Here is a 110,768-nt window from a genome sequence, read left to right on the forward strand (position 1 = left end):
GCAGCAGAACTTCGAGGTCAGCGGCCTCAAGGGCCTGTTCAGCAAGCAGTGGGACAAGCTGAAGCTCACCTACGGCGTGGACCTGGACCACGAGCGCTTCAACGCCGAGCAGAAGACCTTCGACCAGCTGATCTCCTCGGAAAGCGGCGGCCTCGACCTGAGCACCGCCAGCAGCGCGCCGCGCTACCCCAGCTACGTGGTCGACGGCCTGTCGTTCTACGGCCAGCTGGACTACAAGCTGACCGACGCCCTGACCCTCTCCGGCGGCGCGCGGCACCAGAAGATGGACGTCGAGGTCGACGACTTCAAGGGCGTGCCCGGCGGCAACAACGACTACCAGGTCAACCTGTTCAACCTCGGCGCCATCTACGACTTCCACAACGGCCACCAGCTGTGGGGCAACTACAGCGAGGGCTTCGACCTGCCCGACCCGGCCAAGTACTACGGCAAGCCCGGCCTCTCGGTGGACGACAACCCGCTGGCCGGCATCAAGAGCCGCCAGGTCGAGCTGGGCTGGCGCTATGCGGACATGGACTGGCAGGCGCAGACGGCGGTGTACTACATCTGGTCGGACAAGGTGATCACCACCGACCAGGCCACCCTGACCATCGACGTGGTCGACCAGAAGAGCCGCGACTTCGGCTTCGAGGGCGCGCTGACGCGCTACTTCCAGAACGGCTGGCAGGGCGGCACCACCCTGCACCTGGTGCGTTCCGAGGAAGAGGACGCCGACGGCGACTGGATCAAGCGCGACGCGCGCTACGCCTCGCTGTCCAAGGCCACCGCCTTCGTCGGCTGGAACGATGAGCTGAACAGCGCGCGCCTGCAGGCCAACCACGCCATGAGCCTGAAGGACGATGCCGACCACGAGATCGACGGCTACACCACCTTTGACCTGATGGGGGAACGCAAGACGGGCTTCGGCACCTTCAGCGCGGGCATCCAGAACCTGCTGGACCGCGAGTACAGCACCGTGTGGGGGCAGCGGGCGACGCTGTTCTACTCGCCGACCTACGGGCCGGCCTACCTGTACGACTACCAGGGCCGCGGGCGCACCTTCACCCTGGGCTGGCGCATGGAGTACTGAGGGGGCTCACGCCGCGCGGGATTCCTCGCGCGGCGCGTCCAGGTGGGTGTGCAGGCTGAGGGCGTGGTGCTGGAGGATTTCCCCCAGCAGTTGTTGCAGCGGCAGTTCCAGGTAGGCCTGCAGGCTTTGCGCATCGGCCCAGCGGCCGCGCAGGCGCCAGAAGTCGCTGCTGGTGGCCGGCAGCAGCACCTCGTAGGACTGGCAGCCGGGCAACTGGTGCGCGGCGCTGATCAGGCGGTCGAGCAGCTGCGCCAGCTCGGCCTCGTGGCCGGGGCGTGAGCGGATCAGCAGGTGGTGTTCGAATGGTTGTCGAATGGCCATGAGCGATTTCCTCCTGTCCCGGGCGCTGGAATGGGGGCTCGGCCCGGTTGTGCCAGAGTAGGAGACGGGCGTCTGCGGGCGGTAGACGGATGCTGTCGGCTTCTTGCCTGATCCTGCGTCATCCGCGCCACCTTGCCCGAAGCGGCGGATTCCCTGGCCTGGCTGGCATGATGGGGGCTTCCCACGGCGGTTGGCTTGTACGATCCTGCCGATTGCTTGCCCGATCCTCCAGCGTCCGTCGTCCTGTCACACTTCCCGCGTGTGCCCGGGCGTAAGCTGGACGCCGCCACTCTCGGAGGCCCCCGTATGTCGCAGCCCCACGACCCCGTCGCCGCCAGCCGCCAGGAACTGGCCGACATCATCGAGCGCCACTGCAATGGCGTCTCCGGCGTCCACGACACCGCCGTCGAATCGCTGTCGCTGGCGCGCCTGGAGCAGCCCAGCGAAGGCCGCATGCCCACCCTGTACCGCCCGGCGCTGTGCGTCATCGCCCAGGGCAGCAAGGAAATCCGCGTCGGCCCGGAAATCTACCGCTACGACGAGCTCAACCTGCTGGTGGTCTCGGTGACCCTGCCGGTGTGCGGCCAGGTGGTCGACGCCTCGCCGGACAAACCCTACCTGTCGCTGCGCCTGGACATCGACCCGGGCGAACTGACGCGGCTGATCGCCGACGCCGGCCTGGCCGGCAGCACCCCGCGCCCGGCCAGCCGCGGCATCTACCTGCAGCGCCTGGACACCTCGGTGCTCGACGCCCTGCTACGGCTGATGCGCCTGCTCGACAGCCCGCGCGACATCCCCATGCTGGCGCCGCTGTACATCCGCGAGATTCTCTACCGCCTGCTGCGCGGGCCCCAGGGCCACCTGCTGCACGACCTGGCGATGACCGACAGCCAGACGCACCGGGTGACCCGCGCCATCGAATGGCTCAACCGCAACTTCGACAAGGCCCTGCGCATCGACGACCTGGCCCGCGAGGTCAACCTCAGCGCCTCGACGCTGCACCACCGCTTCAAGGAAGTCACCGCGCTCAGCCCGCTGCAGTACCAGAAGCAGCTGCGCCTGCAGGAGGCGCGCCGGCTGATGCTCTCCGAGGGCCTGGAAGTGGCGGTGGCCGGCCACCGCGTGGGCTACGAGAGCCCCTCGCAGTTCAGCCGCGAATACAGCCGCCTGTTCGGCGCCCCGCCGCTGCGCGACCTGGCCAGCCTGCGCAACGCCCTGGGCGATGCGGCGATGCCGGCTTGAATTGTCATTGGATTCCCGCGAACGCGGGGAACCCGGAGACGTAGGGCGTATAACCGTTCGCGGTTATACGCCGCCTGACCTTGACCCCCCCTCGCGCCATGGCGACCCGTCCGCGGTTTTCTGCCATGGCGATGGGTATCGCTTCGCTCAACGCCATCCTACGAGAAGCCGGCCTGCCCGTACGGTAGGAGCGGATTCATCCGCGATTCCGCCCGACAGGCCGGCGGGCATCCATCAACGCTCATACAGCTCCAACGGCAACCCATCCGGATCGGCAAAGAACGTAAAGCGCTTGCCGGTCAACCCATCGCAACGAATAGCCTCGCAGCGCACCCCCTGCCCCTCCAGCTCGGCCACCGCCGCTTCCAGGTCATCCACGGCGAAGGCCAGGTGGCGCAGCCCCAGAGCCTCGGGATAGGACGGCCGTGGCGGCGCGCCGGGGAAGGAGAACAGCTCCAGCTGCGCCTCGCCCAGGGCCAGGTCGAGCTTCCAGGAGTCGCGTTCGGCGCGGTAGGTCTCGGCGATCACCCGCAGCCCCAACACCTCGGTGTAGAAGCGTTTCGAGCGCGGGTAATCGGAGCAGATCAGGGCAACGTGATGGAGGCTGTGCAGGTTCATGGACTGGGGCCGCTGCGGAAAAACACCCGACCCATTATGCAGCCTGCCCACCGCCCCCCGTAGGATGGCGTTGAGCGAAGCGATACCCATCGCTGGATATCGCCCCGCTCATGCTGCCGGGCCCTCAGCGCGCCTTGCGCACGCCCTCGGCCAGTTCGCGGCACAGGCCCAGCACGCCCTGCACGGCGTCGGCGGAGCTTTCCGCGTTGGCGATCTTGTCCACCAGCGCCGAGCCCACCACCACGCCGTCGGCCAGGCGGGCGACGCTGGCGGCATGTTCCGGAGTGCGGATGCCGAAGCCGATGGCCACCGGCAGGTCGGTGTGGCGGCGCAGGCGCGCCACGGCCTGTTCGACGTGCTCCAGGGTCGCAGCTCCTGCGCCGGTCACGCCGGCCACCGAGACGTAGTAGACGAAGCCCGAGCTGCCCGCGAGCACCGTGGGCAGGCGCTTGTCGTCGGTGGTCGGGGTGGTCAGGCGGATGAAGTCCAGCCCCGCGGCCTGGGCCGGCTGGCACAGGTCCTCGTTATGCTCCGGCGGCAGGTCGACGATGATCAGGCCGTCGACGCCGGCTTCCTTGGCATCGGCGATGAAGCGCTCGACGCCGTAGTAGTGGATGGGGTTGAAGTAGCCCATCAGCACCAACGGGGTGCTGTCGTTGCCGGCGCGGAATTCGCGGACCATCTTCAGCGTCTTGGCCAGGTTCTGGCCGTTGCCCAGGGCGCGGATGTTGGCCAGCTGGATCGCCGGGCCGTCGGCCATCGGGTCGGTGAACGGCATGCCCAGCTCGATCACGTCGGCGCCGGCCTCGGGCAGGCCCTTGAGGATGTCCAGCGAGGTGGAGTAGCCCGGGTCGCCGGCGGTGATGAAGGTCACCAGGGCGGCGCGGTTCTGCTGTTTCAGTTCGGCGAAGCGGGTCTGCAGGCGGCTCATGCTTGCTGCTCCTGTTGCATGTGGTGCATGACGGTCTGCATGTCCTTGTCGCCACGACCGGACAGGTTCACCACCATGATGTGGTCCTTGGGCAGGTTCGGCGCGCGCTTGAACACTTCGGCCAGGGCGTGGGAGGACTCCAGCGCCGGGATGATGCCTTCCAGGCGGCAGCAGGTGTGGAAGGCCTGCAGCGCCTCGTGGTCGGTGATCGAGGTGTACTCGACGCGGCCGATGTCGTGCAGCCACGCGTGTTCCGGGCCGATGCCGGGGTAGTCCAGGCCGGCGGAAATGGAGTGGGCGTCGATGATCTGGCCGTCCTCGTCCTGCAGCAGGAAGGTGCGGTTGCCGTGCAGCACGCCGGGCACGCCGCCGTTCAGGCTGGCCGCGTGCTTGCCGGTCTCGATGCCGTGGCCGGCGGCTTCCACGCCGATGATCTTCACACCGGCGTCATCCAGGAACGGGTGGAACAGGCCCATGGCGTTGGAGCCGCCGCCGATGCAGGCGACCAGGGAATCGGGCAGGCGGCCTTCCTTCTCGGCCAGCTGCTCGCGGGTTTCCTTGCCGATCACCGCCTGGAAGTCGCGGACCATCGCCGGGTAGGGGTGCGGGCCGGCCACGGTGCCGATCAGGTAGAAGGTGTCGTGGACGTTGGTCACCCAGTCGCGCAGGGCTTCGTTCATGGCGTCCTTGAGGGTGCCGGTGCCGGCGGTGACCGGGATCACCTCGGCGCCCAGCAGGCGCATGCGGAAGACGTTGGCCTGCTGGCGGTCGATGTCGGTGGTGCCCATGTAGACCACGCACTTCATGCCGAAGCGCGCCGCCACGGTGGCGGTGGCCACGCCGTGCATGCCGGCGCCGGTCTCGGCGATGATGCGCTGCTTGCCCATGCGCCTGGCCAGGAGGATCTGGCCGATGCAGTTGTTGATCTTGTGCGCGCCGGTGTGGTTCAGCTCTTCGCGCTTGAGGTAGATCTTCGCCCCGCCGCAGTGCTCGGTCAGGCGCTCGGCGAAGTACAGCGGGCTCGGGCGACCGACGTAGTCGCGCTGGAAGTAGGCCAGTTCCTTGTGGAACTCCGGATCCTCCTTGGCCTTGTCGTACTCGCGGGCCAGGTCGTGGATCAGCGGCATCAGCGTCTCGGCGACGTACTGGCCGCCGAAGCTGCCGAACAGGCCCTTGGCGTCGGGACCGGTGCGCAATGTGGACATGGGAAGGCTCCTCTGGTGTCGGTAGGCAGGAGCGCCCCTGGGTGCGAAACACCTCCAGGGAAGCACGGCTTTTCGTAGGATGGCGTTGAGCGAAGCGATACCCATCAGCGCAACCGCATGGGTTTCGCAAGCTCAACCCATCCTACGAAGAGCACCTCGGCGCAAGGCCGTTGCTCCTACGGAATGTGCCGAGGATACGACTGCCGGGCGGGCGGGAAAAGCGATAAGATCGCCCGGACATGTCAGGAAAACTCACAGGTTGAACGCCATGAGCCGCGACCTTCCCCCGCTCAACGCCCTGCGCGCCTTCGATGCCGTCGCCCGTCTCGGCGGCGTAAGCCAGGCGGCAGCCGAGCTGCACGTCACCCACGGTGCGGTGAGCCGGCAGCTGCGGCAACTGGAGGAAGACCTCGGCGTGGCCTTGCTGGCCAAGGACGGGCGCGGCGTAAAACTCACCGATGCCGGGCGCCGCCTGGGCGAGGCCAGCGGCGACGCCTTCGAGCGCCTGCGCCGTGTCTGCGCCGAGCTGCGCCAGGCTGGCGGCGAGGCGCCCTTCGTGCTCGGTTGCCCGGGCAGCCTATTGGCCCGCTGGTTCATCCCGCGCCTGGACCGCCTCAACCGCGAGCTGCCGGAACTGCGCCTGCAACTCTCGGCCAGCGAGGGCGAGCTGGACCCGCGCCGCGGCGGCGTCGACGCCACCCTGCTGTTCGCCGAGCCGCCGTGGCCGGCCGACATGCAGGTGTTCGAACTGGCCGCCGAGCGCATCGGCCCGGTGCTCAGCCCGCGCCACCCGCGCTTCGCCGAACTGCAGCGGGCCGAACCCCGGGCGCTGCTGGGCGAGGCGCTGCTGCACACCACCTCGCGGCCCCAGGCCTGGCCGCAATGGGCGCTCGCCCAGGGCCTGGACGCCGGCGCGCTGCACCTGGGCCAGGGCTTCGAGCACCTGTACTACCTGCTGGAAGCGGCGGTGGCCGGCCTGGGCGTGGCCATCGCCCCCCAGGCGCTGGTGGCCGACGACCTCGCCGCCGGCCGCCTGGCCGCGCCCTGGGGCTTCGCCGAAACCGCCGCGCGCCTGGCGCTGTGGGTGCCGGCGCGGCGCGGCGACGCCCGCGCCGAACGCCTGGCCCGCTGGTTGCGGGGCGAGTTGGCCGGCGCGGCGCGCTGAGGGCTCAGAAGTCGTACTTGGCGGTGAGCATGTAGCTGCGCGGAGTGCCGTAGGTGTCGGTGGAGCCCCAGTAGATGTCGTAGCCGATGGCCGAGTAGTAGGTGCGGTCGAACAGGTTGTCGACGTTCAACTGCAGGTCCAGGTGCTCGTTGGCACGGTAGCCGGCCACCAGGCCCGCGATGGCATAGCTGCCCTGCTCCACCCGGTAGCGGCTGCCGTCGGCGAGGTCCACGTCGTTGTAGATGCGGCTCTGCCAGTAGAGGCTGCCGCCGACGCGCCATTTCTCCAGCGGGCCCTGCAGGTGATAGAGGCTGGTGAGCTTGAACAGCCGCTCGGGGGTATCGGTGCTGAAGCGCTGGCCTTCGTTGGCCGGGTCGGCGTCGTGCTTGTAGCGCGCACGGGTGTAGGTGAAGCCGGCGCCCACCTGCCAGTACTCGCTCAGCGCGCCCTGCAGTTCCAGGTCCAGGCCCTGGCTGCGCACCAGCCCGGCCGCCTCGTAGCAGGACTCGGACGGGAAGGTCGGGCAGGCGCTCTGGTCGTCCAGCAGGCTGGCGCGGTTCTTCTGGTCGATCTGGAAGACCGCGGCGCTGGCGTTGAGTGCGCCGTCGAAGTACTCGCCTTTCACGCCGATCTCGTAGTTCTTGCCCTCGATGGGCGCGAGCAGCGCGCCGCCGGTGTCCTTCTGCGTCTGCGGCTGGAAGATGTCGGTGTAGCTGGCGTAGAGCGAATGGTGTTCGTCCAGGTCGTAGACCAGGCCGGCGTAGCGGGTGACGTTGCGCACCACCTTGTAGTCGGCGTCGCTCTTGCGGTCGTCGTACTCGTACCAGTCCAGGCGGCCGCCGAGGATCAGCTTGAGCGGGTCGGCCAGGCTGAAGCGGCCGGTGAGGTAGCTGCCTTCCTGGGTGGTGACGTCATGCGCCTTGTAGGAACGGATGAAGTCGGGTTTCGCCGCGCCGATGGGGATTATGCCGCCGCCGCTGTAGTTCTGCGTGGTGCGGTCGGTTTCGCGGCGGCTGACGCCGGCGACGATCTCGTGCTCGCGGTCGAACAGCCGCACCGGCCCGCTGGCGTACAGGTCGAAGGCGTTCTGGTCTTCGTCGTAGCGGCCCTGGTAGGCCTGGTGGTAGAGGTCCAGGGCCGTGTCGCGGCGCAGGTAGGTGCCGGAGAACAGCCCGTCCTGCGACGCCGCCATGGCGGCCAGGCGCAGCGTCCAGCCATGGTCCAGGCGGTGCTCGAGGTTGCCGAACAGGGTGTTGGTCTTCTGCTCCTTGTTCTCCCAGTCGCTGCCCGGATAGGTGGAACGCGGCAGGTCCAGGTGATGGCCGTCGACGCCCAGCGGCAGGCCGCCCCAGAACAGGTTGGTCTTGTCCTCCTGGCGCGAGAAGCCCAGGGTCAGGGTGGTGTCCTCGCCCAGGTCCGCCTCGCCGACCGTGTAGAACAGCCCGTGGTCCTGTTCTTCCTCGTCGCGGAAGCTGTCGGCGTCGCGGTAGGAGCCGACCACGCGGCCGCGCAGGGTGCCGCTGTCATTGAGCGGCCCGGAGGCGTCGAGTTCGCCGCGGTAGTCGTCCCAACGGCCGGCGGCGCCGGTCAGGCTGACCTGCGGGGCGCTGGTGGGCCGCTTGCGCACCATGTTGATCGCCGCCGAGGGGTTGCCGCTGCCGGTGACCAGGCCGGTCGCGCCACGGATCACCTCGACGCGGTCGAACATCGCCAGGTTCGGTTGCACCCCGATGGTCCAGCCCTGGTAGGCGCTGGGCAGGCCGTCGTACATCACGTTGTCGATGTCGAAGCCGCGTGCGCTGAACGAAGGGCGGCCGGGGCCGTCGGCATGGCTGAGGAACAGGCCGGGGGTGTACTGCACCACGTCGGTGATGCTGGTCATCGCCTGGTCGTCCATGCGCTGGCGCGTCATCACGGTGACGGCCTGGGGCGTCTCGCGTATCGACAGCGGCAGGCGGGTGGCGGTCTGCATGTCGCCGGTGGTGTAGGAGCCGCTGTGCTCGGTGGTGGCGCCCAGGCCCTGGCCGGTCACGGTGGTGCTGCCCATTTCCAGCGCGCTGTCGGTGGGCGCGGGTTCCACGCTGTAGGCGCCGCTGGCGGTGACCTTCAATTGCAGGCCGCTGCCGCGCAGGGCACGCTCCAGCGCCTGCTCGGCGCTCAGCTCGCCGTGGATGGCCGGAGCGCGCTTGTCGCGGACCAGGGCCGGGTCCAGGGAAATCACCTGGCCGCTCTGCCGGGCGATGGCGTTGAGCGTCTCGGCCAGGCTGGCGGCGGGCAGTTCGAAGTGCAGGCGCTGGCCGTTGGCGGCGAACGACTGCGCACTGGCGACGGCCAGGACGAGGGTGGTGGCGAAGGCGCGGGGCCAGGGTGTGGGCACGGGATTCTCCTGAGAATGTGTCTTGTTTCAGGAGTTAGGTGCGATGGCGCGAAAAAACCGGACAACCCTGCGGCAAATTTTTTCGTCCTTCACTCGCGAAGGCCGACCAGGGTCAGCCAGGGGCCATAGCGCTCGATGCGCAGCGGCAGGGTCTCGCCCAGCGCGGCGAGGGCGCGGGCCGGCTGGTCCAGCGGGAACACGCCCTGCACCCGCAGCTGCCGGGCGCGCGGCTCGACGCGGATGTAGCCGCGCAGGTACGGACGCAGTGCGTCGATCACCGCCTCCAGCGGTTCGTCGGCGACGCTCAACTGGCCGTTGAGCCAGTCGGCGCGGCGTGCCTGGCCGCGCAGCGGCTGGATGCCATCCGCCTGCAGCAAGGCGCCCTCGCCTTCGCGCAGGTCGCGCCAGTCCTGCCTGCCCGGCAGGCTGACGCGCACCGAATGCTCCAGCACCACCACGCGGGTGTCGGCGGCTTCCTGGCGCACCAGGAAGCGCGTGCCCAGCGCCCGCGCCTCGCCCTGGGCGGTGCGGACCACGAAGGGCCGCGCGGCGTCCGCGGCGACCTGCACGACCAGTTCGCCACGGCGCAGCAGGATCAGCCGCTGGCTGGCGTCGAAGGCGATGTCCACGGCGCTCTCGGCGTTGAGGTAGAGGTGGCTGCCGTCGGCCAGGACGAAGTCGCGGCGCTCGCCGGTGCCGGTGCGCAGGTCGGCCAGCAGGGCGCGCCCGGGCGTGCTGCGTGCGCCCAGCCAGAGGCCCGCGCCGAGCAGGCCGAGGCCGGCCAGGCCGCGCAGCAGGTCGCGGCGGCCGCCGTGCTGGCGCAGCAGCAGCTCGCTGGCGCCGGGCAGCCGGCGCAGTCTGTCGTAGGGGCTGCCAAGGCCGCGTTGCAGGCGCGCCCAGGCCTCGGCGTGGGCCGGGTCGCTGGCCAGCCAGGCGTCCAGCTGGCGTTGCAGTTCGGCGTCGGCGTGGCCGGCGCGCAGCCGCACCATCCAGTCGATGGCCTGCTCGCCGGCCGCATCCAGGCGCATGCCGCTCATGGCACCAGCTCATTGAGGTAGATCTGCCGCAGGGCCTGCTTCATGTAGCGGCCCACGGTGCGTTCCGACACCCCCAGGCGGTGGCCGATCTCGGCGTAGCCCAAGCCGTCGAGCTGGCTGTAGAGGAAGGCCTGCTTGACCTCCTGGGGCAGCCCGCTGAGGCTGCGGTCGACCAGGCTCAGCGCCTCCAGCAGCAGGGCGCGTTCTTCCGGCGATGGCTCCAGGGCCTCGGGCTGGCCGGCCAGGTAGTCGAGGTAGGCCTGCTCCAGGCGCCGGCGGCGGTGGCGGTCGTAGACCAGGCGGCGGGCGATGGTCGACAGGTAGGCGCGCGGTTGCTGGATGCCCTGCGGGTCGACGCGGGCGGCGAGCAGCTGGCAGAAGGTCTCGGCCGCGGTGTCCTCGCTGTCGGCGCGGTTGCCCAGGTAGCGCTGCACGTGCAGCAGCAGCCAGCGGTGGTGATCGCTGAAGAAACATTCCAGCTTGCTGGAGTAGGTGCCGGACACGGGCGTCATCCCAGGCATGCGCAAATAAGAATGCTTCGCATTCTATAGATCCCGGGCCCCGGCCGGCAATTGGCCCCTGGCGGCAATTTGCTGCACTTCCAGGGCTCGGCTAGTGTCCTACGAGGACATTCAGCACTGTGCGCCGCCGGGCGCGCTCAAGGAGAAGCCGATGTCGAACCATCACACCTACAAGAAGATCGAGCTGGTCGGGTCTTCGCGCACCAGCATCGAGGACGCCATCAACAACGCCCTGGCCGAGGCCTCGAAGTCGTTGAAGAACCTGGAATGGTTCGAGGTGGTGGACACCCGCGGGCATATCGAGAACGGTGCGGTGGGGCATTACCAGGTGACGCTGAAGGTCGGCTTCAAGATCGCCGACAGCTGACCGGCATTCGCCGCCGCGCGCCCGCGGGCCGGGGCGCCGGGGGCTTTCGGGGGCCGCCGTGGGGCGGCCGTTTCACGGGCCCAGCGGGGCCCTTCGTCCATTCGTTCAACGGAGAGCATCAGCCATGAAGAACCTGTTGTTGGCCGCCGGCCTGCTGGCCATGGCGGGCAGCGTCCTGGCCGCCGGCAAGCCGTGCGAGGAGCTCAAGGCCGAGATCGACGCGAAACTCCAGGCCAAGGGCGTCTCGGGCTACACCCTGGAGGTCGTCGACAAGGGCGCGGGTGGCGAGCGCAAGGTGGTCGGCACCTGCGAGGGCGGCAGCAAGGAGATCGTCTATTCGCGGCACTGAAGCCGCCGCGGGACCGCGAAGGGGCGCCATTGGCGCCCCTTCGTCGTTGGGCACTCTGTCGCCGCCGCGCTGTCTCTCGTTAGGATAGGGCGCCCCGTGGTGGGGCTGACGAGGGAATGCCATGACCGTGAGCAAGTTCGCCGTGCTGATGCTGGCCCTGGCCTGCGCGGGCGCCGCCCAGGCGAAGACCAAGCCGTGCGAGGAACTCAAGGCGGAGATCGAGACCAAGATCCAGTCCGCCGGGGTGACCGCCTACACCCTGGAGATAGTCACCAACGCAGAGGTGAAGGACCCGAGCATGGTGGTCGGCAGCTGCGAAGGCGGCACGCGCAAGATCATCTACCAGAAGAACGACGACTGAGCGGCGCGGCTCAGAACAGCCCGCAGTCCATCCGCCCCTGGAAATCGGTCTTGGCCACCAGCTGGCCGTTGGCGTCGGTGAGCAGCGCCAGGGCCCTGCGCAGCTGCGGGCGCACTTCCAGGCGGTAGCGCTGGCCGGGGGTGAAGTTGTCGTAGGTCAGCCACACGCGGCAGGTGATCTGCGTGGTGTTGTCGCTCATCGCCAGGCCGCCGCCGCCACCCCCGGGAATCTCGTACTGGTAGCGCACTTCCAGCTCGTGCTTGCCCGGCGGCACCTGGAAGAAGCGGCCGTCGCGCAGCACCTGCTTGTCCAGGCGCTCGGCGAGCAGGGTGTTGGCCGGCTGGGTGTAGAGGTCGACCCAGGCCAGCTGCGGGTCGTGGGCCGGCAGCGGGCCGGCGCAGGCGCTCAGCAGGGCCGGCAGGAACAGCAGCGGAAGTTTGCCCATGGCGGTGTCGCTCGAAGCGGGGAATCCGCCCAGCATACGCCCTGGGCGGCGCCGCGGCGCGTTCGCTCAGACCTTCTCGCAGCGCCCGGTGCGGCCGCGGGCGATTTCGTTGGCCTGCTGGTCGTACAGCCGCGCCCAGGGGTAGAAGCCGATGCTGCCGGTCTCCAGGCGGTAGCGCTGGCCGGCGCCGAAGTCCTTGTACTTGAGGGTCAGCTGGCAGTCGCGCCACATCGCCTCGGAAACCGCGGCCTCGGAGCCGATGTTCTGCGGCTCGACCTGGAACTGGTAGCGCACGCGCAGCTCGTGCTGGCCGGGGTCGACTTCGAAGTAGCGGGTGCTGTGCCAGGGCTGGTCGTCCACCTGCAGGGCCGAGAGGTCGCTCTGGCCGTTGGTGTCGAGGTCGATCCAGGCACGGTTGGGGTCGGGTTGCGGCAGAATCAGCGAGCAACCGCTCAGGACGAGCAGGCCGGTGGCGAGCAGCAGCGGGCGCATGGGTACACTCCAGGGTGGTCTTGTTGTGTCGGCAGCGGCGGTTAGGGGCCTGTGCTAATGTGCCGCGCATGCCCGCCCGCCTGTGTATTGCGTTTCTCGACCGCCGATTGCCCCGCTGGGTTCCCTGCCTGGCGTTCTTCCTGCTGGGCGGTTGTTCCACCGCCGGCTATTACAGCCAGTTGGGCAACGGCCAGTTGCAGTTGCTGGCGGCCCGCGAGCCGGTGGCCGAGGTGGTCGCCGACCCCGCCCGCGACGCCAGGCTGCGCCAGCGCCTGGCGCTGTCCCAGGAGGCCCGCGCCTTCGCCAGCGCCGAGCTGGCCCTGCCGGACAACCGCAGCTACCGGCTGTACAGCGATATCCACCGGCCCTACGTGGTGTGGAACGTGTTCGCCACGCCGGAGCTGTCGCTGCAGCCGCTCACCCACTGCTTCCCCATCGCCGGCTGCGTGGCCTACCGCGGCTACTACGCCGAGGCCGGCGCCAAGGCCGAGGCGCAGCGCCTGAAGGCGCAGGGCTGGGACGTCTACGTCGGCGGCGTGGAGGCCTACTCCACCCTCGGCTGGTTCGACGACCCGATCATCAGCAGCATGCTGCGCTGGGACGACCAGCGCCTGGCCGAGACGCTGTTCCACGAGCTGGCCCACCAGCGCTTCTACCTGCCCGGTGACACCGCCTTCAACGAGTCCTACGCCAGCTTCGTCGAGCAGGAGGGCGGCCGCCGCTGGCGCGCCTTCCGCGGCCTGCCGCCGGAGCAGGCCAGCCGCGTGCGCCAGCGCGAAGGCTTCACCCGCCTGGTGCTGGACACCCGCGAGCGCCTGAAGGAACTCTACGCCCGCGACCTGCCCGAAGCCGACAAGCGCGCCGCCAAGGCCGCCGAGTTCGAGCGCCTGCGCCGCGACTATCGCGCGCTGTGCCAGCGCGAATGGGCCGGCAAGTGCCCCTACGACGCCTGGGTGAACGGCCCGCTGAACAACGCCAAGCTGCTGCCATTCGGCCTCTACGACCAGTGGGTGCCGGCCTTCGCCACCCTGCTGCGCCAGGTCGGCGGCAACTGGCCGGCGTTCTATGCGCGGGTCGAGAAGCTCGGCGCGCTGCCCGCGGAAGAGCGCCAGGCGGCGCTGGAGCGACTGAAAACCGGCGAATTCGTCAGCCTGCGCTAGGCTCACCCGTAAAGAGTCGATTTTTTGACTTCGCGCGGGCCGCCATGGCCCCCCTGCCCCGGGTCAACGGGCATGGAGGTGCGCCATGGGCTTCGTCCATCGCGCCTTGGCCTGCCTGGGCCTGCCGTTGCTGGTGGCCTGCGCCGCCGGGAGCTACCAGGAGCAGTTGCACGAGGGCCAGCGGGAAGTGCTGGCCAACGCCCTGCCGGTGGCCGAGGTGCTGGCCGACCCCGGCACCGACGCGCGCACCCGGCGCCTGCTCGCCGCCGCCGTGGCCGCCCGCGACTTCGCCAGCCGCCACCTGGACCTGCCGGACAACGCCAGCTACCGCCGTTACGCCGACCTGGGCCGGGACTACGCGGTGTGGAACCTGTTCGCCACCGACGAATTCTCCCTGCGGCCGCGCGACCGCTGCTTTCCCCGCGCCGGCTGCGTCAGCTACCTCGGCTTCTACGATCCGCATGCCGCCCGGCGCGCGGCGGCCGAGCTGCAGCGCCAGGGCCTGGACACCTGCATAGGCGCGGCCGCGGCCTTCACCATTCCCGGGCGCGAGGATGCGCCCATCCTCAGCACCATGCTCGGCGACGAGGCGCACCAGGCCGAGCTGATCTTCCACGAGCTGGCCCACCAGCGCCTGTACCTGCCCGGCGACAGCGCCTTCAACGAATCCCTGGCGGTCTTCGTGCAGCGGGAGGGGCTGCGCCAGTGGCTGGCCTCGCGCGGGCAGCCGCTGCCGACGGAGACGGGGCCACGGCAGCGCGAGGAGCTGGCGGCCCTGGTGCTGGCGACGCGGGCGCGGTTGCAGGCGCTCTACGCCAGCGGCCTGCCGCCGGAGGCCATGCGGGCGCGCAAGGCCGCCGAGTTCCAGCGCCTGCGCGAGGACTACCGGCAACTGGTGGCGCGGCGCTGGGGCGGCAAGGGTTTGTTCGACGGCTGGATCGACGGGCCGCTGAACAACGCCACGCTGCTGCCCTTCGCGCTCTACGACCAGTGGGTGCCGGCCTTCGCCGCGCTGTACCGCCAGGTCGACGGCGACTGGCCGGCGTTCTATGCCCAGGCCGCAAGGCTCGGCGCGCTGCCCGCGGCGCAGCGGCAGGCGGCGTTGGAGCAGCTTGCGGATGGGCGGTTTCGGTGGTTGTGAGGCATGCCTGCGCCTAGGCGATCTTCGTAGGATGGGTTGAGCTTGCGAAACCCATCGGGCCGGGGTGATGGGTATCGCAAGCTCAACCCATCCTACGATGGTGTTTCTCCTGTACCTGTAGGAGCGCGCCCTGCGCGCGAAATCGCGGGCAGGGCCCGCTCCTACCCTGCGGACGGGCACGGCTTCTCGTAGGAGCGAGGGGGACGCCTAGTTCTTGCTCGCGAACAAATGTGGTGCCATGCGGTTCGCGAGCGAGCTCGCTCCTACGAAGAGCGGTTCGGTGCGGCCTGTAGGACAGTTGTTCTCAGTCCGCCGCATCCGGGGCGTGCAGCGGCAGGTCCAGTTGCACGCGGCGGCGCAGCCAGGGGCTGGGGCGGTAGCGCGGTTCGCCGTAGCAGGCCTGCAGGCCCTGGAGGATGGTGAGGATGCGCGCCGCGCCGTAGTGCTCGCCGAAGGCCAGCGGGCCGAAGGGGTAGCCCAGGGCCAGTTGCACCGCGCGGTCGAGGGTCACCGGGGTGGCGATGCCGCGCTGGGCGATCTCGCAGCCCAGGTTGACGATGCTGGCGATCACCCGCTGGGTGACGAAGCCGGCGGAGTCGTTGATCACTTCCACCGGCACGCCGTCGGCGCCCAGGGCCTGGCGCGCCTGGGCCTCCAGCTGCGGGTCGAGGGCCGGCTGGCGCATCAGCACGCGGCGCTTGTCGAGGTCGCCGAAGCTTTCCAGGGCCAGGCTGCGCTCCGCCGGCAGGCCGAGGGCGTCGATGCGGGTGCTGGCGTCTTCCCCCAGCGGGGTGACCAGGCAGATGGCTCGGGCCGAAGGCGCCTCGGCGCTCTCCAGCACCAGCCCGGCCTGGATCAGCAACTGGCCAACGTGGTGGCGCAGCTCCGGGTCCTGGCTGTCCAGCCAGAAGGGCCGGTCGAGCAGCACCGGCTCGGGCTGCGGCTCCGGCTCGCGCAGCGGCTGGCCGTCGCGGTAGCGGTAGAAGCCCTCGCCGCTCTTGCGCCCGAGCAGGCCGGCGGCCACCCGCTGCGCCGCCAGCGGTGAGGGCAGGTAGCGCGGGTCTTGGTAGAACTGCTGGTACAGCGATTCCATCACCGCGTGGGAGACGTCCAGCCCGGTCAGGTCGAACAGTTCGAAGGGCCCCATGCGGAAGCCGGCGCCGTCGCGCAGGATGCGGTCGATCTGCGCGGCGCTGGCGATGCCCTCGCCGAGGATGCGCAGGGCCTCGGTGCTGTAGGCGCGGCCGGCGTGGTTGACGATGAAGCCGGGGCTGTCCGGGCTCACCGCCGGGAAATGCCCGGCCTGCTCGGCCAGGCGCGAAAGGCGCGTTATCACTGCCTCGTCGGTGCGCTGGCCGCGCACCACCTCGACGATGCGCATCAGGGGCGCCGGGTTGAAGAAGTGGAAGCCGGCCACCCGCTCGGGGCGGCGGCAGCGCGCGGCGATGCGGGTGACCGACAGCGACGAGGTGTTGCTGGCCAGCACCGCGTCGTCCGCCACCCGCGCCTCCAGCTCGGCGAACAGCGCCTGCTTGGCGCCGAGGTCTTCGACGATGGCCTCGACCAGCAGGTCGCAGCCGGCCAGCTCGTCGAGGCTGTGCGCCGCTTGCAGGCGCTGCAGGGTGGCGGCCAGGGCGTCGGCGCCGAGCTTGCCCTTGGCGGCGGCGCGCTCGAGCAGCTCGCGGTTGAAGTCCAGGGCCTGCTGGATGCTCTCGGCGCGGCTGTCGTAGAGCTGCACCGGCACCCCGGCGCTGGCGAACAGCTGGGCGATGCCGCGGCCCATGGCGCCGGCGCCGATCACGCCGATGCGGCGGAACGCGGGAAGGTTGCTGGCTGGCATGGACGTGGCGTCCCCGTCTGGCTGGCTTGTCTTCACCTTAGTCGCTGGGGTCACGGCGTGGGGTTCCGTCGTGCCTCCAGGTCGCGCAACTGGCGGCGGAGCATCTTGCCCACCGAGGTCTTGGGCAACTCGTCGAGAATCTCGACGAAGCTCGGCACCTTGTAGCCGGTGAGGTGCTCGCGGCAGTGGGCGATGATCGCGGCGGCGTCCAGGGCCGGGTCGCGCAGGCTGACGAACAGCTTCACCGACTCGCCCTTGCGCGCGTCCGGCACGCCGATGGCGATGCACTCGCGGATGCCCGGGTGGCGCATCACCGCGTCCTCCACCTCGTTGGGGAAGACGTTGAAGCCCGACACCAGAATCATGTCCTTCTTGCGGTCGACGATCTTCAGCAGGCCGTTGGCGTCCTGCAGGGCGATGTCGCCGGTGCGCAGCCAGCCGTCGGCGTCCAGCACCTGGGCGGTTTCCTCCGGGCGGCCCCAGTAGCCACGCATCACCTGCGGGCCGCGCAGGCACAGCTCGCCGGGGACTTCCAGCGGGCACTGGTTGCCCTTCTCGTCGACGATGCGCACTTCGGTGTCGATCAGCGGCTGGCCGACGAAGCCCTCGCGGTAGGGCGTCAGCCGGGTGTTGGTGCACACCACCGGCGACGCCTCGGTGAGGCCGAAGCCCTCCAGCACCGGGGCGCCGGTGAGCGCCTGCCAGCGCCGGCCGACTTCCAGGTTCAGCGGCGCGCCGCCGCTGGTCACCCATTTCAGGTGGCTGAAGTCCAGGCTGGCGAAGGCCGGGTGGTTCATCAGCCCGACGAACAGGCTGTTCAGCCCGCTGAGCAGGGTGAAGGGGTAGCGGCGCATGGCCTCGATGATCTCATTGAGGTTGCGCCCGTCGCGGATCACCACGGTGTGCAGCCCCATGGCCACGGAGCTGAGGCAATTCGTGGAGAAGGCCATGATGTGGTACAGCGGCAGCGGGGCGATGCGCACGTCGCTGGCCGGGTCGAGCAGGCCCGGGCGCATGAACAGCTCCAGGGTCTGGATGACGTTGGCCAGCAGGTTGTAGTGGCTGAGCATGGCGCCCTTGGAAACCCCGGTGGTGCCGCCGGTGTACTGCAGCAGCGCCAGGCGCTCCAGGCCCGGCTCGGCGTCCAGCGGCGAGGCCCCGGCGCCCAGGCGCAGGGCCTGCATGAAGCGCGTGGCGTCGGGCTCGTCGCAGGCGTACTGCGGCGCTTGCATGTCTTCCACCGAGGTCAGCAGCACCTGGCGCACCGCGCTGTCGCCCTGGACCTTGCGCAGCAGCGGCAGCAGGCGGTCGAGCAGCAGGATGGCCACGGCGCCGGAGTCGCGCAGCTGGTGGCTCAGCTCGCCGGCGGTGTACTGCGGGTTGGTGTTGACCAGCACCAGCCCGGCCTTGAGCGCGCCGAAGGCGGCGATGGGGTACTGCAGGGAGTTGGGCAGCATCAGCGCCAGGCGCTCGCCGGGTTGCAGGCCGGCGCAGTGGCGCAGGTAGCGGGCGAAGGCGTCGGCCTGGCGCTCCAGCTCGGCGAAGCTCAGGCAACTGCCGGCGCAGGAGAAGGCCGGGCGCTCGGGGTGTTCGCGGCTGGCGTCGCGCAGCAGGTCGTGGACGTTGCGGTAACCGCGCGCGGCGAATTGCGCGGCGACATGGCTTTCGGCAGTGACGGGCATTGTCACCCTCCATCAGTGAATTGTTATTCTGCTCTGCGAAACATGATGTCGAAATCGATGGTATGCGATAGCCTTTGCCTGTGCAACGGCCCGTCGCCCTGCTGTCCGCGGCATGCCGATCTGCTATCGTTCGCCCGCGCCGGACGCCGCTCCGGCCCTTATTTCCCCCATAGCCGAGGCAGCATGAGCGACGATTTCGAAGACTCCAGCGCACCCAAGGACCGCAAGTTCGTCGAGGCCCTGGCCCGCGGCCTGGACGTGCTGCGCGCCTTCACCCACGGCTCGGTGGTGCTGGGCAACCAGGAGATCGCGCGGATCACCGGCCTGCCCAAGCCGACCGTGTCGCGCATGACGTACACGCTGACCAAGCTCGGCTACCTCAGCTATTCGCAGCAGCACGAGAAGTACCAGCTGGATTCCGGCGTGCTCGCCCTGGGCTACGCCTACGTGTCGAACCTGCGCGTGCGCCAGTTGGCCAAGCCCTACATGGACGCCTTCGCCCGCCGCACCAACACCACCGTGGGCCTGACCTGCCGCGACTGGCTGTCGATGATCTACGTGGAGAACTGCCGGCCGCCGGAGGCTACCTCGCTGCGTATGGACGCTGGTGTGCGCTTGCCGTTGGCTACCACTGCAGCGGGTCGTGCCTACCTGGCGGCGACTCCGGAGCAGGAGCGGGAGCATTTGCTGCAGGCCCTCGAAGCTCGCCATGAAGGCGATTGGGCGGCCATGCGTGCGTCGCTGGAGCGTTCCTTCGAGGAATATCGCGAGCATGGTTTCTGCCTGTCCCTCGGTGATTGGGACCGTAACGTGCGTGCGGCTGGTGTGCCGTTGCGGCTGGCCGATGGGGGGCTGATGGCGCTGACTTGTGGTGCGCCGTCGTTTCAGTTGAGTGAGGAAACGCTCAAGGGGTCGTTGGCCCATGAGTTGGAGATGCTGGCGCGGGATATCGAGAGCCTGGGGGCCTGAGGCGGGTTCGCGAGCAAGCTCGCTCCTACAAGGGGTGGGTCTGGTGGTGTTGGTGCTCGGGCTTTTCCCTCACCCCAGCCCTCTCCCAGAGGGAGAGGGGGCCGTCTGTGCCGGCTGGGAGTGGGGTTTCAGCCGGAAATGCTAGGGTTCTCGGCTGACTCCAATCTTCCCGCACACACCAAACGGTCCCCTCTCCCTCCGGGAGAGGGTTAGGGTGAGGGGGCCGCAGGCCTGCTCTGCGCCACCTCCATCAATTCCGCATGGGCCTTCGAGTCACGGGCTTCCCTCACCCCAGCCCTCTCCCAGAGGGAGAGGGAGCTGTCCGTGCCGGCTGGGAGTAGGGTTTCAGCCGGAAACGCCTGGGTTTCCGACTGACTCCAACCTCCCCCCACACGCCAAACGGTCCCCTCTCCCTCCGGGAGAGGGTTAGGGTGAGGGGGCCGCAGGCCTGCCCTACGCCACCTCCATCAACCCCGCATAAGCCTTCAGGTGATGGTCGTCATCGCCCAACTGGTGACCCAGCATCACCAGCCGCTTGGCATGGTGTGCCAGCACGTATTCCCAGGTCATGCCGATGCCGCCGTGCAGCTGGATCGCCTGCTCGGCGATGTAGCGCCCGGCGCGGGTGACGATGAACTTGGCCGCCGCCAGGGTGCGGCTGCGCTCGGCGCTGTCCGGCTGGTCCGCCACGCAGGCGGCGAGGATGGCCATGGACGTGGCCTGCTCCAGCTCGCTGCGCATGTCCACCATGCGGTGCTGCAGCACCTGGAACTTGCCGATGGGCACGCCGAACTGCTTGCGCGTCTTCAGGTAGTCGAGGGTCAGGGCGCAGGCTTCCTGCATGCTCCCCAGGGCTTCGGCGCACTGCGCGGCGATGGCGCGGCCCTGCTGGTAGCGTAGCGCCGCCAGGGTTTCGCCCGGAACGCCGACGGACTCGGCCACCGCGCCGTCGAGGAACAGCTCGCAAGCCTTCTGCCCGTCGATGGTCGGATAGGCACGGCGCTGCACACCGGGTTGTTGCGGATCGACCAGGAACAGGCCGATGCCCGCCTCGTCCCGCGCGTTGCCCGCTACCCGCGCCGAAACCAGGATCGCCGTGGCGCTCTGCCCGCCGATCACCACCGCCTTGCGGCCGCTGAGCTTCCAGCCGTCGCCTGCCTTCTCCGCGCGGGTCTGCACGTCGTGCAGCTGGTAATGGCTCTGCGGCTCTTCCAGGGCCACCGCCAACTGCGCCTCGGCGCTGGCGATGCGCGGCAGCCAGCTTTCCTTCTGCGCTTCGCTGCCCAGTTGGGCGAGCAGCCCGCCGGCGTGCACCACCGATTGCAGGTAGGGCTCCAGGCACAGGCCGCGGCCCAGTTCGGTGAGCACCAGCAGGCTGTCCACGCCGCCACCGAAGCCGCCGTAGGCTTCCGGTAGCGACACCGAGGTCAGGCCCAGCTCGCCCAGCTGGCGCCAGAAGCCGGCGCTGTAGCCCAGCTCGCTGTTGCCGAAGCCCTCGCGCCTGTCGAAGGCGTATTCGTCGCGCACCAGGCGCGCCGCGGTGTCCTGCAGCATCTGCTGCTCTTCGCTGAGTTTGAAGTCCATGCTCACGCCCTCACAGCTCGAGAATCATCTTCGAGACGATGTTCTTCTGGATTTCGTTGGAGCCGCCGAAGATCGACAGCTTGCGCAGGTTGAAGTACTGGCTGGCCGGCGCGCTGGCGTAGTCGGCGTGCAGCGGCTCGGCGCCCAGCTCGAATTCTTCTTCGAGGAAGGGCAGCGCGTAGGGGCCGATGACCTTGCGCAGCAGGTGGCTGATGGCCTGGCGGATCTCGGTGCCCTTGACCTTGAGGATCGAGCTTTCCGCCCCCGGCACGCCGCCTTCGCGGGCGGCGGCGAGGATGCGCAGGGTGCTCATCTCGATGGCCATCAGCTGCATCTCCACCTCGGCCACCTGGGCGCGGAACAGCGGGTCTTCCAGCATCGGCCTGCCGTCGCACAGCTCGCGGCTGGCCACGCGTTTCAGGTGCGCCAGCACTGCCTTGGACGCGCCTATGCCGGCCAGGCCGGTGCGCTCGTAGGTGAGCAGGTACTTGGCGCAGGTCCAGCCTTCGTTCTCGCGGCCGACCAGGTTCTGCACCGGCACCTTCACGTTGTCGAAGAAGACTTCGTTGACCTCGTGCTCGCCGTCCAGGGTGATGATCGGCCGCACGGTGATGCCGGGGCTCTGCATGTCGATCAGCAGGAAGCTGATGCCGCGCTGCTGCTGGGCCTCCGGGTCGGTGCGCACCAGGCAGAAGATCCAGTCGGCGTGCTGGCCGAGGGTCGTCCAGGTCTTCTGGCCGTTGACGATGTAGTGGTCGCCGTCGCGCACCGCGCGGGTCTTCAGCGACGCCAGGTCGGAGCCGGCGCCCGGCTCGGAGTAGCCCTGGCACCACCAGTCGGTGCCGTCGAGGATGCGCGGCAGGTAGTGGGCCTGCTGCTCGGGCGTGCCGAACTTGATGATCACCGGGGCGACCATGTTCACGCCGAAGGGGATGGTGCGCGGCGCGCCGAAGGCTGCGCATTCCTCCTCGAAGATGTGCTTCTGCACGGCGTTCCAGCCGGTGCCGCCGAATTCCACCGGCCAGTGGCTGGCGTACCAGCCCTGCTCGCTGAGGGCGCGTTGCCAGCGCTGGTGGTCCTGTTTGTTCAGGTGCTTGCCCAGGCGCACCTTGCTGGCGATGTCGGCCGGCAGACTGGCCTGGAGGAAGGCGCGGACTTCGTCGCGGAAGGCCAGTTCGTCGGGGGTGAAGTGGATGTCCATGGCGGTTCCTTAGAGGTCGGCGAAACGGCGGCCTTCGGCCACCAGGCGTTCGAGCAGCGGCGCCGGTTCCCACCAGGCGCCGAAGCGCTGATGGAATTCGCGGATGCGTTGCAGTACGTGGTCCAGGCCCAGGCGGTCGGCGTGGAACAGTGGGCCGCCGCGCCAAGCGGGGAAGCCGTAGCCGTTGAGGAAGATCAGGTCGACGTCGCTGGCGCGCTGGGCGATGCCCTCGTCGAGGATGCGCGCGGCCTCGTTGACCAGGGCGAAGAGGCAGCGCTCGACGATGTGCTCGGCGCTCACCGGCTGGCGAGTGATGCCGCGGGCAGCAGCGGCTTGCTCCAGCATGGCCGGCAGCGCCGGGTTATCCTGCGGGGTGCGCGAGCCTTGCGGGTAGAGGTAGAAGCCGGCGCCGGTCTTCTGCCCGAGCATGCCGGCGGCGAACAGGTGGTCGAGCACCGTGGGCAGCGTCTGCCCGGGCTCGAGGCCGGGGCGCTGGCGCTCGCGGATGGCGTGGCTGATGTCCAGCCCGGAGAGGTCGCGCACCGCCAGCGGGCCCATGGCCATGCCGAAGTCGCGCAGGGCGGCGTCCACCTGGGCCGGGCTTGCGCCCTCCTCCAGGAGGAACTCGGCCTGGCGGCCGTACTGGAAGATCATGCGGTTGCCGACGAAGCCGTCGCACACGCCCACCGCCACCGCGACCTTCTTCAGGCGCTTGCCCAGCTGCATGGCGCTGGCCAGCACTTCGGCGGAAGTCTCGCGGCCGCGCACCACTTCCAGCAGGCGCATGACGTTGGCCGGGCTGAAGAAGTGCAGGCCGACCACGTCCTGCGGGCGCCGGGTGAAGGCGGCGATGGCGTCGAGGTCCAGCGACGAGGTGTTGCTGGCGAGGATGGCGCCGGGCTTGCACACCGCGTCCAGGCGCTCGAAGACCTGGCGCTTGACCTCCAGGCTCTCGAACACGGCTTCGATCGCCAGGTCCACGTCGGCCAGCGCGGCGTAGTCGAGCACGCCCTGGATCAGGCCCAGGCGTTTTTCCATCGCGTCGCTGGAAAGGCTGCCGCGCTCGACGCTGGCCTGGTAGGTGGCGCGGGCGCGTTGCAGGGCGCGGTCGAGGGCGGCGCCGTCGACTTCCAGCAGCTTCACCGGGATGCCGACGTTGGCGAAGCACAGGGCGATGCCCACGCCCATGGTGCCGCCGCCGATCACCGCGGCCGTGCGCACTTCGCGCACCGGGGTGTCGGCGGGCAGGCCGGCGATCTTCGCCGCTTCGCGCTCGGCGAAGAAGGCGTGGATGAGGGCGGCGCGCTGCGGCGACTCCAGGCATTCCTGGAACAGTTCGCGCTCGCGCTTCAGGCCCTCGGCCAGGGGCAGGCGGCTGGCGGCTTCCACCGCCGCCACGCAGCGCAGCGGGGAGAACAGGCCGGGCATGCGCTTCTGCACCTCGGCGTGCTTGGCGGCGATCAGCGCGGCGTCGCCTTGTACCTGGCGCTCGCCGCTGCGGCGCGGGCCGCGGCCCTCGTCCAGCAGGCGGCGGGCGTAGGCCAGGCCGGTTTCGGCCAGGTCGCCGTCGACGAGTTCATCGAGGATGCCGTATTCCAGGGCCTGCGGGGCTTTCACCGGGTTGCCGGAGACGATCATCTCCAGCGCCCGTGCCACACCGGCCAGGCGCGGCAGGCGCTGGGTGCCGCCGGCGCCGGGGAGCAGGCCGATCTTCACTTCCGGCAGGCCGACCTGGGCGTCGGCCCGGGCGATGCGGTAATGGCAGGCCAGGGCCACTTCCAGCCCGCCGCCCAGGGCGGTGCCGTGGATGACTGCCACGCTGGGCTTGCTGGAGGCCTCGATGGCTTCCACCACCTCGGGCAGCGAGGGCGCCTGCGGCGGCTTGCCGAATTCCTTGATATCCGCCCCGGCCATGAAGGTGCGCCCGGCGCACACCAGCACCACCGCGCGCACGGCGGCATCCGCCTCGGCCTCGCGGAAGGCCCGCAGCAACCCGGCGCGCACCGCCAGGCCCAGGGCGTTGACCGGGGGATTGTCGACCTTGATCAGGGCCACGTCGCCGTGACGTTCGACCTGCACTACCTCGGACATGCTCAGCGTCTCCGTTGTAATTGTGGTTTTTAACGGAATTATGTTTCGCTGTGCAGAATATAAAGATCACTGGGGGTTGTCGAGGGTGTTGTGCTCTCGTAGGAGCGAGCTTGCTCGCGAACGGATTTCCGGCCGGGCCTATGGTGTTTGTTCGAAGAGCGCCCTCTCCCCAGCCCTCTCCCTGAAGGGAGGGGGGGCAGTCCGTGCCGAGAGAAGTGATGGTTTCAGCCGGAAACCGCTGGCGCTGCCGGCTAACTCAGGAATGCCCAAGCACTCCGAACGGTCCCCTCTCCCTTCAGGGAGAGGGTTAGGGAGAGGGAACGGAGTCAAGCCATGGCGCCGAGGCAGCCGGGAGGTACCGTTCGCGAGCAAGCTCGCTCCTACGAGAGCGTAGAGCGTAGAGCGCAAAGCGCGGGGTGTTGGAGCGGCGGGCGAAACGCAGACAAAAAAAGACCGCTCTCCCCTGCCTGAATCTGGAAAAGCGGTCTGTAAGCGAAAGAAGTCGTGGAAATGCCGTTATAGCCCCCGGCCATTGCAGCTTGTTTACAGGCGAAAAAAAGCCGCGCCCTTGCGGGGCGCGGCTTCTTCAAAGGTGCGGTCGGCTATCAGAAGGCCGGAACCACGGCACCCTTGTATTTCTCCAGGATGAACTGCTTCACCTCGGGGCTGTGCAGGGCGGCGGCCAGTTTCTGCATGGCGTCGCTGTCCTTGTTGTCCGGGCGGGCTACCAGGATGTTCACGTAGGGCGAGTCCGAGCCCTCGATGGCCAGGGCGTCCTTGGTCGGGTTCAGCTTGGCTTCCAGGGCGTAGTTGGTGTTGATCAGCGCCAGGTCGACCTGGCCCAGCACGCGCGGCAGGGTCGCGGCTTCCAGTTCACGCACCTTGATGTTCTTCGGGTTGTCGGTGATGTCCTTCGGGGTGGCGGTGATGCTCTTCTCGTCCTTGAGCTTGATCAGGCCGGTCTTGGCCAGCAGCAGCAGGGCGCGGCCGCCGTTGGTGGCGTCGTTGGGGATCACCACGGTGGCGCCGGAGGGCAGCTCGTCGAGCTTCTTGTACTTGCTGGAGTAGGCGCCCAGCGGCTCGATGTGCACGCCGGTGACGGCCACCAGGCTGGTGCCCTTGGACTTGTTGAACTCGTCCAGGTACGGCTGGTGCTGGAAGAAGTTGGCGTCCAGGCGCTTCTCGGCCACCTGGGTGTTGGGCTGCACGTAGTCGGTGAATTCCTTGACCTTCAGCTCCACCCCTTCCTTGGCCAGGATGGGTTTGACGAAGTTGAGGATTTCCGCGTGCGGCACCGGGGTGGCGGCCACGCTGAGGGTTTCGGCCGCGTGGGCGCCGGTGATCGACAGCGCCGCAGTGGCGGCGAAGGCGGCAAGCAGTTTCTTCATGGATCGCTCCTTTTGGGATTTTCCTGTGGCCCGCGGGCCTTGTGGTTATTTGCGCGAGAAGTGGACCACCAGCTTGTCGCCGACGGTCTGCAGGATCTGCACCAGCACCAGCAGCATGATCACGGTGACCACCATGACGTCGGTCTGGAAGCGCTGGTAGCCGAAGCGGATGGCCAGGTCGCCGAGGCCGCCGGCGCCGACCACGCCGGCCATCGCGGTGTAGGACACCAGGGTGATGGCGGTGACGGTGATGGCGGCGATGATGCCCGGGCGGGCCTCCGGCAGCAGGGCGTTGCAGATGATCTGGTGGGTGCTGGCGCCCATCGCCTGGGTGGCCTCGATGATGCCCTTGTCCACCTCGCGCAGGGCGGTTTCCACCAGGCGCGCGAAGAACGGCGTGGCGCCCACCACCAGCGGCGGGATGGCCCCGGCGACGCCCAGCGAGGTGCCGGTGATCAGCACGGTGAAGGGGATCATCACGATCAGCAGGATGATGAACGGCAGCGAGCGCAGCACGTTGACCACGAAGGACAGCAGGGCGTAGACCGCGCGGTTCTGGAACAGCTGCTTGGGCCCGGTGAGGAACAGCAGCACGCCCAGCGGCAGGCCGAGGATGACGGTGAACAGCAGCGAGCCGCCGAGCATCCAGAAGGTGTCGATGCTGGCCTGGAGGATTTCCGACCAGTCGATATTTATAAAGAAGTCGTTCATGCGCGCAGCACCTCCACATGCACCTCGGCCGCGTTCAGCTGGGCCATGGCCGCCTCCATGTCGCCGCCCACCAGGGCCAGGGTCAGCTGGCCGTAGGGCTGGTCCTTGATGCGGTCGATGCGCCCGGCGAGGATGCTGTAGTCCACCCCGGTCTGCCGCGCCACGGTGCCCAGCAGCGGGGCGTAGGTGGCTTCGCCGCGGAAGGTCAGGCGCAGGATGCGCCCGGGCACGTGGGCGAAGTCGTCGTGCTGCTCGTTCTCGTCGACGCGCTCGGCCTCGAAGACGAAGCGCCGGGTGGTCTCGTGCTGCGGGTGGAGGAAGACGTCGGCCACCTCGCCCTGTTCGACGATGCTGCCGGCGTCCATCACCGCCACGCGGTCGCAGACGCGGCGGATCACGTCCATTTCGTGGGTGATGAGGACGATGGTCAGCTTCAGCTCGCGGTTGATCTCCGCCAGCAGCTGCAGGACCTGGCCGGTGGTCTGCGGGTCCAGCGCGCTGGTGGCCTCGTCGCAGAGCAGCAGCTTGGGCCCGCAGGCCAGGGCGCGGGCGATGCCGACGCGCTGCTTCTGGCCGCCGGAAAGCTGCGCCGGGTACTTGCGGGCGTGGTCCTGCAGGCCCACGCGCTTGAGCAGTTCGTCCACCCGCGCGGCGATCTGCGCGGCGCTGAAGCTGCCGGCCAGCCTCATCGGCATGGCGATGTTCTCGGCCACGGTCTTGGAGGCCAGCAGGTTGAAGTGCTGGAAGATCATCCCGACGCGCTGGCGGAAGCGCCGCAGGCCGTCGGCGTCGAGGGCGGTGACGTCCTCGCCGTCGATGACGATGCGCCCGCCGCTGGGCTCTTCCAGGCGGTTGATCAGGCGCAGCAGGGTGCTCTTGCCGGCGCCGGAGTGGCCGATCAGGCCGAACACCTGGCCGGCGCCGATGGTCAGGCGCGTCGGCTGCAGGGCCGGGATGTCGCGGCCGGCGACGCGGTAGGTCTTGTGGACGTCGTGGAATTCGATCACGTGGCGAACCTTGTGGGTACGGCGAAGTGTGGGAATGGCGCGCTCTGCCGGGGTGTCCTGGCAAACGAGCGTAGGCGCTCGGCAAAAACCGCGCATTTTACCCTGCTTTCCTATAGCCGATTAATCCTTGTTCGGATAAGGGCCGAGCGAAACGGAATAAGACGGACGGGTGCGGGCCTCAGGGCTCGCACTTGACCGGGGCGGTGGCCTTGGGCTGGCCGATGTCCTTGACGTCGGCGGCCAGCGCCGGGGCGCGCGGCATCAGCGAGCGGGCGCGGGCCAGGGCGTTGCTGGCGCCGTTGACGTCGCCGGCCTGCAGGGCCTCGCGGCTGCGTTGCAGGTAGGCGTCGGCCAGGCGCTGGCGGCGTTCGGCCAGCTGCGCGGCGTCCTCGTGCTCCTGGCCCAGCTGCAGTTGCGCGGCTTCCAGCTGGCCGGCGGCCAGGCGGGCCTCGAAGCCGGAGCCGCTCGGCGCCTGGCCGGACAGGCTCTGGCACGCGCCCAGCAGCAGGGCGAGGGAGAGGACGGAAAGCAGACGGAGGGCAAGGGACTTCATGCCAGTCATTCTCGATTGATCAAAAAATCGACAAATTCTACACCGTCCGCCGCGGCAGGACAAAACTCAGCAGGAACAGCGCCGCGGCGCTGACCACGATGGACGGCCCGGCCGGGGTGTCCTTGAACCACGACAGCGCAAGCCCGGCGCACACCGCCACCAGGCCCACCAGGGTGGCGCCGGCGGCCATCTGCTCGGGGCTGCGGGCGTGGCGCTGGGCGGCGGCGGCGGGAATGATCAGCAGCGAGGTGATCAGCAGCACGCCGACGATCTTCATGGCCACGGCGATGACGATGGCGATCAGCAGCATCAGCGCCAGGCGGATGGCGGTGACCGGCAGGCCCTCGACCCGCGCCAGTTCCTCGTGCACGGTGATCGCCAGCAACGGCCGCCACAGCCAGCAGATCAGCCCCAGCACCAGGGCGCTGCCGGCGACTATCCACATGAGGTCGGTCTGGCTCACCGCCAGCAGGTCGCCGAACAGGTAGGCCATCAGGTCCACCCGCACTTCCTTCATGAAGCTCAGGGTCACCAGGCCCAGGGACAGGGTGCTGTGGGCGAGGATGCCCAGCAGGGTGTCGGCGGCCAGCGGCTGGCGCTGCTGAAGGGTCACCAGCAGCACGGCCAGCAGCACGCAGCCTACGGTCACCGCGAGGGTCGGGCTGACGTCCAGCAGGAAGCCCAGGGCCACGCCGAGCAGCGCGGCGTGGGACAGGGTGTCGCCGAAGTAGGCCATGCGCCGCCAGACCACGAAGGAGCCCAGGGGGCCTGCGACCAGCGCCAGGGACAGCCCGGCCAGCAGCGCGTAGAGAAGGAAATCAGCCATGGTTGCAGTCGGGGCCGTGCTTGTGGACCGGGGTCAGTTTGCCGTGGATCGCCAGGCCGGCGCCGCCCTGCGGCACCACTTCGCCGTGCAGGTCGTGGGCATGGTCGTGGTGGTGGTGGTAGACCGCCAGGCTGCGGGCGTCCTGGCCGAACAGCTCGACGAAGGCCGGGTCGCCGCTGACCTGCTCGGGGTGGCCGTGGCAGCACACGTGGCGGTTCAGGCAGACCACCTGGTCGGTGGTGCTCATCACCAGGTGCAGGTCGTGGGAGACCATCAGCACGCCGCAGCCCAGGCGGTCGCGCAGGCGGGTGATCAGGCGGTACAGCTCGGCCTGGCCGGCGACGTCGACGCCCTGCACGGGTTCGTCCAGCACCAGCAGCTGCGGCTTGCGCAGCAGCGCGCGGGCCAGCAGCACGCGCTGCAGTTCGCCGCCGGAGACGGTCTGCAGCGGGCTGTCCAGCACCTGCGCGGCGCCCACTTCCTTGAGCGCGGCCAGGGCCTGCTCGCGGCCCACGCCGGGCACCAGGCGCAGGAAGCGCAGCACCGAGAGCGGCAGGGTCGGGTCGACGTGGAGCTTCTGCGGCATGTAGCCGATGGTCAGCTTCGGCTGGCGCCACACCGTGCCGCTGTCGGGCCTGAGCAGGCCGAGTACGCTGCGCACCAGGGTGGTCTTGCCGGCGCCGTTGGGGCCGATCAGGGTGACGATCTCGCCGGCGCCGATGCTCAGGCTGACGTTCTGCAGCACCGCCTGCCCGGCATAGCGCACGCCCACCCCTTCGAGGCGGACCAGGGGCTGGCTCATCAGGCCTCCCGCTGCTTGGGCGCGCAGGCGGCGCAGAGGCCGACCACTTCGACGGTCTGCGTTTCGACGCTGAAGCCGACGCCCTCGGCGCCGGCGACAATGGCCTGGCTGATGGCCGGCTGCTCCAGCTCGATGGCGGTGTGGCAGGCGCGGCAGATGAGGAACTGGCCCTCGTGGGCGTGCTCGGGGTTGTTGCAGCCGACGAAGGCGTTGAGCGAGGCGATGCGGTGCACCAGACCGTTTTCCAGGAGGAAGTCCAGCGCCCGGTAGACGGTGGGTGGCGCGGCGCGGCGGCCGTCCGCCTCGCTGAGCACGGCGAGGATGTCGTAGGCGCCCAGCGGCTTGTGGCTCTGCCAGACCAGTTCCAGCACGCGCCGGCGCAGCTCGGTCAGGCGCACGCCCTGGCGCGCGCAGAGCGCGTCGGCCTCGGCCAGGGCGCCGGCCACGCAGGTGGCGTGGTCGTGCGGGCGGCAGGCCAGCGGGGTGTTGGGCATCAACTTGTACATGCGGCGACGACGCTCGGGTACGGAGACGTTATTATATTACCCTTTACCTCCCTTCCCGTGTGAGTCCGCCGTGTCCCTGCGCCCATCCGCCCTGCTCCTCGCCTGCTGCACCCTGTTCCTGAGCCTCGGCGCCAGCGCCGAGGTCAAGGTGCTGACCAGTATCAAGCCGCTGCAACTGATCGCCGCCGCCGTCCAGGACGGCGAGGGCAGCCCCGACGTGCTGCTGCCGCCCGGCGCCTCGCCGCACAGCTACGCCCTGCGCCCCTCGGACGTGCGCCGCCTGCGCGAGGCCCAGCTGTTCTACTGGATAGGCCCGGACATGGAAGTGTTCCTCGACAAGCCGCTGCAGGCCCGCCAGGCGCCCAGCGTGGCGGTGCAGGAGCTGCCGGGCATGCACCTGCGCAAGTTCGTCAACTTCGAGAACATGAGCCACGCCGACTACGAGGATCACGACCACGATCACCGCCCCGGCACCCTGGACGCGCACCTCTGGCTGCTGCCGGCCAACGCCCAGGCCATCGCCGCGCGCATGGCCGAGGACCTGGCCATCGCCGACCCGCTCAACGCCGGGCGCTACCAGGCCAACCTCAAGGCCTTCGACGAGCGCATGGAACAGCTCGACGCGCGCCTGAAGCAGCGCCTGGCGCCGCTGGTCGGCAAGCCCTACTTCGTCTTCCACGAGGCCTTCGACTACTTCGAGGAAGCCTACGGCCTGCGCCATGCCGGGGTCTTCGCCCTGTCCGCGGACGTGCAGCCGGGGGCGAAACACGTCGCGGCGATGCGCGCGCAACTGCAGAAGGCCGGGCCGTCGTGCATCTTCAGCGAACCGCCGCTCCGCCCGCGCCTGGCCGATACCCTCAGCGCCGGCCTGCCGGTGCAACTGGCCGAGCTGGATGATCTGGGCGTGGCGGTCAAGGTCGACGCCAATGGCTATGAGAAGCTGCTGGGTAACCTGGCTGACGAGTTCGCCGGGTGTCTGGAGAAGCTCTGAGAGAGTGCTCTTGTAGGATGGGTTGAGCGAAGCGATACCCATCGGGCCATGCCATGGTGATGGGTATCGCAAGCTCAACCCATCCTACGGTCTTTGGTGGGGCGAGAGGGAATGGTGCCTTCCGGGGGCCATGGTGCTGAATCGGGGTCCGTTCCCTCTCCCCAGCCCTCTCCCTGAAGGGAGAGGGGGCTAGTCCGTGCCGAGAAGGGATTTGGTGTCAGCCAGATACTCGGTACAAGCCGGCTAACGCCGAAACATCAGCGCACTCCGAACGGTCCCCTCTCCCTTCAGGGAGAGGGTTAGGGAGAGGGCGCTCTTGGGCTCTTGCCCCAACCCCTCCCTCCCACCCCCGCTCACCTACACTTTCCCCCTGCGTCCCATCGCCTCATAGGCAAGTACCTCTTCCGGGTACTAGAGTCTCCGACAGGGCTAAATACACAATATGTAGTTTCGTGTATTTAGTAGATAACTAGATGTTGCGGTCTGCCCACGCCGGCCGCTCACCGACGGGAGGATATTCAGCGGATGGCCAAGACCGATGCTCGCCCGCAGGGCACAGACCAGGCGGCACTCGAACTGCAGCCGGCGTCCCAGGACATCTGGGACAGCAAATACCGGCTCAAGCAGAAGGACGGCACGCCCATCGACGCCAGCGTCGACGAGACCTGGCAGCGGGTGGCCCGCGCCCTGGCCGACGTCGAGCCGGACGCGGCGACCCGCGAGCACTGGTACGAGCGCTTCCTCTGGGCCCTGCGCCATGGCGCCATCCCGGCCGGGCGGATCATCTCCAACGCCGGCGCCCAGGGGCACAAGCCGGCCACCTCGACCATCAACTGCACCGTCTCCGGGATCATCCACGACTCCATGGACGACATCCTGCAGAAGGTCCACGAGGCCGGCCTGACGCTCAAGGCCGGCTGCGGCATCGGCTACGAGTTCAGCACCCTGCGCCCGCGCGGCGCCTATGTGTCCGGCGCCGGCGCGCACACCAGCGGGCCGCTGTCGTTCATGGATATCTTCGACAAGATGTGCTTCACCGTCAGCTCCGCCGGCGGCCGCCGCGGCGCGCAGATGGGCACCTTCGACGTCGCCCACCCGGACGTGCGCGAGTTCATCCGCGCCAAGCGCGAGGACGGCCGGCTGCGCCAGTTCAACCTCAGCCTGCTGATCACCGACGACTTCATGCAGGCGGTGCAGGCCGACGCCGACTGGCCGCTGCTGTTCCCGGTGCACCACAAGGAGCGCGACGAGGTCGATCTGGACGACCCGGCCCAGGTGCTCTGGCGCGACTGGCCGATCCACGACGAATACCTGCTCGGCGAGGACGGCCGCGTCGCCTGCAAGGTCTATGGGCGCGTGAAGGCGCGGCACCTGTGGGACATGATCATGGTCTCCACCTACGACTATGCCGAGCCGGGCTTCATCCTCATCGACCGCGTCAACGAGCTGAACAACAACTGGTGGTGCGAGGCCATCCGCGCCACCAACCCCTGCGGCGAGCAGCCGCTGCCGCCCTATGGTTCCTGCCTGCTGGGCTCGGTGAACCTCACCGGCTTCGTCATCGAGCCCTTCGGCGAGGAACCGCACTTCGACTGGGAGCGCTACCGCGAGGTGGTGCGGGTGTTCACCCGCATGCTCGACAACGTGGTGGAGGTCAACGGCCTGCCGCTTGCGCAGCAGCGCGAGGAAATCCTCGGCAAGCGCCGCCACGGCATGGGCTTCCTCGGCCTGGGTTCGACGCTGACCATGCTCAAGCTGCGCTACGGCAGCCCCGAGGCCTGCGTGTTCACCGAGGAAGTGGCGCGCGAGATGGCCCTGGTGGGCTGGGAAGTGGCCCTCGACCTGGCCCTGGAGAAAGGCCCGGCGCCGGTGCTGGCGCAGGACTACGAAGTGACCGCGGAAATGCTGCGCAAGCGCCCGGAAATGGCCGCCGACGGCCTCAAGGTGGGCGACCGGGTGCCCGGGCGCGTCCTCCACGCCAAGTATTCGCGCTACATGCAGCGCATCGCCGAGCACGCCCCGCAACTGGTCGAGGCCCTGGCCCGCCACGGCGCGCGCTTCACCCACCACAGCTCCATCGCGCCCACCGGCACCATCAGCCTGAGCCTGGCCAACAACGCCTCCAACGGCATCGAGCCGAGCTTCGCCCACCACTACTCGCGCAACCTGATCCGCGCCGGGCGCAAGACCAAGGAGAAGATCTCGGTGTTCAGCTACGAACTGCTGGCCTACCGCGCCAAGGTCGACGCCAAGGCCGTGCCCGACGCCGAGGACGGCAAGCACCGCCTGCCGGAGTACTTCGTCACCGCCGACGACATCACCCCGCAGCAGCACGTGGACATCCAGGCGGCGGCGCAGCGCTGGATCGACTCGTCGATCTCCAAGACCGCCAACGTGCCCACCGACTACCCCTTCGAAGACTTCAAGGACATCTACCTCTACGCCTGGCGCCAGGGCCTGAAGGGCTGCACCACCTTCCGCTTCAACCCGGCGGCCTTCCAGGGCGTGCTGGTCAAGGACTCGGACCTGGAGAAGACCCTCTACCGCTTCGAGCTGGAAGACGGCAGCACGGTGGAGCTCAAGGGCAACGAGGAAGTGGAGTACGACGGCGAGACGCATACCGCCGCCAACCTGTTCGATGCCTTGAAAGAAGGCTACTACGGCAAGTTCTGAAGCCGCGGAGGAATCCCATGCCAGTGAAAATCAACCAGAAGATCCGCGGCTTCGAAGTGGTCGACGTGGCCGAGGAAAAGGCCCGCGCCGAGGCCGCCGCCGCGGCGGCCGTGGTGAAGATGGACGAAACCCTGCAGCGCCCGGAAATGCTGGTGGGCGCCACCTACAAGGTGAAGTCGCCGCTGTTCGAGCACGCGCTCTACGTAACCATCAACGACGTGGTGCTCAACCCGGGCACGCCCTACGAGCAGCGCCGGCCCTTCGAGATCTTCATCAACTCGAAGAACATGGACCACTTCCAGTGGATAGTCGCCCTCACCCGCATCATGTCGGCGGTGTTCCGCAAGGGCGGCGACTGCACCTTCCTGGTGGAGGAAATGAAGGCGGTGTTCGACCCGCGCGGCGGCTACCTCAAGCGCGGCGGCATCTACATGCCTTCGATCGTCGCCGAGATAGGCGCGGTGGTGGAACGCCACCTGGTGGCCATCGGCCTGATGCAGGGCCCGGAGATTGACGAGGGACAACGCCTGTACCTGGCGGAAAAACGCGCGGCCTACGAAGCGGCCCAGGGCACCAACAAGGCCGAACCCGGCGAAGGCTTCCCCACCGGCGCCCAGCTGTGCGGCAAGTGCAACACCATGGCGGTGGTGCAGATGGACGGCTGCGCGACCTGCCTGAATTGCGGGTATTCGAAATGTGGGTGAGCCGGCGCTACGCGACGCATGCGTCGCGCCGGCGAACGACTGACCATGGATGGTCAGGCCGGGGTTGAACTTGGACAGAGGAGTATCGACAGGGATGTCTGCTCCGAATCAGATCTTCACTCCGTACGAGCATGCGTCGCGCCGGCGAACGGCCGACCATGGATGGCCGGGCTGGGGCTGACCTTGGGCAGCGGAGCAACGACAGGGATGTCCACTCCGAATCAGATCTTCACACCCGCATGCGCCACGCTGGCACATCCCCTGTAGGAGCGAGCTTGCTCGCGAACCGTGTTTCCCGACGACTCTGGTGCGTTGGGTTGACTCCGCTCCCTCTCCCCAACCCTCGGCTGCGCGCCCCGCCCTGAAGGGAGAGGGGGCTGTCCGGCGTAGATGGGAAATTCGGCGTTAACCTGTAGGCCTGTAGGAGAAACACCCCGTAGGATGGGTTGAGCGAAGCGATACCCATCGCCATGACTCGGCACGATCCCCCTTCGCGAGCAAGCTCGCTCCTACGAAAAGCCATGCCATCCGGCAGTTTGCAACTGTGGGGTGTCATTCTGTGGTGGTCAAATAATTTCGGACACTTCGATAGGTTGTCTGGGTGGCCTGCGCTCGTAGCGGGTGGGAGGCAGATAGCCCAGGCTGGAGTGCAGGCGCACGTTGTTGTAGAAGCCGACGATATAGTCGGCAATGTCGGTCATAGCCTCAGCATGGTTGGCGTAGTCACGTTGCCAGACCCGCTCCATTTTCAGGTTCAGGAAGAAGCGTTCCATGACCGCGTTGTCCCAGCAATTTCCCTTGCGGCTCATGCTCAAGACCAGGCCATGCCGCTTGAGCAGCGCGCGATAAACCTCGCTGGCGTACTGGCTACCACGATCCGAGTGCACGACCAGGCCCGGCGCGGGTTGCCGCTGAGCAATCGCCATCTGTAGCGCCGAACAGACCAGTTCCGCCAGCATGTTCGGCGCCATCGCCCAGCCGACGATCTTGCGCGAATACAGGTCCATCACTGCAGCCAGGTACAGCCAGCCACGGCGGGTACGGATGTAGGTGATATCCGCCACCCAGGCCTGGTTTACGGCCGGAGGATCGAACTGGCGGGCCAGGATATTGGAGGCTATCGGCAGGTCATGCTTGCTGTTGGTCGTGTGCACGAACTTGCGCTTCCAGACTGGCCGAAGCCGGTGCTCGCGCATCAGCCGGCGGACTCGGTAGCGCCCTACATGCACGCCCTCGCCATTGAGCGCGGCTTGCAGGCGACGACTCCCATAGGTACGCCCGCAGCTCATGAACAGGGCTTTCAAGGAGGCGGCTACCGGGCAGGGCTGGGATGGACGCAAGGAGCGGCGCTGCGCAGCGTAGTAGCCCGACCGACTGACACCCAGCAGCCGGCACAGCCGCGCAATTCCGGCCTTCTTCTGCTGCTGCTGCTGCGCGATCAACCGGTGAATCACTTCAGTTCGCGGGCGAAGAAGGCCGAGGCCTTTTTTAGCAGGTCGTTGTCCTGCTTCAACTGGCGATTCTCGGCCTCCAACTGACGAATCCGCTGCTGCTCGGGTGTCAGCGGCTTACCCACTCCCGCCTGCCCCGACAGCTCGGCTTCGTATTGCTGAACCCAGCGGCGAACTGCCGTCTCTCCCAGGTCCATGTCTCGACAGACCTGCGTAATGCTCAGGCCCTGGTCTTTGATCATCTGGACGACTTGCAGCTTGAAGCTGGCATCGAATGCTCTGCGTTTACGGCTCATGAATGACTCCTCTATTCAGTGGATTTTCCACCTATCGAGGTGTCCTAGGAAATTGAACCACCACATTCCGCGATCGCGCGCAGGGCGCGCTCCTACAGGTGGGCATCGAGGCCCCTGGGATGCACGGACGTAGGAGCGGACTCCGTCCGCGATAGCGTATATACGCCGGCCCTGCCGGCGGAAATCGCGGATAAATCCGCTCCTACGAAAAGCCCTACGCCAGGATCGACCTTGGCGTAGGGCGGATAACGTTCGACGTTATCCGCCGCCTGACCATGGTCCTGGGGCGCTGCGGGTTTGAACGCGAAGCGCCTGTTTCAGGGCACTGCGGGCTCAGCCACGGAGTTGGCCGATGGGTGAGGTGTATCGGCGTATAACCGCGAACGGTTATACGCCCTACAACGCAAACGGCAGGTGTATGTCCACCTTCTGCCGCTTCGCCAGGCGCCGTTCGAACTCGCCCGGGTCGTGGATCAGCACGTCCTGCCCGGCGAAGGCCTCGGCGGCGATCAGGCGCGACAGCCAGAAGCGCACGCAGGCCACGCGCAGCATTTCCGGCCACAGCTCGGCCTCCAGGGCGGTGAACGGCCGGCGGCTGGCGTAGGCGGCCAGCAGCGCGCGGGCGCGGGGGCCGTCGAGCTCGCCGTCCTCGTGGGAGCACCAGTCGTTCAGGGTGATCGCCAGGTCGTAGAGCATCCAGCCCGAGCAGGCGTTGTAGAAGTCGATCACCCCGGCCAGGTGCGGGCCGTCGAACAGCACGTTGTCGCGGAACAGGTCGGCGTGCAGGTTGGCGCGCGGCAGCTCGGGCTGTTCGGCGAGCAGCCGGGCGATTTCCTCCAGGGCGTTTTCCAGCAGTTCGCGCGGGGCCGGGGCCAGGTGCGAGGCGAGGTTTTCGCCCTGGTGCAGCATCCAGCTCAGGCCGCGGTCGCTGGGGCGTTCGATGATGCGCCCGCGGGTGGCCAGGTGCAGGCGCGCCAGCAGGGCGCCGACCTCGCCGCAATGGTGGGCGTTGGGCTGGCGCTCGTGGCGGCCGGGCAGGCGCGGCTGCAGCAGCGCCGGCTTGCCCTCCAGCTGGCGCAGGGCCTCGCCGGATTCGGTGCGCAGGGCGTAGGGCACCGGCAGGTCGGCCTCGTGGAGCACGTCGAGCAGTTCGACGAAGAACGGCAGGTCCTGCACCGGGCCGCGCTCGACCAGGGTCAGGACGAATTCGCCGCGCTCCAGGCTGACGAAGAAGTTGCTGTTCTCCGAGCCCTCGGGGATGCCGCGGAACTCGTGCAGGCGCCCCAGCCCGTAGGGCGCGAGGAAGCTTTCCAGGGTGGAACGCTCAAGAGGGGTGAATACCGACATGCTCAGGCCTCGTGAGCGCCATGGGGTTGAAGGTTTACCAGCTGAATATCTGCCACTGCGGGATCAGCTTGTCCGGCTGGTCGGAACGGATGAAATTGCCATCGCTGCCGTCCTGGCGCACCAGGAAATACGGCTTGCCATGCTTGGGCGTGACCTTGATGGCGTAGAGGAAGCCGTTGACCCGGTATTCCTGGATGGTCTTGTCGCCCTCCTGGCGGATGGTCACATCCGGTTCGGGCGTCGGCGCTTCCTCGTCCACCGCCATGGCGACCAGGGGGGATACGGCCAGCAGGGCGGCTAGCAACCAGCGTTTGCGACTGCGCATGATAACCTTGTTCCTTTGTCGATTCGGCTGGGGTCATTCTAGCCCCTGGCCTCCGGAAAAGGTTGATTCCACTCATGAGTCAAGCACCCCTCGTCCTCGTGGACGGCTCTTCCTACCTGTACCGCGCCTTCCATGCCCTGCCGCCGCTGACCACCTCCACCGGCATGCCCACCGGCGCGGTGAAGGGGGTGCTGAACATGCTCAAGAGCCTGCGCAAGCAGTACCCGGACAGCCCCTTCGCGGTGGTCTTCGACGCCAAGGGCCCGACCTTCCGCGACGAGCTGTTCGCCGAATACAAGTCGCACCGCCCGCCGATGCCGGACGAGCTGCGGGTGCAGATCGAGCCGCTGCACGCGGCGGTGCGCGCGCTGGGCCTGCCGCTGCTGTGCGTGGAAGGGGTGGAGGCCGACGACGTGATCGGCACCCTGGCCCGCAGCAGCGCCGCGGCGCAGCGCCCGGTGGTGATCTCCACCGGCGACAAGGACATGGCCCAATTGGTCGACGGGCACATTACGCTGGTCAACACCATGACCGGTAGCACGCTGGACGTGGATGGCGTTAAGGAGAAATTCGGCGTCGGTCCTGAGCTGATCATCGACTACCTGGCGCTGATGGGCGACAAGGTCGACAACATCCCCGGCGTGCCCGGGGTCGGCGAGAAGACCGCGCTGGGCCTGCTCACCGGCGTCGGCGGCGGCCTCGACGTGCTCTACGCCAGCCTGAACAAGGTGCCCGAGCTGCCGATCCGCGGCGCCAAGGGCCTGCCGGCCAAGCTCGAGGAAAACCGTGAGCAGGCCTACCTGTCCTACCAGCTGGCCACCATCAAGACCGACGTCGCCCTGGACGTCGAGCTGGACGCCCTGCACCCGGGCGAGCCGGACCGCGAGGCGCTGATCGAGCTGTACCGCCAGCTGGAGTTCAAGAACTGGCTGGACGACCTGCTGCGCGAGGCCAAGGACGCCGGCGAAAGCCCCGCCGAGAGCGCCCCGGCCCAGGACTCGCGCTACGAAACCGTGCTGGAGCAGGCCGCCTTCGACGCCTGGCTGCAGAAGCTGCAGGCCGCCGAGCTGATCGCCTTCGACACCGAGACCACCAGCATCGACGCCCAGCAGGCGCAGGTGGTGGGCGTGTCCTTCGCCGTCGAGCCGGGCGAGGCCGCCTACGTGCCCCTGGCCCACAGCTACATGGGCGTGCCCCAGCAGCTGGACCGCGACGCCGTGCTCAAGGCCCTCAAGCCGCTGCTGGAAGACCCGAACAAGGCCAAGGTCGGCCAGCACGCCAAGTACGACATCAACGTCCTGGCCAACGCCAGCACGCCGATCACCGTGCAGGGCGTGGCCTTCGACACCATGCTCGAATCCTACGTGCTCAACTCCACCGCCACCCGCCACGATATGGACAGCCTGGCGCTGAAGTACCTGGGCCACAGCACCATCCGCTTCGAGGACATCGCCGGCAAGGGCGCCAAGCAGCTGACCTTCGACCAGATCGCCCTGGAGCAGGCCGGCCCCTACGCCGCCGAGGATGCCGACGTGACCCTGCGCCTGCACCAGGCCCTGTGGGAGAAGCTGCAGGCCATCCCGTCGCTGGCCAAGGTCCTCACCGACATCGAGATGCCGCTGGTGCCGGTGCTGGCGCGCATCGAGCGCAACGGCGCGCTGGTCGACGCCAACCTCCTGGGGCTGCAGAGCCGCGAACTGGGAGAGAAAATGATCGAACTGGAGCGCAAGTCCTTCGAACTGGCCGGCGAGGAGTTCAACCTCGGCTCGCCCAAGCAGCTCGGCGCCATCCTCTACGAGAAGCTCGGCCTGCCGGTGCTGGCCAAGACCGCCACCGGCCAGCCGTCCACCGCCGAGAACGTGCTCGCCGACCTGGCCGAGCAGGACTACGAGCTGCCCAAGGTGATCATGCAGTACCGCTCCCTGAGCAAGCTCAAGAGCACCTACACCGACAAGCTGCCGGAGCAGATCAACCCGCGCACCGGGCGCATCCATACCAGCTACCACCAGGCGGTGGCGGCTACCGGGCGGCTGTCCTCCACCGACCCGAACCTGCAGAACATCCCGATCCGCACCGCCGAGGGCCGGCGCATCCGCCAGGCCTTCGTCGCCCCCGCGGGCTGCCGGCTGCTGTCGGCCGACTACTCGCAGATCGAACTGCGCATCATGGCCCACCTGGCCCAGGACGAGGGCCTGCTGGACGCCTTCCGCCACGACCGCGACGTGCACCGCGCCACCGCCGCCGAGGTCTTCGGCCTGCCGCTGGAAGAGGTCACGCCCGAGCAGCGCCGCCGCGCCAAGGCCATCAACTTCGGCCTGATCTACGGCATGAGCGCCTTCGGCCTGGCCAAGCAGATCGGCGTCGAGCGCAAGGAGGCCCAGGCCTACATCGACCGCTACTTCGCCCGCTACCCCGGGGTGCTGGCCTACATGGAACGCACCCGCGCCCAGGCCGCCGAGCAGGGCTACGTCGAGACGCTCTACGGCCGCCGGCTGTACCTGCCGGAAATCGGCTCGAAGAACGCCGCCATGCGCAAGGCCGCCGAGCGCACCGCGATCAACGCGCCCATGCAGGGCACCGCGGCGGACATCATGAAGCGCGCCATGGTCGCCGTGGACGACTGGCTGCAGGCCAGCGGCATCGACGCCCGGGTCATCCTCCAGGTACACGACGAACTGGTGCTGGAAGTGCGCGAGGACCTGGTGGAGGAAGTGGCGGCGAAACTGCGCGAACTGATGGGGGCGGCGGCGCAGTTGGCGGTACCGCTCATCGTCGAAACCGGCAGCGGTTCGAACTGGGACGAAGCCCACTGACGAACGGTCGCAGGGCCCGGGTGACGGGCCCTGCGGGGCGCCTCAGGAAACCCTGAAAAGGGCCTCGGGAAAATTTTTTCATCCACCACTGAACTTTCCCACCGCAGCCCGGGTCAGAACTCGTGAATGGCTGGAGAAGCCCTTCGATGCTCCTTTGCAGTGTTTAGTGTTGGCAGAATCCTGGACCCCGCCCTAGCGGTCCGGACTTAAACCCCGAACTTCCCCCTCCCCATACGAAGCTCGGGGTTTTTTTTGCCCGCGCAAAAGTGCCGGCGGCCAGCCGGCGCCTTCTGCGCCGGGCCTTCAGGCCTGTTCGACCTCCTCCCCGTCCTCTTCCAGCAGGCCCAGCCAGGCCGCCAGGACCTGTTGCGCCTCCTCCACTCCCTCGCGCTTGGGCGCCGAGAACAACTGCACGCTGGCGACGTCGCCCCAGCCCTGCTGGATTTCGCGGCGCACCTTGAGCAGCGCGTTCTTCGCCGCGCCGAAGGCCAGCTTGTCGGCCTTGGTCAGCAGCACGTGGATCGGCAGCCGGCTGGCCTGGGCCCAGTCGAGCATCAGGCGGTCGAATTCGGTCAGCGGATGGCGGATGTCCATCATCAGCACCACCCCGGCCAGGCTCTCGCGGCTGCTCAGGTAGGCCTCCAGGTGCTGCTGCCAGTGCAGCTTCAGCGGGATCGGCACCTTGGCGTAGCCGTAGCCGGGCAGGTCCACCAGGCGGCGCTCGTCGTCCAGGCGGAAGAAGTTCAGCAACTGGGTGCGCCCGGGGGTTTTCGAGGTTCGCGCCAGATTGGCATGGGTGAGTGCATTTAGCGCGCTAGACTTACCAGCGTTGGAGCGGCCGGCGAAGGCGACTTCGCGGCCGCCGTCTTCCGGGCACTGCTCGACCTTGGCCGCGCTGATGAGGAAGGTTGCCTGCTGGCAAAGGCTGAGGATGGGGTTCTTGGCAGGGCTCTTGGGGGGCATGGGGGGCTTCCGCGGCGGGGTGCGACTCGGTGTCGCGGGGGCCGGTCTCGTTTTCGAACAGGCAGGCGAAGTATATAATGCCGCGGATTTTGTGTGCGCTTTATCCCCCAGGGTCGGGCGCCACGGGAACGCGATAATCAACCGGCCGCGCAATAGAACGCGGACGTTCCCTCCCGATGAGGACGATCATGAAGAAACTGCTGTTCGCAGCCGTAGCCGCCGCGATGGCTACCAGCGTGCAGGCCGCCCAGGACCCGGAAGCGGTATTCAACCGGGCCTGTGGCGCCTGTCATGCTGGCCAGTTGCCGATGGCCCCGAAGAAGGGCGACGCCGCAGCCTGGAAACCGCGCCTGGACAAAGGCATGGATACGCTGGTGCAGCACGTCACCAACGGTTTCAACGCCATGCCCCCGCGTGGCCTGTGCACCGACTGCAACACCGAGGACTACAAGGCAATCATCCAGTGGATGTCCAAGTAACCCGGGCTTTTCTCTTTCACCTATTAGCCGTAATGGATTAGCTGATGAACAAAATAATCGTGAGTCTGCTCTTGACCCTGGGACTGACCGGTATGGCCCACGCCGAAGTCGGCGATGCCAAGGCCGGCCAGGCGAAAGCCGCCGTGTGCGGCGCCTGCCATGGTGCCGATGGCAACAGCATGGCGCCGAACTTCCCGAAACTGGCGGGCCAGGGCGACAAATACCTGCTCAAGCAGATGCATGACATCAAGGACGGCAAGCGTACCGTTCTGGAGATGACCGGCCTGCTGACCAACCTCAGCGACCAGGACCTGGCCGACATCGCCGCCTACTTCTCCAGCCAGAAGATGAGCGTCGGCGCCGCCGATCCCAAGCTGGTCTCCGTCGGCGAGGCCCTGTACCGCGGCGGCAAGCTCGCCGAGGGCATGCCCGCCTGCACCGGCTGCCACTCGCCCAACGGCGTGGGCAACGAGCCGGCGGCTTTCCCGCACCTGGGTGGCCAGCACGCGGCCTACGTGGCCAAGCAGCTGACCAACTTCCGCGAAGGCGACCGCACCAACGACGGCGACAGCATGATCATGCGCAGCATCGCCGCCAAGCTGTCCAACAAGGACATCGCCGCGGTCTCCAGCTACATCGAAGGCCTGCACTGAGGCCTTCGCCCGCGCGGCACGGCTTGAAAAAAAAGGGTGGCTTCGGCCACCCTTTTTCGTATCCGGCGCCACTACAATGCCTGGAACCGCCGCCGGCCTATCCAGTCCAATCACCGCCGCGCCGCGGCGCCCCCGATCCAGCCAAGGAGTGAACCATGCGTAACCTGATTTTCACCGCCGTACTGGCCTTCGCCGGCCTGTTCGGTCTCAGCGCGCAAGCCGCCGAGTTCGAATCCGGCAAGCAGTACACCGAGCTGAGCACCCCTGTTCCGGTGTCCCAGCCCGGCAAGATCGAGGTGGTGGAGCTGTTCTGGTACGGCTGCCCGCATTGCTACGCCTTCGAACCGACCATCAACCCGTGGATCGGGAAACTGCCGGCCGACGTGCACTTCGTCCGCATCCCGGCCATGTTCGGCGGCATCTGGAACGTCCACGGCCAGCTATTCCTGACCCTGGAAGCCATGGGCGTGGAGCACAAGGTGCACACCGCCGTGTTCGAGGCCATCCACAAGGAAGGCAAGAAACTGGCCACCCCCGAAGAGATGGCCGACTTCCTCGCCCCGCTGGGCGTGGACAAGGACAAGTTCCTCAGCACCTTCGACTCGTTCGCCATCAAGGGCCAGATCGAGAAGGACAAGAAGCTGGCCATGGCCTACCAGATCAGCGGCGTACCGACCATGGTGGTCAACGGCAAGTACCGCTTCGACATCGGCTCGGCCGGTGGCCCGGAGAAGGCCCTGGAACTGGCCGACTTCCTGATCGCCAAGGAACGCGACGCCGCCAAGGCCGCCCAGTGAGGTAACCCGCCATGCTGAGCAGGCTCCGCCAGCAGCGGGTGGTCGCCTCCCGCCCCGCGCAGGTCAATCCGCAGGCCGCGGAATCCGGCTATCCCGCCGATGGCCGCCTGCGCCTGCTCAGCTTCAACATCCAGGTGGGCATCAGCACTGAACGCTACCGCCACTACCTGACCCGCGGCTGGCAGCACCTGCTGCCCGCCGCCGGGCGCGCCGGCAACCTGCAGCGCATCGGCGACCTGCTGTCCGGCTACGACCTGGTGGCCCTGCAGGAGGCCGACGGCGGCAGCCTGCGCTCCGGCTACGTCAACCAGGTCGAGCACCTGGCCCAGCTCGGCGCCTTCCCCTACTGGTACCAGCAGCTCAACCGCAACCTCGGGCGCATCGCCCAGCACAGCAACGGCCTGCTCAGCCGCCTGCGCCCGACCCTGCTGGAAGACCACCCGCTCCCCGGCCCGCCCGGCCGCGGGGCGATCCTCATGCGCTTCGGCGAGGGCGACAACGCCCTGGCCGTGGTGATGATGCACCTGGCCCTGGGCCCGCGCACCCGCACCCGCCAGCTCGCCTACATCCGCGAGCTGCTGCAGAACTACCGCCACCAGGTGCTGATGGGCGACATGAACACCCACGCCAGCGACCTGCTGGAGACTTCGCCGCTGCGCGATCTCGGGCTGATCGCCCCGCAGGTCCAGGCGACCTTTCCCAGCTGGCGCCCGCAGCGCTGCCTGGACCATATCCTGCTCAGCCCCGGGCTGACCCTGGAGCGGGTCAGCGTGCTGCCGGAGCCGATCTCCGACCACCTGCCGGTGGCCGTGGAGATCCGCCTGCCCGACGGCTGCCGGCAAGACTCCGCGCTTTCTCTCAAGGACGCTCGATGAGCCGCGACGACAACCAGCGCTGGAAGGAAAAGTACCTTGCCAACATCGACCAGCAGGAGCGCCTGGAGCGCCGCTGGGAGGTGCGCGTCGACCTGCTGCGCCGCGGCCTGGTGCGCAGCAGCCTGGCCGCCGAGGGCAGCGACAAGGCGGTCGACCAGTGCATGCAGGAACTGCGCGAACTGCTGCGCCGCAACGACATAGACGCGGGCCTGGCGCGGCTCATCCCGCGCCTGGAAAAGACCGTGCTGGACTCCGAACAGCGCCGCCAGCAGCGCATCCGCCAGAACATCACGGCGCTGCAGCAGATCGCCCAGCAGCTGCTGAACCTCGACCTGCCGCGGGACGTGCGCCTGCCGCTGAAACTGTTCGCCCGCGACCTGGAAGCGCGCGCCAGCCAGTCCCGCGAGCTGCCGGTGCTGCTCGGCGAACTGGGCAACCTGCAGCGGCGCGTGCTGGAGCAGCTGTCCGACGCCGAGGCGCCGCGCCCCGGTCTGCTGCAACGCCTGTTCGGCGGCCGCGAAGACGGCGAGGACGGCCCCGCCCAGTCCGCGCCCGCCAGCAACGGCGCGCCGGCCAGCGAAACGCCGGCGGCTCCGGCCAGGGCCGAGGCCGCTGTGGCCCCCGTGGCCGTCGCGGACGAAGCGCCCCCGGCCATTGCGCAGCAGGCCGCCGCCGTGGCGCCGCAGGCCGACCCCGAGCCGCTGCCGTCGCCCGCGCCGTCCGCCGCGCTGCTGGACAGCCTGCCGCTGCCGGCCGACCTGATTCCCAGCGCGCCGCGCCCGGTGCTGCTGGACGGCGAGGGCGAGCAGCACTACGCCCTGCCGCCGATGCCCGAGCCCGGCTACAGCGCGGTGGCGCCGCACATCGAGGCCAGCCTGCTGAACCTGCTCGACCAGCTGCAACTGCCGGCCACCTACCGCCCGCAGGCCCAGGCCCTGCGCGAGCGCATCAACGGCAGCCTGAACTGGTACGAACTGGTGCCGGTGCTGGACGACCTGGCGGTGCTGGTGCTGGCCCTCAACGACAGCGGCCAGGCCGCCTTCGAAGGCTACCTGCACCAGCTCAACGACCGCCTGAGCACCTTCCTCGACAGCCTCGGCGCGGTGCAGCAGGGCCAGGACGCCGTGTCCGACAGCGCGCGGCGCCTGGACGACGAATTGCGCGACCAGGTCAGCGGCCTGCAGAACAGCGTGCAGCAGGCCACCGACCTGGACAGCCTCAAGCGCTCGGTGGATGAGCGCCTGGAAGGCCTGCTCGGCAGCATCGAGCGGCACCGCCAGGAACGCGAGGCCCGCGAGCGCGAGGCCGGCGAGCGCCTGCAGGCGCTGGTGGCGCGGGTCTCCTCGATGGAGGAAGAGGCGCGCACCTTCCAGGCCAGCATCGAGGACCAGCGGCAGAAGGCCCTGACCGACCCCCTCACCGGCCTGCCCAACCGCGCCGCCCTGAGCGAGCGCCTGGAACTGGAAGTGGCGCGGGTGCAGCGCTTCGGCGGCGAACTGCTGCTGGCGGTGCTGGACGTCGACCACTTCAAGCGCATCAACGACGACTACGGCCACCTGGCCGGCGACAAGGTGCTGAAGATCATCGCCGGCGAGTTGGCCAAGCGCCTGCGCAAGACCGACTTCATCGCCCGCTTCGGCGGCGAGGAATTCGTCGTGCTGCTGCCCTCCACGCCTCTGGACGGCGGCCGCCAGCTGCTGGAAGCGCTGCGCGCGGCGGTGGAACGCATTCCCTTCCACTTCAAGGGCGAGCCGCTGACCATCACCTGCTCCGCGGGCCTCACCCAGTTCCGCGACGGCGAGCGCAACGAAGTGGCCTTCGAACGCGCCGACCAGGCCCTGTACCGCGCCAAGCGCGGCGGCCGCAACCGCCTGGAGATGGGCTGAGGCGCTGCCCGGCTGATAACCGCGAACGATTAGTCCCACCCGTATCGCACCCCTGTAGGAGCGCGCCCTGCGCGCGAATCGCGGGCAGGGCCCGCTCCTACGTTGTTTTCTGGGTTCCCGCGTTCGCGGGAATGACGGGTGTGGGGAACCGTATTTTCCGATGTCATTCCCGCGAACGCGGGAACCCAATAGACAGCTGCTCCTACATCGCCCCAACCTCCCATCACCCGAACTTGACGAATGAAAGCTCTTGGGTTTTGATTCGCACCTATAACTTTCGAATCGAAACATAAGCCTTCATGTCGAAACGCAACACGCCCCAGCGCCGCCACGAGATCCTCGCCCTGCTCAACCAGCAGGGCGAGGTCAGCGTCGACGACCTCGCCCGGCGTTTCGCCACCTCCGAGGTGACCATCCGCAAGGACCTGGCCGCCCTGGAGAGCAACGGCCTGCTGCTGCGCCGCTACGGCGGCGCGGTGCCCATGCCACAGGAGCTGCTGGCCGAGCCGAGCCCACCGCTGTCGCCCTACAAGCAGGCCATCGCCCGCGCCGCGGCGGCCTGCATCCGCGAGCATGCGCGGATCATCATCGACAGCGGCAGCACCACCGCCGCGCTGATCCCCGAACTCGGGCACAAGCCCGGCCTGGTGGTGATGACCAACTCGCTGAACGTCGCCAACGCCCTGCGCGAGCTGGAGCGCGAGCCGGTGCTGCTGATGACCGGCGGCACCTGGGACCCGCACTCGGAGTCGTTCCAGGGCCAGGTGGCGGAGCAGGTGCTGCGCTCCTACGATTTCGACCAGCTGTTCATCGGCGCCGCCGGCCTCGACCCCGCGCGCGGCACCACCACCTTCAACGAACTGCTCGGGCTGAGCCGGGTGATGGCCGAGGTTGCCCGCGAGGTGATCGTCATGGCCGAGGCCGACAAGCTCGGGCGGCGCATGCCCAACCTGGAACTGCCGTGGAGCAGCATCCAGACCCTGATCACCGACGAGCGCCTCAGCGACGAGGCCTGTGCCCAGATCGAGGCGCGCGGCGTGAAAGTCATACGCGCGCGCTGCACGAACTAAGGAGAACGCCCCATGTGTGGAATCGTTGGCGCCATTGCCGAACGTAACGTCACCCCGATCCTGATCGAGGGCCTCAAGCGCCTCGAATACCGCGGCTACGACAGCGCCGGCCTGGCCCTGGTGGACGCCGCCGGCGAACTGCAGCGCCGCCGCCGCGTCGGCAAGGTGGCCAGCCTGGAGCAGGCCCTGGCCGAACAGCCGCTGGCCGGCCACCTGGGCATCGCCCACACCCGCTGGGCCACCCACGGCGCGCCCAGCGAGGCCAACGCCCACCCGCACTTCTCCCACGACCGCCTGGCGGTTGTGCACAACGGCATCATCGAGAACCACGAGGAGCTGCGCGAATACCTCAAGAGCGAGGGCTACGTGTTCACCTCGCAGACCGACACCGAGGTCATCGTCCACCTGCTGCACCTGCGCCTGCGCGAGCTGGGCGACCTGACCACCGCGCTGAAAGCCACGGTCCGGGAACTGCACGGCGCCTACGGCCTGGCGGCGATCAGCCTGGACCAGCCGGACCGCATCGTCGCCGCCCGCAGCGGCAGCCCGCTGGTGGTCGGCCTGGGCCTGGGCGAGAACTTCCTGGCCTCCGACCAGTTGGCCCTGCGCCAGGTCACCGACCGCTTCATCTACCTGGAAGAAGGCGACATCGTCGAGCTGCGCCGCGATAGCGTGCAGCTGTGGGACGCCGAAGGCCGCCCGGTGAAGCGCGAGGCGGTGCAGTACCACGAGGGCGCCGAGGCCGCCGACAAGGGCGAGTACCGCCACTTCATGCTCAAGGAGATCCACGAGCAGCCCAAGGTGGTGCAGCGCACCCTGGAAGGCCGCCTGGGCTCCGGCCAGGTGCTGGTGGAGAACTTCGGACCCAACGCCGCCGAGCTGTTCGCCAAGGTGCGCAACGTGCAGATCGTTGCCTGCGGCACCAGCTACCACGCCGGCCTGGTGGCGCGTTACTGGCTGGAAGAGCTGACCGGCATCCCCTGTCAGGTCGAGGTGGCCAGCGAGTTCCGCTACCGCAAGGTGGCGGTGCAGCCCGACGCCCTGTTCGTCACCATCTCCCAGTCCGGCGAGACCGCCGACACCCTGGCCGCGCTGCGCAGCGCCAAGCAGCTGGGCTTCCTCTCCAGCCTGGCGATCTGCAACGTTGCCACCAGCTCGCTGGTGCGCGAGTCGGACATGACCCTGCTGACCCTGGCCGGCCCGGAGATCGGCGTGGCCTCGACCAAGGCCTTCACCACCCAGCTGGTGGCCCTGCTGCTGCTGACCCTGGCCATCGGCCGGGTGCAGAACCGCCTGGGCGAGGGCGTCGAGGCCGAACTGGTGGAAGCCCTGCGCCGCCTGCCGACGCGCCTGGAAGAAGCCCTGGCGATGGACAAGGTGGTGGAGAAGGTCGGCGAGCTGTTCGCCGAGAAGCACCACACCCTGTTCCTCGGCCGCGGCGCGCAGTACCCGGTGGCCATGGAGGGCGCGCTGAAGCTCAAGGAAATCTCCTACATCCACGCCGAAGCCTACCCGGCCGGCGAGCTCAAGCACGGCCCGCTGGCCCTGGTCGACGCCGACATGCCAGTGGTCACGGTGGCGCCGAACAACGAGCTGCTGGAGAAGCTCAAGTCCAACCTGCAGGAAGTCCGCGCCCGCGGCGGCGAGCTGATCGTCTTCGCCGAGGCCAACAGCGGCCTCGGCAACGGCCCGGGCACCCACGTGGTGAGCATGCCGCCGATCCATGACTGCCTGGCGCCGATTCTCTACACCGTGCCGCTGCAGCTGCTGTCCTACCACGTGGCCGTGCTCAAGGGCACCGACGTCGACCAGCCGCGCAACCTGGCCAAGTCGGTTACGGTGGAATAAACCGCGCGGCCGGAATGTGGGGCGGATAACGTCGTACATGACTGTAGGAGCGAGCTTGCTCGCGAATGGAGTTTCCCGGTGGCGTAGGTGTTGGGGTTAAGAGCGCCCTCTCCCCAGCCCTCTCCCTGAAGGGAGAGGGGGCTGTTCGGAGTGGGTGGGGAGTTTGGAGTCGTCCTGATACGCCTAACCATCCCCTGTCATTCCCGCGGACGCGGGAACCCAGAAAACAACGCAGGAGCAACTGCCTTGCAGGCCGCGCCGAGGTGCTCTTCGTAGGAGCGAGCTTGCTCGCGAATGGAGTGTGCCGGTGATTGCGGTGTTGGGGGTAAGAGCGCCCTCTCCCCAACCCTCTCCCTGAAGGGAGAGGGGGCTGTTCGGAGTGGGTGGGAAATCTAGAGTCATCCTGAAACTCCTCACCCCACCCCGTCATTCCCGCGAACGCGGGAACCCAGTGACGGGCGGTTCGCGAGCAAGCTCGCTCCTACGAAAAGCAAAAGCAAAAGCGCGTTTGCTCTTGGGATTTCCAGAGGAATATCCGAGCGCACCGTAGCGCCCCTTCAGAAGGCCGAGCGAAGCCCCCGCTCAGGAGGTCATGCGACATGGATGTCGCGAGAGCCCCGCGGGCTACAGGGACGTACCCTCGGGGCGGGCCTCCGTGGCGGGGGAGTTCGTGAGGGTAGCCCGGCTCCATCGGGCCCGTATGCGGGGCAAGCCTTTTTGGTTCCTTTTGTGGCGTTTGACAAAAGGGACTCGCCCGAGGGGGCGAAACGAGAGGCATCAATGCACTCGGAGCGGCGCGCTACACCAAGCCCCAACCCCAAAGTCACTGGGTTCCCGCGTTCGCGGGAATGACGGGGGAGGAAGGATGGCGCCTGACTGACAAGCCACTCAGGACAACCCCACCCCCGCGTCACCACCAACGGATAACCGAATCGTCATGCACGCCTCAGGCTCCCGTCAGGCGGTCGTAGAGCACCAATGCGGCAGTCGTTTGATCGTCTGTTATTAGTCCAATCACAGCTTTGCCAACAACTGCTGGAGTTTTTTCGTTGCATCGTGCCCTGAAAACGCTCTGCTGAGCAAATCTGAGGACATGGCTTTATACATGGCCACTGCTTGCTCTGAAGACGTCACGCTAGCAATGCCAACGTGCAGATTTGGTAATTCGCCCAAGCGATACGGGCTGACTGCTACGTAGCTGGTGGTTTTCTGCTCGAAGATCTGGAACGTGGCACTGGGGAGTGCTTCGTCGATCAGATAGATGCTCGGATGCTCGCTGTTCGAATCCATGATACTGATCAGGTTTTCGATTTCTCTCCGGGCCAGTAAAGCGCGCTCCATACGAACGCTGGGCGGCAAATCCAAGCGGCCTACCAATCCAATGTGCAGGTAGCGTTCGATTTGGCGCAGGCTGACGATGGACTTGACCTGAAACTTCTGACGGAAGAACGTGGATTTTCGTTCGTCTAGGATGCTCAGTATTTGTCCTTCCATCGCTTCCTGAGCTTCGCTGAAACCACGAGGTCTCGCCTCGTAAAGCATCGTTTTGAACAGCTCGGAGTATTCTGGGGTTGTCAGAAGGTACGAAAACGGGTCGAAGTAGGAAATAATGCTGCTGGACCTAGCCTCCAACTGCCTCATCCGCTCGAAGTAACCCAGCGCATTGTCGAAATATTCTGTATCGGAACCGAGCAGGCTGGTCAGGGAAACCTTTAAGAGCTCGGCCAGGCGCTCCAGGGTCTCGAGCTTCACAATCTTGCCGAGCTCAAGGCGGTAGACGGCGGCACGCGAGATGCCGAGCTTCTCCGCGACCTGATCGGCGTTCAACTGGCGGCCAATTCGAAATGCCCTGAGACGCTCGCCGATTGCTTGGTAATCAATCTGGCTCACTGCGAATCCTTATCATCATCTGGTGAGTGCGCGTGTCCGACCACATCGGCTTGACGAAGCCATGCTGCAGGCGTATCAATATTTAGACATTCAAGGTTGCTCGTCTAAAAAATACAAAAAAGGCCAGCTCATGTCTACTCAACCCTCCTACGTGCCAAGCCGTGCGTCAGCGACCCATACCGCTGCCCGCTCTGTTTCGAGCCATTACGCCATTACTACGCTTAGCCCTCTGGCTTCTGAGCCATTCAGCTAGTTAACGAAGCAACGTCAACCTTTCCCTCCCCCTGATAGGAGCTTCTCTGATGAAGACCCGCATCGGCGCGCCTATGCTCGCGCTTTTTTTGTCGCCTGTGGTGATGGCAGCCCAATCCCCGTCATATAGCGACACCTTTATTGGATACCGCTATAGCAGCCATTTCTCTGATCCGGGCAAGCGGAAGGATGTGGCCAAGCACATTGCCCAACTCACTCATGTCAGCAGCTACGCCTTAGGCCAGCAGTTCGCCAACCTTGATGTGTTCAAGTCCGATCACAATGACCCTCGTAAGGATAGCGACAGTGGCGCCACTGAGATTTACCTGACCTATCGGAATCAGCTGCAGTATGGGCGGGTTTTCGATCAGCCTCTGGCGTTTGGCCCGGTCAAGGATGTCGCGTTGACCCTAGGCTTCGATTGGAATACCAAAAACAACGCATTCCAGTCGCGCAAGCGAATGGTGCTGATCGGCCCAACCCTTAAGTTCACGTTGCCCGTAGGCTTTCTCGACCTAAGCCTCTACTACGCGCGGGAGTGGAACCACTGTGGGCTCGATAGCTGTGATTTGCCTGGCAACCATTCACGAATGCTTTTCGACCCTTTCTACCAACTGAACCTGACATGGGGGAGGCCGTTCTCGGTTGGCAGCGTGCCCATGAAATTCCAAGGCTTTTACAGCTACAACAGTGAAAAGGGTGATGACTACCGGAACAACCCCACGGCTGATGAGCAGTTGATGCGCGCATCCTTGATGCTGGATGCGGGGCACCTCGTCGGGGCCTGGAAAAACGTGTTCTGGATTGGGCCAGGATATGAATACTGGCGTAATAAATTCGGCAACCGGACGGGAGATGGCATCGATGTGGATGCCTTGTCGATCAACCTGGAATGGCACCTTTGACTTTCGTTCAGCTTAGTCACGACTTGTTAATCTAAATATTTAGACGGGCGTGTAAGCTAGCAGTATCCTGTGGAAAGCCCTTGAGGTACCGAAAGGCGAAGATTTTGGCGAGTCCATGCGCCGGATCGTCTAAAAAACGATACAAAAACAAGAGGTAAAGCATGATGGCTTCGTTCGACAAGCTTCAAAAAAAGGATGCGTCACCGAGGAAGGCTTTGATAGCGAGTGTGACTGGTTATGCAATGGACGGCTTCGACTTACTGATTCTCGGATTCATGCTGCCTGCGATCACGGTCGGTCTTGCATTGACCTCATCGGAGGCGGGCTCGCTGGTGACCTGGACGTTGCTGGGGGCGGTGGTGGGCGGATTGATCTTTGGCCAACTGAGTGATCGATACGGCCGGGTACGAATGCTGACCCTGTGTATCCTCACATTCTCGATTTTCACAGGCCTTTGCGCATTTGCCCAAGGCTATTGGGATTTGCTCATCTACCGAACCCTTGCGGGATTCGGATTGGGCGGGGAGTTTGGCATCGGCATGGCACTGATTGCTGAGACCTGGCCTGCTCACAGACGCAACCGGGCATCCTCCTATGTGGGAATGGGATGGCAGGCCGGTGTTCTTGCTGCTGCGCTGCTCACGCCGTTGCTTCTGCCTTACATTGGCTGGCGCGGCATGTTCCTGGTTGGCTTACTCCCTGCCTTCGTCTCGCTCGTTGTTCGCCATACCATGAGCGAGCCGGCTGAGTTCGTGAAAGCTGCCGCTGATCCTGTTCCATTCGCGCGTCGATTCACAGACCTCTTCAAGGACCGGCAGACCAGCAAGGCCAGCATAGGGGTAATGGTCCTCACTTCCGTGCAGAACTTCGGGTACTACGGCCTGATGATTTGGATGCCCAGCTACCTGTCCGAGAAATTCGGCTTCTCGCTCATTGCGTCCGGCACCTGGACCGCGGTTACTGTCTTGGGCATGGCGTTCGGGATCTGGCTGTTCGGCCAGTTGGCAGATCGCTTCGGCCGTAAGAAGATTTTCCTGCTCTACCAGGCTGGCGCAGCGCTCATGGTCATCGCGTATGCCAACCTCGATAACCCAACGGTGATGCTGTTCGCCGGTGCCATCATGGGGATCTTCGTGAACGGTATGATCGGAGGCTATGGAGCATTGATCTCTGACCTTTACCCGGCGCAGATCCGAGCCACAGCCCAGAATGTGTTGTTCAATATCGGAAGGGCGGCGGGCGGCTTCGGTCCTTTGGTTGTGGGGGCCGTGGCGCTTCACTATTCCTTCTCCGCCGCGATCATGCTTCTCGCGTCGCTTTACGTTGTGGCGATGGCCGCTACTGTCTTTTTGCTTCCTCCCTGCCAGAGCGAAGAGCTGAAAAAGGTACAGCCGGCTTAACTATCGAAGCCGACTATCAGGCCATTTCGTCTGAATCGTATCAAAAATTAGACAGGTTGTTTGAGCTGCAGTACATTCAACCCTCGTAAACCCTAAAACACGCTTTGCCCGCCGCCTCCATGTCGGGGCGGCAATTTCTATTGATCGATACGTATAAAAAATTAGACAGGTGCGAGGCCACCCCAATGAACGTGATTTCCGGTTGCTGCCAGGCTACTGCCATCACTCCCCCTAACGACACATTGGCGGTCGTCATCTCCAACGAATGGGTCAACGATGAGTACAAGCGCCTAGTGCTTCAAGCCGGCGGTGCTGCATGCAAGTCGCTGCCGGGGCAGTTCTTCAACCTGCTGTGCCCAAGCGAAGGAGAGAACAAGCCGTACTTCCGTCGGCCCATGAGTACCTACAAGGCTGATCCTGGCAATGGTCAGGTCGAGTTCTTGTACAAGGTGACCGGCAAGGGCACCTTCGGTTTGGAAACGCTTCGCGAATCTCAGACGTTGGAGATTCTGGGTCCGCTGGGTAAGGGGTTCGATCTGGACTCCTCCTGGGACCACATGATCATCGTGGCTAGGGGTGTTGGTTTGGCCACGCTCGCGCCCCTGGCTGAAGCCGCGCATCAGTTGGGGATTCGACTGACGGCGGTCTTGAGTGCCCGCAGTGAGAAAAGCTTGCTCTCGCGTGAGCGTTTCGCCTCGCTCGGTGCCGACGTGCAGGTGGTTCTGGACGAAGACGGCAGCAGCTCGCCAGACCAACTTGAACAGTTGTTGAGGCAAATCATCACTCGTGAAAAGACCAATGCGCTCTTCACCTGCGGCTCGAAGCGGCTGACTCGACTGCTTAAAAAGCTTAGCGCCGAGCTGGGTCTGGTTGGCCAAGTAGCGCTTGAGCAGCAAATGGTGTGCGGTTTGGGCATGTGCCAGTGCTGCGTCGAAGTGTTCGAGGTAGACGGGCTCAAAGTGGGCAAACGGGTATGTCTTGAAGGCCCGGTGTTTGACTTGGCGGAGGTGGTGTGATGATTGATCTCAGCGTACAAGTCGGCGGATTGCGCCTGAAAAACCCCGTCATGCCAGCGTCGGGCACTTTCGCGGAAGAGCTGACCCATCTGCTGGATTTCAACCAACTCGGTGCTTTGGTAACCAAGACGATTACTTCGGAAAAACGGAGCGGAAACCCGATGCCGCGCGTATGCGAGCTGGCAGATGGGATGATGAATGCGATCGGTATTCCGAGTAAGGGCGCGGATCTGTTCATCGACAAAGTCGTTCCGTTTTACAGGGATTTCGATTCGCCGCTGATCGTGAGCATCTCGGCCCCAACGGCGCAAGGGTTTGCCGATCTTGCAGCCCGGTTGAGCGATGTCCCGGGTGTGGCTGGTATTGAGGCAAACATTTCCTGCCCTAACCTCGAAGCTCACGGCCAGTCGTTTGGCATGCGGGCTGAAAGTACGCGCAATGTCGTCGCACTGATGCGCCAGGCCACGTCCCTTCCGCTATGGGTCAAGCTGACCCCTAACGCGGGTGAAGTTGTGTCGATTGCACTGGCTGCACAAGAATCCGGCGCTGATGCGGTTGTCGTTGGCAATACCCTGCTTGGGCTTTCCATCGACATCGAGTGTGGTCGTGCAAGGCTCGGTAATTTCATGGGGGGTATTTCGGGTGCGGCTATTCGGCCGCTGATGGTTCGCCTGACCTACCAATGCGCCCAGGCTCTCGAAATTCCAATCATAGGCTGTGGTGGTATCTCCACTGCTGATGATGCCCTGGAGTTCATGTATGCCGGTGCCTCGGCTGTACAGGTGGGTACCGCAACCTTCCTTCACCCTAAGACCATGAACACGATGGTGGGTGAGTTGGAAGCCTTCTGTCAGCGTAAAGGTATTTCTTTGATCAGCTCTCTGATCGGGGCTCTCGACGACTCGCCTGCAGAACCATTCGGAGCGCTGCCATGACTGCGCAATGGCGTGAGCAGGCCGAAAAGCTGTTCAACGATGTCGCATCGCTGTCTCGCGATCCTCAAGAAGGCATCACCCGGGAGAGTTACGGTCCGGGCGAAAATGACACCATCGCTTACCTGACCGACTTCGCTTTGACGCAGGGTCTTGATGTGGTCTCGGACCGCGCCGGGAACGTGATTTTCAAACGCAAAAGCGACAATGGCCAGGCTGCGCTGTGGTATGGCTCGCATCTTGACTCCGTTCCTCAGGGCGGCAATTACGATGGGCTTGCCGGCGTCGTGGCAGGGCTTCTTTGCCTGTGCCGACTGGATCAAGAAAAGGTGGAGACGGTCCGACCCATTCGCGTTATCGGGTTGCGCGGCGAAGAAAGCGCTTGGTACGGCAAGTCGTACATCGGATCGCGAGCATTGCTTGGTGGGCTGACCGATCAAGACCTTCGCCTTACCAACCGTTTCAGCAAGCGCACGCTTGGTGAAGCCATGAAGGCCTTGGGCGCGGATATCGAAGCAATCCGGCGCCAAGAGTGGCTTATCGATCGCTCCCAGTTTGCCGGTTACCTGGAAGTCCACATTGAGCAGGCAGAATCGTTGGAGCGGATGGGGCAAGCTCTGGGGGTCGTTCCAGGGATTCGTGGGAATTTCCGTCATAACCAGGTCCGCTGCCTGGGGGAAGACGGTCACTCAGGTGCTGTCGCTCGTGAAGACCGCCACGACGCCGTGTTTGCCGTGAGTGAGCTCGTTGCGCGAATCGATGAACTGTGGAGCGAATACATCTCGGCTGATCGAGACCTGGTGGTTACCGTCGGTACCCTCGGTACCAATGCCGCTCATCACGCTGTCTCGCGTATCCCTGGCGAGGTCAGCTTCAGTCTTGAAATGCGCAGTCTGCATCACGAAACGCTTGAAGCATTTCATGCAGCAGCGTTGGCCGAGGCCAAGGCAATCGAACAGTCTCGCCAGGTTCGATTCGAGTTCGACAAGCGGATCGATACAGCCCCTGCGGCCATGCATGCCCTTTGGGCGGATGTTTTCGTTCGAAAAGCCCGTAATCAAGGTTGGAAAGGGGTTCTCACGCCTAGCGGTGCGGGCCATGACGCAGCGGTTTTTGCGAACGTCGGTATCCCCAGCGCAATGATCTTCATCCGCAACCAGCATGGGTCACACAATCCTCACGAAGCGATGGCTCTGGACGACTTCCTGGTGGCGACAGAAGTGCTGTATCTCTCAACATTGGAGCTGACACCATGACTGCGCGAGATAACTCTTGGCTGATCCGTGACGCAACCCTGGTCAACGAAGGACGCAATTGGGTCGGGGATCTTCGAGTACGAAATGGCCGCATCGATTGTATCGGCGAATCTCTCGAACAGCTCCCAGGAGAAGGTTTGATTGATGCTACCGGCCTGTGGCTGCTGCCGGGAATGATCGATGATCAAGTGCATTTCAGAGAGCCTGGACTGACCCATAAGGCTGACATCGCCAGCGAGTCGCGCGCATGCGCGGCGGGCGGTATCACTAGCTTCATGGAAATGCCGAACACCAAGCCAGCCGCGCTTGATCGTGCAACCCTAGAACTGAAATACGCTATTGCTGCCGAGTCCAGCGTCGTCAACTACGCCTTCTACATGGGCGCAAGCAACGACAACCTGGAAGCAATACGTGAGATTGATCCGACTAGCACGCCTGGTCTGAAGGTATTCATGGGAGCCTCGACCGGAAATATGCTGGTCGACGACCCAGAAGTGTTGAACGAGATTTTCCGTGTCTCTCCCGTGCCAATTATCACGCACTGTGAAGATACGCCGATGATCAATGCGGAGTTGGAGAAAGCCAAAGCTCGCTTCGGCGATGACATTCCGGCCCGAGAGCACCCGCTGATTCGTTCACGCGAGGCCTGCATCAAGTCCACTCGCCTGGCCATTGAGTTGGCGCGAAAGCACGGCACGCGGCTCCATGTACTGCACATTTCCACCGCGGAAGAACTGGAGCTGTTTGAACCAGGACCAATCGCAGGTAAGCACATTACCGCTGAGACCTGCGTGCATTTCCTGCACTTCACTGAGCACGATTACGACCGATTGGGCTTCTTGATCAAGTGCAACCCGGCCATCAAGTCTGCCAGTGATCGAGACGCCATCGTAAAAGCGCTGGCGGAAGGTCGCCTCGACGTTTTGGCAACAGATCACGCGCCACACCTGCTCGAGGAGAAGCGTGGGAACTACAGCCAGGCGCCCTCAGGCATTCCACTCGTTCAATACGCACTCCAGACGGCCTTGGAGCGAGTATTCCAGGGGGAACTGACTCTCGAACGTTTGGTTGAGGTGGTCAGTCATGCGCCGGCGGAGCTGTTCCAAGTCAATGACCGAGGGTACCTCCGTGAAGGCTACGCTGCTGATCTGGTGCTTGTTGATCCACGGAGCCCTCACGAAGTGTCAGACGACGAAGTGCTTTCAAAATGCGGCTGGACGCCATTCGGCGGCACCGTGTTTTCTTCGAGCATCGTCGCCACATTTGTGAATGGTGAGCGCGTGTGGGATGGCACGGTTGTAGATGGTTCGATACGTGGTCAGCGGCTTTCTTTCACCCACTCCCGCGCTGACTGTGCTTAGTGCAGCAACAAGAGGTTTAGGTAAGCATGAACTTTTCAGAAATGGTGCAACGATTCGCTGCAGCTCTCCCAGGTACCGACTCGTTTAAGCAAGCCAACGCTCATTGCGAAACCATCATCCAAGATGAGCCGTTCCAATCATGTGCAGCGTTCTTGATCGCCAAGTTTTGCCGCAGCTACGTGCTCATTTATGAGGACCAGGCTCTGGAAGTGGACTTCGCCAGGCGAAATCACCGCCAGTTGCTGGAGTACATGAACAAACTGGATATGGCCTTGGCCACCCATGACCACGCGGTTGTCCACCAAGCGTTGATCGACGTGGTCGAACACTACGCCAAAAGTGACCGAATCTTCTAAGCGCCTCGTTTGCCGCGCAAGGACGACTCGGGTGCCACGTACATCCGTAGCATCCTTGCGCGGCAACTCCTGATAAAAATAAACCAGTCTGGGTAGCCGAATGCTCGAGGCCAGACTCTTCTAGGATGCTGCAATGAGTCTCAAAAATGACGCTCTTGAATACCATGCCCACCCACGTCCAGGGAAACTCAGCGTAGAGCTTTCGAAGTCTACCGCCACTGCCCGTGACCTCGCCCTGGCCTACAGCCCGGGTGTCGCAGAGCCAGTGCGTGAAATCGCCCGTGATGCTGAGCTGGCCTACAAATACACCGGCAAAGGCAACCTGGTTGCAGTGATTTCCGATGGCACCGCCATCCTTGGTCTGGGTGATCTCGGCCCACTGGCTTCCAAGCCGGTCATGGAAGGCAAGGGTGTTCTGTTCAAGCGTTTCGCCGGTATCGACGTATTCGACATCGAAGTCGAATCGGAAAGCCCGCAAGCGTTCATCGACACCGTTCGCCGTATCTCGATCACCTTCGGTGGCATCAACCTCGAAGACATCAAGGCACCTGAGTGCTTCGAAATCGAGCGCAGCCTGATCGAACAGTGCGACATCCCGGTCTTCCACGATGACCAGCACGGCACCGCCATCGTTACCGCGGCTGGAATGATCAATGCCCTGGAAATCGCCGGCAAGAAGCTGGAAGACGCCAAGATCGTCTGCCTGGGTGCCGGCGCTGCCGCCATCTCCTGCATGAAACTGCTTATCAGCATGGGCGCGGGGGCTAATAACATCCTCATGGTTGATCGCGGCGGGGTCATTAATGCTGATCGCGACGACCTGAACCAGTACAAGGCGCAGTTCGCCCACGCCACCGACAAGCGCACCCTGGCTGACGCCCTCGACGGTGCGGACGTGTTCGTAGGCCTGTCCGGCCCGAACCTGCTGAGCCCGGAAGGCCTCAAGTCGATGGCTGCCAACCCGATCGTGTTCGCCTGCTCGAACCCGGACCCGGAAATTTCGCCAGAACTGGCTCACGCCACTCGCAGCGATGTGATCATGGCCACTGGTCGATCCGACTACCCGAATCAGGTGAACAACGTACTGGGCTTCCCGTTCATCTTCCGTGGTGCCTTGGACGTTCGCGCCAAGCGCATCAACGAAGAAATGAAGATCGCCGCCGCCATCGCCCTGAAAGACCTGGCCAAGCTGCCGGTGCCGGAGGAGGTGTGCGATGCCTACAACGTCCAAGCCTTGGAATTCGGCCGTGAATACATCATTCCTAAACCGCTCGATCCGCGCTTGATCACGGTCGTGTCTGATGCGGTGGCGAGATCTGCTATCGAGTCGGGTGTGGCGACCTTACCGTACCCAATTCACTATCCGCTCTCCTCTATCTCTCAGGTGTTTGACGGCAGGTAAGCTGGCTCGATCGACCTTTCGGAGTGGGCGGTGAATTCGGAGTTATTCTGATGCTCCTCGCTATCTTCGTCATTCCCGTGAACGCGGGAATCCAGTGACTGCGGGGTTCGCGAGCAAGCTTGCTCCTACGAAGAGCAGGATTTCCAGAGAAACATCCGCGCACTCCGGAACGCCCCTTCAGAAGGCCGAGCGAAACCCGCGCTCAGGAGGTCATGCGACATGGATGTCGCGAGAGCCCCGCGGGCTACAGGGACGTACCCTCGGGGCGGGCCTCCGTGGCGGGGGAATTCGTGAGGGTAGCCCGGCTTTATCGGGCCCGTATGTTGGGGCAAGCCTTTTTGGTTCCTTTTTGCGGGGGTGGCCTTCCACCGTTTGACAAAAGGGACTCGCCCGAGGGGGCGAAACAAGACGGTCGGGCAAACTCGGTGCGACGCAGAAACACCCAAGCCAAGGCAACTGGGTTCCCGCGTTCGCGGGAATGACGGGGGGTAGATAGGCGTATCAGGCTGACTCCGAATTCCCCACCCCCTCGCCACCACCAACGGATAACCGAATCGTCATGCACGCCTCAGGCTCCCGTTAGGCCCCGGTGCTTAAGGTGAAGGCAGTTTCCACCACCACCGATGAGGTGACTGCCATGAACCTGTTCCGCCCTCTTCTGCTCGCCGGTCTGCTCGGCGTTTCGTCCCTGGCCCTGGCCGAGAGCGGGGGCGACCGTACCTTCGCGCGCATGGAGCAGAACCGCCTGGCGGCCATGGCCGCCGCGAACCCGCCGGCGCAGGCCGACGACTTCCGCCGCTACGAGTACGGCATGCGCCTGGACATCGCCCAGGTGCTGGAAGTGACGCCGGCCCGGGGCTGCGGCGTGGTGCCGGTGCGCATGCGCTACCTGGACTCCGACGGCGCCGAGCAGCGCCTGGAATACCGCGCCGAGCGCGTCAGCTGCAACCGCGGCAAGTGATCAGGCATCCGCGTTGGGAAAGCGCAGGTGGAAGCGCGTCGGGCCTTCCGCCGCGCTGTCCACCGCGACGCTGCCGTTGTGCAGGCTCATGATCGAGCGGACGATGGCCAGGCCCAGGCCGGTGCCGCCCTCCTGGCGCGAGCGGCCGCCATCGGCGCGGTAGAAGCGCTCGAACAGGTGCGGCAGGTGCTGCGGCTCGATGCCGGTGCCGGGGTTGCCGACGCAGAGCGCCACGCCCTCCGCGCCGCCCTTGATGTCGATGTCGACCTGGCTGCCGGCCGGCGCGTGGCGGATGGCGTTGGACAGCAGGTTGGAGATCGCCCGCTGCACCATCAGGCGGTTGCCGTGGACCCAGGCATCGCCGGACAGCTCGATGTCCACCCCCTTCTCCTCGGCGGCATACAGGAACAGCTCCGCCACGCGGCAGGCCTCGGCTCCCAGCGAGAGGCGCTCGAAAGGCACCTGCGCCTGGTTGACCTGGGCCAGGAACAGCATGTCGCTGACGATGCGCGACAGCCGCTCCAGCTCCTCGACGCCCGAGGCCAGCACCGCCTGGTATTCCTCCAGCGGCCGCTCGCGGGACAGGGTGACCTGCGCCTTGCCCAGCAGGTTGCCGATGGGCGAGCGCAGCTCGTGGGCGAGGTCGTCGGAGAACTGCGTCAGCTGCTGCACGCCCTGGTCCAGGCGATGCAGCATGACGTTCAGCGCCTGGGCCGCCTCGCCCAGTTCCAGCGGCAGCTTCTCCACCGGGATGCGGTGGCTGAGGTCCTCGGTGGAAATGCGCGTGGCCACCTTGCGGAAGCGCTGTAGCGGCGACAGCCCGCGGTGCACCGCGTACCAGGCGCCCAGGCCCACCAGCAGCAGAAGGAAGGGCACGCCGGCCAGCACCGACTGGCGGAAGGCGCCGAGCAGCGCATCGTCGTTGCCGCGTTCGAGGGTCAGCAGGGCACGCACGCTGGCGCCGTTGGCCATCGGCACCCGGCTGCCGATGCTGAGCAGGCGCCGGCCGGCGTCGTCGGTCCAGGCGTGGTACTGCGCTTCGCTGCCCGGTTGCAGGCTGTCCAGGGTGGCCAGCCGCTGCGGCTTGCCGGTGTCGAGCAGCGGCGCCTGGCCCTCGTCCGGGGCCAGCAGCGTCAGCTCCAGGTTGTCGTGGCCGGCCACCACGTCCAGCAGTTCGTGCGGCCCGCGCGCCAGGGCGCGGTCGTCCAGGCCGGCATCCAGGGCGTGGCGAACCTGGCCGAGCTTGTCGGCCAGCTCGTTGCGCGCGCGGCTCTGCAACTCGTGGTCGAGGGCCGTGTAGGCGAGCAGGGCGAACACCACCACCAGGCCGGCGCAGAGCAGGCCGATGCCCAGGGCCAGGCGGGTGGACAGGCTGGCCGGCTTCATTCGCGCGCCTCCAGCACGTAGCCGACGCCGCGCAGGGTGTGGATCAGCTTGCTGTCGAAGGGGTCGTCGACCTTCAGCCGCAGGCGGCGGATGGTGACTTCCACCACGTTGGTGTCGCAGTCGAAGTTCATGTCCCACACCAGGGAGATGATCTGGGTGCGCGTCAGCACCTCGCCGCTGCGGCTCATCAACAGGTGCAGCAGGGCGAATTCCTTGGTGGTCAGGTCGATGCGCCGGCCGTCGCGGTAGGCGCGGTGGCGCGCCGGGTCCAGCTCCAGGCCGGCGATGCGCAGCACCGGCGGCGCGCTCACCCGCTCGCTGCGGCGCAGCAGGGTGCGCACCCGGGCGAGCAGCTCGGGGAACTCGAAGGGTTTCACCAGGTAGTCGTCGGCGCCCAGCTCCAGGCCGCGCACGCGCTCGGCCAGGCGGCCGCGGGCGGTGAGCAGCATGACCCGCGTGTCGCTCTCGCGGCGCAGTTGCTGCAGCACTTCCCAGCCATCCATCTGCGGCATGTTCACGTCGAGGATGACCAGGTCGTAGGTGCCCTGGCGGGCCAGGTGCAGGCCGTCCACGCCGTTGTCGGCGCGGTCCACCACGAAGCCGCTTTCGCTCAGGCCCTGGTGCAGGTAGTCGGCGGTCTTGGCTTCGTCCTCTACAACTAGGATTCGCATATGGGGAATGACCTTACTTATGAAGTCTGAAAATTCTGTACTTATCGGGCGTGTGAATTCCGGATATGTAGGCAGGGAACTTTCCGATATTTAACTGGCCGGCGAGGCTAAGGGCTGTAGTCGCTTCAGGGTCAATGCCACTGGCTTCCAAAGGGTGTTTCCGGATATTGCCATTGCGGCGCATTAGTTATTCCAAATCATTGATAAGGCTGGCCTGGCCAGTGGTTTTCAGGGCCTGGTTCAGAGTGCCCTGGATAGCCGGATAAAGCCGATGCTAACGCAGGAAAATATGAACTTCGGTTGAATGACATATTTGTAATTGACGGGTCACCTTGCCGATAAATGCAGGAAATTAACGTTGCGGCAGTTGGTGGAACTTCCCTGGAAGTTTCCGCCTGTCCATGGGGCGAAATCGCCGTCCCGGGCCGTTTCCTGAGGTGTGCCGTGTCCTACTTTCGTGGCCTGTTCCGCTGGCCGGCTGCGGGCCTGTGTCCGTGGCCGGCATCGTTGTCGCTGTTCCTGCTTCTGCTCGGCCTACCGGGCGTGCCGGCCGAGGCCCGCGCCCTGGGCTTCGACGAGGCCCTGCGCACCGCGCTGGAGGCCAACCCCGAGCTGGCCGCCGTCGCCCGCGGCCAGGGCATCGCCGCGGGCGAGCGGCGCCAGGCGGCGCTGCTGCCGAACCCGAGCCTGTCCTGGGAGACCGAGGACACCCGCCGCGACCGTTCCACCACCACCCTCGCCCTGACCCAGCCCTTGGAACTGGGCGGCAAGCGCGGCGCGCGGGTGGCCGTGGCCGAACGCGGCGAGGCGATCGCCGAAATGGAGCTGGAAGTGCGCCGCAACACGCTGCGCGCCGAGGTGCTGGAGGCCTTCCAGGCCGCCTTGCAGGCCCAGGAACGCCTGCGCCTGGGCGAGGAGTCGGCAACCCTGGCCCGGCGGGCCCTGCGCGCCGCCGAGGCACGGGTGCGCGCCGGCAAGTCGGCGCCGCTGGAGGCGACGCGGGCACAGGTGCAGCTGACCGAGGTGGAGCTGGAACTGCAGCGCGCGCGCATCGACCGTGACCAGGCCTACCGCGCCCTGGCCGGGCTCATGGGCGAGGCCGAGCCGGGCTTCGCCGAAGTGGCCGGCAACGCCGAGCTGCCGGCGCCGCCCCAGGCCGCGCGGTTGCTGCGGCGCCTGGAGCAGACCGCGGAGCTGCGCCTGGCGCTGCTCCAGGTCGACCAGCGCGAGGCCGCCGTGCAGCTGGCGCGGGCCGAGCGCGTGCCCGACCTCGACGTCACCCTGGGCAGCCAGTACGACCACGAGGCCCGCGAGCGGGTGAACCTGGTCGGGCTGTCCATGCCGCTGCCGCTGTTCGACCGCAACCAGGGCCGCCTGCTGGCCGAGGCGCGCAGGGCGGACCAGGCCCGCGACCTGAGCAACGCCACTGAGCTGCGCCTGCGCCGCGAGACGCAGCAGGCGCTGGACCTGTGGAGCACCGCGCAGCATGAGGCGCGGACCCTGCGCGACAGCCTGCTGCCGGCCGCGCGCCAGGCCCTGGACGCCGCCACCCGCGGTTTCGAGATGGGCAAGTTCGGCTTCCTCGAGGTGCTTGACGCCCAGCGCACCCTGCTCGCCGCGCGCGACCAGTACCTGCAGGCGCTGGCCCGCCTCGCCGAGGCGCGCGCTCGCACCGAGCGCATCTTCGGCGACCTGGCGCTGCGCTGATGGCCGGGCGCTCCCTGCGCGCCCGGCTGTCGTCGGCCCTGCTGCTGGCGGCGTTGCTGGCCGCCAGCGGCCACCTTCCCTACCAGGCCTACGGCTCCGCCGCCGGGCACTGGTGCATCCATGACCTGTTCCGCGCCCTGGGCGCGCTGTCGAGCCTGATCGGCGCCTGAGGCGCGGGGCCATCCGGGAGAGTCCATGAAGTCGAGAGAAATGAAGATCGCCGCCGCCGTGCTGTTCCTGCTGGCGCTGGGCGGCGCCGCCACGCTGTTGCCGGGCGGGGCCGCGCAGGCGCCGGAAGGGCATGGCGAGGCGGCCGCGCACCAGGATGGCGAACACCACGGCGAAAGCGCCGCCAAGGCCCATGGCGAGGCCGCTGGCCATGGCGACGACGAGCACCACGCCGATAGCGAAGAACACGGCGAGGAAGACGCCGGCCTGCGCCTGAGCGACGAGCAGTTGCGCGTCGCCGGCGTGGAGCTGGAGCACGCCGCGCCGACCGAGTTGTCCGCGCGCCTGAGCCTGCCCGGCGAGATCGCCTTCGACGCCGACCGCACCGCGCACCTGGTGCCGCGCGTGCCCGGGGTGGTGCAGCAGGTGGCGGCCGAACTGGGCCAGGCGGTGAAGCGCGGCGAGCTGCTGGCGGTGATCGCCAGCCCGCAGCTGTCCGACCTGCGCAGCGAACTGGCGGCGGCGCAGCGGCGCCTCGAACTGGCGCGGGTGACCTACGAGCGCGAGCGCCAGCTGTGGCAGGAGAAGGTCTCCGCCGAGCAGGACTACCTGCAGGCGCGCCAGGCCCGGCAGGAGGCTGAGATCGCCCTGGCCAACGCCCGGCAGAAGCTCGGCGCCCTGGGCGCCGGCGGCGGCGATCGCTACGAGCTGCGCGCGCCCTTCGACGGCGTGGTGGTGGAGAAGCACCTGGTGCGCGGCGAGGTGGTGGACGAGAACACCGCCGCCTTCACCCTTTCCGACCTGTCGCGGGTCTGGGCCACCTTCGCCGTGGCGCCGCGCGACCTGGCCTGGGTGCAGCTGGGCAAGGCGGCGCAGGTCGAGGCCACGGACCTGGGCATGAGCGCCGAGGGCCGCGTCGCCCAGGTCGGCAACCTGCTGGGCGAGCAGTCGCGCATGGCCAGCGCCCGGGTGGTGGTGGAGAACCCCGGCGGCGCCTGGCGGCCGGGCCTGCCGGTACAGGTGACGCTGGCCGGCGCGCCGCGCGCGGCGGCGGTCAGCGTGGCGGAGGCGGCCATCCAGCGCGTGGAGGAGCAGGACGTGGTGTTCGTCCGCCGCGACGGCGCCTTCGTCGCCCAGCCGGTGCGCCTGGGCGCGCGCGGCCAGGGCCGGGTGGAGGTGCTGCAGGGCCTGGCCGCCGGCGAGCAGGTCGCCGCCGCCGGCAGCTTCGTCCTCAAGTCGGAGCTGGGCAAGGCCAGCGCCGAGCACGCCCACTGACCGCGAGAGCAACCCATGTTCGAACGCATCATCCGTTTCGCCATCGAGCAGCGCTACCTGGTGCTGCTCGCCGTGCTGGGCATGGCCGCCCTCGGCGTGGCCAGCTACCAGAAGCTGCCGATCGACGCGGTGCCCGACATCACCAACGTCCAGGTGCAGATCAACACCGCCGCCCCCGGCTACTCGCCGCTGGAGACCGAGCAGCGCATCACCTATCCCATCGAGACCGCCATGGCCGGCCTGCCGGGCCTGCAGCAGACGCGTTCGATCTCGCGCTCGGGGCTGTCGCAGGTGACGGCGATCTTCGCCGACGGCACCGACATCTACTTCGCCCGGCAACTGGTCAACGAGCGCCTGCAGCAGGCCCGCGAGCAACTGCCCGAAGGCGCCGAGGCGGCGCTGGGGCCGATCTCCACCGGCCTGGGCGAGATCTTCCTGTGGACCATCGAGGCCGCCGAGGACGCGCGCAAGGAGGACGGCACGCCCTACACGCCCACCGACCTGCGGGTGATCCAGGACTGGATCGTCAAGCCGCAGCTGCGCAACGTGCCCGGCGTGGCCGAGATCAACACCATCGGCGGCCAGGCCCGGCAGTACCAGGTGGCCCCCGACCTGCAGCGCCTGGCCGCGCACCGCCTGACCCTGGCCGACCTGCTGGCGGCGCTGGAGCGCAACAACGGCAACGTCGGCGCCGGCTACATCGAGCGCAACGGCGAGCAGCTGCTGGTGCGCGCGCCGGGGCAGCTGTCCGGCCTGGAGGACATCGGCAACGTGCTGGTGGCCAACCTGGAGGGCACGCCGATCCGCGTGCGCGACGTGGCGCAGGTGCAGATCGGCCGCGAACTGCGCAGCGGCGCGGCCACCGAGAACGGCCGCGAGGTGGTGCTGGGCACGGTGTTCATGCTGATCGGCGAGAACAGCCGCAGCGTCGCCGCCGCCGTGGCCGAGCGCCTGGAACAGGTCAACCGCAGCCTGCCGGCGGGCGTGCGCGCGGTGCCGGTGTACGACCGCACGCAACTGGTGGACAAGGCCATCGCCACGGTGAAGAAGAACCTGGTGGAGGGCGCGGTGCTGGTCATCGCCGTGCTCTTCCTGTTCCTCGGCAACCTGCGCGCGGCGCTGATCACCGCCATGGTCATCCCGCTGGCGATGCTGTTCACCTTCAGCGGCATGTTCGCCAACCGCGTCAGCGCCAACCTGATGAGCCTGGGCGCGCTGGACTTCGGCATCATCGTCGACGGCGCGGTGGTCATCGTCGAGAACGCCATCCGCCGCCTGGCCCACGCCCAGCAGCACCATGGCCGCCTGCTGACGCGCAGCGAGCGCCTGCACGAGGTGTTCGCCGCGTCGAAGGAGGCGCGCCGCGCGCTGATCTTCGGCCAGCTGATCATCATGGTGGTGTACCTGCCGATCTTCGCCCTCACCGGCGTGGAAGGGAAAATGTTCCACCCCATGGCCTTCACCGTGGTCATCGCGCTGTTCGGCGCCATGCTGCTGTCGGTGACCTTCGTGCCGGCGGCCATCGCCCTGTTCGTCAGCGGCCGCGTGCGCGAGGAGGAGAACTGGCTGATGCGCGGCGCGCGGCGCGGCTATGAGCCGGTGCTGGGCTGGGTGATGGGCCACCGCGCGCGGGTGTTCGCCGGCGCCGCGCTGCTGGTGCTGGGCGCGGGCCTGCTGGCCACGCGCATGGGCAGCGAGTTCGTGCCCAGCCTCAGTGAGGGCGACTTCGCCCTGCAGGCGTTGCGCGTGCCGGGCACCAGCCTGACGCAGTCGGTGGAGCTGCAGGAACGCCTGGAGCGCCACATCCTCGCCAGGGTGCCGGAGGTGCAGCGGGTGTTCGCCCGCACCGGCACCGCCGAGATCGCCTCCGACCCCATGCCGCCGAACATCTCCGACAGCTACCTTATGCTGCGCCCGCAGCAGGACTGGCCGGACCCGCGCAAGCCGCGCGCGCAGCTGGTGGAGGAAATCCAGCGCGCCGCCGCCGAGGTGCCAGGGAGCAACTACGAGCTGTCGCAGCCGATCCAGCTGCGCTTCAACGAGCTGATCTCCGGGGTGCGCAGCGACGTGGCGGTGAAGGTCTTCGGCGATGACATGGCGGTGCTGGAACAGACCGCCGGGAAGATCGCCGACGCCCTGCGCCAGGTGCCCGGCGCCTCCGAGGTGAAGGTCGAGCAGACCGGCGGCCTGCCGGTGCTGACCGTCGACATCGACCGCGACCGGGCGGCGCGCTTCGGCCTGGCCGTGGGCGACGTGCAGGACTTCGTCGCCATCGCGGTGGGCGGGCGCCAGGCCGGCACGCTGTTCGAGGGCGACCGCCGCTTCGACCTGCTGGTGCGGCTGCCCGAGGCGCAGCGCAGCGACATCGACGGCCTGTCGCGCCTGCTGCTGCCGTTGCCGGCCGGTGCCGACGGGCGCATCGCCTTCATCCCCCTCGGTCAGGTGGCGCAACTGCAATTGCTGCAGGGGCCGAACCAGGTCAGCCGGGAGAACGGCAAGCGCCTGGTGGTGGTCAGCGCCAACGTGCGCGGCCGCGACATCGGTTCCTTCGTCGCCGAGGCCGAACAGCGCCTGGCCAATGAGGTGCAGGTGCCGGCCGGCTACTGGACCGCCTGGGGCGGCCAGTTCGAGCAGCTGCAATCGGCGGCCAAGCGCCTGCAGGTGGTGGTGCCGGTGGCGCTGCTGCTGGTCTTCGTGCTGCTGTTCATGATGTTCGGCAACGTCCGCGACGGCCTGCTGGTGTTCACCGGCATCCCCTTCGCCCTCACCGGCGGGGTGGCGGCGCTGTGGCTGCGCGACATCCCGCTGTCGATCTCCGCCGGGGTGGGCTTCATCGCCCTGTCCGGGGTGGCGGTGCTCAACGGCCTGGTGATGCTCGCCTTCATCCGCAACCTGCGCGAGGCGGGCCGCGGGCTGGATGCGGCCATCCACGAGGGCGCCCTGACGCGCCTGCGCCCGGTGTTGATGACGGCGTTGGTGGCGTCGCTGGGCTTCGTGCCCATGGCTTTGGCGACAGGTACCGGCGCCGAGGTGCAACGGCCGCTGGCTACGGTGGTGATCGGGGGCATTCTCTCCAGCACTGCGCTCACGCTGCTGGTGTTGCCGGCGCTGTATCGCTGGGCGCACAGGCGTGATGAGGTGGGCTGAGGAGGGACGTAAAAAAAGGCGCCCGCGGGGGGCGCCTCAGGGGCCATCCCTCACCAAAGGAGCTTTCGCTGCCGGGACGGCCGTCAGTTCACACAAGTGGGGCTGACGGGGGTTATTGGAACCTGTCGTCGGTAACAGGATGCTGAGGTGGGGATGACGATTTTGATAGGGAGGGGGTTGGGCTTTTGTGTAGGAGCGAGCTTGCTCGCGAACGGAGTTCCCCGGTTGCAACGGAGCCTTGGATTGACTCCGTTCCCTCTCCCCAGCCCTCTCCCTGAAGGGAGAGGGGGCTAGTTCGTGCCGAGAGGCGGTGTGGTTTCATCCTGATACCCGTGGAGTAGCCGGCTAACGCCGAAATACCCGAGCACACCGAACGGTCCCCTCTCCCTTCAGGGAGAGGGTTAGGGAGAGGGCGCTCTTCAGGCCAGGCACCGAAGCCACCTGGAAACACTGTTCGCGAGCAAGCTCGCTCCTACGAAAAGCAAAACCACGCCCGCAAACGAAAAAGGCCACCACAGGCCTTTCTCCACACCCGAACCTCAAAGCACCCGCAACGGGTACTCGACGATCAACCGCACCTCATCCAGGTCCGACTCGAAGGCCGTGGCCCGGGTCGTCGCCTGGCGCAGGCGGAAGGACAGGTCCTTCAGGTTGCCGTTCTGCACCACGTACTTCGCCTCGACGTCGCGCTCCCAGCGCTTCTGGTCGGTCAATGGATCGCCGTTCCCGTCGCGGCGCATGTAGACCGCGTTGGCGTGGCTGTAGTCGGCGTCGCTGCCGCGGGCGTAGCGGGTCATGAAGCTCAGGCCGGGGATGCCGTAGGCCTGCATGTCGAGGTCGTAGCGGAGCATCCAGGAGCGCTCCTTCGGCGAGTTGAAGTCGGTGTACTGGATGGAGTTGTCCAGGTAGATCGAGTCCGACTGGCGCAGGTAGTCGAAGTCGTTATTGCCGTTGTTGCGCTGATGGCTCAGGGCCAGGGTGTGGGCGCCGAAGCGCACGCCGAGCTTGCCGCTCCAGATGTTGGTGTTGAACTCGCCCAACAGTTCGCGGCCGCCGTCGTCCACCGACTTGTAGTAGGTGAAGCCGCCGATCAGGTCGAGGCCGTCGGCCAGCGGGTAGGTCGCCGAGGTGGCCGCGTAGTACTGCTTCCAGGCGTCCTTCAGGCGGCTGCCGTAGAGGCTCACGCTGACTCCGTCGGTGAGCGCGTAGTCGCCGCCCAGGTAGGCGATCCAGGGGGCATCGACGGGGCCTGCGTAGAAGGTCGAGAAGCCTTCGCTCATCTTGCGGTCGTTGGGCTGGCTCATGGAGTGCAGGCGCCCGGCCTGCAGGTCCAGGCCCTCGATGCTGGCGTTGTTCAGGGTCACGCCGCGGAAGGACTCGGGCAGCAGGCGCGAGTCGCCGTAGTGCACCACCGGCGTCTGCGGGAACACGTCGCCGATCCTCACCTCGGTGTCGAACAGGCGCAGCCTGGCGGCGCCGCCGGCCTTGGCGTATTCGTCCTGGGTGCGGCCCCGGGCGTCCACCGGCAGCACGTCGAAGGAGCTGTGCCCGCCGTTGCGGCCGTCGCCGCTGTCCAGCTGGATGCCGAGCATGGCGAAGGCGTCTACGCCGAGGCCCTCCGTGCCCTGGGTGTAGCCGGACTGGTAGCGGGCGAAGAGGCCCTGGGCCCAGGCCTCGGAATAGCCGTTGCCCTTGGGGCTGGACTGGCCGTGGCGCTCGTCGCGGTTGAAGTAGAAGTTGCGGTTGAGGATGTCCAGGCGCTGGCCTTCGAGGAAGCCTTCGGCGCTTTCCTCGGCGCCGGCCAGGGGGCTGGCCAGCCCGGCGGCGAGCAGGGAGAGGGCCAGGGGAATGTTCCGCTGTGTCATCGATCGCTCCATGGGGTGTTGGGCGGCTGCCAGGGAGGCGCCGCATCGTTGTTGTGCGCCCACGGCGACGGGAGCCGCGCGCGGGCAGGCTCCATCCTGATGACGGTGGAATGACGCGGAGATGAGGCGGACATGACAATTCCGTCAGCCGGCGAACGGCGGACGAAGACGGCAACGGCACGAAGGATGGGGAAGGCGGGGGGACCATTATCCCCCCGGTGCCTGCGCGTCCGGGGGTGTGGACGGGGCACCGAGGCTTTGCGGCAGGAGCCGCCCTGCGAGGGGAAGGTAATCGACCTTGTCTTGTGGACAAGGTCGGACCCTGCGGCCCACCGAGGGGTACCTGACAAGTAGTCCCGGCAGGCACGCGTGGGTGGCGAAACGATAGAAGCTGGCCTTGTGCCGGTCAATCGGAAATGCCGAACGGACGTTCGATATTCGCCCTTTCAATGGGGAGCGGCCCGTCGATCGGCAGGATTTATCGTTAGCTGGCTATCGGCATGGGGCTATACTCCTGTAACAGATTGTGTCGGCAAGCCGCCCGAGGGCGGCCTGCCGCACCTCGTCCGGTGGCGACAGGGACGGCCGCCGTACAACGCCAACAACAGTGTCATCGACGAGAGAGCCCCATGAACGCACCCGCTCCGCACTACACTGCCGAAGAACGCACCCGACGCATCTTCGCCATCGTCGGCGCCTCCTCCGGCAACCTGGTGGAATGGTTCGACTTCTACGTCTACGCCTTCACCGCCATCTACTTCGCCCACGCCTTCTTCCCCTCGGGCAACCCCACGGTGCAGTTGCTCAACACCGCCGGAGTGTTCGCCGCCGGCTTCCTGATGCGCCCCATCGGCGGCTGGATGTTCGGCCGCATCGCCGACAAGAAGGGCCGCAAGACGGCGATGATGATCTCGGTGCTGATGATGTGCGGCGGCTCGCTGGCCATCGCCGTGATGCCCACCTACGAGACCATCGGCGTGCTGGCGCCGGCGGCGCTGCTGCTGGCGCGGCTGTTCCAGGGCCTGTCGGTGGGCGGCGAGTACGGCACCAGCGCCACCTACATGAGCGAGGTGGCGCTCAAGGGCCAGCGCGGCTTCTTCGCCTCCTTCCAGTACGTGACGCTGATCGGCGGCCAGCTGCTGGCGGTGCTGGTAGTGGTGATCCTGCAGCAGCTGCTGAGCAACGAGGAGCTGCGCGCCTGGGGCTGGCGGATTCCCTTCGTGGTCGGCGCCATCACCGCGGTGATCGCCTTCTACCTGCGCCGTTCGCTGAGCGAGACGGCCAAGGACGAGAACCTGCACCGCGCGGAGTCCGGCACCCTCACCGAGCTGTTCGCCCACCACAAGCGCGCCTTCTTCACCGTGCTCGGCTTCACCGCCGGCGGCTCGCTGATCTTCTACACCTTCACCACCTACATGCAGAAGTACCTGGTCAACACCGTGGGCATGGACGCCAAGGTGGCCAGCGGCGTGATGACCTTCGCGCTGTTCGTCTACATGTGCATGCAGCCGCTGTTCGGCGCCCTCTCCGACCGCATCGGGCGCAAGACCTCGATGCTCTGGTTCGGCCTGCTGGGCATGCTCTGCACCTGGCCGATCCTCTCCGCGCTCAAGACCACCACCAGCCCCTACATGGCCTTCGTGCTGATCATCGTGGCCATGGCCATCGTCAGCCTGTACACCTCCATCAGCGGGCTGATCAAGGCCGAGATGTTCCCGCCGCAGATCCGCGCCCTGGGCGTGGGCCTGTCCTACGCGGTGGGCAACGCCATCTTCGGCGGCTCGGCGGAATACGCGGCCCTGGGCCTGAAGAGCCTCGGCGTGGAGTCGTACTTCTACATCTACGTCTCGGTGATGTGCGGCGTGGCGCTGGTGGTCTGCCTGCTGCTGCCGGACCTGCGCAAGGTCAGCTACCTCAACGACGAGGACTGACGGTGCGCGGGCGGTGGAGGCTCAGTCCTCCACCTTGCCGCGCAGGCGGCTGTTGGGCAGCGCCAGGGCGATGAGCAACGCCAGCACGCCGACGCCGGCGTTGACCAGGAACAGCCGGCGGAACACCTCGTCCAGCAGCAGGCGGCGGTCCTCGTGGCCGGGGCCGGCGAGGCTGGCGAGCAGTTCGTTGGCGGAGATGCCGTGGCCGAAGCCCTCCCCGGCCGCCAGCGGCTGCAGCATGGCCAGGAGGATCGCCGACATCAGGGCGACGCCCACCGCCCCGCCGAGGGAGCGGAACAGCGTGGTGTTGCTGGTGGCGACGCCCAGGTGGCGATGCTCCACGGCGCTCTGCGCGGCCACCAGGCTGGTGGGGAACTGGGTGCCGGCGGCGGTGCCGCAGAGCAGCATGAACAGCCCCGACAGCCAGAAGCTGGACGGCGTGGTCAGGGCCAGGCCGGCCACCGCGCAGGGCAGCAGCAGCGCGCCGGCGACTATCTGCGGCTTGTAGCGGCCCAGGATGGTGGTCAGGCGCCCGCAGCAGTAGGCGCCGATCGGCACGCCCATGGCCAGCGGCAGCATGTGCAGCGCGGCGCTGTCGGCGCCGGCGCCGGTTACCGACTGGAAGCGCAGCGGCACCAGCACCGACAGCGAGATGATCTGGAAGCTGGCGAAGAAGCCGACCATCCAGCTCAGCGTCGCCGCGCGGATGGCGAACAGCTGCATGGGCACCAGCGGCTCGGCGGCGCGGCGCTCCTGCAGGACGAACAGCACCAGCAGCACCAGGGCCGCGGCGAACAGCCCGAGCAATTGCGCATCGCGCCAGTCGGCGCCCTGGCCGACGTCGGTGATGGCCAGCAGCAGGCTGCCGAGGCCTGCGATCATCAGCAGCGTGCCCAGGTAGTCGATGCGCGGCCGCCGGCCCGGCACCGGCAGGCCCACCAGGGTGCGCCGCGACACCGCGAAGGCCACCAGGCCCACCGGCAGGTTGATCAGGAACACCCAGCGCCAGGACAGGTATTCGGTGAGCAGCCCGCCCAGCACGGGGCCGGCGATGCTCGCCACCGCGTACATGCTGCTGAAGTAGCCCTGGTAGCGGCCGCGTTCGCGCGGCGGGACTATGTCGCCGATGATCGCCTGGCTCACCGACATCAGCCCGCCGGCGCCCACACCTTGCAGGACCCGCGCCAGCACCAGCTGCTCCATGCTCTGGGCCAGGCCGCAGAGCAGCGAGGCGAAGGTGAACAGCGCGGTGGCGAAGAGCATCAGCCGGCGCCGCCCGTAGAGGTCGCCGAGCTTGCCGTAGATGGGCATGGAGATGGTCATGGCGACCATGTAGCCGGAGATCACCCAGGCCAGCAGGTCGAAGTTGGCGAAACCGGCGGAGATGGCGGGCAGCGAGACGGCGACGATGGTCTGGTCGAGCGCGCCGAGGAAGATCGCCAGCATCAGCCCGATGAGGATGGTGCGCACCGGCGGACGCGGGTGGCTCAGGGTATTCAAGCAACCCCCTTGAGGACGAGCGAATTGAATGGGACGGGATGGATGCTTAGCAGTCTAACGGATTGTGCCTGCGGCGCGCTGCCGCACTTTTGCAATCCGGTAAAGGCTCTATCTCGATATGGACACGCTGACTGTCAGAAATCTCCTGCTACGCTTTTGCAGCGCTCCGTTCGCACCTGCCGCCGAATCCACCGATAGACGAAGGGCGGGAACACCCATAGGCGAAGGCTATGAGGGTCCTGTTCTATAGTTTTTCTGTTCGTGACCAGGAGGAATGCATGAAAGCCAACCTGCCCTCTGAGTTGCTGTCCCTGCAATTGCCGTTGCGCATCCGCATCGGCGATGCCCAGGCCTTCGACCTCGGCCCGGACCCGCAGGTGACGTTGATCGTCCGCGACCCCGCGCTGCTGGCGGAGATCACCCAGCCCAGCCTGGACGCCCTCGGCCGCGCCTACGTCGAAAAGCGCATGGATATCGAGGGGCCGATCGGCGACGTCATCGCCATGGGCGATGCCCTGAGCGAGGCCCTGGGCGTCGACGACGGCCCCGCCGACTTCGTCCGCGAGAGCCACGACAAGCGCACCGACGCCGAAGCCATCCACTACCACTACGACCTCTCCAACGACTTCTACAAGCTCTGGCTGGACCCGGAGATGGTCTATTCCTGCGCCTACTACGAGACCGGCACGGAAGACCTGGCCACCGCCCAGCTGGCCAAGCTGCGCCACCTGTGCCGCAAGCTGCGCCTGAAGCCCGGCGAGCGTCTGCTCGACGTCGGTTGCGGCTGGGGCGGCCTGGCCCGCCTGGCGGCGCGCGAGTTCGGCGCCGAGGTCTACGGCATCACCCTCAGCGAGGAGCAGCTCAAGCTCGGCCGCGAACGGGTCAAGGCCGAGGGCCTGGAAGGCAAGGTGAGGCTGGAGCTGCTGGACTACCGCGACCTGCCCCGCGACGGCCGCTTCGACAAGGTGGTCAGCGTGGGCATGTTCGAGCACGTCGGCCACGCCAACCTGGGCCTCTACTTCCAGCAGCTGTACGACGCGGTGCGCCCGGGCGGCCTGGTGATGAACCACGGCATCACCGCCCGCTACACCGACGGCCGCCCGGTGGGCCGCGGCGCCGGCGACTTCATCGACCGCTACGTGTTCCCCCACGGCGAACTGCCGCACCTGTCCCTGGCGGTGGCGCGCATGAGCGAGGCGGGCCTGGAAGTGGTCGACGTCGAGGGCCTGCGCCTGCACTACGCGCGCACCCTGGACTTCTGGAGCGCCAGCCTGGAAGCGAAACTGGCCGAGGCCGCCAAGCTGGTGCCGGAGCAGGCACTGCGCATCTGGCGCCTGTACCTGGCCGGTTGCGCCTACGGCTTCAAGAAGGGCTGGATCAACCTGCACCAGATCCTGGCGAGCAAGCCGCACGCGGACGGCAGCCACGAGGTGCCGTGGAGCCGGGGGGATATCTACGCCTGAGGCGCGGCCACCTGTAGGAGCGGGCCCTGCCCGCGATTCGCGCGCAGGGCGCGCTCCTACATGGAATGGCGTAGGTGGGGCGGCGTAGGAGCGGATCTCATCCGCGAATCGCGCCGGAACCTCCGGCTATCGCGGACAAGGTCCGCTCCTACAGGCTCCGGCAAACACAACGCCCGTAGGATGGTGTTGAGCGAAGCGATACCCATCGCCATCACTGCCGGGTGGGTTTGGTGCGCGCCCTGAAGAGCGCCCTCTCCCTAACCCTCGGCTGCGCGCCCCGCCCTGAAGGGAGAGGGGACCGTTCGGAGTGCGTGGGTATTCCTGAGTCAGCCGGCAGCACCGAAGGTTTCCGGCTGAAACCATCACTTCTCTCGGCACGGACAAGCCCCCTCTCCCTTCAGGGAGAGGGTTGGGGAGAGGGGCGGAGTCAATCTATCGCGCCAGAACCACCGGGAGCCCGGGTTCTCTGGCCCGTTCCCCCAACAACATCCTCTGGCACAATACGCCCCCTCCAGCCCCGCCCGGATGCCCTCCCGTGCCCACCCTCCAGGAACTCCCCCTCACCCAAGCCCCCTGGCCCCTGCTCCTGCTCGCCGATCCCAGCCGCGACCAGATCGAACGCTACCTCCCGCAATCCCGCCTGCTGGCGCTGGTCGAAGGCGAGGCAGTCCGCGGAGTCCTGGCGCTGACGCCGGTGAGCTGGGGCGTACTGGAAGTCACCAACCTCGCCGTGGACGAGGCCTGGCAGGGGCGTGGGCTGGGCAAGCGCCTGCTGGCCGCGGCCATCGACGCGGCGCGGGCGGCCGGGGCGTTGCGGCTGGACATCGCCACCGGCAACTCCAGCCTGGCGCAGTTGGGGCTCTACCAGCGCATGGGCTTTCGCATCTGCGCCGTGGAGAGCGACTACTTCAGCCTCAACTACCCCGAGCCCATCGTCGAGAACGGCATCCCCTGCCGCGACCGCCTGCGCCTGAGCCTGGTGCTCTAGTCGGCCAGCGCCTGATAGAGGGTGTCGACGTTGCTGCGGTACAGGCCCAGGTAGGTGCTGGCCGGGCCTTCGCTGGCCAGCGCGTCCGAGTGCAAGGTGCCTCCGATCTTCGCGCCGCTTTCCTCGGCGATCCGCTGCATCAGCCGCGGGTCCTTGATGTTCTCCACGAACACCGCGCGGATGTGCTGCTCGCGGATCTGCCGGATCAGTTCGGCGACCTCGGTGGCCGAGGCTTCGCGCTCGGTGGACAGGCCCTGGGGCGCCAGCAGCTTCAGGCCGTAGGCCTGGCCGAGGTAGCCGAAGGCGTCGTGGGAGGTGACCAGGGTGCGGCGGTCGGCGGGCAGGTTGCCGAGCTTGCCCTTGGCGTAGGCGAGCAACTCGTGGGCTTGCTTCAGGTAGGCCTCGGCGTTGCGCCGGTAGTCGGCGGCATTGGCCGGGTCGAGCTTCTCCAGCGCCTTGGCGATGTTGTCGACGTAGATGTCGGCGTTGGCCAGGTTGTTCCAGGCGTGCGGGTCGGGGATGGTCTGGCCGTCCTCCTCCAGGCTGCGCGGGATCACGCCGTGGCTGGCCTGGATCACCTGCGCGCGGGTCTCGGTGCTCTTCACCAGGCGGTCGAGCCAGGGTTCGAAGCCCAGGCCGTTCTCCACCACCAGCTGCGCCTGGCGCACGGCGCGGGCGTCGTCCGGGGTGGTCTCGTAGGTGTGGGCGTCGCTGTCGGGGCCGACCAGGTTGTTCAGTTGGATGTGTTCGCCGCCGACCGCGCGGGTCATGTCGGCGAGGATGCTGAAGCTGGTCACCACGCGCGGCTTCTCGGCGGCGGACAGCGACAGGGGCAGGCAGAACGCAAGCAGGAGCAGCAGGACACGCATGGTGGCTTTCCTCAAGGGGGATGTCATTGCGGGATGGGCAGCAGGCCGCGGCGCAACAGGCCGTGCACCGGGCCGAACAGCACGGAGAACAGGTAGAACAGGCCGGCGAGCAGGACGATGGCCGGCCCGCTGGGGAGCGACCAGGCGTAGGACGCCGCCAGGCCCAGCCACACCGAGAGCGCGCCGATGCCCGCGGCCAGGGCCAGCAGCGCCGGCAGGCGGCGGCTCCAGAAGCGTGCGGCGGCGGCCGGCAGCATCATCAGGCCGACCATCATCAGCGCGCCCAGGGCCTGGAAGCCGATCACCAGGTTGAGCACCACCAGGCCGAGGAACAGCCCGTGGGCGAAGGGCCCGAGGCGGCTGACGCTGCGCAGGAACAGCGGGTCGAGGCTGTCCAGCAGCAGGCTGCGGTAGATCAGCGCGAGCACGCCGAGGCTGAGCACGGCCACGCCGAGCATGCCCAGCAAGGTCGTGCGGTCCACCGCCAGGGCCGAGCCGAACAGCAGCTCCAGCAGGTTCAGGCGCTTGCCGGCCAGGCCCAGCAGGAGCACGCCGCTGGCCAGGGAGATGGGGTAGACCGCGGCCAGGCTGGCGTCCTCGCGCAGCCCGGTGTGGCGCGTCACCCAGGCCGCCAGACCGGCCACCGCCAGGCCCGCGCCAAGGCCGCCGAGGGTCAGCGCCGGCAGCGACAGCCCGGCCAGCCAGAAGCCGATGGCGGCGCCGGGGAGAATGCCGTGGGCGATGGCGTCGCCGATCAGGCTCATGCGCCGCAGGATCAGGAACACCCCCAGGGGCGCCGCGCTCGACGCCAGGACCACGCCGCCCAGCAGCGCGCGGCGCATGAAGGCGAATTCGACGAAGGGCTGCCAGAGCGCGTGCAGGACCATCACGCCACCCGCGCCAGGCAGCGGCTGGCGATCAGCTCGCGGCTGCTGCCGTGGCGGCAACCCTCGGCGGCCACGCGCAGGCAGTCGGGGACGCGCTCGCGCACCGCGCCCAGGTCGTGGCAGACCAGCAGCAGGGTGCGGCCTTCGCGGTGCCAGGCGTCGATGTGCTGCCAGAGCAGCGTCTGACCGGCTTCGTCGAGGCAGGCGTCGGGCTCGTCGAGCAGCAGCAGCGGGCTGTCCAGCAGGCTCAGGCGGGCCAGCAGGGCGCGCTGCAGCTGGCCGCCGGAGAGCGCCGCCAGCGGGCGCTGCTCCAGTCCCTCCAACTGCCAGTCGGCCAGCACTTGGCGCAGCTTCTCGCGGCGCTCGGCGGTGCTCAGGCGGCTGTTCCAGAAGCCGGCGCCGACCAGCTCGCCGAGGCCGATGGGGAATTGCCGGTCGAGGGCCTGCTGCTGAACCAGGTAGCCGATCTCCCGCGGCCGCAGCTGGACGCGCACGCGCCCGGCCAGGGGCTTCTGCAGCCCGGCGATGACCTTCAGCAGGCTGCTCTTGCCGCAGCCGTTGGCGCCGACGATGGCGGTCAGGCTGCCGGCGTCTAGGTCTAGGTTCAGCGGCGGCGTCAGCGGCAGGCGCGGCGGGCCCCACTGCAGGGCCTGGCAATGGATCATGGGGCCTCCCTGCGCCACTGGCTGCGGGCCACGGCGTCGTGGGCGTGGAGGCTTTCGGCGTGGACCACGCTCAGCGCGAAGGCCTCCAGTTCCCCGCGTTGCGCCAGGGCGCGGTGCAGGCGGCGGGCGGCGTCTTCGCAGAACATCAGGTTCTGCCCATTGGCCAGGGCGAAGGCCTGCTCGTCGGCGCGCTTCACCGCGGTCTGCACGGCGGTGCCCAAGGCGGCCTCGGCGCAGTCGAGCAGCTCGCGCAGCGGCAGGCCGTCCAGGCCCTCGCGCAGGTGCAGATGCAGGTCGGCGAAGCTGCGCTGGCTGTGGGGCGTGGCGACTATGCCGGCGCTGCTGCCGAGCCAGGTGTGGACTTCCTGGTGGCTGGGCGAGCGGTCGGCGAACTCCTCGGCGAAGCGCTGCTGGATCAGTTGGCGCGCCAGGGCCGCCGAGCAGGGGCAGGTGGAGGAATAGGCCAGGCGCAGGCGCAGCTCCAGGCGCAGGTCCTGGTCGTCCAGGCGCGCGTGGACCTCGCAGGGGTACTGCTTCCAGCCGCTCAGCGGGCTGACCAGCGCCGGGCGGCTGAGCAGGGCGTCGAAGGCCAGGCGCAGGCTGGCGCGGCGCGACAGGCCGGCGTGGCTGGCGAGGAAGTCGTCGAGCACTTCGCGCAGTAGCTGCGGGCCCAGCTCGGCCTGCTCCAGGCGGGCCAGGGCCAGGTACAGGCGCGACATGTGGATGCCGCGGGCGGCGGCTGCGTCCAGGCTGACGCCGGCGTCGGCCAGCGCGTTCAGGCGTTCGCCGTGCAGGCGCAGCGGCAGGGCGATGCCCTGCATGCCGACCCAGTCCAGGGCGAGGGTGTCGGACGCGGCCTGGCTGGCGACGTCGGGGAGAAAGGCGGTCATGGGAATGGCTGGCGCTGGTGGATGTTATAATATAACGTATTGTTTCCTACTCCTTCCTGCAAGCGCCATGAATCGACGCCGCCTGCTGCAAACCTTGCTCGCCAGCGCCGCCTGGCTGCCCGCCCTGGACGTTTTCGCCGGCCCGCGCCTGCTCGGCGCGCGCAGTGAGGCCATGGCCGGAGGCCTGCGCCTGGTCCTCGACCTCGACGGGCCCTTCCACTACCGCACCTTCACCCTCTCCGCGCCGGAGCGCCTGGTGGTCGACCTGGACGGCGCCAGCCTGGGCGTTCCCCTGGCCTCCCCTGCCCCGTCCGGCCCGCTGCGCGGCCTGCGCAGCGGGCGCCTGGCCGACGGCGGCACGCGCCTGGTGCTGGACCTGGCCGAGCCGGTGCAATTGCAGGCCTTCGCCCTGGGGCCCCAGGCCGGCAAGGGCCATCGCCTGGTGCTCGACCTGCATCCGGCAGGGGCGCCTGCCCCGGTAGCCACGGCGAAGGCTGCCGGCAAGGGCCGCGACATCCTCGTGGTGGTGGACGCCGGCCACGGCGGCAAGGACCCCGGCGCCCTCGGCTCGCGCGGCGAGCGGGAGAAGGACGTGGCGCTGCTGATCGCGCAGAACCTGGCGCGGCGCATCGACCGCCAGAGCGGCTTCAAGGCGCGCCTGGTGCGCAACGTCGACGTGTTCATCCCGCTGCGCCAGCGCGTGGAAGTGGCGCGGCGCTGCAACGCCGACATGTTCGTCTCGGTGCACGCCGACGCCGCGCCCCGGCGCACGGCATCCGGCGCGTCGGTGTTCGCCCTTTCCGAGCACGGCGCCACCTCGACCCTGGCGCGCTTCATGGCCGAGCGCGAGAACGGCGCCGACCTGATCGGCGCCACCGGCAACCTGCCGCTGCAGGACAAGGATCCGGCGCTGGCCAAGGTCATCCTCGACATGTCGCTGAGCTCCACCATCGCCTCCAGCCTGGACCTGGGCCACAGCGTGCTGCGCAGCCTCGGCGGCATCACCCGGCTGCACCAGGAACGCGTCGACCAGGCCGGCTTCGCCGTGCTCAAGTCGCCGGACATCCCCTCGATCCTGGTGGAGACCGGCTTCATCTCCAACGACGCCGACTGCCGCCGCCTGCATGACGCGCGGCACCAGCAGGAGCTGGCCGGAGCGATCTTCGATGGATTGCACGGCTACTTCCGCCAGCGCCCGCCGGTGGGGAGCCTGTTGGCGGCGTTGCGGGAGCAGGGCAAGGCGTAGGGCGAGGAGCGGATTCATCTGCGATTTCGCGGCGGGGCTCGGCCTATCGCGGACGGAGTCCGCTCCTACGAGGAAACTCCGTGCTTCACGACAATTGTAGGAGCGGGCCCTGCCCGCGATTCGCGCGCAGGGCGCGCTCCTACAGGGGAATGGCGTGGGTGGCGCAGCGTAGGAGCGGATCTCATCCGCGAATCGCGCCGGAATGTGGAATACCGTGCTGCCCCGCGAACCGTAGGAGCGGACTCCGTCCGCGATTCCCCATGCGTCCGGCTGTGGCGTGGCCGGGCGCCTACCGCACCTGCTGGCTGCACCCGCTCACGCGCCCGCAGGTCAGCTTCGCCTGGCCGCCGCTGGAGCTGCTGAAGCGGCTGATGTGCGTCCAGCCGATGCCGCGGCTGGTGCCCAGCCACACCTGGCCGTCGCTGCTCACGCCGCTGAAGAAGGTCAGGCGCCCGTAGCGCGTGCCGGTCTGCGCCCAGCGCTGGCCGCTGGCGGCGTCGAAGCCGCGCAGGTAGGTGTCGTGGCCCTGGGTGGCGACGCTGTAGTGGCTGCCGTCGCGGTCCATGCAGGCCAGCACGTTGGCCAGCCAGGCGCAGGCCGCCGGCGGCAGGCCGGGGAAGGCCAGCGGCGGCTCGCCCGCGGCCCGCGCCAGGGGCGCCAGGAGCAGCAGGCAGAGCGTCAGGGCGGCGGCTTTCATCGGGACCTCGGGGCGGGCTGGATGGGCCTCCATGGTACGCCGGCGGATTGTCGAATGCGAAATGTTATATTATAACAATTCTATCCCGTCCTTCCGGAGACCGCCATGTCCCTGCAATCCGAACCGGTCCTCAGCGAACGGCAACTGCTGGCGCAACCCGCCAGCGCCTACATGAACGAGGCCCAGCAGGCCTTCTTCCGCGACCTGCTGCTGCGCCAGCGCGCCGAGCTGCAGGCGCGCATCGACGGCGAATTCGACGCGCTGCGCGAGGTGGAACGGCCCGGCGACGAGGCCGACGTCGCCAGCCGCGAGGAACAGCGCCAGTGGCAGCTGCGCCTGCTGGAGCGCGAGAAGAAGCTGCTGGACAAGATCGACCAGGCCCTCGAGCGCCTGGCCCGCGGCGACTACGGCTGGTGCGCCGAGACCGGCGAGCCGATCGGCCTGCGCCGCCTGCTGCTGCGCCCCACCGCCAGCCTCAGCGTCGAGGCCAAGGAACGCCAGGAGCGCCGCGAACTGCACCTGCGCGACGCCTGAAGAATCCATAACAGAGAGCCACCACCGTGAAGCAACGCCTACCCGTCACCGTCCTTTCCGGCTTCCTCGGCGCCGGCAAGAGCACCCTGCTCAACCAGGTGCTGAAGAACCGCGAGCACCGCCGCGTCGCAGTGATCGTCAACGACATGAGCGAGATCAACATCGACGGCAGCGAGGTGCAGCGCGACGTCAGCCTCAACCGCGCCGAAGAGAAGCTGGTGGAGATGAGCAACGGCTGCATCTGCTGCACCCTGCGCGAAGACCTGCTGCAGGAAGTGGCGAAGCTGGCCGCCGAAGGCCGCTTCGACTACCTGCTGATCGAGTCCACCGGCATCTCCGAGCCGCTGCCGGTGGCCGAGACCTTCACCTTCCGCGACGAGCAGGGCCGCAGCCTGTCCGACCTGGCGCGGCTGGACACCCTGGTCACCGTGGTCGACGGCCTGAACTTCCTGCGCGACTACCAGGGCAGCGACAGCCTGGCCAGCCGCGGCGAGAGCCTGGGCGAGGAAGACCAGCGCTCCATCGCCGACCTGCTGATCGACCAGGTGGAGTTCGCCGACGTCATCCTGCTCAGCAAGGTCGACCTGATCTCCAGCGCCGAGCGCGAAGAGCTGCTGGCGATCCTCCGCGGCCTCAACCCCGACGCCGAGATCCGCCCCATGCTCATGGGCCAGGTGCCGCTGGAATGGATCCTCGACACCGGTCGCTTCGACTTCGAGCGCGCCGCCCAGGCCCCCGGCTGGCTCAAGGAACTGCGCGGCGAGCACGTGCCGGAGACCGAGGAATACGGCATCGCCTCCCGTGCCTACCGCGCGCGCCGGCCCTTCCACCCGCAGCGCTTCCACGACTTCCTTGCCACGCCCTGGAGCAACGGCCGCCTGCTGCGCTCCAAGGGCTTCTTCTGGCTGGCCAGCCGCTACCGCGAGGCCGGCAGCTGGTCCCAGGCCGGCGGCCTGATGCGCCACGGCCTGGCCGGGCGCTGGTGGCGCTTCGTGCCGAAGGAACGCTGGCCGCAGGACGAGGACGGCCTGCGCCAGGTGATGCGCCACTGGAGCGCGGAGACCGGCGATTGCCGCCAGGAACTGGTGTTCATCGGCCAGGGCATCGACTTCGCCCGCCTGGAGGACGAGCTGGACGCCTGCCTGCTGGACGACACCGAATTCGCCGCCGGGCCCCAGGCCTGGGCGCGCCTGGCCGATCCCTTCGAGTCCTGGACGGAGGACGCCTGATGCTCGCCCGGCCATTGCAGCCCATGCCGCGCCAGGTGCTCGGCGACGACCCGCAGGTGCTCGCCGAGGTGCTGCACGACGGCGTGAACCTGGCGGTCTGGCGCCGCCGCCTGTTCCCCGAGCTGGCGGCCTATGCCGAGGCCCTGGTGCAGGGCGAGGCGCTTTACGCCCGCCACGCGACCCTGGAACTGGACGAGGCCGGGCGCAGCGACCAACTGCGCGGCCTGTTCGACGAGAACCCGGGCGCCACGCTCTTCGCCAACGACCTGGCCTGGCTGGTGGAGGCCTTCGCCTGCCTGACCGGCGCGCGCCGCGTGGGCCTGCGCCTGCGCAGCCTGGAGCGGGCCATGTGCCCGCGCTTCCACGTCGACCACGTGGCGCTGCGCCTGGTCACCAGCTACGCCGGTTGCGCCAGCGAATGGCTGGAGGAAGGCGCCCTGCCCCGCGACCGTCTCGGCGAGGCCGAGCCGGCGCGCATCCAGCGCCTGGAAGTGGGCGACGTGGGCCTGTTCAAGGGCGAGAAATGGATCGGCAACGAGGGCGCCGGCATCGTCCACCGCTCGCCGGCCCCGGCGCCGGGCACGCGACGCCTGCTGCTGACCCTGGACTGGCTCTAGGCTGGGCGGCGCATGTCGATGTGCGGGATGTCGTCTTCCAGGTACACCTCGCCCTCGGCGACGAAGCCGTAGCGGCCGTAGTAGCCCTGCAGGTGCGCCTGGGCGGAGAGGTACACCGGGCTGCCCGGCCAGCGCCGCGCCGCTTCGTCCAGGGCGCGTTGCATCAACTGGTGGCCGAGGCCGCGACCGCGCCCGGCGGCGGCGGTGATGACGCGGCCGATGACCACCTCGCCGTCGTGCGTCGCCGGGTCGAGCAGGCGTAGGTAGGCCAGCAGTTGGCCGTCGTCGTGGGCCATCAGGTGGCAGGTGTCGCCGGACAGGTCCTGGTCGTCGATGTCCTGGTAGGGGCAGTTCTGCTCCACCACGAAGACCTCGCAGCGCAGGCGCAGGAGGGCGTACAGCGTCTCCTTGCTCAGTTCGCTGTGGTGTTGGCAGCTCCAGGTGAGGTCCATGGCGTGAGGCTCCGGCGGCAGGTGGAAAAGACCGCCCATCCTCTCACGCCCGGGCGTTTCACACAGCCACCCGCGGCCCGGTCGGCGACAGCCCGCCGAGGTGCCGGCGCAGCGCCTCGATGGCCACCCGCACCTTGGCCGGCTGGGCGTCGCGCCGCGGCGTCACGGCGTAGATGCCGTAGGTGGGCAGGCGCCACTGCGGCAGCAGGCGCAGCAGCCTGCCCTCCTCCAGCGCCTCGCGCACTTCCGGCTCCGGCTGCAGCGACACGCCCAGGCCGTCGAGGGTGAACTGGCGCAGGGCGAGCATGCTGTTGGCCGCTACCCGTGGCTCCAGGCGCAGGCGGCAGCTCTCCCCGTCCGGCCCGTCGAACTGCAGCGCCTGGCCGTGGCCGCGGGTGTTCAGCGCCAGCCAGTCGACCTGCAACAATTGGTCGGGATGGTCGATTGCCCCGCAGCGGCGCAGGTAGGCCGGGGCCGCGCAGACCAGGTTCTGCCAGTCGCCCAGGTGGCGCGCCACCAGGCTGGAATCGGCCAGGTTGCCGACGCGGATGGCCAGGTCGATGCGCTGCTCGATCAGGTCGATCTGCTCGTCGTGGAAGAACAGTTGCAGGCGCAGCTGGCGGTGGTTCTCCAGCAGCGGACGCAGCGCCTCGGTGATCAGCCGCCCGGAGAAACCCACCGGCGCCGCCAGGCGCAGTTCGCCAACAGGTGCCTCGCGCCACTCGCCCAGGCGCTGCTCGGCCTCCTCGGCGATGGCCAGCATCTGCGCGCAACTGCGGTAGAAGGCCTCGCCGGCCTCGGTCAGCGTCAGCCTGCGGGTGGTGCGGTGCAGCAGGCTCACCTGGGCCTGCGCCTCCAGCTTGCGGATCTGCTGGCTGACCGCCGAGGGGCTCATGCCCAGGGCCTCGGCGGCGGCGGCCATGGAGCCGCGGGCGACCACGGTGGCGAACACGGCCATGCCTCGGAGGTTGTCCATTGTGAAGCTCCGCTTAAGAGTGAAAGGCACGATAGCCGGTTTTTCCCGGGCTTTCTCCCGCCTAGCATGCGAAGCCTCTGAAAGAAGAGGATGAACGATGCCGACTTCCCGTGCCGACGTGCCCACCCCCGATGGCGCCCGCTACCTCAAGCGCCTGTGCAACCACTTCGCCCACAAGCTGCCGGTGGAACTGAGCGAGGACAGCGGCGTGCTGAACTTCGAGTTCGGCACCTGCCGGCTCAAGGCCGACGCCGTCGCACTGCACCTGCAGGCCGAAGCCGAGGACGCCGAGCGCCTGGCCCGCGTGCAACAGGTGGTGGTCAGCCACCTCGACCGCTCCGCTTGGAAGGAAGGCCAGCTGCCGGTGAACTGGAGCTGAGCCCCCTGCCCTTTTCTTTTGCCGCCGTGGCCGCTGCGGTTCAGCGCTGGCCGTTGAGAATCTGCTGGATCAGGCCGCTGGCCAGTTCGATCAGCAGGTAGTCGCCGTCCACTTCCTGCCACTGGTAGCCGTAGGCTGGCGGCGGCAGCTGGCGGCTGCGCCAGTCCTCCACGTAGTAGCGCCGCGCGCGGTATTCCGGCGGCAGGTACTGGCCGGTCTGCCAGTGCCGGCGCTCGGCCTCCTGGCGGCGCATGGCGTCTTCCCATTCGCGTTGCCGCTGCTCCTGCTGGCGGCGTTGCGCCTCTTCCCACTGACGCTGGCGCTCATCGGCCTGGCGGCGCTGCTCGTCCTGCCACTGGCGGTCGCGCTCGGCCTGCTGGCGCTGTTCTTCCTGCCAGCGCCGCTGCTGTTCCTGCTGGCGGCGCTGGGCTTCCTGGCGCTGCTGTTGCTCGGCCTGGCGGCGCTGTTCATCGCGCTGGCGCTGGAACTCCTGTTGCTGGCGCTGCCGGTCCTCCATCTGCCGACGTTGCTGCTCGGCCATCTGCCGCTGCTGTTCCTGCTGCTGGCGTTGCTGCTCCTGCTGGCGGCGCTGCTGTTCCTCGTTCTGCCGGCGCTGCTGCTCGGCCATCTGGCGCTGTTGCTCCTGCCATTGCTGCTGTTGCTGGGCGTCGTTGGCGTTCCAGGCGAGGGCCGCGCCGGCGGGCAGCAGCAGGCCCAGGCAAAGGGCGCGGAGGGAGGCGGTCTTGGGCATGGTCGGGTCGTCGGGCAGGGCGGCGAAATGGCCGGGAAAGTCAGGAAAGTGGACAGGGAAATGCCGGGAAAAGTTCCGATCTCGGAAAAAAGCGTCGCCGCATGAAAAGACGATTGGTCATTATTCGGTCGTAACTAGATCGATATTTCAATTTATGGTCGCAAATAGACCAAATTACCTTGAATGATGCATTTGATCTATTTTTGTACAAAATCAATAAGTCAATACTTTGAAATATTTTGTAACCGTGTGACCACTTTTACCCCGGGTTATCCACAGAATCGATGCGCAAAATTTGTACATCGCGGCCTTTCACCCGGTAGGCGGCCTGGTAAGGCCAGCGTTCCAGCGGCAATTCGCGCACGCCGGGCACCTCGCTGGGCCGGCCGACGCTGCTCAGGCTGAGGTCGGCCAGCGCCTTCACCTGGCCGACCACGTCCTGGATGGCCTTCAGCGCCTTCTCCGGGCCGATCAGCACCACGTAGTGGTCGTACAGGCCGTCCAGGTCGGCCGCCGCCTTGTGCGTCCACTGCAGGCTCATGCCAGCCCCCACTTGGCTTCTATCTCCGCGTGCGGCAGCAGGTGCCCGGCGTTGGCGTCGGCCAGGCCTTCGTCGATGGCCGCCACGTGCCAGCTCTGGCGCTCCAGGTACTGCGCCAGGGCCTGGCGCAGGTGGTAGGGGCGGTCCCGGTGGGTGGCCCGGGCCAGTTGGTCCAGGGCCTTGGCCAGGGCGTCATCGGCGCGGAAGGAGATTACGGTGGTCAATTTCTGAGCAGTCCGTTTACGCTGTATACAGAGTTTACAACGATAACATAAGTATACGAATCAGGCACTTGGCGTTGGTGAGAAGGGCAATGGGAAGGAGAGGGCGCGAGTGCGGCCGGGCGCTGGCGCGGAGCTGGCTGGGTGGGTGGAAAGGCCCGGCTGGCGCGGCTTGCAGGGCACTTTCGCGGCGGCGCAAGTTGGCTTGCCGCTTTCGGGATTTGCCGCCGCCGCGGGGCGGTCCAGGCTGGTGGGGCAGCCCCTTTCCCGCCAGGAGACGCCCATGCCCCATGACTTCCCGCAACCGGTGGACGCCGCCGAGGTCCCGCGCTTCGCCGGCATCCCCAGCTTCATGCGCCTGCCGATCTTCGAGGACCCGGCCCAGGTGGACATCGCCCTGGTCGGCGTGCCCTGGGACGGCGGCACCACCAACCGCGCCGGCGCCCGCCACGGCCCGCGCGAGGTGCGCAACCAGTCCAGCCTGATGCGCAAGGTGCACCACGTCAGCCGCATCGCGCCCTACGACCTGGCGCGCGTCGGCGACGTGGGCGACGCCCCGGTGAACCCCATCGACCTGCTCGATTCGCTCAAGCGCATCGAGGGCTTCTACCGGCGCATCCACGCTGCCGGCGCGGTGCCGCTGTCGGTGGGCGGCGACCACCTGGTGACGCTGCCGATCTTCCGCGCCCTGGCCGCCGAGCGGCCCATCGGCATGGTCCACTTCGACGCCCATTCGGACACCAACGACCGTTACTTCGGCGACAACCCCTACACCCACGGCACGCCGTTCCGCCGCGCCATCGAGGAGGGCCTGCTGGACCCGCGGCGCACCGTGCAGATCGGCATCCGCGGCTCGGTGTATTCAGCGGACGACGAGGCCTTCGCCAAGGAGTGCGGCATCCGCGTCATCCACATGGAGGAGTTCGCCGCGCTGGGCGTCGAGGCGACACTCGCCGAGGCGCGGCGGGTGGTGGGCGAGGGGCCGACCTACGTCAGCTTCGACGTCGACGTGCTCGACCCGGCCTTCGCCCCCGGCACCGGCACCCCGGAGATCGGCGGCATGACCACGCTGCAGGCGCAGCACCTGGTCCGTGGCCTGCAGGGCCTGGACCTGATAGGCGCGGACGTGGTGGAGGTGTCGCCGCCGTTCGATCTGGGCGGCGCCACGGCGCTGGTCGGCGCGACCATGATGTTCGAGCTGCTGTGCATCCTCGCCGACGCCCGGGCCCGGCGCCGCTGACCGCTGCGGGGGTTCACGGGGCGGCGCCCGCGGGGCTATAACGAAGGCCTGCCCCCGCCGCCGCGAGAACCCCCATGCTGGGCAACCTTTCCGACATCGACCTGCGCCTGCTGCGCACCTTCTGCGCCATAGTCGAGGCCGGCGGCTTCACCGCCGCCCAGGTGCGTCTGAACACCAGCCTGTCGCGCCTGAGCGTGCTGGTGCGCGACCTCGAACTGCGCCTGGGCTACTCGCTGTGCCGGCGCGGCAGCAGCGGCTTCCAGCTCACCGAGGAAGGCCAGCAGCTGTACGACGCGGCCCAGGGCCTGTTCGTCGACATCGAACGCTTCCGCGAGCAGGTCACCGGCCTGGGCGGACGCGACCGCGAAACCCTGCACCTGGGCTGCGTCGACGGCGTGGTCGGGCAGCACTGCTGGGCGCTGCCGTTGGCCATCCGCCTGTTCCGCCAGGGCAACCCCGGCGTGCGCCTGAACCTGCACACCCAGCGCCCGGACGAATTGGAGAACGCCGTGCTGGAAGAGCGCCTGCAACTGGCCATCGGCGCCTTCCACCATCGCCTGTCCGGGCTGCGCTACCAGTTGCTCTTCAGCGAGGAACAGAACCTCTACTGCGCCCCCGGCCACCCGTTCTTCGCCCGCGCCGACGACGAGCCGGACCTGGAGGCGATCTGCGCCGCCGATTACGTCGGCCGCGGCTACATGGCCGAGAGCCGGCGCCCCCACGGCCTGGTGTTCAACCGCACGACCACCGCCTACAGCATGGAGGCCATCGCCAACCTGGTGTTCAGCGGCACCTTCATCGGCTACCTGCCGACGCCCTACGCCGCCGCCTGGGTCGCCGAGGGACGGCTGCGGGCGATCCGCCCCGCGCAGCTGGCCTACCACTCGGAATTCCACTGCGTGACGCGCCAGGGCGCCGAGCCGGGCGAAGCCCTGGGCGCCTTCCTCGGCGCGCTGGAACAGGCCCAGGCGCAACTGGGCCGGGGAGGGCTGGAGTCATGAACGCACTGCACGCATTGCACGAGGATGGCTTCGTACTGCTGCCCGGCCTGCTGGATGCTGCGCAGGTCGCGGAAGTGCGCGGGCTGATCGACGCCCTGCGGCCGATCCACTGGGACTACGAGGGCCTGGTGGACCACTACAAGTGCGTGTTCAACCGCTCGCCGCGCTGGCTGCCGTACCTCGACCCGCCGGGGCTGATCGAGGTGGCCAAGGCGGCGCTGGGCGAGGACTGCCACGTGATCGGCCAGACCGCCTGGCGCTGCCACCCCGGCTTCATCGGCGGCGACATGCACCAGGACTACCTGCCGCTGCGCTTGCCGGAAGCCTTGCTGCTGGGCGGCTTCGAGCTGCCGATGTTCATCTGCACGGCGCAGGTCTACCTCGACGACATCGACCACGAACTCTGCCCGACCTGGGTGATCCCCGGCAGCCACCGCGCCGGCCGCGCGCCGCACCCGGACGAGCGCAGCTGGCGGGGCAGGGCGGCCGAACCGGTGCTGTGCCGCGCCGGCGACTGCCTGCTGTTCCGCAGCGACCTGTGGCACTCCGGCAGCCGCAACCTGAGCCAGCGCACGCGCTACCTGTTGCAGGTGCACTACGGCCGGCGCATGGTGGCGCAGAAGTTCTCGCCCTATCTCGACTGGCGCTTCGAACCCGAAGTGCTGGCCGCCTGCACGCCCCGCCAGCGCCGCCTGCTGGGCGGCCACGAGGCGGCGGAATACGACTGAGGAGCCCGGCCATGAGCCAGACCTGCCAGGGGGGCTGCCATTGTGGTGCCCTGCGTTATGAGTTCACTGCGGAGCTGGATGATGTTGGCCACTGCCATTGTTCGATCTGTCGGCGTAGCAGTGGGGGCATGGTGGTGACTTGGGCGACGGTGCCGCGCAGCAGCTTTCGTTGGCTGAAGGGGGAGCCGGCCTGCTATGTGTCGAGTCCGGGCAATCGTCGGTTGTTCTGTGGCAACTGTGGGGCGCAGGTGGTGTTCGAGACGGAGCGGACGCCGGAGACGCTGGATGTGACTGTGGCGACCTTCGATCATCCGGAGGTGGCGCCGCCGCAACGGCATGTCTGGATGAAGAGCCGGGTTGCTTGGTTGCATCTGGATGAGCAGTTGCCGGGGGAGGATGAGGAGGTTTTGTAGGAGCGAGCTAGCCGGCGGCTCTTGTGCGCTGGATCGGTTCCGCTCCCTCTCCCCAGCCCTCTCCCTTCAGGGAGAGGGTTAGGGAGAGGGCGCTCTTCAGCTGAAGCACCGACCCCTGCCGGTAGAACCCTTTACCAGTCGTAGGGTGTACAACCGTTCGCGGTTGTACGCCGCTACACCGGACTTGTCTCTAACTCCGAGGCCGACCTGGGCGACGGCCGAAGTTCACCCCAGGTCGACCCTGGCTCGTGGCTGGGCCAAGGTGAAACGGCGTATAACCGCGAACGGTTATACGCCCTACGCGGCGTTTCAGAACGCCATCTGCCACTGCGCGATCAGCGCATGGTTCTGCGCCTGGCTGCCTTTCTCGCCGCTGTAGGCCAGGCCGATGCTGTGGCGGGCCGACAGGCCCAGGTCCAGGCCCAGGTCCAGCAGCAGGCTGTTGCGGTCCAGCGCCGTGCCCTGGACGCTGAAGGCGCCGCCGCCGGCGAGGAAGGCCTGGCGGGTGCTGCTGTCCAGGTCGCCGTAGGTGTGGCGCCAGCCCAGGCCCAGGCGCGGGGTCAGGCTCATGCCGTTGTCCAGGCTGGTGAGCCAGGCCGTGCGCACGCCCAGGGTGCTGCTGAAGTTGTGCTGGCTTTGCTCGTCCACGTGCAGGGCCGCGGCGCCGCCTTTTTCGTCGTAGGCGTCGCGCTTGTAGTACTGGTAGCCGAGGTTGGCGTAGGGCTCGGCGCTCAGGCGGCCGTCGCCGAGCTGGTAGCCGGCCTCGGCGAAGGCCTGCCAGCTGTGGGCGTCGTAGTCGCCCTTGGGGCGGTCGCTGAAGCCGTCGAACTCGATGCGGCGTTTGCTTTCGCCGTCGTGGCTGCTGTAGGCCGCGCCCAGGCGCAGGGCCAGCGGGCCGTCCTGGCGCAGGGCGTAGGTGCCCAGGTGCCAGCTGTCGATGTCGCCGGAGGCGCCGCCCTGGCCGTCGAGGTCGGTGTGCGAGTAGCCGCCCAGCACGCCCAGGCGCCATTGGCCGTCCAGCGCCCAGTCGGCGCCCAGCAGGGTGCCGCCGGTGTTCTGGTCGAGGTCGCCGCTGCCGTGCTCGCCGTCCAGTTGGCCGTGGCTGCCGATGCCTTGCAGCCAGAGGCGGCCGGCGGCGTTCGGGTCGTTCAGGTTGCGTGCCTCGTTGGGTACGCCGAGGGCGGCCAACTGCGGGGTGTCGCGGTCGTCGCTGGCCACCAGCAGGCCGCCGCCGAGCTGGCGCAGCGCGCCGAGCATGGCGCCGCCCACCGCCTGGCTGCCGGCCAGGGTGGCGGCGGCCAGGTTGGCGTTGCCGGCGCCGGCCAGCTGTTCCACGGCGCGGCCGGCGTTGCCGGCGTCGCTGGTGATCAGCGCGTTGTACAGCTGGCCCATGCCCTGGCCCTGCAGGGCGCTGGCGGCGTTGCGGCCGTTGCCGCTGCTGGCCAGGTCGGCGAACTGCACGTCGTTGCGCGTCAGTTGCAGGTCCACGCTGTTGGCGCCGTAGCTGAGGCTCGGGGTGAGGAAGGCGAAGTTGCTGCTGACCTCGGCGAACCGGCCGCTGACGCCGCCGCTGGCGTTCAGCACCTGGTAGCTGCTCTGCCAGGGGTAGTTGCCGGGCCCGGCTTGCAGGGCCAGGCGCGCGCCGTCCAGGGTCGCGCTGCCATCCACTTGCAGGGTGGCGTGGCTGCCGTCGGCCTCCACGCCATAGGCCAGGGTCGATCCGCTGTGCAGGGCCAGGTCGCCGGTCACGTGGGTGGCGCCCTGCTGCGGGTTGGCCAGCAAGGTACCGCTGACGTCCAGGCCGCCGACGCTGCCGCCGCCGGCGTAGCTGGCGCCGCTGTCCACCAGCAGGCTGCCGGCGATGCCGCCCTGGTTGATCAGCTGGGCGCCGGCGAAGACTTCGCCGCCTTCGCTGAAGTCGCCGCTGCCAGTGAGGGTCCAGGCGCCCTGGCGCACCTCCAGGCGCTCGAAGTTGCGGCTCTGACCGAAACTGCCGCCGCGGGCGTCGTCGAAGCTCACCCTGTCATGGCCGTCGCCGCCGTCCACCAGGCCTTCGAAGCGGCTGCCGGCGAGCAGCGTCAGGCTGTCGTCGCCGCCGCCCAGTTCCAGGGCGATGCCGTTGCCGCCGTGAATCAGGCCGTCGTTGATCACGCTGTCGGCGAAGTCGCCGACCAGGCTCACGCCGCTGGAGGCCAGGCCTTCGATGGTGCCGTGGTTCTCCAGGGTGGTGGCGCCGTAGCCGCTGCCGGCGGAGCCGTCGTCCACCAGGATGCCGCGGCTGGCGCCGCTGATCAGCGCGCCGGCGGCGTTGTAGACGCTGCCGCCGCCCATGGCGATGCCTTCGCTGCCGTTGGGCTGGCCGCCCTTGTCGACGCCGGCCGCGCCTGTGCCTTCGATGATTCCGTGGTTCTCGATGTGGCCGATCAGGTCGATGTCCACGCCATCGCCGTCGCCATCGGGCACCAGGCCGTTGTAGGCGCCGGTGATGCGCCCGTAGTTGGTGACCGTGCCGTTGCCGTCGGAGCCGTAACCCGAGCCGTTGCGGCCGATGATCACGCCGTCGGCGTAGTTGACCAGGGTGGCGCCGACGTCGGTGGTGATGCCGTGGCGGCCGCCGGAGATCAGCCCGTGGTTGTAGACGCTGCCGCCCTCGGCGTCCTGGAAGTCGATGCCGTCGTTCTTGGCGTCGGCGTCGATCATGTCGCCGCTGCTGATCTCGCCGTAGTTGGTGATGCTGGCGTTGGCGCCGGGGCGGATGCCGTCGTTGCCGTCGCCGTGGATGACGCCGGTTTCGCGGTTGATGATGGTCACCGGCACGCCGCTGCGCAGGTCGTCGAAGTCCACCGCCTGGCCGGTGGTCGAGCGGATGCTGCCGGCGTTGTCCAGCAACAGGCTGCCGCTGTCGAAGCCGTCCTTCACCCGCACGGCGTCGTCGCTGGCGCTGATGCTGGCGCCGGCGCGGTTGTAGATCCGGTAGTCGCGGGTGGTCGCGGTGCTGCCCGAGCTTTCGATGGCGCGGCCGCTGGTGGCGGTGATCTGCCCGCTGTTGTCGACCACCACGCCGGCGCCGCTGGTGGCGTCCTTCAGGGCGACGGTCTTGTCGCTGGCGGTGATGCTGCCGCTTGCGGTGACCTGCAGGCTGGCCTCGCCGGAGAGCGTCTGCTTGCTGGTGCTGGGCGTGCTGATGACGATGGGGCCGGCGGGCACGGCATGGGCGCCGGCGCTGAAGACGAGGGCGATGCTGAACGCCAGCGGGGAAGGCTTGAACGACATGGCGACGACCTTTTTTCTTCTGGAAGTGGCCGTCGTTTATAGCGATGCAATCTTACGTTTTTGTAACCATGCTGGCTTTTTGCCAAGGCCGGGCGCCGCGGCGCCCGGCCCTGCCGTCACTGCTTGTAGTAGACGATCTGGTTGCTGGTGGCGAGCAGTTCGCCGGCCTCGCTCCACAGCTCCGCGGCCTGGTCGAAGTAGCCGTTGCGGAAGGCCTGGCCGCGGGCCTCGCCGAGCAGGTAGCCGCTGCCGACTTCGGCCAGTTGCGCGGCGTCGGTGTGGAAGTAGGTGGTGATCGACACGGTGCCGGCCGGCACCGGGGTGGCGCGGCGCAGCCATACGCGCGGGTAGAAGATGTCGCTCATCGCCGCCAGGGCCGGGAAGTCCAGTGCCCGCGGCTGGGCGTCGCGCAGCCAGAGGCGGGTGCGGCTGTGTTCGCCGCTGCCGTCCCAGGTGCTGGGGAAGGCGCCGTCGATGGCGCGCATCTCGTACTGCTGCACCCAGGCCACGCCCTTGCCGCTGGTGTTCAGCGGCGGCGTCTGCGCCGGCGCCGTGGCTTGCGGGCGCGCCAGGTCGAGTTCGCTCCAGGTCTCGCGGCGCAGGGCGGTGACCGCGGTGCCGGTGGTGGAGACCTGCTCCACGCCGTCGCCGTCCAGCTGGCTCAGCTGCAGCAGCCAGTGCTGGGTGGAGCGGTTGGTGCGGATCGGCGTGGCGCGCACGGCGAAGGCGCCGGCCTCGATGGCGGCGGCGAAGTTCACCGTCAGCGCGACGGGCGCGCCGAGCAGCCGCGGGTGGCGCAGCACGGCCTGCAGCAGGGTGGCGGCGGTGATGCCGCCGAAGGGCCCGACCATGTTCCAGTAGTCGGCGCTGGTGTGGCCATGGAACAGGTCGGCGTCGCGGGCGTCGGCCTCCAGGGCCAGGGCGCGGTCGAAGGGGTGCAGGGCGGAGTCGGTCATGCTCGGTGCTCTCGGCGCGGGTATCCGGTCCTTTTAGGGGAGCGGCCCGGGCGCGGTCAAGCGAACCGGGCGGTCAGGGCGTGACCTCGAAACGCAGGGTGCCGATCACCTGGCCGACCTCGGTGATCACCTGCACCTGCCAGCGCCCGGTCGGGTCGGCGGGGAAGTTCTGCTTGTGCGTCCAGGCGCGGTAGCCGGCCTCGCGGCCGCCGTGGATGTCCAGGGCGATGCGGTCGACTTCCTGGCCGTTGTGCAGCCACACGTGGAAGATGCGCTCGTCCAGGCCGCGCGGTGCGCTGATGGCGGTGTAGGCGTAGAGGCCCTGGGCGCGGATCTGCGCGGCGCCGACCTGCTCGACGCTGTCGCCGGGGGTGCGCTGGCTGTTGTCGAACTGCTCGGTGACCGCCATTTCCGCCAGCCACAGGGTGGACGGCGGCACCCAGGCGCGGCCGAACCAGCCGACCACGCCGATGCACAGGGTCAGGCCGAGCAGGGCGAACCAGCGCCACCACTTGTGGATGCCCACCGACACCACCAGGCTGGGGAAGGACAGCGCCACGGCGATGCCCAGGGCCCAGCGGTAGCTCTCCGGGGTGCTCAGCTGGAGGATCAGCGGCAGCGCGGTGAGCAGCACGGCGAACAGTGTCAGGGTGTGGTAGCCGAGGAAGGTCCAGCGCCGCGGCGCCAGCCACTTGTAGTAGACCGGGTCGGTGATGGCGATCAGTCCGGCCAGCCCCAGGGCGCCGGTGAACAGGGCCTGGCCGCTGTTCCAGGTGGTGGTGACGAAGAAGAACGGCAGGACGAAGAACAGGCTTTCCTGGTGGATCAGCTGGGTCGCGTAGCGCAGCAGCCCCGGCGGCACCGACCAGCCGAAGCGCTCCTTGAAGCGCTGGGTGAGCAGGTTCTCCAGCATCAGCCAGAGCCAGCTGACCAGCATGACGATGGCCATGGCGCGGGCGAAGCCGGCGCGGTGGCGATCGACCATCATGAAGCTGAACAGCCCGGAGCAGAAGCCGAACAGGGCGACCAGCCGCGGGTAGCGTTCGAGGAGCGAGAGGGCCAGCGCGATCAGGCGCTGCACGCGGGATTTCAACACAAGCATGACGAAGGGCCGAAGCCGGACAACCGGAAGGGCGGGGATTGTAGCGCTTGTGCCGGGCGCGGGGCAGCGGCGCTGGACGGAGGGTAGGGTGGTTGTGCCGGGGGGGCTCTTCGTAGGAGCGAGCTTGCTCGCGAATGAGCCCCGCAGCGGAATCTGTTCGCGAGCAAGCTCGCTCCTACGAGAAGCCGTGCCGCCTGAGACGTAGGAGCGGACCTTGTCCGCGATAGCCGGCGGTTCCGGCGCGATTCGCGGATGAGATCCGCTCCTACGCCGCCCCACCCGCGCCATTCCCCTGCGCGCGAATCGCGGGCAGGGCCCGCTCCTACAAGGGTTGGCATTCAGCCCCGTAGGATGGGTTGAGCGGAGCGATGCCCATCGCCACGACCGCATGGGTTTCGCAAGCTCAACCCATCCTACGAAGGCTTGTGTGTGGGCTCTGACACCACCCCGCCGCTCAACTCCTCGCGGGCATAGTCGACGAACAGCCGCGCCGGCTTGGTCAGCTGGGCGCGCTTGAGCCAGGCGGCCACCAGGCCGGAGGCGCTGACGTCTTCGGCGATGTTCACCATCACCACCTTCTTGCCGTCGTAGGTGCACTCCGAATGCGGCCGGGTGACCAGCACCGAGAAGCCGAAGCCCTGGCCGACCATGCCGCGCACCATCTCGATGGAGGGCGAGCTGAAGGCGATGTTCGGCGTCAGCCCCAGTTCCTCGAAGATGCTCACGAAGTAGGTGCGGCTGGGTTGCACGTCGAGCAGGATCATCGGCTCCAGCGCCAGGTCGCGCAGCGACACCTGGGCCTGGCGGGCGAAGCGGTGGTCGGCCGGGAGCAGGGCGTAGGGGCGCTGCGCCGGCATCAGCGGCTCGGTCTCGATGGTGCCGTCGAGGTCGTGGCGGTACAGCAGGGCCAGGTCGAAGCGCCCGGAGGTCAGGCCCTGCACCAGTTCCTGCTGCTCGCCGTCGCGGATGCGGATCTCCACCCCCGGGTAGCGCTCGCGGAAGCCGGCGATCAGCCGCGGCAGGTACAGCGGCGCCACCGTCTCGAAGCAGGCCAGGTCGATCTGCCCGGCCACCACGTCGTTGTCGGCCAGGGCGTTCTGCTCGAACTCGTGGGCCATGCGCAGCAGTTCCTGGGCCTTGCGGTAGAAGCGCGCGCCGCTGGGGGTGAGGGACACGCCCTGGGCGTGGTGGCGGATGAACAGCTGCACGCCGAAGCTCTCTTCCAGGCCCTTGATCGCCGTGGAGATCGACGGCTGGGCGATGTAGAGCTTGCGCGAGGCCTCGGCCACGCTGCCGCATTCCACTGTGGTCACGAAATACTTCAATTGCCGCAAGGTATAGGAAGCCACTGCAAGACCTCTATGGCGCGGCTTCGCCGGTGGCGTGCGCGCTCTCGTTGTGTCATCGGTTCATCGGGAAGCAAGGATCGGGCCCGCCGGCCTGCGCCGGGGAGCGTCGAGGAGCCTCCAGGTGCCGCACCATAACCCAGCATGGCGCACTTTGCCGGTGCGCGCCTGCCCAGCTTTTTCATATACCCCGAAGACATATTTAATATTTTTCCTCCGCCGGGGCATGCGCGACCATCAGGGGTACCACAGAACAAAACAATAATTGCTCGTGAGCAGGAGTGCCCTGGTGTATCAACTCAGCGACTGGCAGCAGCGTGCAGCCCGCCAGACCTTCATCGACGCCGCTCTGATCGATGGCCGCCGCGTGGCCGCCGCCGACGGCGCCACCTTCGCATCCATCGACCCGGCCACCAACCGCCTGCTGGCCAACGTCGCCGCCTGTGGCGCGACCGAGGTCGACGCCGCCGTGCGCAGCGCCCGCCGTGCCTTCGAGCAGGGCCCCTGGGCGCGCATGGCGCCGCGCGAGCGCAAGGCCGTGCTGCTGAAGCTGGCCGAGCTGATGCTGGCCCACCGCGACGAGCTGGCCCTGCTGGACTCGCTGAACATGGGCAAGCCGGTGATGGATGCCTGGAACATCGACGTGCCCGGCGCCGCCGGCGTCTTTTCCTGGTACGCCGAGGCCCTGGACAAGCTCTACGACCAGGTCGCCCCGACCGCGCCCAACGCCCTGGCCACCATCACCCGCGCGCCCCTGGGCGTGATCGGCGCCGTGGTGCCGTGGAACTTCCCTCTCGACATGGCCGCCTGGAAACTGGCCCCGGCCCTGGCCGCCGGCAACTCGGTGGTGCTCAAGCCGGCCGAGCAGTCGCCGTTCTCGGCCCTGCGCCTGGCCGAACTGGCCCTGGAGGCCGGCCTGCCCGAGGGCGTGCTGAACGTGGTGCCGGGCCTCGGCGAGCACGCCGGCAAGGCCCTGGGCCTGCACCCGGACGTGGACTGCCTGGTGTTCACCGGCTCCACCGAAGTGGGCAAGTACTTCATGCAGTATTCCGCCCAGTCCAACCTCAAGCAGGTATGGCTGGAGTGTGGCGGCAAGAGCCCGAACCTCGTGTTCGCCGATTGCCGCGACCTCGATCTTGCGGCTGAAAAAGCGGCATTCGGCATTTTCTTCAACCAGGGCGAGGTCTGCTCGGCCAACTCGCGGCTGCTGGTGGAGCGCTCCATCCACGACGAATTCGTCGAGCGCCTGATCGCCAAGGCCCGCGACTGGGCCCCGGGCGACCCGCTGGACCCGGCCAGCCGCGCCGGCGCCATCGTCGACGCCAAGCAGACCGCCAGCATCCTGCGCTTCATCGAGGAAACCCGCGGCAGCGCTGCTACCCTGGCCTGCGGCGGCCGCCAACTGAGCTTCAACGGTTCAGGCAACTTCATCGAGCCGACCATTTTCACCAACGTCGACCCGCAGCAGCGCCTGGCCCGCGAGGAAGTCTTCGGCCCGGTGCTGGCGGTGACCGCCTTCGACAGCGAGGACGAGGCCCTGCGCCTGGCCAATGACAGCCCCTTCGGCCTGGCCGCCTCGGTGTGGAGCGACGACCTCAACCGTGCCCACCGCGTGGCCGGCCGGTTGAACGTCGGCACCGTGTCGGTGAACACCGTGGACGCCCTGGACCCGGCCATCCCCTTCGGCGGCGGCAAGCAGTCCGGCTTCGGCCGCGACCTGTCGCTGCATTCGTTCGACAAGTACACCCAGCTGAAAACCACCTGGTTCCAGCTGCGCTGAGGGCAGCCCCGGGGCCGGCGCACCGCCGGCCCGTGCTGCCCCGGCGAACCGCTCGAGACGGCCGGTGAGACTGCCCAGGTAAGTCCGTCGCCCTCGATCCCCTGCAAACCCCTCAGGCCGGCTGCCGGAGCACCGCCGAGGGAACTAGGAGAAAGTCGATGACCGACAACACCAAAGCGCAACGCGAAACCCGTGACTACCAGGCGGCGGACGCGGCCCACCACATCCACGCCTTCCTCGACCAGAAGGCGCTGAACGCCGAAGGCCCGCGGGTGATGGTGCGCGGCGAGGGCCTGTACCTGTGGGACAACGACGGCAACCGCTACCTGGACGGCATGTCCGGCCTGTGGTGCACCCAACTGGGCTACGGGCGCAAGGACCTGACCGCCGCGGCGAGCGCGCAGATGGACCAGCTGTCGTACTACAACATGTTTTTCCACACCACCCACCCGGCGGTGATCGAGCTGTCCGAGCTGCTCTTCAGCCTGGTGCCGGGCCACTACAGCCACGCCATCTACACCAACTCCGGCTCCGAATCCAACGAGGTGCTGATCCGCACCGTGCGCCGTTACTGGCAGATCCTCGGCAAGCCGCAGAAGAAGATCATGATCGGCCGCTGGAACGGCTACCACGGCTCGACCCTGGCGGCCACCGCGCTGGGCGGCATGAAGTTCATGCACGAGATGGGCGGCATGATCCCGGACATCGCCCACATCGACGAACCCTACTGGTTCGCCAACGGCGGCGACCTCACCCCCGAGGAATTCGGCCGTCGCTGCGCGCAGCAGCTGGAGGACAAGATCCTCGAACTGGGCGCCGAGAACGTCGCCGGCTTCATCGCCGAGCCGTTCCAGGGCGCCGGCGGCATGATCTTCCCGCCGGAGAGCTACTGGCCGGAAATCCAGCGCATCTGCCGCAAGTACGACGTGCTGCTGTGCGCCGACGAAGTGATCGGCGGCTTCGGCCGCACCGGCGAATGGTTCGCCCACCAGTACTTCGGCTTCGAGCCGGACACCCTGTCCATCGCCAAGGGCCTGACCAGCGGCTACATCCCCATGGGCGGCCTGGTGCTGAGCAAGCGCATCGCCGAGGTGCTGGTGGAGCAGGGCGGCGTGTTCGCCCACGGCCTGACCTATTCCGGCCACCCGGTGGCGGCGGCGGTGGCCGTGGCCAACCTCAAGGCGCTGCGCGACGAGGGCATCGTCACCCAGGTCAAGAACGACACCGGCCCCTACCTGCAGCAGTGCCTGCGCGAGGTGTTCGGCAACCACCCGCTGATCGGCGAGATCCAGGGCGCCGGCCTGGTGGCGGCGCTGCAGTTCGTGGAGGACAAGGCCACCCGCAAGCGCTTCGACAACGAGAACGACCTGGCCTGGCGCTGCCGCACCATCGGCTTCGAGGAAGGCCTGATCATCCGCTCCACCCTCGGCCGCATGATCATGGCCCCGGCCCTGGTGGCCGGCCGCGCCGAGCTGGACGAGCTGGTGGACAAGACGCGCATCGCGGTGGACCGCACCGCGAAAGAGATCGGCGTGCTGTAAGGCACGACACGACCTTGTAGGAGCGAGCTTGCTCGCGAAGTCCGGCGTAAGACGGATTCCCTCTCCCCCCGCCCTGGCTGCGCGCCCCGCTCCGAAGGGAGAGGGTTAGGGGGAGGGGGCTTTCCGGCCCTTCGCGAGCAAGCTCGCTCCTACGAAAAACGAACAACAACAACGCCGCGGGCCCACGCAGGCCCGCGCCGTGGAACCTTTTTGCCGCCCGTTCGGCAACTGCCCAGCAATCCAAACCAACAACGCCAACCGGCTGTGGGAGTTCGTTCCATGAAATCGTCCTTGCATTGCATCCTCGCCTGCGCGGTCCTCGCCGCCACCGGCGCCGCCCAGGCGCAGGATCTCACGGTGATCTCCTTCGGCGGCGCCACCAAGGCCGCCCAGGACAAGGCCTACTTCAAACCCTTCGATGCCAGCGGCGCCGGCAAGGTGATCGCCGGCGAGTACAACGGCGAGATGGCCAAGGTGAAGGCCATGGTCGACGTCGGCAAGGTCACCTGGGACGTGGTCGAGGTGGAAAGCCCCGAGCTGCTGCGCGGCTGCGACGAGGGCCTGTTCGAGCGCATCGACCCGGCCGCCATCGGCGACGAGTCGAAGTTCGTCCCCGGCACCTTCAGCGAGTGCGGCGTGGCCACCTACGTCTGGTCGATGGTCATGGCCTACGACAGCAAGCGCCTGGCCAAGGCGCCGACCTCCTGGGCGGACTTCTGGAACGTCAAGGACTACCCGGGCAAGCGCGGCCTGCGCAAGGGCGCCAAGTACACCCTGGAAGTGGCCCTGCTGGCCGACGGCGTGAAGCCCGAGGACCTGTACAAGGTGCTGGGCACCCCCGAGGGCGTCAGCCGCGCCTTCAAGAAGCTCGACGAGATCAAGCCCTACATCCAGTGGTGGGAAGCCGGCGCGCAACCGCCGCAGTGGCTGGCCGCCGGCGACGTGGTGATGAGCGCCGCCTACAACGGCCGCATCGCCGCCGCGCAGAAGGAAGGCGTGCCGCTGGCCATCGTCTGGCCGGGCAGCCTCTACGACCCGGAATACTGGGCAGTGGTCAAGGGCACGCCGAACAAGGCCCTGGCCGAGAAGTTCATCGCCTTCGCCAGCCAGCCGCAGACGCAGAAGGTGTTCTCCGAGAACATCCCCTACGGCCCGGTGCACAAGGGCACCCTGGAACTGCTGCCGGCCGACGTGCAGGCCGCGCTGCCCACCGCCCCGGCCAACCTGCAGGGCGCCCGCTCGGTGGACTCGGCCTTCTGGGTCGACCACGGCGAGGAACTGGAACTGCGCTTCAACGCCTGGGCGGCCCGCTAAGGCCCCCGGCCAACCCGAGTGCCCGGCGTGCCGGGCACCGCTTTGCCTTGCGAGAACCACAATGACAACGACGCAAACCCCGGCGGCGACCCTGGAGCTGAGCACCATCCAGCCCATCGCCCGGCACGAACGCCACGGCCGCGCCCGCGACCTCTTCACCATCTGGTTCGGCAGCAACATCATGCTGCTCACCGTGGTCACGGGGGCGCTGGCCGTCACCGTGTTCCAGCTGTCCTTCGTCGCCGCGCTGCTGGCGCTGGTGCTGGGCAACCTGGTCGGCGGGGTGTTCATGGCCCTGCACTCGGCCCAGGGCCCGCAGCTGGGCGTGCCGCAGATGGTGCAGACGCGCGGCCAGTTCGGCTCCTTCGGCTCGCTGCTGGTGGTGGCCCTGGTGGTGATCATGTACCTGGGCTTCTTCGCCTCCAACCTGGTGCTCGGCGGCCAGACGCTGCACGCGCGCTTCCCGGCCGTGGCCACCAACGCCGGCATCCTGCTGGTGGGCCTGGTCAGCGTCGTCGCCACCGTCTTCGGCTACCGCCTGATCCACGGCTACACCCGGCTGATGTCCTGGCTGTCCGGCGCGGTGCTGCTGGTCAGCTTCGCCTGGGTGCTGTTCATCCACGGCCTGCCGGAGGACTTCCTGCAGCGCAACGGCTTCAACCTGCCGGGCTTCCTCGGCGCGCTGTCGATCGCCGCGCTCTGGCAGCTGGCCTATGCCCCCTACGTTTCCGACTACTCGCGCTACATGCCGCAGGACACCGGCGCGCGCACCGCGTTCTGGTCCAGCTACTGGGGCTGCTGCCTGGGTTCGATCCTGCCCATGCTCCTGGGCGTGATCGTCGGCCTGTGCCTGGACGGCGGCGACGTGGTCGCCGGGCTGATCGGCATGACCGGCGGCTTCAGCGCCGTGCTGGTGGCGGTGTTCTCCATCGGCATCGCCGCCACCAACGCCATGAACCTGTACTGCGGCACGCTCTCGGCGATCACCGTCGGCCAGACGCTGATCCCGGCCTGGGCGGCCGGCGCCGGCTGGCGCGCGCTGATCGCCCTGAGCCTGTTCGGCGGCTCGCTGGCCATCGCCCTGCTCGGCCAGGACAACTTCATGGCCAACTACACCAACTTCATCCTCCTGCTGCTCTACGTGCTGGTGCCCTGGAGCGCGATCAACCTGGTCGACTACTACCTGGTCGCCCACGGCCAGTACGACGTGCTGTCGTTCTTCCGCCGCGACGGCGGCATCTACGGCACCTTCAACTGGACCGCGGTGAACTGCTACGTGCTGGGCATCCTGGTGCAGGTACCGTTCATGTCCACCGAGCTGTACACCGGGGTGGTGGCGCGCGCCATGAACGGCGCCGACATCTCCTGGATCGTCGGCCTGGGCGTGGTCTCGCCGGTCTACTGGCTGTTCAGCCGCAAGCGCCAGCGCGCCCTGGCGGAGGCCCGCGCATGAGCCGGCGCAGCGGTTTCTTCTTCGACGAGCGCTGCTTCTGGCACGCCGCCGGGCTGCACGCGCTGATTCTCCCGGTGGGCGGCTGGCTGCAGCCGCCGGCCGGCAGCGGCCACGCCGAGTCGGCGGAGAGCAAGCGGCGGCTGAAGAGCCTGATGGATGTCTCGGGCCTGAGTGCGAAGCTCAGGCTCGCCAGCGCGCCGCTGGCCAGCGAGGAAGACCTGCTGCGGGTACACCCGCTGGACTACCTGCAACGCTTCAAGGCCATGAGCGACGCCGGCCATGGCGAGCTGGGCGAGGAGGCCATGGTCGGCCCCGGCACCTACGAGATCGCCCGGCAGTCCGCCGGGCTGGCCATCGCCGCGGTGGACGCGGTGCTCAGCGGCGAGCTGGACAACGCCTACGCGCTGTCGCGGCCGCCGGGCCACCATTGCCTGGCTGACCGCGGCATGGGCTTCTGCTACCTGGCCAACATCGCCGTGGCGGTGGAGGCGGCGAAGGCGCGCCACGGCATCCGGCGCGTCGCCGTGCTGGACTGGGACGTGCACCACGGCAACGGCACCCAGTCGATCTTCTACGGCCGCGACGATGTGCTGACCCTGTCGATCCACCAGGCCGACTGCTTCCCGGTAGGTTCCGGCGCCGTGGAAGAGCAGGGCGAAGGCGCCGGCCTGGGCGCCAACGTCAACGTGCCGCTGTACCCCGGCAGCGGCGACGACGCCTATCGCCATGCCATGGAACGCATCATAGTGCCGGCCCTGGAGCGCTTCCGCCCGGAGCTGATCGTGGTCGCCTGCGGCTTCGACGCCAACGGCGTGGACCCGCTGGCGCGCATGCTCGCCCACAGCGAGACCTTCCGCGCCCTCACCCGCAGCGTGCGCGAGGCCGCCGAGCGCCTGTGCGACGGGCGCCTGGTGCTGGTCCACGAGGGCGGCTACGCCGAAGCCTACGTGCCCTTCTGCGGCCACGCGGTGATCGAGGAACTGGCCGGGGTGGCCACCGAGGTGATCGACCCCTTCCTGCCGATGCTCGAAGGCCAGCAGCCGGACGCGGATTTCCGCGCCTTCCAGCGCCAGGCCATCGAGCGCATGGCGCAGAAGCTCGGCCTGTAGGCCGGCATCAAGCCTGCGGCAGCGTGCCCGGGCGCAGGTAAGCCAGCACGTGCGCGACGTAGTCGGCCTTGCCCAGTTCGACGCCCAGGCTGCGCAGGATGGCGTAGGCGGTGATGCAGTGGAAATAGAACTGCGGGAACGACCAGTCGCGGGCGTACTGCTGGCTGTCCATGTCGAAGATGATGCCGTTGGGCAGGTCGAGCGCGATCGGCGCCTCGGGCCGGCCATCGAGCGCATCGCCGGGCAGGTCGGCGAGCGCTGCCAGCGCTTCGGCGATGCAGGCCTGGGCCTCGGCCAGGGTGCCCGGCCGCTCGTTCGACGCCCAGCCGTCGTTGCGCACCTGCAGCCACGCCTGCGGAACGGCCAGGCCGCGTAGGCGGTAGGTCGGCTCCAGCGCCTGGAAGCAGGCGAAGCGCACCTGCGCGGCCAGCGGGTACATGTCCGGCGCCAGGCGTTGCGCCATCAGTTCGTCGACGTCGTTGCCGGCAGCGCTTTCATGGGCGGCGGCCTTGTCGAGCCATTGCGAGAGGTTCGTGAGCATGTGGGTGAACGAGGGGACGAGAAGGCTGGTCAGCGACATGGCGGGCTCCGGGAAAGGGGAGCCGTCAGCTTAGTCCGGGCTCGCCGGCCGTGCCGCGCCATGAAGTCCCTGTCGTACTCGGCCTGCTGTGGATATCGCGGACGGAGTCCGCTCCTACACCTCCAGGGAAGCACGGCTTTTCTACCAAGAGCACGTGGCGCGTACCGGCTGTGGGTCCTTTGTCTCCGGCTGACCCCAGCCTCCCCGCACACGCCGAACGGCTCCCTCTCCCTCCGGGAGAGGGTTAGGGTGAGGGGCCGTTGAGGCACGGAGTCTCCCTGTAGGAGCGGATTTATCCGCGATTGCGCCGGCAGGGCCTTGCTCGCGAACAAACGCGTTGCCATGCGGTTCGCGAGCAAGCTCGCTCCTACGAAGAGCATGCGGCGCGGAGTCCTTTGTCTCCGGCTGACTCCAACCTTCCCCGCACACGCCGAACGATCCCCTCTCCCTCCGGGAGAGGGCTAGGGTGAGGGGCCGTTGAGGCACGGGGCGTCATGTTTACCGTAGGAGCGGGCCCTGCCCGCGATTCGCGCGCAGGGCCCGCTCCTACAGGGGAATGCCGCGCAAAAAAAAGAGGGAGCCCGAAGGCTCCCCTGGAGAGAAACCGCGGCGGGGACGCCGCGGTTGGAGCGCTGGCCGCGGCTCAGGCGGCGCGGAACAGGTTGTGCGGGTCGATGACGAATTTCTTCGGCACGCCGGCATCGAACTCGCCGTAGCCCTTGGGCGCTTCGTCCAGGGTGATGACTTCCACCCCGACGATGTCGGCGATCTTGATGCGGTCCCACATGATCGCCTGCATCAGCTGGCGGTTGTACTTCATCACCGGGGTCTGGCCGGTGTGGAAGCTGTGCGACTTGGCCCAGCCCAGGCCGAAGCGGATGCTCAGCGCGCCGTGCTTGGCGGCGTCGTCCACCGCGCCCGGGTCCTCGGTGACGTACAGGCCCGGGATGCCGATCTGGCCGGCTACCCGGGTGATGCCCATCAGCGAGTTGAGCACGGTGGCCGGGGCCTCGTGCTGCGAACCGGAATGGCCGTGGCCGCGGGCCTCGAAGCCCACCGCGTCGACCGCGCAGTCCACTTCCGGCTCGCCCAGCAGGTCGGCGATCTGCTCGTGCAGCGGGGTGTCCTTGGACAGGTCGGCGATCTCGAAGCCCTGGGCCTTGGCGTGGGCCAGGCGGGTCGGGTTGACGTCGCCGATGATCACCACCGCGGCGCCCAGCAGGCGGGCAGAAGCCGCAGCCGCCAGGCCGACGGGACCTGCGCCGGCGATGTACACGCTGCTGCCCGGGCCGACGCCGGCGGTGACCGCGCCGTGGTAGCCGGTGGGCAGGATGTCGGACAGGCAGGTCAGGTCGCGGATCTTCTCCATGGCCTTCTCGCGGTCCGGCAGCTTCAGCAGGTTGAAGTCGGCGTAGGGCACCAGCACGTATTCGGCCTGGCCGCCGACCCAGCCGCCCATGTCGACGTAGCCGTAGGCGCCGCCGGCGCGGGCCGGGTTGACCGTCAGGCAGACGCCGGTGTGCTGCTCCTTGCAGGTGCGGCAGTGGCCGCAGGCGACGTTGAAGGGCACCGAGACCAGGTCGCCGATCTTCATGGTTTCCACGCCGCGGCCGATCTCCACCACCTCGCCGGTGATCTCGTGGCCCAGCACCAGGCCGGTGGGCGCGGTGGTGCGGCCGCGCACCATGTGCTGGTCGGAGCCGCAGATGTTGGTGGAGACCACCCGCAGGATCACCCCGTGGTCGATCTGCCGGCCTTGCGGGTCCTGCATCTTGGGATAGGGGATGTTCTGAACTTCGACCTTACCTGGGCCGAGATAAACCACACCACGATTGCCAGACATACGCATTCCTCTTTGTCGTTGTGGGTACAAATGCGCGGCGCGGCGGCCACGCGGCTTTGCACTGGGATGTCGTCTGTTGCGCGACAGGGCCGGGGTACTGCTGGCAGCCGGCGGGTCTGTCGGTGTTGCCTGTTGCTGGTTCCCCGCGTCCGCGGGGATGACGGGGGAGGGTGGTGATTCCCCTTTTCGTCATTCCCGCGAACGCGGGAACCCAGTGGCTTTCGGGGGGAGCCTCCAAGAGCCCCTCTCCCCAACCCTGGCTGCGCGCCCCGCTCCGAAGGGAGAGGGGGCCGTCCTGAGCGGGGCTTGGGCTCCGGCTTTTTCCTTTAGCTTCCGGCTTCCAGCCTCCAGCGGCTCTTTAAAGCACCACCGTCCGATTCGCGTTGAGGAAAACCCTCCGCTCAATGTGATAACCAACCGCCCGCGCCAACGTCAGACATTCGACGTCGCGGCCCTTGGCGATCAGGTCCTCGGGGTAGTGGGCGTGGTCCACGGCCTCGACGCCCTGGGCGATGATCGGGCCCTCGTCGAGGTCGTTGTTGATGTAGTGGGCGGTGGCGCCGACCAGCTTGACGCCCTTCTGGTACGCCTGGTGGTAGGGCTTGGCGCCCTTGAAGCCGGGCAGCAGCGAGTGGTGGATGTTGATCGCCCAGCCGTCCAGCCTGCGGCACAGCTCGGGGGAGAGCACCTGCATGTAGCGGGCGAGGATCACCAGTTCCGCGCCGCTTTGCTCGATCACCTGCCACACCTTGGCTTCCTGGGCGGCCTTGTCCTGCGGGTCGAGGGCGAAGTGGTGGTAGGGGATGCCGTGCCAGCGCGCCAGGGGCTCCAGGTCCGGGTGGTTGGAGACCACCGCCACCACGTCCATCGGCAGTTGGCCGATGCGCTGGCGGTAGAGCAGGTCGTTCAGGCAGTGGTCGGCCTTGGAGACCATGATCACCACCTTGCTGCGGTAGCCCGGCGGGGTCAGTTCGGTCTTCATCTGGAAGGGCTCGACGCGCTCGGCCAGGCTGGCGCGGAAGGCCGCCTCGTCGAAGCCGGCCGGGGCGCGGAACTCCACGCGGATGAAGAAGCGCTGGGCCAGGCGGTCGTCGAAGGAGTGGTGCTCGGTGACGTAGCACTGCTGTTCGAACAGGTGGCGCGTCACCACGTCGACGGTGCCGAGCAGGCTCGGGCTGTCGGCGGTGAGGATCCAGGTATCGGGGGTGCGGCTCATGACGTGGCTCCGGTGGCGACGCGGGAGGGCGGGCCGGGTGGCCCGCCCACCGGGATCAGGCGGCGATCTGCAGGCCGTACTCGGCGCTGGCGTCCTGCAGCCACAGCCAGAAGTAGTCGGCGAAGCTGCGGCGCACCACCAGTTCCCAGGTGTCCTCGCTGGTGTGGCGGATCACGCACTGGGACTTGGCGAAGATGCTGCCCACCGCCTTGCCCACCGGGAAGTTGCTCGGGTGCACGTCGTAGCTGGTGGACTTCATCAGCAGCTCGCGCACCTTCGGCCCGGACAGTTCCAGCAGGGTCTGCCCGCCGCCGACGTTGACCACCGAGTAGTGCAGGTCTTCGCCGAGGGTTTCGCGCAGTTTCTTCTCAACAGTGAATTCCTCGCCGCCGGGGACGATCAGCAGCCACTCGTCCGGGCCCAGCCACTGCAGCGAAACCTCGCCCTTGGCCACCAGGGTCAGGGCCACCGGCAGTTCCAGGCCCAGGGCCTTGTGCACGCCTTCGGCGAAGGCCGCGTCATGGGCGCTGCCGCGCAGGGTCAGGTGGCCCAGCAGCTTTTTCTCGCGCAGGGTGATGCCCGCATTGGCGACGCTGCGGCCGGCGAGCTTGTCCAGCTCGGCGTGGTGCAGCGGGGTCTCGACTTTCACCCCGGCTTCGGGGCATTGCTGGTAGAGGTTTGCCTTGCTCATTCGTATTCACCTTGGGGCGCCGTGCGCCCTGGAAGCCTCTTGCCCTCTCCCCGGCCCTCTCCCTGAAGGGAGAGGGGGCGGAGCGGCGTTCGCTTGCAGCCTCTGCGCTGCCGGTCAGTCCACGTTCTGCCGTTCGCCTTTCGGGTCGTAGAACACCGAGCTGCAGATTTCCGCCTCGATCACCCGGCCGTCGACCAGGGGCGCGTAGACCTTCTCGCCCATGCGCTTCAGGCCGCCCTTGACCACCGCCAGGGCGAAGCCGTAGCCGAGGCTGCTGCTCATGTAGCTGGAGGTGACGTGGCCGACCATGTTCATCGGGATCGACTGCTGGGTGGTGAACACCAGCTGGGCGCCTTCGGGCAGCACGTCCATGGGGTTGGTGGGCTTGAGGCCGACCAGCTGCTTGCGGTCTTCGCGCAGGCAGTCGGCGCGGTTCATGCCGCGCCAGCCGATCCACGAGAAGGGCTTGGTGCGGCCCACGGCCCACCCCATGTTGAGGTCGTCCGGGGTCACCGAGGCGTCGGTGTCCTGGCCGACGATGATGAAGCCCTTCTCGGCGCGCAGCACGTGCATGGTCTCGGTGCCGTACGGGGTCAGGTCGTACTTCTTGCCGGCCTCGACTATGGCTTCCAGCACGCCCATGGCGTAGTTGGCCTGGATGTTCACCTCGTAGGAGAGCTCGCCGGTGAAGGAGATGCGGAACACCCGCGCCGGCACGCCGGCCACCTTGCCTTCCTTCCAGGTCATGAAGGGGAAGGCGTCCTTGTCCAGGTCGATGTCGGTGACCTCGGCCAGCAGCTTGCGGCTGTTGGGGCCGGACAGGGTCAGGGTGGCCCAGTGGTCGGTGACCGAGGTGAAGTACACCTTCAGCTCCGGCCATTCGGTCTGGTGGTACAGCTCCAGCCACTCCAGCACGCGGGCGGCGCCGCCGGTGGTGGTGGTCATGACGAAGTGGTTGTCCGCCAGGCACGCGGTCACGCCGTCGTCGAAGACCATGCCGTCTTCCTTGCACATCAGGCCGTAGCGGGCCTTGCCCACGTCCAGCTTGGTCCAGGCGTTGGTGTAGACGCGGTTGAGGAACTCGCGGGCGTCCGGGCCCTGGATGTCGATCTTGCCCAGGGTGGAGGCGTCCAGCAGGCCCACCGACTCGCGCACCGCGCGGCATTCGCGGGCCACGGCGGCGTGCATGTCCTCGCCGGCTTTCGGGAAGTACCAGGGGCGCTTCCACTGGCCGACGTCCTCGAAC

At 67.7% G+C, this 110,768-nt stretch carries 99 protein-coding genes and 1 pseudogene (2 of these 100 cut by a window edge); 51 read left to right on the forward strand and 49 right to left on the reverse strand.

Features of this window, described 5'->3' with window-relative positions; genetic code table 11:
- On the forward strand, positions 1 to 1,087 hold the 3' end of the coding sequence (locus tag ACTWJ5_RS00250) for a TonB-dependent receptor (protein ID WP_444437246.1). 1,295 nt of this gene lie to the left of the window's left edge; the window shows 1,087 of its 2,382 coding nt (coding positions 1,296-2,382); its start codon lies beyond the left edge, outside the window; its stop codon occupies positions 1,085 to 1,087.
- 6 nt (positions 1,088 to 1,093) lie between these two features.
- On the opposite strand, the gene ACTWJ5_RS00255 is transcribed toward ACTWJ5_RS00250, so the two are convergent.
- On the reverse strand, positions 1,094 to 1,408 hold the full coding sequence (locus ACTWJ5_RS00255; RefSeq protein ID WP_074980802.1) for an antibiotic biosynthesis monooxygenase family protein: 315 nt from the start codon (positions 1,406 to 1,408) through the stop codon (positions 1,094 to 1,096).
- 306 nt (positions 1,409 to 1,714) lie between these two features.
- On the opposite strand from ACTWJ5_RS00255, the gene ACTWJ5_RS00260 reads away from it, so the two are divergent.
- On the forward strand, positions 1,715 to 2,650 hold the full coding sequence (locus ACTWJ5_RS00260; RefSeq protein WP_253407653.1) for an AraC family transcriptional regulator: 936 nt from the start codon (positions 1,715 to 1,717) through the stop codon (positions 2,648 to 2,650).
- A 234-nt stretch (positions 2,651 to 2,884) separates the two neighbouring features.
- On the opposite strand, the gene gloA2 is transcribed toward ACTWJ5_RS00260, so the two are convergent.
- The 3 genes from gloA2 to trpB form a co-directional block, all read right to left on the reverse strand.
- Positions 2,885 to 3,268 carry an SMU1112c/YaeR family gloxylase I-like metalloprotein gene (gene gloA2, locus ACTWJ5_RS00265; protein WP_444437247.1) on the reverse strand — a complete coding sequence of 128 codons (384 nt, stop codon included), beginning with the start codon at positions 3,266 to 3,268 and terminating at the stop codon, positions 2,885 to 2,887.
- A 124-nt stretch (positions 3,269 to 3,392) separates the two neighbouring features.
- Positions 3,393 to 4,199, reverse strand: a complete 807-nt coding sequence (trpA, locus tag ACTWJ5_RS00270; RefSeq protein WP_444437248.1) for a tryptophan synthase subunit alpha — start codon at positions 4,197 to 4,199, stop codon at positions 3,393 to 3,395.
- Positions 4,196 to 5,404, reverse strand: coding sequence for a tryptophan synthase subunit beta (trpB, locus tag ACTWJ5_RS00275; RefSeq protein WP_043270091.1), 1,209 nt, complete (start codon positions 5,402 to 5,404; stop codon positions 4,196 to 4,198). The genes trpA and trpB overlap by 4 nt, the downstream gene beginning before the upstream one ends.
- A 268-nt stretch (positions 5,405 to 5,672) precedes the next feature.
- Here trpB and ACTWJ5_RS00280 point away from each other — a divergent pair, with 268 nt between their 5' ends.
- Positions 5,673 to 6,569, forward strand: coding sequence for a LysR family transcriptional regulator (locus tag ACTWJ5_RS00280; protein WP_074980804.1), 897 nt, complete (start codon positions 5,673 to 5,675; stop codon positions 6,567 to 6,569).
- 4 nt (positions 6,570 to 6,573) lie between these two features.
- On the opposite strand, the gene ACTWJ5_RS00285 is transcribed toward ACTWJ5_RS00280, so the two are convergent.
- From ACTWJ5_RS00285 to ACTWJ5_RS00295, 3 genes are all read right to left on the reverse strand, one after another.
- On the reverse strand, positions 6,574 to 8,730 hold the full coding sequence (locus ACTWJ5_RS00285; RefSeq protein ID WP_444439699.1) for a TonB-dependent siderophore receptor: 2,157 nt from the start codon (positions 8,728 to 8,730) through the stop codon (positions 6,574 to 6,576).
- Between the two features lie 305 nt (positions 8,731 to 9,035).
- On the reverse strand, positions 9,036 to 9,983 hold the full coding sequence (locus tag ACTWJ5_RS00290) for a FecR family protein (RefSeq protein WP_074980805.1): 948 nt from the start codon (positions 9,981 to 9,983) through the stop codon (positions 9,036 to 9,038).
- Positions 9,980 to 10,495 carry a sigma-70 family RNA polymerase sigma factor gene (locus ACTWJ5_RS00295; protein ID WP_174672436.1) on the reverse strand — a complete coding sequence of 172 codons (516 nt, stop codon included), beginning with the start codon at positions 10,493 to 10,495 and terminating at the stop codon, positions 9,980 to 9,982. The genes ACTWJ5_RS00290 and ACTWJ5_RS00295 overlap by 4 nt, the downstream gene beginning before the upstream one ends.
- A 160-nt stretch (positions 10,496 to 10,655) precedes the next feature.
- On the opposite strand from ACTWJ5_RS00295, the gene ACTWJ5_RS00300 reads away from it, so the two are divergent.
- The 3 genes from ACTWJ5_RS00300 (at position 10,656) to ACTWJ5_RS00310 (ending at position 11,581) form a co-directional block, all read left to right on the forward strand.
- A complete protein-coding gene (locus ACTWJ5_RS00300) occupies positions 10,656 to 10,871 on the forward strand; it encodes a dodecin (RefSeq protein ID WP_009614515.1) in 216 nt (71 codons plus the stop codon).
- Between the two features lie 124 nt (positions 10,872 to 10,995).
- Complete coding sequence (locus tag ACTWJ5_RS00305; protein WP_253407659.1) at positions 10,996 to 11,220, forward strand: DUF1161 domain-containing protein; 225 nt, start codon at positions 10,996 to 10,998, stop codon at positions 11,218 to 11,220.
- 148 nt (positions 11,221 to 11,368) lie between these two features.
- Complete coding sequence (locus tag ACTWJ5_RS00310) at positions 11,369 to 11,581, forward strand: DUF1161 domain-containing protein (RefSeq protein ID WP_099049091.1); 213 nt, start codon at positions 11,369 to 11,371, stop codon at positions 11,579 to 11,581.
- A gap of 10 nt (positions 11,582 to 11,591) precedes the next feature.
- Here the strand turns inward: ACTWJ5_RS00310 and ACTWJ5_RS00315 are convergent, their stop codons facing one another.
- Both ACTWJ5_RS00315 and ACTWJ5_RS00320 read right to left on the reverse strand, forming a co-directional pair.
- Positions 11,592 to 12,026: a PA0061/PA0062 family lipoprotein gene (locus ACTWJ5_RS00315; RefSeq protein ID WP_444437249.1), complete on the reverse strand. Its 435-nt coding sequence runs from the start codon at positions 12,024 to 12,026 to the stop codon at positions 11,592 to 11,594.
- 66 nt (positions 12,027 to 12,092) lie between these two features.
- Positions 12,093 to 12,518, reverse strand: coding sequence for a PA0061/PA0062 family lipoprotein (locus ACTWJ5_RS00320; protein WP_043270085.1), 426 nt, complete (start codon positions 12,516 to 12,518; stop codon positions 12,093 to 12,095).
- 68 nt (positions 12,519 to 12,586) lie between these two features.
- On the opposite strand from ACTWJ5_RS00320, the gene ACTWJ5_RS00325 reads away from it, so the two are divergent.
- Complete coding sequence (locus ACTWJ5_RS00325) at positions 12,587 to 13,678, forward strand: aminopeptidase (RefSeq protein WP_009614525.1); 1,092 nt, start codon at positions 12,587 to 12,589, stop codon at positions 13,676 to 13,678.
- Positions 13,679 to 13,763: 85 nt separating this feature from the next.
- Positions 13,764 to 14,819: an aminopeptidase gene (locus tag ACTWJ5_RS00330; RefSeq protein ID WP_444437250.1), complete on the forward strand. Its 1,056-nt coding sequence runs from the start codon at positions 13,764 to 13,766 to the stop codon at positions 14,817 to 14,819.
- A 304-nt stretch (positions 14,820 to 15,123) separates the two neighbouring features.
- Here the strand turns inward: ACTWJ5_RS00330 and ACTWJ5_RS00335 are convergent, their stop codons facing one another.
- Positions 15,124 to 16,659, reverse strand: coding sequence for a 3-hydroxyacyl-CoA dehydrogenase (locus ACTWJ5_RS00335; protein ID WP_116426161.1), 1,536 nt, complete (start codon positions 16,657 to 16,659; stop codon positions 15,124 to 15,126).
- Between the two features lie 50 nt (positions 16,660 to 16,709).
- A complete protein-coding gene (locus ACTWJ5_RS00340; protein WP_444437251.1) occupies positions 16,710 to 18,341 on the reverse strand; it encodes an AMP-binding protein in 1,632 nt (543 codons plus the stop codon).
- A 183-nt stretch (positions 18,342 to 18,524) separates the two neighbouring features.
- Here ACTWJ5_RS00340 and ACTWJ5_RS00345 point away from each other — a divergent pair, with 183 nt between their 5' ends.
- Positions 18,525 to 19,310 carry an IclR family transcriptional regulator gene (locus ACTWJ5_RS00345; RefSeq protein WP_069862838.1) on the forward strand — a complete coding sequence of 262 codons (786 nt, stop codon included), beginning with the start codon at positions 18,525 to 18,527 and terminating at the stop codon, positions 19,308 to 19,310.
- 453 nt (positions 19,311 to 19,763) lie between these two features.
- Here ACTWJ5_RS00345 and ACTWJ5_RS00350 read toward each other — a convergent pair whose 3' ends face one another.
- The 10 genes from ACTWJ5_RS00350 to zur form a co-directional block, all read right to left on the reverse strand.
- Positions 19,764 to 20,894 carry an acyl-CoA dehydrogenase family protein gene (locus tag ACTWJ5_RS00350; protein WP_444437252.1) on the reverse strand — a complete coding sequence of 377 codons (1,131 nt, stop codon included), beginning with the start codon at positions 20,892 to 20,894 and terminating at the stop codon, positions 19,764 to 19,766.
- Positions 20,895 to 20,904: 10 nt separating this feature from the next.
- Positions 20,905 to 22,095 carry an acyl-CoA dehydrogenase family protein gene (locus ACTWJ5_RS00355; protein WP_444437253.1) on the reverse strand — a complete coding sequence of 397 codons (1,191 nt, stop codon included), beginning with the start codon at positions 22,093 to 22,095 and terminating at the stop codon, positions 20,905 to 20,907.
- A 9-nt stretch (positions 22,096 to 22,104) separates the two neighbouring features.
- On the reverse strand, positions 22,105 to 24,186 hold the full coding sequence (locus tag ACTWJ5_RS00360; RefSeq protein ID WP_444437254.1) for a 3-hydroxyacyl-CoA dehydrogenase NAD-binding domain-containing protein: 2,082 nt from the start codon (positions 24,184 to 24,186) through the stop codon (positions 22,105 to 22,107).
- Positions 24,187 to 24,791: 605 nt separating this feature from the next.
- Positions 24,792 to 25,574, reverse strand: coding sequence for a MetQ/NlpA family ABC transporter substrate-binding protein (locus ACTWJ5_RS00365; RefSeq protein WP_444437255.1), 783 nt, complete (start codon positions 25,572 to 25,574; stop codon positions 24,792 to 24,794).
- Positions 25,575 to 25,619: 45 nt separating this feature from the next.
- Complete coding sequence (locus tag ACTWJ5_RS00370) at positions 25,620 to 26,285, reverse strand: methionine ABC transporter permease (RefSeq protein ID WP_444437256.1); 666 nt, start codon at positions 26,283 to 26,285, stop codon at positions 25,620 to 25,622.
- The gene (locus ACTWJ5_RS00375) at positions 26,282 to 27,292 is read right to left on the reverse strand and encodes a methionine ABC transporter ATP-binding protein (RefSeq protein WP_253391000.1); all 1,011 of its coding nucleotides are present in this window, start codon (positions 27,290 to 27,292) and stop codon (positions 26,282 to 26,284) included. Before ACTWJ5_RS00375 ends, ACTWJ5_RS00370 begins: the two co-directional genes overlap by 4 nt.
- A gap of 178 nt (positions 27,293 to 27,470) precedes the next feature.
- A complete protein-coding gene (locus ACTWJ5_RS00380; protein ID WP_444437257.1) occupies positions 27,471 to 27,845 on the reverse strand; it encodes a hypothetical protein in 375 nt (124 codons plus the stop codon).
- A 37-nt stretch (positions 27,846 to 27,882) separates the two neighbouring features.
- Complete coding sequence (gene znuB, locus ACTWJ5_RS00385) at positions 27,883 to 28,671, reverse strand: zinc ABC transporter permease subunit ZnuB (RefSeq protein ID WP_444437258.1); 789 nt, start codon at positions 28,669 to 28,671, stop codon at positions 27,883 to 27,885.
- Positions 28,664 to 29,473, reverse strand: a complete 810-nt coding sequence (gene znuC, locus ACTWJ5_RS00390) for a zinc ABC transporter ATP-binding protein ZnuC (RefSeq protein ID WP_043270072.1) — start codon at positions 29,471 to 29,473, stop codon at positions 28,664 to 28,666. The genes znuB and znuC overlap by 8 nt, the downstream gene beginning before the upstream one ends.
- Positions 29,473 to 29,979, reverse strand: coding sequence for a zinc uptake transcriptional repressor Zur (gene zur / locus ACTWJ5_RS00395; RefSeq protein WP_074980817.1), 507 nt, complete (start codon positions 29,977 to 29,979; stop codon positions 29,473 to 29,475). Before zur ends, znuC begins: the two co-directional genes overlap by 1 nt.
- 70 nt (positions 29,980 to 30,049) lie before the next feature.
- On the opposite strand from zur, the gene ACTWJ5_RS00400 reads away from it, so the two are divergent.
- The 3 genes from ACTWJ5_RS00400 (at position 30,050) to ACTWJ5_RS00410 (ending at position 34,347) form a co-directional block, all read left to right on the forward strand.
- Positions 30,050 to 30,970: a zinc ABC transporter substrate-binding protein ZnuA gene (locus ACTWJ5_RS00400; RefSeq protein WP_058487905.1), complete on the forward strand. Its 921-nt coding sequence runs from the start codon at positions 30,050 to 30,052 to the stop codon at positions 30,968 to 30,970.
- A 525-nt stretch (positions 30,971 to 31,495) separates the two neighbouring features.
- Positions 31,496 to 33,643 carry an adenosylcobalamin-dependent ribonucleoside-diphosphate reductase gene (locus tag ACTWJ5_RS00405; RefSeq protein ID WP_444437259.1) on the forward strand — a complete coding sequence of 716 codons (2,148 nt, stop codon included), beginning with the start codon at positions 31,496 to 31,498 and terminating at the stop codon, positions 33,641 to 33,643.
- Positions 33,644 to 33,660: 17 nt separating this feature from the next.
- Positions 33,661 to 34,347: a TSCPD domain-containing protein gene (locus ACTWJ5_RS00410; protein WP_444437260.1), complete on the forward strand. Its 687-nt coding sequence runs from the start codon at positions 33,661 to 33,663 to the stop codon at positions 34,345 to 34,347.
- 566 nt (positions 34,348 to 34,913) lie between these two features.
- Here the strand turns inward: ACTWJ5_RS00410 and ACTWJ5_RS00415 are convergent.
- The 3 genes from ACTWJ5_RS00415 to ACTWJ5_RS00425 all read right to left on the reverse strand — a co-directional run bounded on the left by ACTWJ5_RS00415 (position 34,914) and on the right by ACTWJ5_RS00425 (position 37,766).
- A protein-coding gene (locus ACTWJ5_RS00415) for an IS3 family transposase (RefSeq protein ID WP_444437261.1) occupies positions 34,914 to 36,094 on the reverse strand; the annotation gives its coding sequence in 2 pieces (ribosomal slippage) (positions 34,914 to 35,827 and positions 35,827 to 36,094; 1,182 coding nt in all).
- A 396-nt stretch (positions 36,095 to 36,490) separates the two neighbouring features.
- Positions 36,491 to 37,441 (reverse strand): homoserine kinase, encoded by a 951-nt coding sequence (locus ACTWJ5_RS00420; RefSeq protein WP_043270065.1) that lies wholly within the window; start codon positions 37,439 to 37,441, stop codon positions 36,491 to 36,493.
- 34 nt (positions 37,442 to 37,475) lie between these two features.
- Entirely contained in the window at positions 37,476 to 37,766 is a 291-nt protein-coding gene (locus ACTWJ5_RS00425) for a DUF2782 domain-containing protein (RefSeq protein WP_009614560.1), read from the reverse strand.
- Positions 37,767 to 37,840: 74 nt separating this feature from the next.
- Here ACTWJ5_RS00425 and polA point away from each other — a divergent pair, with 74 nt between their 5' ends.
- Complete coding sequence (gene polA, locus ACTWJ5_RS00430; RefSeq protein ID WP_444437262.1) at positions 37,841 to 40,579, forward strand: DNA polymerase I; 2,739 nt, start codon at positions 37,841 to 37,843, stop codon at positions 40,577 to 40,579.
- 303 nt (positions 40,580 to 40,882) lie between these two features.
- On the opposite strand, the gene yihA is transcribed toward polA, so the two are convergent.
- Entirely contained in the window at positions 40,883 to 41,542 is a 660-nt protein-coding gene (yihA, locus tag ACTWJ5_RS00435) for a ribosome biogenesis GTP-binding protein YihA/YsxC (protein WP_253391005.1), read from the reverse strand.
- A gap of 188 nt (positions 41,543 to 41,730) precedes the next feature.
- On the opposite strand from yihA, the gene ACTWJ5_RS00440 reads away from it, so the two are divergent.
- The 7 genes from ACTWJ5_RS00440 to glmS all read left to right on the forward strand — a co-directional run bounded on the left by ACTWJ5_RS00440 (position 41,731) and on the right by glmS (position 49,150).
- The gene (locus ACTWJ5_RS00440) at positions 41,731 to 42,021 is read left to right on the forward strand and encodes a c-type cytochrome (protein WP_009614563.1); all 291 of its coding nucleotides are present in this window, start codon (positions 41,731 to 41,733) and stop codon (positions 42,019 to 42,021) included.
- 44 nt (positions 42,022 to 42,065) lie between these two features.
- The gene (locus tag ACTWJ5_RS00445; protein ID WP_116425975.1) at positions 42,066 to 42,674 is read left to right on the forward strand and encodes a c-type cytochrome; all 609 of its coding nucleotides are present in this window, start codon (positions 42,066 to 42,068) and stop codon (positions 42,672 to 42,674) included.
- A gap of 155 nt (positions 42,675 to 42,829) precedes the next feature.
- Complete coding sequence (gene dsbA / locus ACTWJ5_RS00450) at positions 42,830 to 43,471, forward strand: thiol:disulfide interchange protein DsbA (protein ID WP_009614565.1); 642 nt, start codon at positions 42,830 to 42,832, stop codon at positions 43,469 to 43,471.
- 11 nt (positions 43,472 to 43,482) lie between these two features.
- Positions 43,483 to 44,346 (forward strand): endonuclease/exonuclease/phosphatase family protein, encoded by an 864-nt coding sequence (locus tag ACTWJ5_RS00455; RefSeq protein ID WP_074980485.1) that lies wholly within the window; start codon positions 43,483 to 43,485, stop codon positions 44,344 to 44,346.
- Positions 44,343 to 46,232: a GGDEF domain-containing protein gene (locus ACTWJ5_RS00460; protein WP_444437263.1), complete on the forward strand. Its 1,890-nt coding sequence runs from the start codon at positions 44,343 to 44,345 to the stop codon at positions 46,230 to 46,232. The genes ACTWJ5_RS00455 and ACTWJ5_RS00460 overlap by 4 nt, the downstream gene beginning before the upstream one ends.
- A 299-nt stretch (positions 46,233 to 46,531) precedes the next feature.
- Positions 46,532 to 47,302, forward strand: a complete 771-nt coding sequence (locus ACTWJ5_RS00465; protein WP_009614568.1) for a DeoR/GlpR family DNA-binding transcription regulator — start codon at positions 46,532 to 46,534, stop codon at positions 47,300 to 47,302.
- 12 nt (positions 47,303 to 47,314) lie between these two features.
- Positions 47,315 to 49,150 (forward strand): glutamine--fructose-6-phosphate transaminase (isomerizing), encoded by a 1,836-nt coding sequence (glmS, locus tag ACTWJ5_RS00470; protein ID WP_249918272.1) that lies wholly within the window; start codon positions 47,315 to 47,317, stop codon positions 49,148 to 49,150.
- 1,014 nt (positions 49,151 to 50,164) lie between these two features.
- Here glmS and ACTWJ5_RS00475 read toward each other — a convergent pair.
- Positions 50,165 to 51,040: a helix-turn-helix domain-containing protein gene (locus ACTWJ5_RS00475; RefSeq protein ID WP_256513647.1), complete on the reverse strand. Its 876-nt coding sequence runs from the start codon at positions 51,038 to 51,040 to the stop codon at positions 50,165 to 50,167.
- 302 nt (positions 51,041 to 51,342) lie between these two features.
- Between ACTWJ5_RS00475 and ACTWJ5_RS00480 the strand changes: the two genes are divergently transcribed.
- From ACTWJ5_RS00480 to ACTWJ5_RS00520, 9 genes are all read left to right on the forward strand, one after another.
- Positions 51,343 to 52,197 carry a hypothetical protein gene (locus tag ACTWJ5_RS00480; RefSeq protein ID WP_256513648.1) on the forward strand — a complete coding sequence of 285 codons (855 nt, stop codon included), beginning with the start codon at positions 51,343 to 51,345 and terminating at the stop codon, positions 52,195 to 52,197.
- A 161-nt stretch (positions 52,198 to 52,358) separates the two neighbouring features.
- Positions 52,359 to 53,597, forward strand: a complete 1,239-nt coding sequence (locus ACTWJ5_RS00485) for an MFS transporter (RefSeq protein ID WP_256513649.1) — start codon at positions 52,359 to 52,361, stop codon at positions 53,595 to 53,597.
- A gap of 185 nt (positions 53,598 to 53,782) precedes the next feature.
- Positions 53,783 to 54,613, forward strand: a complete 831-nt coding sequence (locus ACTWJ5_RS00490; protein ID WP_256513651.1) for a dihydroorotate dehydrogenase electron transfer subunit — start codon at positions 53,783 to 53,785, stop codon at positions 54,611 to 54,613.
- A complete protein-coding gene (locus ACTWJ5_RS00495; protein ID WP_256513652.1) occupies positions 54,613 to 55,548 on the forward strand; it encodes a dihydroorotate dehydrogenase in 936 nt (311 codons plus the stop codon). The genes ACTWJ5_RS00490 and ACTWJ5_RS00495 overlap by 1 nt, the downstream gene beginning before the upstream one ends.
- Positions 55,545 to 56,801, forward strand: coding sequence for a Zn-dependent hydrolase (locus ACTWJ5_RS00500; RefSeq protein ID WP_256513653.1), 1,257 nt, complete (start codon positions 55,545 to 55,547; stop codon positions 56,799 to 56,801). The genes ACTWJ5_RS00495 and ACTWJ5_RS00500 overlap by 4 nt, the downstream gene beginning before the upstream one ends.
- Entirely contained in the window at positions 56,798 to 58,162 is a 1,365-nt protein-coding gene (locus ACTWJ5_RS00505) for a dihydroorotase (RefSeq protein ID WP_444437264.1), read from the forward strand. Before ACTWJ5_RS00500 ends, ACTWJ5_RS00505 begins: the two co-directional genes overlap by 4 nt.
- 26 nt (positions 58,163 to 58,188) lie before the next feature.
- Positions 58,189 to 58,518 (forward strand): hypothetical protein, encoded by a 330-nt coding sequence (locus ACTWJ5_RS00510; protein WP_256513655.1) that lies wholly within the window; start codon positions 58,189 to 58,191, stop codon positions 58,516 to 58,518.
- A 133-nt stretch (positions 58,519 to 58,651) separates the two neighbouring features.
- Positions 58,652 to 59,920, forward strand: a complete 1,269-nt coding sequence (locus ACTWJ5_RS00515) for a malic enzyme-like NAD(P)-binding protein (protein WP_256513656.1) — start codon at positions 58,652 to 58,654, stop codon at positions 59,918 to 59,920.
- A gap of 637 nt (positions 59,921 to 60,557) precedes the next feature.
- A complete protein-coding gene (locus tag ACTWJ5_RS00520; protein WP_009614585.1) occupies positions 60,558 to 60,881 on the forward strand; it encodes a co-regulatory protein PtrA N-terminal domain-containing protein in 324 nt (107 codons plus the stop codon).
- On the opposite strand, the gene ACTWJ5_RS00525 is transcribed toward ACTWJ5_RS00520, so the two are convergent.
- Together ACTWJ5_RS00525 and ACTWJ5_RS00530 are read right to left on the reverse strand one after the other, a co-directional pair.
- Positions 60,882 to 62,267 carry a heavy metal sensor histidine kinase gene (locus ACTWJ5_RS00525; protein WP_444437265.1) on the reverse strand — a complete coding sequence of 462 codons (1,386 nt, stop codon included), beginning with the start codon at positions 62,265 to 62,267 and terminating at the stop codon, positions 60,882 to 60,884.
- A complete protein-coding gene (locus tag ACTWJ5_RS00530) occupies positions 62,264 to 62,938 on the reverse strand; it encodes a heavy metal response regulator transcription factor (RefSeq protein ID WP_043270052.1) in 675 nt (224 codons plus the stop codon). The genes ACTWJ5_RS00525 and ACTWJ5_RS00530 overlap by 4 nt, the downstream gene beginning before the upstream one ends.
- A 486-nt stretch (positions 62,939 to 63,424) precedes the next feature.
- Between ACTWJ5_RS00530 and ACTWJ5_RS00535 the strand changes: the two genes are divergently transcribed.
- The 4 genes from ACTWJ5_RS00535 to ACTWJ5_RS00550 are packed head-to-tail and all read left to right on the forward strand — an operon-like array spanning position 63,425 to position 69,235.
- Positions 63,425 to 64,645 (forward strand): TolC family protein, encoded by a 1,221-nt coding sequence (locus tag ACTWJ5_RS00535; protein WP_371857801.1) that lies wholly within the window; start codon positions 63,425 to 63,427, stop codon positions 64,643 to 64,645.
- Positions 64,645 to 64,815 carry a hypothetical protein gene (locus tag ACTWJ5_RS00540; protein WP_159458814.1) on the forward strand — a complete coding sequence of 57 codons (171 nt, stop codon included), beginning with the start codon at positions 64,645 to 64,647 and terminating at the stop codon, positions 64,813 to 64,815. The genes ACTWJ5_RS00535 and ACTWJ5_RS00540 overlap by 1 nt, the downstream gene beginning before the upstream one ends.
- 25 nt (positions 64,816 to 64,840) lie before the next feature.
- Positions 64,841 to 66,088 (forward strand): efflux RND transporter periplasmic adaptor subunit, encoded by a 1,248-nt coding sequence (locus tag ACTWJ5_RS00545; RefSeq protein WP_444437266.1) that lies wholly within the window; start codon positions 64,841 to 64,843, stop codon positions 66,086 to 66,088.
- A 15-nt stretch (positions 66,089 to 66,103) separates the two neighbouring features.
- Positions 66,104 to 69,235, forward strand: a complete 3,132-nt coding sequence (locus ACTWJ5_RS00550) for a CusA/CzcA family heavy metal efflux RND transporter (protein WP_444437267.1) — start codon at positions 66,104 to 66,106, stop codon at positions 69,233 to 69,235.
- A 539-nt stretch (positions 69,236 to 69,774) separates the two neighbouring features.
- Here ACTWJ5_RS00550 and ACTWJ5_RS00555 read toward each other — a convergent pair.
- A complete protein-coding gene (locus tag ACTWJ5_RS00555; RefSeq protein ID WP_444437268.1) occupies positions 69,775 to 71,100 on the reverse strand; it encodes an OprD family porin in 1,326 nt (441 codons plus the stop codon).
- Positions 71,101 to 71,729: 629 nt separating this feature from the next.
- On the opposite strand from ACTWJ5_RS00555, the gene ACTWJ5_RS00560 reads away from it, so the two are divergent.
- Positions 71,730 to 73,031: an MFS family transporter gene (locus tag ACTWJ5_RS00560; RefSeq protein WP_074980495.1), complete on the forward strand. Its 1,302-nt coding sequence runs from the start codon at positions 71,730 to 71,732 to the stop codon at positions 73,029 to 73,031.
- 21 nt (positions 73,032 to 73,052) lie between these two features.
- On the opposite strand, the gene ACTWJ5_RS00565 is transcribed toward ACTWJ5_RS00560, so the two are convergent.
- Positions 73,053 to 74,477, reverse strand: coding sequence for an MDR family MFS transporter (locus tag ACTWJ5_RS00565; protein WP_370311653.1), 1,425 nt, complete (start codon positions 74,475 to 74,477; stop codon positions 73,053 to 73,055).
- A 332-nt stretch (positions 74,478 to 74,809) separates the two neighbouring features.
- Here ACTWJ5_RS00565 and cfaB point away from each other — a divergent pair, with 332 nt between their 5' ends.
- Together cfaB and ACTWJ5_RS00575 are read left to right on the forward strand one after the other, a co-directional pair.
- Positions 74,810 to 75,994 carry a C17 cyclopropane fatty acid synthase CfaB gene (gene cfaB / locus ACTWJ5_RS00570; RefSeq protein ID WP_444437269.1) on the forward strand — a complete coding sequence of 395 codons (1,185 nt, stop codon included), beginning with the start codon at positions 74,810 to 74,812 and terminating at the stop codon, positions 75,992 to 75,994.
- Positions 75,995 to 76,529: 535 nt separating this feature from the next.
- The gene (locus ACTWJ5_RS00575; protein ID WP_074980498.1) at positions 76,530 to 76,982 is read left to right on the forward strand and encodes a GNAT family N-acetyltransferase; all 453 of its coding nucleotides are present in this window, start codon (positions 76,530 to 76,532) and stop codon (positions 76,980 to 76,982) included.
- Here ACTWJ5_RS00575 and ACTWJ5_RS00580 read toward each other — a convergent pair.
- The 4 genes from ACTWJ5_RS00580 to folE2 are packed head-to-tail and all read right to left on the reverse strand — an operon-like array spanning position 76,979 to position 80,293.
- Positions 76,979 to 77,851 carry a metal ABC transporter substrate-binding protein gene (locus tag ACTWJ5_RS00580; protein WP_249918254.1) on the reverse strand — a complete coding sequence of 291 codons (873 nt, stop codon included), beginning with the start codon at positions 77,849 to 77,851 and terminating at the stop codon, positions 76,979 to 76,981. The genes ACTWJ5_RS00575 and ACTWJ5_RS00580 overlap by 4 nt on opposite strands.
- 23 nt (positions 77,852 to 77,874) lie before the next feature.
- Positions 77,875 to 78,738 carry a metal ABC transporter permease gene (locus tag ACTWJ5_RS00585; protein ID WP_009614616.1) on the reverse strand — a complete coding sequence of 288 codons (864 nt, stop codon included), beginning with the start codon at positions 78,736 to 78,738 and terminating at the stop codon, positions 77,875 to 77,877.
- Complete coding sequence (locus tag ACTWJ5_RS00590; protein WP_444437270.1) at positions 78,738 to 79,403, reverse strand: ATP-binding cassette domain-containing protein; 666 nt, start codon at positions 79,401 to 79,403, stop codon at positions 78,738 to 78,740. Before ACTWJ5_RS00590 ends, ACTWJ5_RS00585 begins: the two co-directional genes overlap by 1 nt.
- Positions 79,400 to 80,293, reverse strand: coding sequence for a GTP cyclohydrolase FolE2 (folE2, locus tag ACTWJ5_RS00595; protein WP_074980502.1), 894 nt, complete (start codon positions 80,291 to 80,293; stop codon positions 79,400 to 79,402). The genes ACTWJ5_RS00590 and folE2 overlap by 4 nt, the downstream gene beginning before the upstream one ends.
- 67 nt (positions 80,294 to 80,360) lie before the next feature.
- On the opposite strand from folE2, the gene ACTWJ5_RS00600 reads away from it, so the two are divergent.
- Entirely contained in the window at positions 80,361 to 81,539 is a 1,179-nt protein-coding gene (locus tag ACTWJ5_RS00600) for an N-acetylmuramoyl-L-alanine amidase (protein ID WP_444437271.1), read from the forward strand.
- Between the two features lie 289 nt (positions 81,540 to 81,828).
- On the opposite strand, the gene ACTWJ5_RS00605 is transcribed toward ACTWJ5_RS00600, so the two are convergent.
- Complete coding sequence (locus ACTWJ5_RS00605; RefSeq protein WP_009614620.1) at positions 81,829 to 82,236, reverse strand: hypothetical protein; 408 nt, start codon at positions 82,234 to 82,236, stop codon at positions 81,829 to 81,831.
- A gap of 105 nt (positions 82,237 to 82,341) precedes the next feature.
- On the opposite strand from ACTWJ5_RS00605, the gene dksA reads away from it, so the two are divergent.
- Genes dksA through ACTWJ5_RS00620 form a run of 3 tightly spaced genes read left to right on the forward strand, consistent with a single transcriptional unit; the run spans position 82,342 to position 84,616 of the window.
- Positions 82,342 to 82,770 (forward strand): RNA polymerase-binding protein DksA, encoded by a 429-nt coding sequence (gene dksA, locus ACTWJ5_RS00610; RefSeq protein ID WP_249918249.1) that lies wholly within the window; start codon positions 82,342 to 82,344, stop codon positions 82,768 to 82,770.
- A 26-nt stretch (positions 82,771 to 82,796) separates the two neighbouring features.
- Positions 82,797 to 83,999: a zinc metallochaperone GTPase ZigA gene (gene zigA, locus ACTWJ5_RS00615; RefSeq protein WP_444437272.1), complete on the forward strand. Its 1,203-nt coding sequence runs from the start codon at positions 82,797 to 82,799 to the stop codon at positions 83,997 to 83,999.
- Positions 83,999 to 84,616: a DUF1826 domain-containing protein gene (locus tag ACTWJ5_RS00620; RefSeq protein WP_444437273.1), complete on the forward strand. Its 618-nt coding sequence runs from the start codon at positions 83,999 to 84,001 to the stop codon at positions 84,614 to 84,616. Before zigA ends, ACTWJ5_RS00620 begins: the two co-directional genes overlap by 1 nt.
- On the opposite strand, the gene ACTWJ5_RS00625 is transcribed toward ACTWJ5_RS00620, so the two are convergent.
- Complete coding sequence (locus ACTWJ5_RS00625; RefSeq protein WP_444437274.1) at positions 84,613 to 85,068, reverse strand: GNAT family N-acetyltransferase; 456 nt, start codon at positions 85,066 to 85,068, stop codon at positions 84,613 to 84,615. The two genes, ACTWJ5_RS00620 and ACTWJ5_RS00625, sit on opposite strands and share 4 nt — an antisense overlap.
- 58 nt (positions 85,069 to 85,126) lie before the next feature.
- Positions 85,127 to 86,044 (reverse strand): LysR family transcriptional regulator, encoded by a 918-nt coding sequence (locus ACTWJ5_RS00630; RefSeq protein ID WP_253407700.1) that lies wholly within the window; start codon positions 86,042 to 86,044, stop codon positions 85,127 to 85,129.
- Between the two features lie 97 nt (positions 86,045 to 86,141).
- Between ACTWJ5_RS00630 and ACTWJ5_RS00635 the strand changes: the two genes are divergently transcribed.
- Positions 86,142 to 86,423, forward strand: a complete 282-nt coding sequence (locus ACTWJ5_RS00635) for a DUF2218 domain-containing protein (protein WP_444437275.1) — start codon at positions 86,142 to 86,144, stop codon at positions 86,421 to 86,423.
- A 40-nt stretch (positions 86,424 to 86,463) separates the two neighbouring features.
- Here the strand turns inward: ACTWJ5_RS00635 and ACTWJ5_RS00640 are convergent, their stop codons facing one another.
- From ACTWJ5_RS00640 to ACTWJ5_RS00650, 3 genes are all read right to left on the reverse strand, one after another.
- Positions 86,464 to 87,174, reverse strand: a complete 711-nt coding sequence (locus tag ACTWJ5_RS00640) for an RcnB family protein (protein ID WP_444437276.1) — start codon at positions 87,172 to 87,174, stop codon at positions 86,464 to 86,466.
- Between the two features lie 259 nt (positions 87,175 to 87,433).
- Entirely contained in the window at positions 87,434 to 87,715 is a 282-nt protein-coding gene (locus ACTWJ5_RS00645) for a type II toxin-antitoxin system RelE/ParE family toxin (protein ID WP_009614629.1), read from the reverse strand.
- Positions 87,712 to 87,939, reverse strand: coding sequence for a CopG family ribbon-helix-helix protein (locus ACTWJ5_RS00650; RefSeq protein WP_009614631.1), 228 nt, complete (start codon positions 87,937 to 87,939; stop codon positions 87,712 to 87,714). The genes ACTWJ5_RS00645 and ACTWJ5_RS00650 overlap by 4 nt, the downstream gene beginning before the upstream one ends.
- Before the next feature lie 280 nt (positions 87,940 to 88,219).
- On the opposite strand from ACTWJ5_RS00650, the gene speB reads away from it, so the two are divergent.
- The 4 genes from speB to ACTWJ5_RS00670 all read left to right on the forward strand — a co-directional run bounded on the left by speB (position 88,220) and on the right by ACTWJ5_RS00670 (position 91,318).
- Positions 88,220 to 89,176, forward strand: a complete 957-nt coding sequence (gene speB / locus ACTWJ5_RS00655; RefSeq protein ID WP_009614633.1) for an agmatinase — start codon at positions 88,220 to 88,222, stop codon at positions 89,174 to 89,176.
- Between the two features lie 74 nt (positions 89,177 to 89,250).
- The gene (locus ACTWJ5_RS00660) at positions 89,251 to 90,177 is read left to right on the forward strand and encodes a LysR family transcriptional regulator (protein ID WP_074980509.1); all 927 of its coding nucleotides are present in this window, start codon (positions 89,251 to 89,253) and stop codon (positions 90,175 to 90,177) included.
- Positions 90,174 to 90,905 (forward strand): phytanoyl-CoA dioxygenase family protein, encoded by a 732-nt coding sequence (locus ACTWJ5_RS00665; RefSeq protein ID WP_444437277.1) that lies wholly within the window; start codon positions 90,174 to 90,176, stop codon positions 90,903 to 90,905. The genes ACTWJ5_RS00660 and ACTWJ5_RS00665 overlap by 4 nt, the downstream gene beginning before the upstream one ends.
- An 11-nt stretch (positions 90,906 to 90,916) precedes the next feature.
- Positions 90,917 to 91,318, forward strand: a complete 402-nt coding sequence (locus tag ACTWJ5_RS00670) for a GFA family protein (protein ID WP_444437278.1) — start codon at positions 90,917 to 90,919, stop codon at positions 91,316 to 91,318.
- A 309-nt stretch (positions 91,319 to 91,627) separates the two neighbouring features.
- On the opposite strand, the gene ACTWJ5_RS00675 is transcribed toward ACTWJ5_RS00670, so the two are convergent.
- From ACTWJ5_RS00675 to ACTWJ5_RS00690, 4 genes are all read right to left on the reverse strand, one after another.
- On the reverse strand, positions 91,628 to 94,591 hold the full coding sequence (locus ACTWJ5_RS00675; protein ID WP_444437279.1) for an autotransporter domain-containing protein: 2,964 nt from the start codon (positions 94,589 to 94,591) through the stop codon (positions 91,628 to 91,630).
- A gap of 116 nt (positions 94,592 to 94,707) precedes the next feature.
- Positions 94,708 to 95,547, reverse strand: a complete 840-nt coding sequence (locus ACTWJ5_RS00680; protein ID WP_269961921.1) for an acyl-CoA thioesterase — start codon at positions 95,545 to 95,547, stop codon at positions 94,708 to 94,710.
- 73 nt (positions 95,548 to 95,620) lie between these two features.
- Entirely contained in the window at positions 95,621 to 96,649 is a 1,029-nt protein-coding gene (locus ACTWJ5_RS00685; protein ID WP_043312483.1) for a DUF5924 family protein, read from the reverse strand.
- A 413-nt stretch (positions 96,650 to 97,062) separates the two neighbouring features.
- Positions 97,063 to 97,998 (reverse strand): LysR family transcriptional regulator, encoded by a 936-nt coding sequence (locus ACTWJ5_RS00690; protein WP_253407708.1) that lies wholly within the window; start codon positions 97,996 to 97,998, stop codon positions 97,063 to 97,065.
- A gap of 286 nt (positions 97,999 to 98,284) precedes the next feature.
- On the opposite strand from ACTWJ5_RS00690, the gene ACTWJ5_RS00695 reads away from it, so the two are divergent.
- From ACTWJ5_RS00695 to ACTWJ5_RS00720, 6 genes and pseudogenes are all read left to right on the forward strand, one after another.
- Positions 98,285 to 99,775: an aldehyde dehydrogenase gene (locus tag ACTWJ5_RS00695; protein ID WP_261747236.1), complete on the forward strand. Its 1,491-nt coding sequence runs from the start codon at positions 98,285 to 98,287 to the stop codon at positions 99,773 to 99,775.
- Between the two features lie 45 nt (positions 99,776 to 99,820).
- Positions 99,821 to 99,894 (forward strand): annotated as a pseudogene (locus tag ACTWJ5_RS00700) (hypothetical protein); the annotation flags it as partial.
- A gap of 39 nt (positions 99,895 to 99,933) precedes the next feature.
- The gene (locus ACTWJ5_RS00705; RefSeq protein WP_261747235.1) at positions 99,934 to 101,316 is read left to right on the forward strand and encodes an aspartate aminotransferase family protein; all 1,383 of its coding nucleotides are present in this window, start codon (positions 99,934 to 99,936) and stop codon (positions 101,314 to 101,316) included.
- Between the two features lie 279 nt (positions 101,317 to 101,595).
- Positions 101,596 to 102,630 carry an ABC transporter substrate-binding protein gene (locus ACTWJ5_RS00710; RefSeq protein ID WP_074980515.1) on the forward strand — a complete coding sequence of 345 codons (1,035 nt, stop codon included), beginning with the start codon at positions 101,596 to 101,598 and terminating at the stop codon, positions 102,628 to 102,630.
- Between the two features lie 61 nt (positions 102,631 to 102,691).
- Positions 102,692 to 104,083, forward strand: coding sequence for a purine-cytosine permease family protein (locus ACTWJ5_RS00715; RefSeq protein ID WP_444437280.1), 1,392 nt, complete (start codon positions 102,692 to 102,694; stop codon positions 104,081 to 104,083).
- Entirely contained in the window at positions 104,080 to 105,192 is a 1,113-nt protein-coding gene (locus tag ACTWJ5_RS00720; protein WP_444437281.1) for a class II histone deacetylase, read from the forward strand. Before ACTWJ5_RS00715 ends, ACTWJ5_RS00720 begins: the two co-directional genes overlap by 4 nt.
- Before the next feature lie 7 nt (positions 105,193 to 105,199).
- Here ACTWJ5_RS00720 and ACTWJ5_RS00725 read toward each other — a convergent pair whose 3' ends face one another.
- The 5 genes from ACTWJ5_RS00725 to ACTWJ5_RS00745 form a co-directional block, all read right to left on the reverse strand.
- Positions 105,200 to 105,772 carry a DUF1993 domain-containing protein gene (locus ACTWJ5_RS00725; protein ID WP_256513682.1) on the reverse strand — a complete coding sequence of 191 codons (573 nt, stop codon included), beginning with the start codon at positions 105,770 to 105,772 and terminating at the stop codon, positions 105,200 to 105,202.
- Between the two features lie 643 nt (positions 105,773 to 106,415).
- Positions 106,416 to 107,615 carry a formaldehyde dehydrogenase, glutathione-independent gene (gene fdhA / locus ACTWJ5_RS00730; RefSeq protein ID WP_074980518.1) on the reverse strand — a complete coding sequence of 400 codons (1,200 nt, stop codon included), beginning with the start codon at positions 107,613 to 107,615 and terminating at the stop codon, positions 106,416 to 106,418.
- Positions 107,616 to 107,973: 358 nt separating this feature from the next.
- Positions 107,974 to 108,831 (reverse strand): formyltetrahydrofolate deformylase, encoded by an 858-nt coding sequence (gene purU, locus ACTWJ5_RS00735; protein WP_249918235.1) that lies wholly within the window; start codon positions 108,829 to 108,831, stop codon positions 107,974 to 107,976.
- Between the two features lie 55 nt (positions 108,832 to 108,886).
- Entirely contained in the window at positions 108,887 to 109,522 is a 636-nt protein-coding gene (locus ACTWJ5_RS00740; protein WP_444437282.1) for a sarcosine oxidase subunit gamma, read from the reverse strand.
- Between the two features lie 114 nt (positions 109,523 to 109,636).
- Positions 109,637 to 110,768, reverse strand: the 3' portion of a protein-coding gene (locus ACTWJ5_RS00745) for a sarcosine oxidase subunit alpha (protein ID WP_444437283.1). It continues 1,889 nt past the right edge of the window; only the last 1,132 of its 3,021 coding nucleotides appear in the window; its start codon lies beyond the right edge, outside the window — the gene reads right to left on this strand; the stop codon is at positions 109,637 to 109,639.

This window comes from Pseudomonas sp. A6 (genome assembly GCF_052367875.1).
Taxonomy (GTDB): domain Bacteria; phylum Pseudomonadota; class Gammaproteobacteria; order Pseudomonadales; family Pseudomonadaceae; genus Pseudomonas; species Pseudomonas citronellolis.

Bases quoted from the DNA above. Each gene is read 5' to 3' on its own strand.
- ACTWJ5_RS00705 (WP_261747235.1), top strand. From the start codon at position 99,934: ATGACCGACAACACCAAAGCGCAACGCGAAACCCGTGACTACCAGGCG.
- ACTWJ5_RS00580 (WP_249918254.1), bottom strand. From the start codon at position 77,851: ATGCGTGTCCTGCTGCTCCTGCTTGCGTTCTGCCTGCCCCTGTCGCTG.
- folE2 (WP_074980502.1), bottom strand. From the start codon at position 80,293: ATGACCGCCTTTCTCCCCGACGTCGCCAGCCAGGCCGCGTCCGACACC.
- ACTWJ5_RS00605 (WP_009614620.1), bottom strand. From the start codon at position 82,236: ATGAAAGCCGCCGCCCTGACGCTCTGCCTGCTGCTCCTGGCGCCCCTG.
- ACTWJ5_RS00635 (WP_444437275.1), top strand. From the start codon at position 86,142: ATGCCGACTTCCCGTGCCGACGTGCCCACCCCCGATGGCGCCCGCTAC.
- ACTWJ5_RS00740 (WP_444437282.1), bottom strand. From the start codon at position 109,522: ATGAGCAAGGCAAACCTCTACCAGCAATGCCCCGAAGCCGGGGTGAAA.
- ACTWJ5_RS00585 (WP_009614616.1), bottom strand. From the start codon at position 78,738: ATGGTCCTGCACGCGCTCTGGCAGCCCTTCGTCGAATTCGCCTTCATG.
- ACTWJ5_RS00460 (WP_444437263.1), top strand. From the start codon at position 44,343: ATGAGCCGCGACGACAACCAGCGCTGGAAGGAAAAGTACCTTGCCAAC.
- ACTWJ5_RS00300 (WP_009614515.1), top strand. From the start codon at position 10,656: ATGTCGAACCATCACACCTACAAGAAGATCGAGCTGGTCGGGTCTTCG.
- ACTWJ5_RS00565 (WP_370311653.1), bottom strand. From the start codon at position 74,477: ATGCTGGCGATCTTCCTCGGCGCGCTCGACCAGACCATCGTCGCCGTC.
- ACTWJ5_RS00405 (WP_444437259.1), top strand. From the start codon at position 31,496: ATGGCCAAGACCGATGCTCGCCCGCAGGGCACAGACCAGGCGGCACTC.
- ACTWJ5_RS00670 (WP_444437278.1), top strand. From the start codon at position 90,917: ATGAGCCAGACCTGCCAGGGGGGCTGCCATTGTGGTGCCCTGCGTTAT.
- ACTWJ5_RS00255 (WP_074980802.1), bottom strand. From the start codon at position 1,408: ATGGCCATTCGACAACCATTCGAACACCACCTGCTGATCCGCTCACGC.
- zur (WP_074980817.1), bottom strand. From the start codon at position 29,979: ATGTACAAGTTGATGCCCAACACCCCGCTGGCCTGCCGCCCGCACGAC.
- ACTWJ5_RS00485 (WP_256513649.1), top strand. From the start codon at position 52,359: ATGATGGCTTCGTTCGACAAGCTTCAAAAAAAGGATGCGTCACCGAGG.
- ACTWJ5_RS00555 (WP_444437268.1), bottom strand. From the start codon at position 71,100: ATGACACAGCGGAACATTCCCCTGGCCCTCTCCCTGCTCGCCGCCGGG.
- ACTWJ5_RS00455 (WP_074980485.1), top strand. From the start codon at position 43,483: ATGCTGAGCAGGCTCCGCCAGCAGCGGGTGGTCGCCTCCCGCCCCGCG.
- dsbA (WP_009614565.1), top strand. From the start codon at position 42,830: ATGCGTAACCTGATTTTCACCGCCGTACTGGCCTTCGCCGGCCTGTTC.
- znuC (WP_043270072.1), bottom strand. From the start codon at position 29,473: ATGAGCCAGCCCCTGGTCCGCCTCGAAGGGGTGGGCGTGCGCTATGCC.
- ACTWJ5_RS00550 (WP_444437267.1), top strand. From the start codon at position 66,104: ATGTTCGAACGCATCATCCGTTTCGCCATCGAGCAGCGCTACCTGGTG.
- ACTWJ5_RS00510 (WP_256513655.1), top strand. From the start codon at position 58,189: ATGAACTTTTCAGAAATGGTGCAACGATTCGCTGCAGCTCTCCCAGGT.
- ACTWJ5_RS00425 (WP_009614560.1), bottom strand. From the start codon at position 37,766: ATGCGCAGTCGCAAACGCTGGTTGCTAGCCGCCCTGCTGGCCGTATCC.
- speB (WP_009614633.1), top strand. From the start codon at position 88,220: ATGCCCCATGACTTCCCGCAACCGGTGGACGCCGCCGAGGTCCCGCGC.
- ACTWJ5_RS00640 (WP_444437276.1), bottom strand. From the start codon at position 87,174: ATGCCCAAGACCGCCTCCCTCCGCGCCCTTTGCCTGGGCCTGCTGCTG.
- ACTWJ5_RS00680 (WP_269961921.1), bottom strand. From the start codon at position 95,547: ATGACCGACTCCGCCCTGCACCCCTTCGACCGCGCCCTGGCCCTGGAG.
- ACTWJ5_RS00495 (WP_256513652.1), top strand. From the start codon at position 54,613: ATGATTGATCTCAGCGTACAAGTCGGCGGATTGCGCCTGAAAAACCCC.
- cfaB (WP_444437269.1), top strand. From the start codon at position 74,810: ATGAAAGCCAACCTGCCCTCTGAGTTGCTGTCCCTGCAATTGCCGTTG.
- ACTWJ5_RS00600 (WP_444437271.1), top strand. From the start codon at position 80,361: ATGAATCGACGCCGCCTGCTGCAAACCTTGCTCGCCAGCGCCGCCTGG.
- ACTWJ5_RS00410 (WP_444437260.1), top strand. From the start codon at position 33,661: ATGCCAGTGAAAATCAACCAGAAGATCCGCGGCTTCGAAGTGGTCGAC.
- ACTWJ5_RS00480 (WP_256513648.1), top strand. From the start codon at position 51,343: ATGAAGACCCGCATCGGCGCGCCTATGCTCGCGCTTTTTTTGTCGCCT.
- ACTWJ5_RS00675 (WP_444437279.1), bottom strand. From the start codon at position 94,591: ATGTCGTTCAAGCCTTCCCCGCTGGCGTTCAGCATCGCCCTCGTCTTC.
- ACTWJ5_RS00320 (WP_043270085.1), bottom strand. From the start codon at position 12,518: ATGCGCCCGCTGCTGCTCGCCACCGGCCTGCTCGTCCTGAGCGGTTGC.
- glmS (WP_249918272.1), top strand. From the start codon at position 47,315: ATGTGTGGAATCGTTGGCGCCATTGCCGAACGTAACGTCACCCCGATC.
- ACTWJ5_RS00360 (WP_444437254.1), bottom strand. From the start codon at position 24,186: ATGTCCGAGGTAGTGCAGGTCGAACGTCACGGCGACGTGGCCCTGATC.
- ACTWJ5_RS00335 (WP_116426161.1), bottom strand. From the start codon at position 16,659: ATGCCAGCCAGCAACCTTCCCGCGTTCCGCCGCATCGGCGTGATCGGC.
- trpA (WP_444437248.1), bottom strand. From the start codon at position 4,199: ATGAGCCGCCTGCAGACCCGCTTCGCCGAACTGAAACAGCAGAACCGC.
- purU (WP_249918235.1), bottom strand. From the start codon at position 108,831: ATGAGCCGCACCCCCGATACCTGGATCCTCACCGCCGACAGCCCGAGC.
- ACTWJ5_RS00315 (WP_444437249.1), bottom strand. From the start codon at position 12,026: ATGGGCAAACTTCCGCTGCTGTTCCTGCCGGCCCTGCTGAGCGCCTGC.
- ACTWJ5_RS00350 (WP_444437252.1), bottom strand. From the start codon at position 20,894: ATGGACTTCAAACTCAGCGAAGAGCAGCAGATGCTGCAGGACACCGCG.
- ACTWJ5_RS00465 (WP_009614568.1), top strand. From the start codon at position 46,532: ATGTCGAAACGCAACACGCCCCAGCGCCGCCACGAGATCCTCGCCCTG.
- ACTWJ5_RS00420 (WP_043270065.1), bottom strand. From the start codon at position 37,441: ATGTCGGTATTCACCCCTCTTGAGCGTTCCACCCTGGAAAGCTTCCTC.
- ACTWJ5_RS00380 (WP_444437257.1), bottom strand. From the start codon at position 27,845: ATGAAGTCCCTTGCCCTCCGTCTGCTTTCCGTCCTCTCCCTCGCCCTG.
- ACTWJ5_RS00365 (WP_444437255.1), bottom strand. From the start codon at position 25,574: ATGAAGAAACTGCTTGCCGCCTTCGCCGCCACTGCGGCGCTGTCGATC.
- trpB (WP_043270091.1), bottom strand. From the start codon at position 5,404: ATGTCCACATTGCGCACCGGTCCCGACGCCAAGGGCCTGTTCGGCAGC.
- ACTWJ5_RS00295 (WP_174672436.1), bottom strand. From the start codon at position 10,495: ATGACGCCCGTGTCCGGCACCTACTCCAGCAAGCTGGAATGTTTCTTC.
- ACTWJ5_RS00260 (WP_253407653.1), top strand. From the start codon at position 1,715: ATGTCGCAGCCCCACGACCCCGTCGCCGCCAGCCGCCAGGAACTGGCC.
- ACTWJ5_RS00280 (WP_074980804.1), top strand. From the start codon at position 5,673: ATGAGCCGCGACCTTCCCCCGCTCAACGCCCTGCGCGCCTTCGATGCC.
- ACTWJ5_RS00720 (WP_444437281.1), top strand. From the start codon at position 104,080: ATGAGCCGGCGCAGCGGTTTCTTCTTCGACGAGCGCTGCTTCTGGCAC.
- ACTWJ5_RS00500 (WP_256513653.1), top strand. From the start codon at position 55,545: ATGACTGCGCAATGGCGTGAGCAGGCCGAAAAGCTGTTCAACGATGTC.
- ACTWJ5_RS00355 (WP_444437253.1), bottom strand. From the start codon at position 22,095: ATGGACATCCACTTCACCCCCGACGAACTGGCCTTCCGCGACGAAGTC.
- ACTWJ5_RS00665 (WP_444437277.1), top strand. From the start codon at position 90,174: ATGAACGCACTGCACGCATTGCACGAGGATGGCTTCGTACTGCTGCCC.
- ACTWJ5_RS00625 (WP_444437274.1), bottom strand. From the start codon at position 85,068: ATGGACCTCACCTGGAGCTGCCAACACCACAGCGAACTGAGCAAGGAG.
- ACTWJ5_RS00525 (WP_444437265.1), bottom strand. From the start codon at position 62,267: ATGAAGCCGGCCAGCCTGTCCACCCGCCTGGCCCTGGGCATCGGCCTG.
- ACTWJ5_RS00505 (WP_444437264.1), top strand. From the start codon at position 56,798: ATGACTGCGCGAGATAACTCTTGGCTGATCCGTGACGCAACCCTGGTC.
- polA (WP_444437262.1), top strand. From the start codon at position 37,841: ATGAGTCAAGCACCCCTCGTCCTCGTGGACGGCTCTTCCTACCTGTAC.
- ACTWJ5_RS00290 (WP_074980805.1), bottom strand. From the start codon at position 9,983: ATGAGCGGCATGCGCCTGGATGCGGCCGGCGAGCAGGCCATCGACTGG.
- ACTWJ5_RS00660 (WP_074980509.1), top strand. From the start codon at position 89,251: ATGCTGGGCAACCTTTCCGACATCGACCTGCGCCTGCTGCGCACCTTC.
- dksA (WP_249918249.1), top strand. From the start codon at position 82,342: ATGTCCCTGCAATCCGAACCGGTCCTCAGCGAACGGCAACTGCTGGCG.
- ACTWJ5_RS00440 (WP_009614563.1), top strand. From the start codon at position 41,731: ATGAAGAAACTGCTGTTCGCAGCCGTAGCCGCCGCGATGGCTACCAGC.
- ACTWJ5_RS00645 (WP_009614629.1), bottom strand. From the start codon at position 87,715: ATGAGCCTGCAGTGGACGCACAAGGCGGCGGCCGACCTGGACGGCCTG.
- ACTWJ5_RS00330 (WP_444437250.1), top strand. From the start codon at position 13,764: ATGGGCTTCGTCCATCGCGCCTTGGCCTGCCTGGGCCTGCCGTTGCTG.
- ACTWJ5_RS00325 (WP_009614525.1), top strand. From the start codon at position 12,587: ATGCCCGCCCGCCTGTGTATTGCGTTTCTCGACCGCCGATTGCCCCGC.
- yihA (WP_253391005.1), bottom strand. From the start codon at position 41,542: ATGCCCCCCAAGAGCCCTGCCAAGAACCCCATCCTCAGCCTTTGCCAG.
- gloA2 (WP_444437247.1), bottom strand. From the start codon at position 3,268: ATGAACCTGCACAGCCTCCATCACGTTGCCCTGATCTGCTCCGATTAC.
- ACTWJ5_RS00515 (WP_256513656.1), top strand. From the start codon at position 58,652: ATGAGTCTCAAAAATGACGCTCTTGAATACCATGCCCACCCACGTCCA.
- ACTWJ5_RS00445 (WP_116425975.1), top strand. From the start codon at position 42,066: ATGAACAAAATAATCGTGAGTCTGCTCTTGACCCTGGGACTGACCGGT.
- ACTWJ5_RS00540 (WP_159458814.1), top strand. From the start codon at position 64,645: ATGGCCGGGCGCTCCCTGCGCGCCCGGCTGTCGTCGGCCCTGCTGCTG.
- ACTWJ5_RS00710 (WP_074980515.1), top strand. From the start codon at position 101,596: ATGAAATCGTCCTTGCATTGCATCCTCGCCTGCGCGGTCCTCGCCGCC.
- ACTWJ5_RS00560 (WP_074980495.1), top strand. From the start codon at position 71,730: ATGAACGCACCCGCTCCGCACTACACTGCCGAAGAACGCACCCGACGC.
- ACTWJ5_RS00520 (WP_009614585.1), top strand. From the start codon at position 60,558: ATGAACCTGTTCCGCCCTCTTCTGCTCGCCGGTCTGCTCGGCGTTTCG.
- ACTWJ5_RS00310 (WP_099049091.1), top strand. From the start codon at position 11,369: ATGCTGGCCCTGGCCTGCGCGGGCGCCGCCCAGGCGAAGACCAAGCCG.
- ACTWJ5_RS00305 (WP_253407659.1), top strand. From the start codon at position 10,996: ATGAAGAACCTGTTGTTGGCCGCCGGCCTGCTGGCCATGGCGGGCAGC.
- ACTWJ5_RS00370 (WP_444437256.1), bottom strand. From the start codon at position 26,285: ATGAACGACTTCTTTATAAATATCGACTGGTCGGAAATCCTCCAGGCC.
- ACTWJ5_RS00620 (WP_444437273.1), top strand. From the start codon at position 83,999: ATGCTCGCCCGGCCATTGCAGCCCATGCCGCGCCAGGTGCTCGGCGAC.
- ACTWJ5_RS00530 (WP_043270052.1), bottom strand. From the start codon at position 62,938: ATGCGAATCCTAGTTGTAGAGGACGAAGCCAAGACCGCCGACTACCTG.
- ACTWJ5_RS00715 (WP_444437280.1), top strand. From the start codon at position 102,692: ATGACAACGACGCAAACCCCGGCGGCGACCCTGGAGCTGAGCACCATC.
- ACTWJ5_RS00685 (WP_043312483.1), bottom strand. From the start codon at position 96,649: ATGCTTGTGTTGAAATCCCGCGTGCAGCGCCTGATCGCGCTGGCCCTC.
- ACTWJ5_RS00340 (WP_444437251.1), bottom strand. From the start codon at position 18,341: ATGCCCGTCACTGCCGAAAGCCATGTCGCCGCGCAATTCGCCGCGCGC.
- ACTWJ5_RS00725 (WP_256513682.1), bottom strand. From the start codon at position 105,772: ATGTCGCTGACCAGCCTTCTCGTCCCCTCGTTCACCCACATGCTCACG.
- ACTWJ5_RS00490 (WP_256513651.1), top strand. From the start codon at position 53,783: ATGAACGTGATTTCCGGTTGCTGCCAGGCTACTGCCATCACTCCCCCT.
- ACTWJ5_RS00345 (WP_069862838.1), top strand. From the start codon at position 18,525: ATGAGCGACGATTTCGAAGACTCCAGCGCACCCAAGGACCGCAAGTTC.
- ACTWJ5_RS00545 (WP_444437266.1), top strand. From the start codon at position 64,841: ATGAAGTCGAGAGAAATGAAGATCGCCGCCGCCGTGCTGTTCCTGCTG.
- ACTWJ5_RS00630 (WP_253407700.1), bottom strand. From the start codon at position 86,044: ATGGACAACCTCCGAGGCATGGCCGTGTTCGCCACCGTGGTCGCCCGC.
- fdhA (WP_074980518.1), bottom strand. From the start codon at position 107,615: ATGTCTGGCAATCGTGGTGTGGTTTATCTCGGCCCAGGTAAGGTCGAA.
- ACTWJ5_RS00590 (WP_444437270.1), bottom strand. From the start codon at position 79,403: ATGATCCATTGCCAGGCCCTGCAGTGGGGCCCGCCGCGCCTGCCGCTG.
- znuB (WP_444437258.1), bottom strand. From the start codon at position 28,671: ATGGCTGATTTCCTTCTCTACGCGCTGCTGGCCGGGCTGTCCCTGGCG.